Here is a 115343-nt window from a genome sequence, read left to right on the forward strand (position 1 = left end):
CCCTTTGGGGCAACCAAAACGCGTTTTTGGTTACTTTTGTCGCTCGGACAAAAGTGACTCGCCGGCTACGCCGGCGAAACAGCCGCGCCAGCGAAGAGCGATAGCCCACCCTCAACGAGAAGCCCCGTCGGCTACGCCGGCGAAACAGCGGAACGATAACCCGCTCAACGCCCCCTCTTTACGCCCCCCTTCCCATGCAACACCCTACAACACCCCAACCCCCTTGACGGGGGGCGTCATCCCACCACCCCGTCCCTATGCTCTTGCCATCTAGACAAGCGGGACAAGAACATGGAGACAGGCAAGCAGAAACCCACAGGCCCGCTGGCAGGCGTGCGTGTCGTGGAGATGGCCGGGATCGGCCCCGGCCCGTTCTGCGGCATGCTGCTGGCAGATCTCGGCGCCGACGTGGTGATCGTGGACCGCCTGCAGGCCGGGGAGGATGCAATCGACCTGGGCTCGCATGCCATTTCGCGGCGCGGCAAGCGTTCGGTCGCCGTCGACCTGAAAACGGCGGAAGGACGTGAAACCGTCCTCAGGCTCATCGAGCAAAGCGACGCGCTGATCGAAGGCATGCGCCCCGGCGTGATGGAACGCCTCGGGCTCGGCCCCGATGTGTGCCTGCAGCGCAATCCGCATCTGGTGTACGGACGCATGACCGGCTGGGGCCAGGACGGGCCGCTCGCGCAGGCCGCCGGCCATGACATCAACTACATCGCGCTGTCGGGTGCGCTCTGGTATTCGGGCCAGCCGGGCGAAGCGCCAATGGCACCGCCGAGCCTCGTCGGCGATATCGGCGGCGGCGCCATGTACCTCGCGGTGGGTCTGCTGGCCGGGATCATGCAGGTGCGGGCAGGCGGCCCGGGCCAGGTGGTCGACGCCGCCATCGTTGACGGCAGCGCGCACATGATGTCGCTGTTGTTCGGACTGCAGGCCGCAGGGCACATGCCGCGTACGCGTGGCCGCGGCATGCTGGACGGCCCGCACTGGTACAACACGTACCGCTGCGCCGATGGCGAGTTCATCACGGTCGGCGCACTCGAGCCCAAGTTCTATCGCGAACTGCGCGAGCGGCTCGGACTGGCGGAGGACCCGGCGTACACGACACAGCATGATGCCGACCAGTGGCCGGCGCTGCGCGAGCGACTCACAGAACTGTTTGCCTCGCGCGACCGCGCGACGTGGTGTGCGCTGCTCGAAGGTACCGACGCCTGCTTCGCGCCGGTGCTGAGTCCCGATGAAGCGGCCCGCCACCCGCACTTGCGCGCGCGTGGCACCTATACCGAAGCCGACGGCGTGCTGCAGGCCAACCCGGCGCCGCGCTTCTCCGCGACACCCGCTGCCCGGCCCGGCCCGATCCCCGGCCGTGGCGAACACACCGCAGCCGTGCTCGCGGACTGGACCCGCGATGCCCCGCGCGCCGGCCGCAGCAGCTAAAACGGAAACAACACCAGACACAAGCACAGAAGCACCCGGCACAATGCCTGCCCGATGACGACAGAGGGCGACAGAAGGCAGCCCGGGCGCCCGGAGACGCACATGAAGACGAATTTCGCCAACCTGACGGCGCAGCTTGCGATGCAGCACCGCGACCGGGAAGCACTGGTCAATATCGAGCGCAACCGCCGCTTCACGCACGGCGAACTGCACCGCTTCACCAACAAGGTGGTGAACATGATGCGCGAGCGCCTCGGCCTGCGCCGTGGCGACAAGTGGCTCTGCATCCTGGAAAACGACAGCCTGTCGCTGCTCCATGCGTGGACGGCGCTCAAGGGCGAAGCCGCCGCGTGCTGGACCAACTTCCGCGATTCGATCGACGAGCACCGCTGGCAGATCGATTTCCTGCAGCCCAAGGTCGTATTCATCGAGAACGCGCTGATCGACGCGTACTACGGCATGCTGCGCGAGCGCGGCATCACCGTGGTCTGCATGGACCCGCCCGCGGAACCGCGCGAGGGCCTGTTCGGCTTCGACGCCCTGCTCGAAGGCGTCCCGGACAGCGACCCCGGCATCGAGAACGACACCACGGCCGACGTGATGATCTACCGCTTCACCGGCGGTACGACCGGCAAGAGCAAGTGCGCGCAGTACACGACCGACAACTGGCTGGCCAACCGCGACGCGTTCTACTCCGGCAGCGAGCTGTGGCTCGACGCCGGCACGCGCTACATGCACATGGCCCCCATCAGCCACGGTTCCGGCCTGGGCCTGCTGCCAACGCTGTTCCGCGGCGGCTGCACGGTCACGCAGAATGTGCCGGACCTGAAGCTGTGGTGCCGCCATGTCGAGGCGCACGGCGTCACGGTCGCCATGATGGTGCCCACCCTGCTGTACCGCCTGCTGGACCTTCCCGAGGCCGCAAAGCATGACCTGTCATCGCTCAGGACCTGCTTCTACGGGGCTGCGCCGATGAGCCCGAACAAGCTGCGCCTGCTGCAGCAGCGCTTCGGCAATATCTTCGTGCAGGCCTACGGCGCGACTGAATGTTTGCAGCGCGTGGCCGTGCTGACCAAGACCGACCACGCGACGGTATCGGACGAGCGACTCGGCTCCGCCGGCCGGGTAACGGCCCAGGCCGAAGTGGTCGTGATGGACGAAGCCGGCAAACCAGTCTCCTCCGGCACCATTGGCGAGATCTGGCTGCGTTCGCGCGCGGTGATCCCCGGCTACTACAACAACCCAGAGGGCACGGCGTCCGAGTTCGAAAACGGCTTCTGGAAATCCGGCGACCTGGGCTACGTGGACGAGGAAGGCTTCCTCTTCATCGTCGACCGCAAGAAAGACATGATCATCACGGGCGGCTTCAACGTCTACGCGATCGAGGTTGAAGCCGCACTGAGCTCGCACCCCGCGGTGGCGCTGTCGGCAGTGGTCGGCGTGCCGGACGAGCAATGGGGCGAGATCGTGCACGCCGAAGTGATGCTCAAGGAAGGCGCCGAGGTCAGCGTGGAAACGCTGATCGAGCATGTCAAGACGACCATCGGACGCTTCAAGGCACCGAAGTCGATTGTCTTCGTGACGGATATTCCGGTCAGCGTGGTCGGGAAAGTGCAACGGCGGCAGGTGAGGGAGAAGTACTGGGCGGGCCATACACGTCGGGTCGCGTAGAAGGGCCACGGCACCCACTCCGTCACGGAGCGTTGCATCAAGAACGGTGATTATGTTCTACTCGCTCCGTGAATGGGCCCCGGCCAGCAAGGCGGAAAGGAAAGCAGATGCGCGTCGCAGCGGAAGTCATGCTGACCGCAAGGGAGCGGGAAGAACTCGCGGCGCTGGCCGGACTGGCCGCGACCAGCCCGCGCCTCGCGCAGCGCGTACGCATCGTGCTGCTCGCGGCTCAGGGCATGCAGAACAAGGACATTGCCGATCAACTCGGCATGGGCCGCGCGCAAGTGGCGCGCTGGCGCGAGCGCTATGTGCAGTGGCGCCTGCCCGGCATCGAGAACAGCCTTCCGCGCGGGGCCCCGCCGGTCAAGGTGGACCTGGCGCGGCTGGCTGAGCTGACGGCGCAGGGACGCCAGGACTCGCACGAGCCGTGGAGCACGCGCAGGCTGGCCCAGGAGCTGGGCGTCAGCGCCGCCACCATCTCGCGCCACTGGAAGGCCACGGGGCACGAACCGCAAGCCCGCAACAACGTGCCGGGCCAGGTGCAGCTGCCGAACCTCTCCGGACAGACGGTGGACATCATCGGTCTCTATGCGAATGGAGACGAACACGCGCTGGTACTCGCGTGCAGCACGGCAAACCCGCCGTCCACCGCCGAGCGCGGCGTACGACGGGTCGGTGTCACCGCCCTGCTCGACGCGCTCAGGGAACTCGATGGCCACCATGCCGATGGCAACGCCAACGGCAACATCAACAGCGACGATGCTGACGGTGCGCCCGACATCGGCTGGCTGGCATTCCTGCGCAAGGCGGAGCGCGAGGCGCCAGAGGGCGCGGCTTTGCACGTGCTCTGCGACAACTACACCACCCATCATCACCCCGCCGTGCGTCGGTGGCTGGCCCGGCATCCGCGTATCCATGCGCATTTCTGCGGCCAGTCCGCGTCGTGGCTGCGCATGGTGCAGCGCTGCTTCCGCGCCATCGGTAGCGGGCAGTTGCAACATGCCATGCACAACGCCCCGTCGATCCTGGCCTGCATCGCGGCCTATCGCCAGCATGCGACCGCCGGCACACCTTTCGTGTGGCTGGCTTCGCAGGCAGACAACAAACGTCGCAGCGAACACATGCCGGTAACCGATTTGGTCGCGAGCGCCAATGAAGGCGTCAATGCGTCTTCCAATCCGGCAAGCGTCGAACCGCAGGAACACGTATTGGCGGAAGCGACAGAGAGTCAGCCCGCACCGCAGGACGTGCTGCTCGTCACCCATGATGTGGTAACCGATCCGGTTGCCGCCGAGCAGTTGATGCCGCCGCGCCTGACCTATCCGCTGTTGCAGCGCGACGCGCTGATGGCACGCCTGCAGGACGCCCGCCGCCATCGCTGCGTGGTGGTGCAGGCCCAGGCGGGCAGCGGCAGGACCAGCACGCTGCTGGCGTGGCGCCGCCTGCTGCTGTCGCTCGATTACGATGTCGCGTGGCTCTCGCTGGCAGCCGCGGACAATACCCCTGCCCGCTTCTTTGCGTGCCTGCTTGCGAGCCTCGCGCAGACCAGTCCGCATGCGGTTCGTGATGCCGGGCTTCTGATCGCGCAGCATCGGGCACAGCGGGGACAGGAAACACAGGAAAGCGATCAGCCCGGCGACTCGTCTCTCGAACACTGGGTCATCAGCCTCGTGCAAGGGCTGGCCGGCCATCCGCGCGAACTCGTGCTGATGCTCGACGACCTGCACCGCGTCGACGACCCGCGCATCTTCCGGGCCTTGCAGTGGCTGCTCGATTACGCGCCGCCGAACTTTCATCTCGTGCTCAGTTCGCGCGCCACTGTGCCGTTGTCGCTCGTTCGCACGCAGGCGCGCGGCCTGCTCACCGAGATCGGTATGCAGGACCTGCGCTTCACCGCCGAGGAAGCCGCACTCTACCTCGCTGGGCAGCCCGGCGGCATCGAGGCGCGCGACGCTGCCGAGATCCAGCGGCTTGCGGACGGGTGGGCAATGGGGCTGCAACTGATCGCAGGAGAATTCCGCGGCCGACGCCATCCGGACGGGCGCAGCGCGCACGCGCGCGTCGTCGGCGCTGCCGCCAGCTACTTCGAGCACGAAGTGTTCGGCAGCCTGAGTGCCGACGAGTTGGAACTGCTGACCGCCGCAGCAATCTGCCAGCGCCTGTGCGGTCCGCTGTGCGCCGCATTGCTCGGCCGCCCTGGCGATGCTGCACGCATGTCGGCCTGCCTGGCTCGCCTGGATGCCCGCATGCTGTTCATCACGCACACCGGCGATGCGGACGGCGTGGCATGGTATCGCCAGCACCCGTTGCTGCGGGAAGTGCTGCGCGCGCGCGCAAACCACATGGCGGACGACCACAGGCTGGCCTTGCACGCCAACGCGGCGGCCTGGTTCGGGGCGAACGGCCTGACTGACGAAGCGGTCTACCACGCCGTGCAGGCAGGCGATGTGGACAGCGCCGCGCGCAGGGTCGAAGCCTGCGCCTACGACCTGCTCGCCCGCGGTGACCTGAGCCGGCTTTCCGGCCTGCTGCGGCGGTTGCCTGCCGCAGTGCTGCGCGGCCGCTTCGATTTGCTGCTGGTATCGGCCTACTTCGCCATGTACACGAGCCAGTTCGACGCCGCGCAGGAAAGCCTGGCCCGTATCGCGGCCAGACGCCGCTCGCTCGATGGCCGGCAGCGCTATGCAGAGGCGCTGATCCGCGCCGGCCTCGCACTGCAGCAGGACGACCTGGATACCGTGCTGGAGATGGTCCCTACCCTGCGCGACGGCATTCCCGCCGAGGCCGACGATTTCAGCTGGAACTGCCGCAGCAACATCCTTGGCTGGGCATACGTGTACCAGGGCCGGTACGACCAGGCGCGCGCCGTCGTGGAAGAAGCCGGCACGCGTGGCGCCGGCACGCGCAGCCGCCTGCTTGGCGACTGTGTCGCCGCCATGAGCCTGGCTGTCGAGGGACGGCTCGCCGAGGCAGAGCGGACGGTGTGCGAGGCGCTCGGGAAGGCCGACGCACGGGGCGCCGATGCGATCGGGCTGTCGTGCATGACGGCTGGGTTGCTGGCCGACATCCTGTACGAGGTCAACGACACCGAGGCCGCGGTCCGGCTGCTGGAGCCGCGCCTGAACATTCTCGAGCGCGCCTCGCTGCCCGACACCGTCCTGCATGCCTGCCGCGTGCTGTCGCGCGCGCACTGGCTGGCTGGACGCCGCACGGAAGCGATCGCGTGCATCGACCGCCTGGAAGCCTACGCCGACCGCTTCCAGCTTGACCGCCTGCGAGCCGAAGCCCATGCGCTGCGCCTGCGCTGCCACCAGGAACTCGGCGAGATGCAGGGCACCAACACGGCGCTGCGGCAACTCGAAGCCATGGAAAGGCGCCACGACGGCAGCCACACCGAGACCGGCCGGCGCGTGCTGGCAGTGGTCAGGCAAGCCAACGACGATGTGCTGCTGCAGATGCGCGACTTCGCCGCCGTTGCCGCGCGGCTCGCGCAACAGCTCGAGGACGGTACGCTCCATCCCGTGCGCGCGGCGCGCCTCGAACTGCAGCTGGCGCTTGCGCAGCGCCAACTCGGCCGTCCGCAGGCCGCCCATTCCCACCTGCGCAGTGCACTGGCCCTGGGCCACCGGCTCGGTCTCATGCGCACACTGCTGGACGTGGCTCCCGACCTGCCGACCCAGATCCACGCGATCCTTGAAGCCAGCCCGCTCGACCCGGTGCTGGGCTTCTATGTGACGAGGCTGCAAGCGGAAGCCGCGGCCGGGCAGGCTGCCGCGAACGGAACCGGCGAAGCGCGGAGCACCGACGCGGCCGACATGCTCAGCGACCGCGAGCGCGAGGTGCTCGACCTCGCTGCGCAGGCCATGCCGAACAAGAAGATCGCCGTGGTGCTCGGCCTGGCACCGGAAACCGTGAAGTGGCACCTCAAGAACATCTACGCCAAGCTCGGCGTCAGCGGACGTGGCGGTGCCGCCGCGCGCCTGCGCGATCTTGCCGACGCCTATCGCGCCCGCGAGCGCCGCTGAGACCAGCCAGCGGCGTTTTGTCCCTTCAGTAGGTCCGGTTTCGCAGAACGTCCGCTTCATCCGAAACGGATACGTTCGCCCCTCCCCGTATTTCAGCCCTCGCCCACCCCGGTTGGGGTGTGCCGCCTTCGGACGCCGAAGCAATCATCCGGAAAAGCGCAATCCCGCGCCACGATGCGGGCTATTGCTCAATGGAGCAAGCACCGGCACGACCGGGCCATACGGCCCGGCAACTTCAAGACGACAAAAAAGGAGACTGACCATGCAGATGTTCAAACGCCGCGCGCTGCGGCTGCTGCGCCCCGCCCTCGCCACGCTTGCCGTGCTCGCCATCGCCGCGCCGGTCAAGGCCGCCGATTACCCTGAGCGCCCCGTGAAGATCGTCTCGGTCACCAGTGCAGGCACCGGCATCGACGACTACACGCGCCTGCTGGCCAAGTACCTGTCCGACAAGCTCGGCCAGAGCTTCGTCGTCGAAAACCGTCCGGGCGGCAATATGGTCGTGGCCACCGACTACGTGTCCAAGGCTGCGCCGGACGGCTACACGCTGCTGCTGTCGGGCTCCGGCGCCATGGCCGCCAACCCGTTCCTGTTCCGCAGGCTGCCGTATGACCCGATGAAGGACTTCGTCCCCGTGGCGCGCCTGTCGGTGCTTCCCATTGCCGTGATCGTGCCTGGCAACTCGCCCTACCACACGGCCGGCGAACTGATCGCGGCCGCGCGCGCCAATCCGGGCAAGCTGAACTTCGCCACGTCCAGCACGGGCTACCGCGTCATACTGACCGCGTTCAACGATGCGGCGAAGATCCAGTCCGTCAGCGTGCCCTACAAGGCCGCCAGCGCGATGATGACCGATGTCATGGGCGGCATGGTCGACTACGGCGGCGTCGAGGTGTCGGCCATCATCCCGCACGTGCAGAGCGGCAAGCTGCGCGCGCTCGCGATTACCGGCCCGAGCCGGCTGGCACAGCTCAAGGATGTGCCGACGATGCGCGAACTCGGCCTGGAGCGCTATTCGCTCAACACCTGGGTCGGCCTGTTCGCGCCGGCCGGCACGCCCAAGCCCATTGTCGACAAGCTGACCCGGCTTGCCTTGCAGTTCACGTCGACCCCCGAGGCCATGGCGCACTACCAGGCACGCGGCAGTGCGGCCTATCCTGCCGATGGCGCCGAACTGCGCAAGAACATCGTGGCCGACCAGCAAGGCTGGAAGCAGATGATCACGGTGGCCGGCATCCAGCCCGAATGAACCGCAACACCCATCCATACTGGCCCACGGGTCGAAAATGAATCGCCGGAGAACCGACATATGAAGACGCTGGACCGCTTCTACATCCATGGAGAATGGGTCACGCCGGCTGCCGGCAGCACGCTGGTGGACGTGATCAACCCCGCCACCGAAGCGCCGGTCGCGCGGCTCGCCATGGGCACCGCGGCGGACGCCGACCGCGCCGTCGCGGCCGCACGCGAGGCCTTTGGCACGTGGTCGCAGAGCACGCGCGAGGAACGCATTGCGCTGCTTGAACGCATCGCCGAGCAATACCGCGCGCGCGTACCCGAACTGGCCGAAGCCGTACGGATCGAAATGGGCGCGCCGGTCACGCTGTGCAACGCCATGCAGGCCCCGATCGGGCTCGTGCATATCCAGAACACGCTCGAAGTCCTGCGCAACTTTGCGTTCGAGACCACGCATGGCAAGACCTGGCTGCGCCGCGAACCGGTCGGCGTAGCGGCGCTGATCACGCCGTGGAACGTACCGCTGAACCAGATCGCGGCCAAGGTCGCGCCGGCGCTGGCCGCCGGCTGCACGGTGGTGCTCAAGCCTTCGGAAATCGCGCCGCTGGACGCAGTGATCTTCGCCGAGATCATGCACGCGGCCGGCACGCCGCCGGGTGTGTTCAACATGATCTTCGGCGACGGGCCTTCGGTTGGCGCGGCGCTGTCGTCGCATCCCGATGTCGACATGGTGTCGATCACCGGCTCCACGCGCGCCGGTGTGGAAGTGGCAAAGAATGCAGCGCCCACGGTCAAGCGCGTCGCACAGGAACTCGGCGGCAAGTCGCCCCTGGTGGTGCTCGATGATGCCGATCTGAAGACCGCTGTCAGCACTGCCGTGGCGCAGTGCATGGTCAACACGGGCCAGGTCTGCGTGGCGCCGACGCGCCTGCTGGTGCCGCGCACGCGCTACGACGAGGCGCTTGCCATCGCCGCGGCCACGGCGGGCGCGCTGCAGGTGGGCGACCCGGCGGACCCGGCGACAAAGATCGGACCGCTGTCGAACAGCGCACAGTTCGACAAGGTGCAGCAGATGATCGGCATCGGCATCGAGGAAGGCGCGCGCGTGATCGCCGGCGGCCCCGGCCGTCCGGAAGGCCTCGAACGCGGCTTCTATGTCCGGCCGACGGTGTTCGCCGACGTCCACAACAGCATGACCGTGGCGCGCGAGGAGATCTTCGGCCCGGTGCTCTGCGTGATTCCTTATGACAGCGAGGAAGAGGCCATCGCCATCGCCAACGACACGGTCTATGGCTTGTCGGCCTATGTCGCATCGGGCGATGCGGAGCGTGCGCGCCGCGTGGCGGCGCGGCTGCGCGCGGGCACCGTGCGCGTCAACTTCGCGCCGGCGGACCTGACGGCGCCGTTCGGCGGCGTCAAGCGCTCGGGCAATGGCCGGGAGTTCGGTGCTGAAGGACTGGTCGAGTTCCTGGAGTGGAAGGCGATCAGCCTGTAAGAAGCGTAACGCGCCGTCCCTTTAAAGGACGGCGCAGATTACAGCGTGGCGATCAGAGCCGGAACTTGGTCTTGGCAATGATGCCGCGCTGAATCTCGCTGGTGCCGCCGTAGATCGTGGTGGCACGACGGAAGAACGCCTCCGTCGCAATATCCTGCATGACGTCCTGCATCGGCAGCGGCTCGCCGGCGTGGCCATCGTGGCTCGACGGATACGACACCGGGCCGTAGTCGCCCATGCTCTCCACCGCGAACTGTCCCATCTGCTGCTGCAGCTCGGTGCCACGGATCTTCAGCATCGATCCCAGCGCGTGCGCGGCAGGGCTATGGTCACCCGCCTGCTCCATCGCAGCGACACGCTGCACCATGACCGCAATCGCTTCCAGCTCGGCCTCGTAGCGCGCCAGGCGCAGCGCAAACTGCGGCTGCTCGCCCAGCGTGCCGCCCGCGGCCGGCGCCGCGGCAAACGCGCGGAGCTGACGTTGCAGGCGGCGCAGCGTCGGCAGGTCAGCCGTGGTCGCGTGCTCGTTGTTGAGCAGGAACTTGGTGATCTTCCAGCCGCCGCCTTCCTCGCCGATCAGGTTCTCGACCGGCACGCGCACGTTGTCGAAGAAGGTTTCGTTCAGGTGGTGGCAGCCATCGATGCTGATGATGGGACGCACGGTGATGCCGGGTGTCTTCATGTCCACCAGGATGAACGTGATGCCGGCCTGCTTCTTTTCACCGTTGCCGGTGCGCACCAGCAGGAAGATCCAGTCGGCCTGGTGGCCGTAGCTGGTCCAGATCTTCTGGCCATTGATGACATAGTGGTCGCCATCGCGCACGGCTTGCGTGCGCAGCGACGCCAGGTCCGAACCCGATCCCGGCTCGGAGAAGCCCTGGCACCACAGGCGCTCGCCGCGCAGGATCGCGCCGACATGTTCATCCTTCTGTCCTGGCGTGCCGAAGTGGTTCAGCACCGGCCCGACGAGCTTCTGCGCAAAGGCATCCTGCGACGGCGTTCCGGCCAGTGCGCACTCTTCGTCAAAGGCCAGCCGCTGCGCCACGGTCCAGCCCGTGCCGCCGTGTTCGGCCGCCCAGTACGGCGCGCCCCAGCCATGCGTGTTGAGCACGCGCTGCCACTGCATCAGCGTATCGCGCGGCGAACGCATGCCATGCGCGCGGCGCGGCATGTCGGCCGGCATGTGTTCGCGCAGGAAGTCACGCACCTGCTGGCGGAACTCGGCGAGGTTGGGGTCGGGTCGGAAGTCCATCTGATTCGCTCCATCTGGCGTGGCGGCGGCGCCGCGGGCGCGGCTTGCCGGATGGTGACACCTTAAGGGCTGGGCGATGGCTGCGGCGCCCCCCACCACTGGTGGCGATAGGTGCCGTCAGGTTTGAAGCAATGCGTTGGTCGCGGGCCATCGGGCGATGACCATATGTTCCGGTGATATGAACCTCCCCCCAATTCGAGTGGTGTCTTAATGGGCCAGTGCGACGACACTATCAGCAATGGCGAAATCGCTTCCGCCATTGTGGCGTTTGGCATGACTGCAAGCAGGCATGCCATGGCGTCACGGTCTCCACCCCGCGGGTCTGCTCGACTTGTGGGTCTTGGCGCTCCGGGATGGGTTTCGGGGCGCTTTTTTCTTTGATTCTTCGGTGGGATTGAGAGGGCGGGTATCGCTTCTTGTCCGGGCCAGTTTGTCGTTCTTGGCAGGCGCCGCTGTTTCGACGGCGTCGCCAGCGGGTTTTGGTTGAGAGCGGGTTATCGTTCTTGACAGGCGCCGCTGTTTCGCCGGCGTAGCCGGCGACCTACTCTTTTGTCCGAGCGACAAAAGAGTAGGCAGAAAAGCGCGTCGTTGCCGCTGGCCATCAATTCCACGGCGGCAGGGGTTCACACGGCTTTGGACGCCTGCCATGGTGGTCAGCCGTTCGAGCCTGCTACGCGTAGGCTTTCAGCGCGGTGCCTGACGCCAACCGACTTTTGAACGAGCCCCGACCACGTATAGGTACAGCGTTCCAAGAGCGTCAGCGGTGGGACGCCTTCGGCTGCGCTGCGCGCACGTCGTAGTCTGGGGGGCAAGCTCATCAACGTCGCTGGCGCCCGAGGTCCGCTTTCTTCTCTCTCGCTCTCTCTATTTCGCGCATGCAATGCGCGGGCCGCGTCACCGAGACGTGGTTCGCCCTGGGCCCACGCGCTCAGACTTGAGCTCTGCGCGTAGCGCAGCCGAAGGCGTTCACACGATATCAGTGGCAGCAGGGGCCACAGACGCTTGCAGGGCTCGTTCAATCAGCGCTGTATTTCTACCCACGGTAGTGCCCCACGCGGCAGGCAGCGTAAATCACTCTGAAGCCCATACCCGTACAACACCCTCAGCACACTACGATAAAAATTCGCCCCTTTGGGGCAACCAAAACGCGTTTTTGGTTACTTTTGTCGCTCGGACAAAAGTGACTCGCCGGCTACGCCGGCGAAACAGCAGCGCCTGCCAAGAACGATAAGAAGGAATAGCCCGAGTGCCATCCACCCAAATATCCCCATTTGTCCCCATCCGTCACACCCCCGCCCCACCACGTCAACCCCAATCCAAATCCCCTTCCTACACTGCTGACAACTCAATCCGGGCACCCGACAGTGCCCGCAAACGTGACTGGCAGCTATGGCGGACTCTGAAAGATTTCTGGTAACCGGAGCACTGGGATGTATCGGCGCATGGACAGTGCGCCGGCTCGTACAGGAAGGCGTGCCAGTCGTTGCCTTCGACGCAGACAATGACGTGCGGCGCCTGCGCCTGCTGATGGACGACGCGCAACTGTCGCGCGTGGAGATGGTTCGCGGCGACATCACGGACCTGGATCTGGTCGAGGCGACGTTGGACCGACATCGCATTACGCATGTCATTCACCTGGCCGCACTGATCCATCCCAGGTTCAAGAGCGATCCTCCGCTTGGCGCCCGCGTCAACGTGCTTGGCGGCGTGAATCTGTTCGAGGCCGTGGCGCGGCGCGTGGAGCGAATTCCTCGCATTGTGTATGCGTCATCGATTGCGGTGTACGACAACGGCGACGCGGCGAACGATGCCGCCATCCAGCACCACACAGCCGGACATCCGACAACTCTCTATGGTGTGTTCAAGCAAGCCGAAGAGGGCATGGCGCGCGTGTATTACCAGGACAGAGGGGTATCCAGCATCGGCCTTCGCCCGGCGACGGTATTCGGTGCCGGAAGAGACTATGGCCTGACCGCGGCTCCCACGCAAGCAGTCCTGGCGGCAGCGCTCGGCCGCCCTTTCCACATTCCGTACAGCGGCTGCAGCCAGATCCACTACGCCGACGACCTTGCGCGCATGTTCATCGCGTGCGCACGTTCGGGCTATCGCGGTGCGGACGTCTTCAATATGCATGGCAGCGTCGCGGACATGGGCGAAATCGTCGAGACGATCGAGTCGGTCATTCCGCAGGCGCGCGGAACGATCACGTTCGACGGCGCATCGCTCGGGCTTCCGGAAGACTACGACGCGACCGCGCTGGAGAACGTGATTGGTCCCTTGCCCCGCACACCGCTGCGCGAAGCCGTGGGCGAGACCTTCAGGCTCTTTCGCAGCAGGATCGCCAGCGGCGAAATCCGCGACACCTGATCCGCGCATCTCCCGACGCATCCCCTCGTTTTCCCGAACTGTCCCGAAGGGCATCAAGGTTGTCCCGGAGGGTCACGCCTTGCCACGCCCGATTCCGGATACTCGCGCAGGCTCTGATACCCCTTTCAACGAAACACCCGCATCACAGACCAGAAAACAACAAGGAGGAGATTTGTCTATGAAGCTCAGAAGCATGACCGTGGCCGCATTGCTCGCCTGTTCGGGCGGCGCCTTCGCGCAGTCGAGCGTCACGCTGTACGGTGTCGCCGACGTCAACCTGGAATATGTCAACCACGTCGGCGCGATTCCAAGTGCCGCCAATCAGTTCAACCGCGGCCCGTCCAACGACGTGTACCGCATGAACTCGGGCGGCTTCTCCGGTTCCCGCTGGGGTATCCGCGGGACGGAAGACCTTGGCAACGGACTGAAGGCCATGTTCGTGCTGGAGAACGGCTTCAACGTCGACACGGGCACCCTGCAGCAAGGCGGCCGCATGTTCGGACGCCAGGCGTTCGTGGGTCTGCAGCAGGCGGGCATTGGCCAGATCAGCCTGGGCCGCCAGTACGCATCCATGTTCGAGGCGCTGGCCAACTTCGCGCCGGCGGCCTATGCCACGCAGTATGAGCCGACGGTGTTGATGACGGGCCCGAACTTCCGCCAGGACAACACCATCAAGTACACCGGCCAGTTCGGTCCGGTGACGGCGCTTGCGCACTACTCCTTCGGCGTGGGCCTGGCCCTGCCGCAGACGGTCGGCATCGCCACGCCGATCGGCGGCAACGGCGAAAACCCCGGCCAGGCACGACGCGACAGCGCCTACGGCGCAGCCGTGGCCTACCAGGGTGGTGGATTTGGCGTGACGGTCGGCTACGACCAGTGGAATCCGACCATCGGCACCAGCAGCGGCACCGTGAGGAAAGCCGCGGTCGGTGCCAGCTACAGTTTCGGCAGCCTGGCGAAAATCATGGGCGGCTACCGCTGGGGCCAGAACAAGAATGCGGGGGATGTCGTAATCCAGCGAGACGACTTCTACTGGATCGGCGCTAATTACCAGGTGACCCCCGCCATCGGCCTGACGCTGGAATACAACTACGACAACGTCAAGAGCCTGTATGGCGATACCCACGTCGCCAACCCGTGGCAGATCGCCCTGATTGCCAACTATGCGTTCTCCAAGCGCACCGACCTCTACCTGTCCACCGCCTATGCCAAGAATGCCGGGCTGATGATGGAGTCGCTGGCCACCGTGTATGCCAACAGCCTGTCGCTGGGCAACAACTACGTGCTGGCCAATGGCCAGAGCAATATGCTCGGCGTGTCACTGGGCATCCGCCACAAGTTCTGACGAGCCGCGGACACGGGCGCGGGCCGACTTGCTTGCGCGAGCCAGGCCCGCTCATATTGGGCTTTCCCTAACTGTCCCGAAATGTCAAATATTTGCCCCCGAATGTTAAGGCGCTTTGCATCGACCGCCCATACTTCTGGCACGACTTCCGTCGTCCAAGGCACCCAACTCCAGCCCATACCCATAACCGGGGAGACAACTCTATGCCGATTCGCCCTGCCCTGACCCGCGTGCACCGCGCCGCCGTTTGCGCTGTCCTGGCCCTGTCCATGCCCGTCGCCATGGCATGGACCAACAAGCCGGTCCGGGTACTGATCCCTGCACCTGCCGGCGGCACCATGGATGTGCTGGCACGCGTGCTGTCCGAAGCGCTCACCACCGAACTGGGCCAGCCCGTGGTGGTCGACAACAAGCCGGGCGCCGGCGGCGGCATTGCGATCAACACCTTGCTGGCGGCGCCGGCAGACGGGCAGACCATCCTGGTGTCGACTACCAATGTGCTCACGGAGATCCCCCATGTGATGAAGGTCTCCTTCGATCCGATGAAGGATGTAAAGCCCGTGGCCGCGGTGGCCAGGTCGACGCTCGTGCTGGTCGGGTCGCCGAGCCTGCCGGCCAAGGACCTGCCGAGCCTGGTCAGCTATGTGAAGGCCCATTCAGGGCAGCTCAGTTTTGCTTCCTACAGTTCGGGTACGGTCGCCCACTACGCCGGCCTGATCATGAACCAGAAGGCCGGCATGGATCTGCAGCACGTGCCGTTTGCCGGCTCTCCGCCCGCGCTGACACAGGTCATGGGCGGACAGATTGCCGTGATGTACGACGGCATGGTGACCTCGCTGCCGATGATCAAGGCCGGCAAGCTGCAGGCCTATGCGCTGGCCGCGAAACAGCGTTCACCGCTGCTGCCGCAGGTGCCGACGTTTGCCGAGCTGGGCTATCCCGACATTGACTTTAACAACTGGGCGGGTGTGTTTGTCTCTTCAAAGGTACCGGCAGACGTGGTGCAGAAGATCCAGGCAGCGGTCTACAAGGCGGCCGCAACGCCCAAGGTGCAGGAACGGATCACCGGCCTCGGCTTCGAGACCGTGCCGCCGCAAACCCCTGCCCAGCTTGGACAGGCCTTGCGCACCGAATACGATCGCAACGCTGCCATTGTGAAGGCCTACAACATCCAGCCCTGACGGCCCGCGGCTCCGGCGGCATTGGCATTGCCTGCCTGCCGGAGCCCGCTTCAGTCCATCGCGACGATGGGCAATTCCCCAACCTTCGCCAAGCGCTCCTCTCCCCCGGCTTCCCTCTCCAGCTGCTGGCGCGATGTCCCCAACGGTCACGGCAAAGCCCCCTGGGATCATTCACCGGACCGCCCCCCTGCCTAGAATCGGCACACATACCGGCACGGCGCATCGCGCCAAGCCTCCTCGATTTGCCGAATCCTGCAGGAGCCTGCATTGCCTCTCACCCGTGCCCTCGAACACGCGGATTCCCCCGAACAGGTGGGACTGTCCACCCGGCGGCTGCAGTCGATCTCATCGGTGATCCATGCCGATGTCGACCGGCGCAAGATCCCCGGTGCAGTCGTGCTTGTCGCGCGCAAGGGCCGGATCGCCTGGTCCGAGGCGTTTGGCTTCGAGCAAGCCGATACGCCGTTGCGCCCGATGCAGCGCCATTCGGTCTTCCGCATTGCCGCGATGACGCGGCCCATTGTCGGCGTGGCGGCGCTGATATTGATGGAAGAAGGCCGGCTGTCCCTGAACGACCCGGTCGAACGCTACATCCCCGAGTTCGCCAGCCTCCAGGTCGCCGTCGAGTCGGTCGATGCGAATACCGGCGAACGCCGCCTCGCACTCGAACCCGTGCGCCGCGCCATGACCGTTCACGACCTGTTGCGGCACACGTCCGGGCTGACCTACGGGCAGTTCGGCGATTCGCTGGTGCAGCGTCAGTATCGCGAAAGCGGCCTCATGGATCCCGCACAGACCAATGCGGAGATGGTCGCGAAGCTGGCGGCCATCCCGCTGCAATGCCAGCCGGGCGAGGTATTCGAATATGGCATGTCCACCGACGTGCTTGGCCGCATCATCGAGATTGTCTCGGGCATGGACCTCGCCCGCTTCGTCGCGGAGCGCGTGACGCAGCCGCTGCGCATGCATGCCACGGGCTTCCACCTGATCAGGCAGGACGGTGCCGGGCTGGCACTGCCATCCGGCGCATCCGGCAAATCCACCGCGCTGTTCGACTACGACGAACACCACCCGCCGCGCTGGCATTCCGGTGGCGCCGGCCTGCTGTCCACGGCCGGCGACTATGCGCGCTTCTGCCAGATGCTGCTCAATGGCGGGGCGCTCGATGGCGTGCGCCTGCTTTCACGCAAGACCGTCGAACTGATGCTTGGCAACCACCTTCCGCAGTCCACGCGATTTGGCGGTTCGACAACCGGGCTCGGCATCAACGCGCCATTGCCTGATCTCGGCCAGGGCCATGGCCTGGCAGTGGGCGTACGCACCGCATCGGGCTTGAGCCCGGTGCCCGGTTCCATCGGCGATTTCTACTGGGGCGGCGCACTCGGGACCTATTTCTGGGTGGATCCGCAAGAGCAGCTGATCGCCATCCTGATGCTTCAGGAAAACGACCTGGCGACGCGCACCGGATACCGGTCCCTCTTGCGCAACATCGTATATGCCGCGCTGGAAGACTGAGCAGCGACGCTTTGCGGCGACTGGCAGTGCAGCACGCACACGGCGCCACATACCAATTTTGGAGGAGCAAGCATGAAGACCATGAACCGGCGCTGGATCCTCAGGCAGCGCCCCGTCGGCGATATCGGCGACAACGATCTGCAGCTCGTGGAAGCACCGCTGCCCCGACCGGGCGACGGCGAGATCCTGGTGCGCAACATCTATCTCATGGTGGCACCGACCAACCGCGTGTGGATGAGCGAGATCGACCAGTACATGGCCCCGGTGGCCCTTGGCGAGGTGATGCGCGGCGTCACCATGGGCGTGGTGATCGAGTCCCATCACCCGGACTTCAAGGCCGGTGACATCGTCGAAGGCGGCATGGCCTGGGAAGAGTATTCGGTCACGAAGACGGCCCGGCGTGTCCCGGTGGATTACGGCCTGCCGCTGCATGCCTATGCGAGCGTGCTGGGCAACTCCGGCATGACCGCCTATTTCGGCATGCTCGACATTGCCCGACCCAAGGCTGGCGAGACCATCGTGGTGTCGGCCGCCGCAGGCGGCGTCGGCTCGATCGCCGGCCAGATCGGCAAGATACTCGGCTGCCGGGTAGTCGGCGTTGCCGGCGGCCAGAACAAGTGCCGGCTCGTCAAGGAAGAGTTCGGCCTGGATGCCTGTGTCGATTACAAGGCCGGCAATGTGCTTGCCGATCTTCGCGCCGCCTGTCCGGACGGCATCGACGTCGATTTCGAGAACGTGGGCGGCGAAACCATGGATGCCGTGCTGGCGCTGATCAACCCGGGAGCGCGTATCGCGATGTGCGGGATGATCTCGACCTACAACGCGAGCGGCGACTGGTGGAGCCCGAAGATGTTCCGCAATGTCATCATGAAACGCGCCCGCATCGAAGGCTTCCTCATTGCCGACTACCGTTCGCGGTTCCACGAAGCCGTGGAAATCATGGCGAAATGGGTCAGGGACGGCCAGCTCAAGTACCGGGTCGACATTATCGAAGGCATCGAGCAGGCACCGGCCGCGCTGAACCGCTTGTTTACCGGCAAGAACATCGGCAAGCAGCTTGTGCGCCTGGCGCCGGAATCCGTCATCGGCTGAGTGCCGTGACTCTCACCAGTTAACCTCCATGACTCAATCTGACTCCCGACCGCACCTTCAGGATTTCGAGGGCAAGACGGCAATCATCACCGGCGCCGCGTCCGGCATCGGCCTGGCATTGGCCGAGGCATTGGCAGCGCGCGGTGCCGACCTTGCGCTGGCCGACATTGACGCACGCGGGCTTGACGCCGCGCGCAAGCGCCTCGCATCGACGGGCCGGCGCATCTGCACGCGCGTGCTGGATGTTTCCTCCGATGCGGACGTGCGCGATGCGGCGGCGGAGTTCGAAGCGACGCTCGGACGCATCCATCTGGTCTTCAATAATGCTGGCATCGATATGAGCGGCGAACTGGCGTCTCTGTCCGAGCAGGACTGGACGCGCGCGTTCGGCATCAATGTGTTTGGCGTCATTCACGGCATCCGCCATTTCCTGCCGCTGCTGCGCCGGCACGGCGAGCCCGCGCATTTCGTCAGCACGGCATCGGGCGCGGGCTTATGGGTGAACGGCGACTTCCCCATGGGCGCCTACGCGGCCACGAAATACAGCGTGGTGGCCCTCTCCGAGGCACTCGAGCAGGAGCTTCGCGGCACCGGCATTGGCGTTTCTGTGCTTTGCCCTGGCCCGGTGAAGACCCCGATCGCCGAACGCTCGAACCATGCCAGCGAATCGTTCAGGGCCGCAGTGGCCACTGGCACGGCGCCAGAGCTGGTGGCCAATCACACGCTGGAGGCGATGCGCGCGGGCGAGTTCTACATCTTCACGCCAACGCGCATGCGGCCGCGACTGGAGGCGCGATTCGCGCGGATTCTCGATGCGCTGGAGCGCGCGTCCGCCGTCACAACCGGAATGGCCGCGACATGATCCATCTCATCTTCCTCAGCATGCGGCGCGCCGACGTGGACCGCCGGGAGTACCTGCGCGACTGGCGCGACGTGCAGGCGCCGATGGTGGCCGGCCTGCCGGGTGTGCGGCACTACGTTCAGAGCACCGTCCGCGCCGTCCCCGGCCAGGCTGCGCGCTACGATACCGTGGACGAGATCTGGGTCGATGATGCCGCGGCGCTCGATGCGCTGCTGCATAGCCCCGACTATGCCAGGTCGGCGCTCGCAGGCGCCGGCAACCTGGTCGACCCGGAGCATTGCGTGCGTTTGCAGACCACCGATCACGTCGTGCACGCCGGCGCATCGATCGCCCGCGAGGAATCGTTGCCGAAGCGGATGACCTTTTTCCGGCGCAAGTCGAATCTCAGCCGGGAAGACATGCTGCGCTACTGGCGCGGCACGCACGGGCCGCTGGCTGCATCGGTGCCGGGACTACGCCGCTATGTGCAGAGTGCGATGCTGCCCGCTGTCGATGATCAAGGCCCAACGCTCTTCGACGGCGCGGCGCAGATCTGGTTCGAAGATGATGCCGCGCTGCAGGCTGCGGTGCGCTCGCCCCTCTTCCGCGAGTCGGTCAAGCCGGACGAAGCGAACTTTATCGATACCAACGCAGCCGTGACGCTCTCGATCGAAGAAGAGCACCGTATCGTCTGGCCGCAGGCGGCCTGAGCAACGTCGTACTACACGCGCTGCTCCGGCCCCGCCGACACCATCTGTTGCCGTGGAAGGGGCCCGGCCGATTGCATGCCATCGCTGCGCCATGCACTGGGGCTGCAGCCAAAATGGTCGCGGAACCAGCGCGAGAACGCGCTCTGCATCGAGAACCCGAGCAGCACGGCCACGTAGCTGACCGGGCGTTCCGCATGCCGCAGATACTGCAGCGCCAGCGAGGCACGGACCTCGTCGAGAATGCTGCTGAAGGTCGCGCCTTCCTGCAGCAGCTTGCGATGGACCGTGCGCCGGTCGACGCCAAGCTGGCTCGCGACGCGTTCCACGCTGCAGTGGCCCGAAGGGAGCAGGGACAGCACCATGCGCCGGACTTTTTCGGTCATGGACAGGGTCGCACGCGCCGACAGTGAATCCAGGTAGGCATGCGCGTACTGCGCCAGTTCCGGGCGCGCGGCGCGCGGCACGGCGTCCATGTCCTTCAGCTCGCAGACAATGCCGTTGAAGTCGCAACCGAAATCCACCGACCGGCCAAACGCGCGCAAGTGGGTTGCCAGATTCGCTGGCGCCTTGTGCGAAAGGCAGATACGCCGCGCGCGCCATGCCGGACCGAGCAGTTCCTGAAGCATCCGGTAAAGCGACACCACGACCATCTCGTCGGCCTGGCGTGTCGCCCCCGAATGCTCGACCATCAGCGACACGCGGATCACCAGCGCGCCCTCCCGTTCTTCCACGCCGAGGAACAGCGCCTCGCTGTGCAGCGTGATGTAGCGCACCATCGCACCGAGGGCATCGCGCAGCGTCGGCGAATCTCGCACCGCCATGCCGAGCGGCCCGAGTACCGATAGCTGACGGCCCTCGCCCAGGCGCAGGCCGAAGTCTTCGGTACCAGAGGCTGCTGCGGATATTTCCAGAAGCCGGCAGACTGCGCTGGCTGACACAAGGTTGTCGCCGGCGTCCAGGCAGGTCCTGGGCAGCCCGATTTCTGCCAGGATCCGCAGCGGATCCAGTCCAACCGAACGGGCCACCTCGGTATAGCGCGACAGCGAGGCACTGCGGACTAAACGGCTCATGGGCCTCCTTGCACAGGCAGCGGCTGCAAGGCCATCGCAGCCTTCGGTGGTCGCGGAATCTGGTCTCGGGCTTTCGTCAGGCGTCAGGCGCGGCGCATCAGGCTGTAGCTCTGCGCGCTGGGGCCGAAATCGGGCATGCCGGCCAGGAACAGCGCAAGCGCGACAACGTCGGCGGGATCCTTGAACCATTCGCCGGGCGGCACCGGAACATCGCGCGTCATGTCCGTCCGGACCGGCCCCGGTATCAACTCATTGACGCTGATGTTGTCCTCCTGCAGTTCCATCGCCAGCGACTGCGTCAGCATCCATAGCCCGCTCTTGGAACATGAGTACGCTGAAAACCCGGCGGCAGGCCGCTTGCGCTGGCCCGAGCCGATCATGATGATCTTGCCGGCCCCGCGGCGGCGCAGATGCGGAATGGCGGCATGGGCGGTGTGGTAGGCACCGGTCAGGTTGATATCGATGGTCTTGCGCCAGAGCGCCGGGTCGCCGTCAGCGATCCTGCGCTGCTCGAGCGCGACCCCGGCATTGGCCACCACGATATCGACACCGCCGAAGGTATCGCTGGCGCGCTGGAACAGCGTCTTGACGGTCTCGTAGTCCGCCACGTCGGCGGTCTGGGCAATAGCCCGGCCACCTGCTTCACGGATCATCGCGGCGGTCTGCGTGATGTCAGCCTCGCCGCGGGCGCTGCATACCACCGCAGCACCGGCGCTGGCATAGGCCATTGCAATGGCGCGGCCGATACCGCGGCCTGCGCCGGTGATCACGGCCACTTTGTCCTTGAGCATGTTGGGGTCGATCTGGCTCATTGTCAGTGTCTCAGTCTCGTTTGCGTTGCAATGGGGAAGGATGAAGACGCGGGTCGCTCAGAACGGGCGATCCCCGATCACCGTGGCCCGGTCCATGCGGCGATGGCATGGCGGGTAATCCATGACCGCGTAATGCTGGGTCGAGCGGTTGTCCCAGATCGCCACGCTGTTCGGCGTCCAGCGCCAGCGCACCTGGTACTCGGGAATGTAGGCCTGCGTAATCAGGTAGCGCAGCAGGTCGGCCGCACCCGGGTTGAAATCCTGCCCGAAGCGCACGCGTTCCGGCGTATGGAAGTTCGTGAAATGGGTGGTGAAACCGTTTACGAACAGCACCTTCTCGCCGGTCTCGGGATGCGTCCGGACCACAGGGTGCTCGGCGTCCGGAAACTGGGCCTTCAGTGCATGGCGTTTTTCGATCGGCATGGCCGCGCCGAAGCTTGCCTCGATGCTGTGGCGTGCGCGCAGTTCGGCGATCTGGTCCTTGATGTGCTGCGGCAGGTTCTCGTAGGCGAGCACCATATTGCTCCACATGGTGTCGCCGCCGACGGGCGGACATTCGCGGCAACGCAGGATGCTGGCGAGCGGCGGGGCCTCCCGCCAGGTCGCATCGGTGTGCCAGGAGTTCTCGTAACGCGGCGTGGGCTCTTCGGGACTCTTGTAGATGCGGACCAGCCCCGGGTGTTCGGGATCGCTGCCCGCGACCGGATGATCCTCAAGTTCGCCAAAGCGGCGCGCGAAGGCGACGTGCTCGCCGGCAGTCATGTCCTGGTCGCGCACGAACAGGACTCGGTGCCTGAGCAGCGCTTCACGAATGCCGGCGAACAAACCGTCATCGTGGATGGCGTCGGCGAGGCTGACGCCATCCAGTTCGGCGCCGATGGAACAGGTAAGTGGCTCGACTCGCATTGCGACTCCGAAAGTTTGTAGGTAGAGGTCGAAGCAAAAGGGTCGATGCAAGTATTGAAGAACCGGCGCGCGATGCGTTGACATTCCGGGGCAGTGACTTTACATTTTGGGGCACTTGGGGGAACTCCTATGTCGACGCTGCTGCAACACGTGAACCTGACGGAGTTTGTCGACGTGGCCCGCCAGCTCGGCCTGGACCCTTACCGTCAACTGCGGCAAGCGGGTATCCGCCCGACGGCGCTGGTCGACCCGGAAATGCGCGTGCCGGCGAAGTCGGTCATGCAGTTGCTGGAGGACTCGGCACAGCTTGCGGGCCTGGAAGACCTCGGGCTACGCGTCGCGGAAGCCCGTGAACTGACCACGCTGGGCCCGCTGTGGACGGTGATGCGCGAGGGCGCCACCCTGCGCAACGCACTGGGTGCGTTGGCGCGCTACCTGCATTTGCTCAACGAAGCACTCGATCTGCGCCTCGAGGAAGTCGGGGACACCGCGGTCGTCAGGCTTGAATTCCTGGTGTCCGTGGACGGTTCCATGCGGCAATCGACCGAATTCATCATCTGCCTGTGGTTCCGGCTGTTCAAGCTGCTGTCGGGCTCGGCATGGAAGCCGCGCAGCGTCTGCTTCACCCACGCCGCGCCGTCGAGCCTTGCCACGCATCGGCGCGTGTTCGGCGTACCGGTGCGATTCCACCAGGATTTCGATGGCATCCTGCTGTCCGCCGCGGATCTCGACGTGGCAGGCGCGGCGTCGGACACGGCGCTGGGCCGCCATGCGCGCGAATTCCTCGATACCAAGCTGGCGCAGTCCGATTCCACCATGCCTGACAAGGTACGGAAGCTGGTATTCGCGCTGCTGCCCACCGGCGAGTGCGGGGCCGAACAGGTGGCCCGGCAACTTGGCATCGACCGCAAGACCATGCATCGCCATCTGGCAGCCCATGGACAGAACTACCTGTCCGTCGTCGATGCGGTCAGGGTCGACCTCGTCACGAGATACCTGAAGAACAACGAACGAGCGTTGTCGGACGTGGCGATCCTGATGGGCTTTTCCTCGCTCAGCGCCTTCTCCAGGTGGTTCTCCACGCGGTTCGGCTGCAGCGTGTCGGCGTGGCGCCGACAGCGGACGGCGCCCGCACCGGCACCGGCACCGGCCAATACGCACTAGACTCCGCGCGTTGCGCCTGCCCCGCTAACCCAGTCCGGGCCCAGGTCCGTGAGCGCCGGACAGCCGAGCAGGCCCAGCGTGCGGTCGATCTCGGCGCGCAGGATCGCCAGCGCGTGCGCGACCCCGGCCCGGCCGCCAGCCGCAAGGCCATACAGCGTGGCACGACCCGACATTGCCGCATCGGCCCCGAGCGCACGCGCCTTGACGAAATCGCCACCGCGCCGCAGGCCGCTGTCGACGATCAGCGTCATGTCCGGGCCAACCGCGGCGCGGATCTCGGGAAGCACCTCGATCGGCGCCACGCAGCTGTCGAGCTGGCGGCCGCCGTGGTTGGTGATGACTAGCGCGTCGACACCAAGCGCGCGGGCCCGCAACGCATCGTCCGGCCGCACGATACCCTTGAGGATGAGCTTGCGCGGCCACAATTCGCGCAGCCACTGCACGTCCTGCCAGTTCAGCGACGGATCCATCTGCCTTGACAGGAAGGTGGCCGCATTGCGCGCATCGTCCTGGCCCGGTGGAAGGATGTCGCCGAGATTGCGGAAGTGCGGCATGCCGTGCGGCACCAGCACATCCCACCACCACTTGGGCCGCAGGGCAACGTTGATCAGGTTGGCGACATCCAGCTTCATCGGGGCGCGATAGTTGCGCCGGTCCCACTCGCGGTTGCCGAGCATGGGCACGTCCGTGGTCACGACGATGGCTTCCGAGCCCGCCGCCTCGGCACGCCTGACAATCCCGGCGAGATTCTCGCGGTCCTTGAACGGATAGATCTGCATCCAGTGCCGCACGCCGGTTTCGGCAACACGTTCGAGCGCGACGGTCGACACCATGCTCTGGCACATCGGGATGCCCGCATCACGCGCGGCATGCGCGAGCGCCAGGTCGCCCTCGTGCGCGAGCAGTCCGTTGAAGCCGGTTGGCGCAATCACCGCCGGCATTTCGATGCGCTGGCCAAACAGCGTGCAGCCAGGATCGCGTACCGAGACGTCGACCAGCGTGCGCGGCGTGAAGGCGATGGCGTCATAACTGGCGCGGTTGCGATGCAGCGTCAGTTCATCGTCCGCGCCGCCCTCCAGGTACTCCAGGCAGAAGTTGGGCAGCCGCGCGGCCGCCATCGCGCGCAGCTCGGTAATGTTCTGGGCACGCCGCACGTCGCGGCCGCGATAGAGTCTGCGTTTCAGTGTCATGGGCACGAGTCGGGTCCGGTTGGCGCACCGTGGTTGGGGCTTTCCGATTATCCGAAGCGCGTCGCCTCCTTCGCCCCCTGCGCGAAGGAGGGGGCGAAACCCGAAAGAGCGGGCACGAAAGGACGGGACTACTCGAGACCTTCCAGCAGCCCCAGCAGTTGCGCGCGCCGTACGGCGTGCTTGCGCGTGCCGGCGCTGAGCTTGCCGAACAGGTTCTTCACATGCCACTTGGCCGTGACCTCGCCCACGCCGATGGCCTGCGCGATCTCCTTGTTGGAGAGATTGCGCGCCAGCAGTTCCAGGACTTCGCGTTCCTTTGGCGTCAGCACCGTGCTGGCCACGGCGCGCGGCTCCGTCACCGGGCGTTCGGCGCGGCGCGGCGTGCGCGCCACCGGCAACGGCTGGCCGGAGCCCGGCTCCGTGGCCTCTTCTTCCACCAGGCGCCTGGCCCAGTCGGCCAGCGCGGGATGCGCATCGACGAAGGTGCGCGCGAGACCATAGGTCTGCGCGAGGTTCATGGCTTCCTTCATGAGCGTCCGGCTATCGTCGCCACCGCGATGGCGCACGAACGCTTCCAGCGCCATGATCTCGATACGCTTGCGCCCGAGCTTCATGGCCTCCGCCGCAGGCGCCGCGCGGTGCAGCGCATCGAGCGCAGACGGCCAGTCCTGGGCGGCGATTGCCGCATTGGCGTGTGCCATGGCCTGCATCAGCGCCACGTCGCGGCGCCACAGTGGGCCGTGGTCCGCCTCCGCTTCAGCGACGAGTTCGTCAAGGCGGACGATCAGGGCCCGGCACGTCTCGGCGCGGAAGCGGCCGGCATGCATGCGCACCTGGTCCGCCAGGCTCGCCATGCAAAGCCGCGGCGTCCGGCGCGCGACACCCACTGCGTGCAGCGCTTCGAGCAGGTCGAGCGCACGGTGCTCGATGCCCTGCAGGGCTGCCACGCGCGCCGCGGTCAGGTATGCCAGCAACGACGTCTCGGCCGTGCCCGACCGCTCAAGTACGTCAAGCCGGTTGGCGAGCAGCGCAGCGGCTTCGTCGACGCGGCCGTTCTCGTAGACCGCCGCTGCCAGCAGCGACGCGAGCATGCACGCGAGCGGATGGCGGCGGCCGAGATCGGCTTCCGCGCTTGCCAGCGTGGGCCTCAGGATCGCTTCGCTCAACATCACCTGCCCCTCACGCAGGTAGCTGAGCCCGGTCACGAACTCGCCCCAGCGCGCTGCGTAGCGATGTCCCTCGCCAAGGTCGCCGCGCGGTGCGAGCTGCAGATGGCGCCGCGCATTCCCGGTCTGCCCATGCAGGATCGCGGCCATCGCCATACGGTTGGCATGCATCTGGGCGAGGCGCGGGTCGTGCGCGGCAGGCTGCTGCTGCCACGGCTCCAGCAGCGCCAGGCAACGGTCTGGCTGATCCGCGTAGTAGGCCGCGATACTCAGGATCAGCGCGCATTCATAGCGCAGGACGGTATCGTCGCCTGCGCCTTCGAGCATGCGTGCGACCAGCGCCTCGGCCTCCGCATGGCGCTCGCCCAGCGCAAGCACCCAGGCAGCGGCCAGGCGCAGCCCCGGGTAGCGGTCCAGTTCCGCGTCAGGCAGGCGCTCCAGCCATTCAAGCACGGTACCCAGCCGCCCCTGCATCACGGCATCATATAGCGAGCGCCCGGCCAACTCGTACGCCAGCGCATGCTGGCCCGCCGCGTGTGCGTGACGCGCGGCTTCTTCGGTGATGCCGCGCTCGGCAAGCCAGTGCAGCGCTCGCGCATGCAGTTCGGCCTGCTCATTGCGGGGCAGCTCGGCCAGGCGAGCCTGCAGCGCACCGCGCGCGAGCGCGTGGAGCCGGCACCAGTCGCTGTCGTCGCCGGAGACGAAGATCGGTGTCTCGCGGATCAGCCGCGCCAATTGCGCCGGCGCCTGCTCGTCGCCAGTCAGCGCATGGCACAGGTCCGGATGGACATGGTCGACGACGGCAATGCGCGTCAGGAACGCGACGTCGTCGGGCGTGAGCTTGTCGATCAGACCACCGACCAGGTGCTCGCCCTCGCCGGCCAGACGGGCTGCCATGGCATCCACGACGCTGCGTGGGTCGGCGCCCCGCTCCATGGCTGCCAGGACGAGTTGCAGGCCGAGTGGCCATCCGTCAGTCAACTCGTGCAGGCGCGCGCAACGGTCGGCATCGACCCGGTCGCCGAAGCGGTTGCGCACGAGAGTCAAGGTCTCATCGAAGCGGAAACGCAGTGCTTGCGCGCCGATGCCGGCGCATTGGCCGTACGCCGTCAGCTCAGTGACGGCGGTGTCGAACCCGCCGCGCGCCGCGACTACGATGCGCAGATTGGGCGGCGCGTTGTGCAGCAGGTAGAGCAATGCCGCAACGCCGTCCTGCGAAAGACGTTCGGCTTCGTCGACGATCAGCACGAGATCCAGCGAGGTCTGGGCCACCTCGGCAAGCCAGGCCGTGAGCCCTTCGGTGCTGCCGGGCGCCGCGGCCGCGCCTTCGAGCAGCGTGCGGCCAAAGCCGGGCCGCGCGCAGCCAGCGCGGACGGCAAGCACCAGGCATTGCAGGAAATGCAGCGGATCGTCGTGCGTGTCAGCGGAAATCCAGGCCACGGCCGCACCGTGCGCCAGGTACTCGCGGCGCCATTGCGCCAGCAGCAGCGTCTTGCCGAAACCCGGCGGTGCCTGCACGACAATCGCGGGCCGGTCGCGCAGCGCCTCGCTGTCGAGGCTCAGGCGCGCGCGCGCAAGCAGGTGCCGCGGCGCGCGCGGCGGCATGGTCTTGAGCGCAAGCTCGGAAAACGCGGCACCGGCGCCGCGGTTCACGGAGGTCATCTGGCAGGTACTGGTTGGCTGGGGTGCGACGCTCGCCGGGGCCTGCGTGCCGGGCTGCGTGCGCGGCAATGCAGCGTCCGTGGCTTCGCGCTGCCGTTGGGGGCGGCGTGCCTGGCTTGGAATCTGGTGTCTCATTATAGGCACACGGCGAGCCTGGCGGGCAATCGCCCCCTCCTCCGCGGAGGGGGCGTATCAGGGGTGCCGCAGCTAGCATCCGTCCAGGTCGAAACGGAACGCTAGGGGCATTCGATGCAGTGCATGGACGTGTGCGCGCTGAAGCAGGGACGCAGGCGGGTCGGAGTGCCGGCATGAGCCGTCCTTGCTCCGATGCCCACGCCATCACGTGCCGCCACCTGCTGGTGCCGCTCGATGAAGGGGATGCCTGCATGGCCACGGTCATCGGCGCCATCGAGTTGGCACGCATCGCAGCGGCACGGATCACGTTCGTCCATGTGCCGCCCCTGCCCACAGTGGCGCGCGCCTCTGTGAATCGCGGTCGCGAACTGCTCGCCAAGGCCGAGTCGGTGGCGCGGGCACAAGGGGTGCCATGTGCATCGACTGGCCAGGTCGAGGGCGACGCGCAAGCCGCCATCCCCGCAAGCGCGCAAAAGGCTGGCTGCGACCTGGTCTTCATCGGCCCCCACGGGCAGGAAGCGAGGACAAGATCGCTCGTGCAAGCGGTGCTCGCGGCCGGTGTTCCCGTATTCGCCATGCCGGATCACGCGCCGGCCATGCCGGAGCCGGCCATCTGCGCGATCCGCGACGAGCATCGCGCCCTTTGTACCGTATTGCGCGCCTGGCTGGACATGCTCACGGCTGCGAATGACCGCGGTGCCGGCGCGGATGTGCGGGTGATGCGCAACATGATCCGATTTATCGAAATCTTCCCGCTCGCACGCCAACATCCGTGCAAGCAGGCCTACCTCTACGAGAGGCTGCGCCGGCGCACGGCCCGGGCCGACGCCGAACTCGACGAACTGGAGCACCAGCATGAACGCGATGCACAGTGGATCGGCGCGCTCGCCGAGGCCGTCGAGCGGTTTGCGGCAGGCGGCCCGCTGGCCGAGCTGCTGGGCAAGGTCGATCACTACGCGCAGTTTGTCTGGGCGCGCATGGGGCGCGAGGAAGGCGTCATCCTGCCGGCGGCGCAGCGCTACCTGACTGAAGCGGACTGGGACAAGGTCAACGCCGCGTACGGCACAGCGAATCGCTGCAACGCGCCCGACGATGAGGACCGCGCGTTCGGCCCGTTGCTTGCGTACCTCGCCGACCTTCCGGATGCCGATTGCGTAGCGCGCCTCTGCGCGCAGGCAGACGACGTATCAATGCGACACAGCTAAGCGCACGGCCACGCACGTCGCATCGTGGCCTTTGGATCAAGACCGTCAAACGGGCGCCCATGAATGCGCCATTCACCCTCAGGAGGAGACCATGCAATTTCTCGACGATTCGCTGCACCCGGAGAACCAGGACAAAGTGGTGATCACCGTGGCCCCGTATGGCCCCGAGTGGATGCCGCAGGACTTTCCGGAAGACATTCCGGTGACCATGGAAGAACAGGTGCAGAAGGCCGTGGATTGCTACAACGCCGGCGCCACCGTGCTGCACCTGCATGTGCGCGAACTCGACGGCAAGGGTTCCAAGCGCCTGTCCAAGTTCAACGAACTGATCGCCGGCGTGCGCGCTGCCGTGCCGGACATGATCATTCAGGTCGGCGGCTCGATCTCGTTCGCACCGGAAGACGAAGGCGAAGCCGCCAAGTGGCTGTCGGACGACACCCGCCATATGCTGGCCGATCTCACCCCGAAGCCCGACCAGGTGACGGTGGCGATCAACACCACCCAGATGAACATCATGGAGCTGCTCTATCCCGAGTACCTGAAGGGTACCTCGCTGGAGCAGCCCGCCTACCAGGCCGCCTACCGCGAAATGACCGTGCCGGCCGGCCCGGGCTGGGTCGAAGAGCACCTGCGCCGCCTGAGCAACGCCGGCATCCAGCCGCACTTCCAGCTCACCGGCATCCACGCAATGGAAACGCTGGAGCGCATGGTGCGCGCCGGCAAGTACAAGGGCCCGCTGAACCTGACGTGGATCGGCATCGGCGGCGGCTTCGACGGTCCCAACCCGTTCAACTTCGTCAACTTCGTGCATCGCGCTCCGGACGGCTGCACGCTGACCGCCGAATCGCTGCTGAAGAACGTGCTGCCGTTCAACATGATGGCGATGGCCATGGGCCTGCACCCCCGCTGCGGCATCGAGGACACCATCATCGACCAGCATGGCAACCGCATGACTTCGGTGCAGCAGATCGAACAATGCGTGCGCGTGGCGAATGAACTGGGCCGCGAGATCGCCTCGGGCAAGGAAGCGCGCGAGATCTACCGCATCGGCACGTGGTACGACAGCGCCGAAGAAACGCTCGCCGCCCACGGCATGGCGCCCAACCGCCAGGCCGGCATCCGGAACCTGCCGCTGCGCGCTGCGTGATGCGCCAGGCCGCCCGCACTGCAGCGAACTGGCTGCGGCCAGGGCGGCCGGCTACCCTGTCCCTGACGGAGTCCGACATGTCCCATCGCCCCGCCCTCTTCGCATTCCGCAAGGTGGCCGCCGCAGTCATCCTGGCCGCCGCGATGCCTGCTGCCATGGCCTGGACCAGCAAACCGGTGCGCATGCTGGTGCCAGCGCCCGCCGGCGGCACCATGGACGTCATCGCGCGCGTGCTGGCCGAACAGCTCACAGTCGACCTCGGCCAGCCCGTGGTGGTCGACAACAAGCCGGGCGCGGGTGGCGGCATCGCCATCAACACCCTGCTGGCGGCGCCGGCGGACGGCCAGACCATCCTGGTCACCCTCACCAATGTCTTCACGGAAGTTCCTCAGGTGATGAAGGTTTCCTTCGATCCGGTGAAGGACGTAAAGCCCGTGGCCGCCGTCAGCAAGGTGACCATGGTGCTGGTCGGGTCGCCTGACTTGCCGGCCAGGGATCTGCCAGCCCTGATTCGCTACGTCAAGGCCAACCCCGGCAAACTGAGTTTCGCGTCGCCCAGCGCCGGGACGGTCGGCCACTATGCCGGCATGATCATGAACCAGAAGGCGGGCATCGACCTGCAGCACGTGCCATTTGCCGGCTCTCCGCCAGCCTTGACCCAGGTAATGGGCGGGCAGATCGCCGTGATGTATGACGGCATGGTGACCTCGCTGCCAATGATCAAGGCCGGCAAGCTGCGGCCCTACGCGCTTGCGGCGAAGCAGCGTTCGCCACTGTTGCCGCAGGTTCCGACCTTTGCGGAACTAGGCTATCCGGATATCGACTTCAGCAACTGGGGCGGTGTCTTCGTCTCCGCCAGGGTGCCTGCCGAGGTCAGCCAGAAAATCCAGGCCGCGGTCTACAAGGCGGCATCCAAGCCCCACGTGCAGGAACGGTTCGCGGCGCTCGGCATGGAGCCGGTGCCGGCCCAGGGCCTGCCGGAACTCAGTCAGGCACTGCGCACGGAATACGAGCGCAATGCCGGCATCGTCAAGACCTACCACATCCAGCCATGAGGTCCGCCCTTGCAGGCACCGGACCGGCTTGAAATTCTTCCAGGAGACCAAAATGGCAAAAGCAATCCGCTTCTACGAAACCGGCAGCGCCGACGTCCTCAAGCTCGAGACCGTCGAAGTCGGTGATCCCGGCCCGGGCCAGGCCCGCGTGCGTCACACCTATATCGCCGTCAATTTCATCGACATCTACTTCCGCACCGGCCACTATCCGCTGCAACTGCCCAACGGCCTGGGCTCCGATGCGGTTGGCGTGGTCGAAGCCGTCGGTCCGGGCGTGACCGACCTCCGCGTCGGTGACCGCGTCGGCTACCTGCTCGGCCCGCAGGGCGCCTACTCGGACGTGCGCGTGATGCCGGCGGAAGTCCTGATCCCGCTGCCCGATGGCGTCTCCGACCGCACGGCCTCGACGCTCATCATGAAGGGCATGACGGCCCAGTACCTGTTCCGCCAGGTGTACCCGCTCAAGGGTGGCGAGACCATCCTCTATCACGCTGCGGCGGGCGGCGTCGGCCTGATCGCATGCCAGTGGGCACGCGCGCTTGGCGTGACCATGATCGGCACGGTCAGCTCCGACGAGAAGGCCGAGGTCGCCAAGGCCAATGGCTGCACGCACACCATCGTCACATCGCGCGAGAACATCGTCGAACGCGTGATGGAGATCACCGACGGCAAGAAGGTACCGGTCGTCTTCGATTCGATCGGCAAGTCGACGCTGGATGCATCGCTGTCCTGCCTGCAGGTGCGCGGCACGCTCGTCAGCAACGGCACGACTTCGGGGCCGGTAGAGATCGACAGCCGCACGCTGGCGGCCAAGGGGTCGCTGTGGGTCACGCGTCCGGCCATGGTGCACTACGCCACGCCGCGCTCGCACATGCTGGATATGGCGAAGGAAGTGTTCGACATGGTGCTGGCCGGCAAGATCACGAGCGAGCCCCGCCAGAGCTTCGCGCTGGCCGATGCCGCCGAGGCCCATCGCGCGCTCGAATCAAGGAAGACCAGCGGCGCTACCGTGCTGGTGCCGTAACCGTTGCGTGCTGGCGCGGGCATCACCGCCAAAGCGCCAGCACGCATCACGATCAACGGGGCGACGTGTTCCTGGCACGATCGCCCCGCAGCCATTGCTGGATATCGGAGAAATCATGGACCTGAAGTTGAAAGGCAAGCGCGCAATCGTGACCGGCGGCAGCCGCGGCATTGGCAAGACGATTGCGCTGCAACTCGCACAGGAAGGGGTGGATGTCGTACTCGCTGCGCGCGGGAAGGAAGCGCTGGAAGCGACCGCTGCAGAACTTGCAGCGCTGACCGGCCGCCGCATTGTGCCGCTCACGGTCGACACCGCCGACAAGGCTTCCGTCGATGCCATGGTGGAGCAAGCGATCGAAACGCTGGGCGGCATCGATATCCTGGTCAATGCCGCAGCGCTGCCAGGCGGCATCTCGCCGGCCACGCAACTGGACCAGATCGTCGATGCGCAGGCACTCGAAGATATCGACATCAAGGTCATCGGCTATCTGCGCACCGCACGGGCGCTGGCGCCGCATCTGGCTGCCAACGGCTGGGGACGCATCATCAATATCGGTGGCCTGGCGATCTACCATACGGGCCGGCCCGTCGCCACGCTGCGCAATGTCGGCGTGGCGGCAATCACCAAGAACCTTGCAGATGAACTTGGCCCGAAGGGTATCAATGTCACCGCAGTCCACCCCGGACCTACCCGCACCGAGAAGACCGATGCGGCAACCGAGGCATGGGCGGCAACGAAGAGTAGCCTCGGCCGCATGGTCGATGCCAGCGAGGTTGCCTGCGTGGTGACCTTTCTCGCGTCACCACTGAGCGTGGCCATCAACGGAGAGGCCATCCCGGTCGGCGGCGGGACTCCGGGCATCATCCACTACTAAACGTGCCCTGAACTGCTGACAGCAGCCCCGCCGTGCTGGCCCGCCTCAGAGGGGCCAGGCCGGCGAGGTTGCCAATTGCGCCTAAGTCAGTGGGCCTGCTCTTCCTGAAGCCGCTGGCGCAGCACCGCGCGCAGATCCTCGCCATAGCCGGTAAGCGTGCCGCCATCCACCGCCAGCATCTGGCCGGTGATCATGTCGGCACGGTCGCTGGCCAGGAACGATACGGCTTCGCCGATCTCCTCGGGCTTGCAGAACCTGCCCAGCGGCACCGTGCGCCGAATCAGCGCCTCGCGCTTTTCCGCGCTCGCATACGCTTCAATGGCAGGCGTCAGGATGCCGCCGGGGCACACCGCATTGACGTTGATGCGCTGGTCCGCAAGCTCCCAGGCAAGATGCTGCGTCAGACCTGTGACCGCATGCTTGGATGCGGTGTAATCCACGCTGCTGAAGTAGGCCATGCGAATACCGGCAATGGAGTCGATATTGACGATCTTGCCCTTGCCCTGCGCCTTCATGGCAGGAATGACCGCCTGGCAGCAGAACAGGATGCCCTTGGCGTTCACTCCCATCACGCGGTCCCAGTTTTCTTCCGTGACGTCGCAGACCAGTGCGGAAGCGCCGCCGACGCCCGCGTTATTGACCAGGATGTCGATGGTGCCGAACGCCTCCAGCGTCTGGCGCGCCATGGCTTCCGTATCGGCCTTCTTGCTGATATCGGCGCGGATGGCGATTGCACGCTTGCCGTCCGGATCGATGCTGGCAGCGACGCGTGCAGCGGCGTCAAGGTTCAGGTCCACCACGGCAATCCTGGCCCCTTCACGCGCCAGCACGCGCGCAATGCCTTCGCCACCGCCCTGCCCGCCGCCCGTAATGATGGCGACCTTGTCCTTCAGCTCCATTCTCATCTCCTTGCGATCTTGCGTCGGATGTCGATACCGTTGGCCTTGACCAATCTCAGCAAGTATCCAGCAACAGCGCGGAGCGTTTTGACAATCCGGGGCACCAGATTGACATTTCGGGGCGGCGAGGGAAATCACGAACGTCACTTCATCAGCGAGCCCTTTCCCAATCGAATCCTCCCGGCTTGCCGCCCACAAACGCCGCAATGGCGTCCGCATGGAACGCAGAAGCGGACGCGACGCCCTGCGCCTGCGTTTCGAGTTCAAGCATGGTTTCGTATGGCGTCTCGAACGACCGGTTCAGCAGCCGCTTGGTCAGCGCGACGGCCGCGGGCGGAGCCGGTACCAGCCGCGCCGCAAACTTGCGCGCTTCATCGGCCAGGCTGTCGGCCGAATGGATCGCATGCACCATGCCAACCGCCTTGGCCTCGGCTGCCGACAGGCGGCGCGCCGTGTACATCAGCTCTTTCGCCAGCGAGAGCCCCACCACGCGCGGCAGTTCGTAAAGCGCGCCCATGTCGGGCACCAGACCGATCTTCGAAAACGACATCGAGAAGAACGCGCGGTCGGAAGCCAGCACAAAATCCGCCACCAGCGCGATCGAGAAGCCTGCACCCGCTGCCGCGCCATCCACCGCGGCGATGACCGGAATCTCCAGGCTGCGCAAGCGCCGCAGCCACTGGTGCGAGGTCCGCACGCGCCGGCACATCAGTTCCGGACCGCTGGTACCCGGGCCCACTTCCTCCTGCATGCGTTTCACGGACTTCAGGTCTCCGCCTGCGCAGAAGCTGCCGCCCGACCCCGTGATGATCAGGACGCGAACGCTTCGATCGGCCTCGATCTGGTCCAGCATGTCGAAATAGTCCGCACGCAACTCGTTCGAGAATGCATTACGGCTGGCCGGCTGCTGGTGGGTCAGCTCGGCAACGCCATTCGCAATGCGCAGCATGGAGTGGCGAAGCTGGATGTCGCGGTCTTCCATTGTGGTTCCTTCGTGAATGATGGTGGCTTGCGCGTCCCGGCAAATTTGCTCAGTAGCCCTTGAACTGCGGCTCACGCTTCTCGACGAACGCGCGCAGGCCTTCCTGGATGTCCCACGAACGCTTGTGGTCGCGCAGCTCGAGCACTTCGTGGCGCAGCGCGTCGGCCAGCGACTTGTCGGCACTTTCGCTGGCCACGCGCTTCATGCGCGTCAGCACCAGCGGGCTCTTCTTCGCCAGCTTCTCGCCGAGCGCCTGTGCGCGCTCAAGCAGTTCGGCGGCGGGCAGCACCTCGTTGACGAGGCCGTACATGCGCATGTCGGCCGCGCTCAGCGAATCGCCCGTGAACAGCAGGTAGTTCGCCACGTTGGCCGGCACCTTGCGCGGCAGGATCGCCGCACCACCGCCCCCCGGGAACACGCCGAAGTTGGAATGCGCGTCGCCAAGGCGAGCGGTGTCGGCGGCGAGCACGATGTCGCAGGACAGCACCAGCTCCATGCCGCCAGCCAGCGCCAGACCATTGACGACGGCCATCACGGGTTTCGGAAACGTGCGCAGCGTGGTGAAGAACTCGACGATGTTGTCGAGCGAATCACGCTCCCCGGGCTCGGTCGAGGACTTGGCGCCCTTCAGATCGGCGCCCGTGCAGAATGCGCGCTCGCCAGTACCGGTGAACGCCAGCACGCGCACAGCCGGGTCATCGCGCCACGCCTTGAGTTGCGCGGTCATGCCCTCGACCATCGCGGGCGTCATGCTGTTGAGCGCTTGCGGACGGTCCAGGGTGATCCAGGCAACCGCGCCGACTACGGTGGGTACGAAACTCATTCTGATGTCTCCGTGATCTCTGTGTCAGATGGGAAGGATGGTGGCCATATCCATGCTTTGATGCCATTCTACTTATTTGCTTGTCGATAGCAAGTATGTAGATAAAGGAATTCAGGGCGTATGAAGGTAATGCCGCAGAGAAGCGGCTTGGAGCCTACAAGGAAAGGGAATCAGAAACGGGCGAACGCCGTGGCTGTTGGCGTGGCCGCGCGTTGCACGGCCGACCGGCAGAAAGCCCGGGCTCAGGCTTGTGAGCCGGAGCCTTGTCCGTAGTCGTGGGGACGCAGTTCCCGCTCCACGGCATGGAGGGCCACGTCGCGCGTGCGCTTCCAGTTCTTGGAGGGGGCGCCGAGATAGAACTGCGCCGATACACCGCGCAACATGCCGAGCATCATGGCTGCCTGCGCGGCCGCATCGACGTCCTCGCGAATCTCGCCGCGACGGATGCCGGTGCGGATCTCCTTGCGGAAGTGCGTGAGTGTCGAGTCGGTAAATGCTTCAAGCGCCGTGGCCAGTTCTCCACCGGAAACGAATACATCGGAGAAAAGCACATGCATGGCAAGCAGCCCGCGGTCGCGGTTGCCCGAACGATCGAGATACATCCGCATCGTCCCCAGTACCGAGTCCAGCCCCGGCTGCATATTGGCCGCAAGCCGCGCTTCGCGGAACTCGTCCACGATATCGACGATCAGCGCCTTGAGCAACCCCTCCTTGCTGCCGTAGTGGTGGGCCGGCAAGCCTCGGCTGTAGCCAGCACGCTCGCCCACCTCGCCAAGTGTCATGCGCACCACGCCCTTCTCGACAACGAGCTCCAGCGCGGCGTCAAGCACGCGGCGTTCTGCCTCGGCGCGGCGTTCATGCTGGGTACGGCGTGGTTTTGCTGCCTGGGTCGTGGTGGCCTGGTCCATATCGGCGGGGATCGGGAAACGGTTTGTGCCGCATGATAGCACCGCACCTTGCATGTCGGACTCATCGCGGCCTTGGACCCCGCATATTTTCTTGCTTGCTAATAACAAGTATCTTAGTATTCTGATGGTACGAACGTGCGCGCGAAGTACAACACTCCACCGCGGGGCACGGGACCCAATCTTTGACTCGACGGAACAGCAATGACAGATACCACAGCAGCCCTGCTCAGCGAGCAGGAAATCATGATCCGCGACTCGGCCCGCAAGGTCGCTACCGAAGTCGTCGCCGCCACCGCGGCCGAACGTGACCGCACCAGCGCCTGGCCGCGCGACGAACTCAAGACCGTCGGCCAGCTCGGCTTTCTCGGCATGCACATCCCCGAGGAGTATGGCGGCAGCAAGTCCACCTTCACCGAATACTGCCTTGCACTCGAGGAATTCTCGGCCGCGGATGCCGGTTTTGCGACCATCATCCACGTCCATAACGGCATGGGCGGCAAGCTCGCGCGCTACGGCACCGAGGCGCAGAAGCGCAAATACCTGCCCGGCCTGGCCAGCGGCGAATCCATCGGCTGCGGCCTGTGGACCGAGCCGCAGGCCGGCTCCGACACCTCGGCGTTCCGCACCACCGCGCGCCGCGAAGGCGACCACTACGTGCTCAATGGCACGAAGCAGTTCATCTCCAACGGCAGCGAGGCTGGGTTCGCCTTCGCGCTCGCCATCACGGACAAGGCCGCCGGCAAGCGCGGTGCGAGCTGGTTCATCGTCGACCCGAAGGCGCCCGGCTACAACGTTACGCGCATTGAAACGAAGATGGGCCAGCACACCGCTCACACGGCGCAGATCCAGCTCGAAGACCATCGTGTCCCGGTGGAAAACCTGCTCGGCGAAGAAGGCACCGCGTATAGCCGCATGCTCGGCGGCATGTCGGAGGGACGGATCGGCATCGCGGCGCTCGCTGTCGGCGTCGCCCGTGCCGCGCTGGAAGCAGCGGTGAAGTATGCCAAAGAGCGCGAGGCCTACGGTGCGCCGATCATCAAGCTTCAGGGCGTGAGTTTTGATCTTGCCGACATGGCGACGCAGGTGGAGGTGGCACACCAGTTTGTTCTCCATGCTGCGCGCATGCATGATGCGGGGGTGCCTTGCAGCAAGGAAGCGTCGATGGCCAAGCTGTTTGCTGCGGATATGGCGGAGAAGGTTTGCTCCGGTGCCATGCAGATCCACGGGGGGTATGGTTATCTCAGTGATTTTCCGGTCGAGCGCTACTATCGGGATGCGCGAGTCACCAGGATTTATGAGGGGACGAGCCACATCCAGAAGGTGATTATTGCGCGGAGTTTGATGGCGGGATGAAACACGGAGGCCGGCCGGCAGGTTTTGGGTCAGAGCCGGTTGTCGTTCTGGCATACGCCGTTGTTTCGCCGGCGTAGCCGGCGGGGCTTGTCGTTCGGGCTGGGTTATCGCTCTTCGCTGGCGCTGCTGTTTCGCCGGCGTAGCCGGCGACCTACTTTTACCCGAGCGGTAAAAGTAGGCAAAAGCGCGTTTACGTGGTCAACCCAAGGCTCAATGCCATTGGGGCATCAGAGGTCCGCTGGACTGCCTGCCGCGTAGATGATTAGGATGGGACAGCGCGTACGAGCGAACCCGGATTAGGGAGTGGTCCCTGCTAACACCCTCATCGCGGGGACGCCTACGGCTGCGCTACGCGCGGCTCGGAGTAAGTCCGCTGAAGTCTAGCCCTAACCTCGCCTCAGTGACGAAGCCTCCGGCGCATTGCATGCGCGTAGAGACAGGCATCAGGAACTGGAACGGGGACTCGGGCGCCAGCGACGTTGATGAGCTTGCCCTCAGACGACGACGTGCGCGCAGCGCAGCCGAAGGCGTCCCACCACTGACCTGGTTGAAAGGCTGTACCCGAGTCCGTCTTGGGGATCGTCCAAAAGCCGTGCCGCGCAAGGCACAGGTTCTGACTCACATAGCGTTAGCAGGCTCGAACCACTGACCACCATCGCAGGCGTCCAAAGCCGTTTGAACGACTGCCGCCGTGGAATTGATGGCCAGCGGCAACGACGCGCTTTTCTGCCTACTCTTTTGTCGCTCGGACAAAAGAGTAGGTCGCCGGCTACGCCGGCGAAACAGCAGCGCTGGCCAAGAACGATAACCCGGCCTCAACCAAAACCCACCGGCTACGCCGACGAAACAGCGGCGCATGCCAAGCACGACAACACCGCCCTTACCAACGAAGACAAAAACCTTACGGATACCTCCGAACAATCGACTCAGCAATACATACCGGCCTCTGTCCACCCTCGCGCTCGACAATCATCTCCACCTTCGTCTGCGCCCCGCCGCCTTCCAGCGCCTCATACGACAGCAGCTTGAATTGCGCCCGCAGTCGGCTATTCACCGGTACCGGCGCCGGAAAACGTACCTTGTCGAGCCCGTAGTTCACGCCCGAGCGGGTTTCGTTGACGCGGTACGCAAGATTGGTGAACTCTGGCAGCAGGCTCAGCGTCAGGAAGCCGTGCGCAATCGGCGTGCCGAACGGACCGGCCTTGGCGCGTTCCACATCGACGTGGATCCACTGATGGTCACCCGTAGCGTCGGCAAACTGATTGATGCGACCCTGCTCGACGCTCACCCACTCGCTGGTACCGATAATCTCGCCCACCAGAGGCTGCAGGTCGCTGATTTTTTCGTAGACTTTCATGCTCGTTCTCACTCCGTGGTCAGGGATTGCTGCAACGCCTGGGCGACCAGCGATTCATGCAGGTCGGCGTTGCCGAAGAGCGCATCGGCTACCACCGCGCGCTTGAAGTAGTGACCGACGGTGTATTCCTCGGTCATGCCGATGCCGCCATGCAGTTGGATACCCTGGCCGCAGACGAACTTGGCGGCGCGGCCGATCAGTGCCTTGGCCTGCGACATCGTGCGTTGCACCGCTTCCGGCGTGCCGGTTTCGACCGCGGCCAAAAGCGCATACAGCATCGAGCGCGCGACTTCCATCTCGGCGGCCATGTCGGCCATGCGGTGTTGCAGGGCCTGGAAGCTGCCAATGGGTACGCCGAACTGGTGACGCACCTTCAGGTATTCGGAGGTGATCTCGATGGTCTTTTCCATCGCACCCACAAGCTCCGCGCACAAGGCGGCGGTGCCGTGCAGCAGGCCCTGCTGCAGTGCGGCCAGGCCCGTGCCCGGCTCGCCGAGCAGCGCATCGGCGTTGACGGCTACGCCGTCGAACGTCACTTCGGCGGCCCAGGTGCCGTCATGCAGCGGCAACGCGCGGCGCTTGACGCCCGGTGCATCGGCGTCCACCACGAACAGGCGCAACTCGCCGCCGTCATGGGCGCTGGCCGGCTGGGCGATCGGCGTCATGGCCGAGACGATGAACGCGTCGGCTTCGGTGCCACCGAGCACGAGGGTCTTGACGCCGTTCAGCACGTAGCCGCCCGGTGCAGCGTCCGCATGCGTGGATACCGGTGCCGGCAGGCCGCGCGAGCCGGCTTCGCTGTACGCCAGCGCAATCTTGCGCGAGCCTTCGGCCACGGCCGGCAGCAGCGCATCGCGCTGGGCAGGCGTGGCGGCGGCCAGCAGCGTCTGTGCGGCAGCGACTGCGCAGCCCAGGTACGGCTCGATGACGAGGCCGCGGCCGAGTTGGCCCGCGATCAGTACGGTGTCGAGCAGCGTGCCGCCGAGACCGCCCTGCTCTTCCGGCAACGCGGCGGCGAGCCAGCCGTTGTTGGCGAAGGTGTTCCAGTGCTTCGCGTCGCAGCGCGAACCCGCCTTGACCAGCGCGGTGCGCGCCTCGAAGTCATAGTCCTTCTCGACGAAGCGGGCCACGCTGTCCTGCAGCATCTGCTGCTCGGAGGTGAGATTGAAGTTCATGATCGTTATGTGCCAGGAGACGCGCTTCGCGACGTCAGAGTTGGAACAGGGCGCGGGCGATGATGCCGCGCTGGACTTCGCTGGTGCCGCCGTAGATGGTCGAGGCCCGGCGGAAGAACAGTTCGTTGGCCATGCCGCGCGCCACCTCCTGCATCGGCAGCGGTTCGGCACTGGCATCGCCCTCGGGCGCGGCGTATGCCACCGGGCCGTAGTCACCGAGTGCTTCCACGACAAAGCAGCTGATGCGCTGTTGCAGTTCCGTGCCGCGGACCTTCAGCATCGAACCGAGCGCGTGCGCGGCGGGACTGTGGTCCTCGGCCTGCTCCAGCGCGGCCACGCGCTGCACCAGCATGGCAATGGCGTTCAACTCGGCTTCAAAGCGGGCGACCTGCTGCGCGATATGCGGGCGCTCGATCAGTGCGCGGCCTTCGGCGTCGCGTTGCCGCGCCAGGCTGCCGAGTTGGCGCATATAGCGCCGCAGCATCGGCAAGTCGGCTGCGGCGGCATGTTCGTTGTTCAGCAGGAACTTGGTGATCTTCCAGCCGTCGCCTTCGGCGCCGACGAGGTTCTTCACCGGCACGCGCACGTTGTCGAAGAAGGTCTCGTTCAGGTGATGGCAGCCGTCGATCGTATGGATCGGACGCACGGTGATGCCCGGCGTCTTCATGTCCACCAGCAGGAAGCTGATGCCGGCCTGCTTCTTGACTTCGGTGTTGGTACGCACCAGCAGGAAGATCCAGTCGGCGCGGTGACCGTGGCTGGTCCAGATCTTCTGGCCATTGACCACGTACTCGTCGCCGTCACGGACGGCCGACGTGCGCAACGACGCAAGGTCGGAGCCCGAGCCCGGCTCGGAGAAGCCCTGGCACCAGGTACGCGTGCCGCCGAAGATATGCGGCAGGTGCTCGACCTTCTGCTCGGGCGTGGCGAACTCGTTCAGCACTGGGCCAAGCAGCTTCTGTGCGCCGACATCCTGTGTCGGGGCGCCAGCTGCCGTGCATTCTTCATCGAATGCCAGACGCTCGAGCACATTCCATCCCGTACCGCCGTGCGCTGTCGGCCAGTACGGCGCCCCCCAGCCCTGTTCGTTGAGGATGCGCTGCCAGCGCGACAGTTCCTCGCGCGGCGAGCGGGTGCCGATACGCGGACGGCCGGCCAGGTCGGCGGGCAGCTTGTCGCGCAGGAAGGCGCGCACGTTCTCGCGAAACGCCTCCAGGCTGAGGTCAGGCTGAAAATCCATGTCTCTTCCTTGTCATCCAACATGGTGGCCAGCCGCCCCCCAGCGGCCGGCCACCCGCTACTACCCCCGTGGCAATGCTCAGACCGGGTCCCAGGCGAACGCGTCGCGCGACAGATCCAGCGGGAACAGCGACGGACGGAACATCGGGATCGCGCGCTCCAGGCAGCTCTCCACGGTCCAGCCCTGGTCGTTGTGGGCGGTGCGGATCGGGCGCGGCTGCGACATCAGGTAGATCTCGTTGCTGCGCACGCCGAAGATCTGACCGTTGACATCCTTGGCCTGGTCGGTCAGCAGCGCCAGCGTGAACGGCGCGATCTTGCCCGGCTCCATGCGCATATGGATCTTCATGCGCTCCACGGCTTCCGGCGTGTTGGCCGGAATGCTGCCGACCATGCGCGTGAACGCGAACGGCGCGATGCAGTTCGAGCGCACGTTGAACTTCTTCATGTCGAGCGCGATCGACTTCGACAGGCCGACGATGCCCATCTTGGCGGCGGCGTAGTTGGCCTGGCCCACATTGCCGATCAGGCCCGAGGTCGACGTCATGTGCACGTAGGCGCCGCTTTCCTGGGCCTTGAAGTGCGGAGCGACGGCGCGCGACACGTTCCAGGTGCCCTTCAGGTGCACGCGGACCACGGAGTCGAACTCTTCCTCGGTCATCTTGTGGAACATGACGTCGCGCAGGTTGCCGGCGTTGTTCACCACACCGTCGATGCGGCCGTACAGGTCCATGGCCTGCTGGGCGATCTTCTGGGCCGATTCCCAGTCCGCCACGCTGTCGGTGTTGGCCGCGGCTTCGCCGCCGAGCGCCTTGATCTCGTCCACGGTTTGCTGCGCAGGGCCGGCGCTGCCGCCCGAGCCGTCGATGGCCACGCCGAGATCGTTCACGATCACGCGCGCGCCCTGGCGCGCGGCTTCCATGGCGATACCCTTGCCGACACCGGCGCCTGCGCCGGTCACGATGACAACCTTTCCTTCAAGCAAGCTCATGCTGTGTCTCCACTACTGGTCAAAGAATTCTTCAGAAACCGGATTTCACAAGGCAGCGTCCGGACAACAGGGCCGGTGACCCGGCGGCAACGGCACCGGCGCGATGCCGGCCGCCACGGCGCCTGCGAGGTCATGCACGCCGGGCCGCGCGAACTGGCCTGCGCCCGGCACGATGCAGCCGTACAGCGAGCCGTCATCGAGCAGCGGCGCCAGCGCCATCAATGCTCTGGTCGGTGCGATTGCCACCTGCACGCCGCTCGCCGCCGTCTGCCTGGCGATCTCCGCGCCGTCTTCAAACGCCACGGAAGCAATGGCCCTGGCGCTGCAACGGGCCACGGCATAAGTGGCAATGGCCGACGACTCACCGTCTTCCAGCATCAGCAGTACGGGATCTCCCGCGCGCACACCAAGCCGCTGCTGCATGTACCCGGCCAGCGCAAGGCTGGCGTCAAGCAGGTCGCGGTAGGTAGCGTTGCCCGTCGCGATCGTGTCCGGCTCTGCTTCCGCCTGCGCTTCCAGTTGGCGGAACAGCGCACAGCCGGTAACGCAGGCTGCGGGCGGATCGCCGGCTGGCAGGTGAACGGGGAGCGAAGAGTGGCTGGACATGACGCGATGGAACTCCGGGAATCCGGTACGGCTGCCTTGTTGAGTCCATCATCGCGGGCGGTGCGGTTGGGGGGTACTCCCCGACGCGGGTGGATGGCGGGGGTGGAACTTATGGGGGGACTTATTGGTGCGGTTGTAGTGGTGCATATGGGTCGGTGCATGAGCTGCGGGGGTGTCGTTCTTGGCATGCGCCGCTGTTTCGCCGGCGTAGCCGGCGGGGGTTTTGGGGTTGGGGTTGATGTGTCGTTCTTGGCCAGCGCGGCTGTTTCGCCGGCGTAGCCGGCGAGTCACTTTTTGTCCGAGCGACAAAAAGTAACCAAAAAGCGCGTCGTTGCCGCTGGCCATCAATTCCACGGCGGCAGGGGTTCAAACGGCTTTGGACGCCTGCGATGGTGGTCGGCCGTTCCAACCTGCTACGCCATGTGAGTCAGAACCTGTGCCTGGCGCGGCACGGCGTTTGGACGATCCCCAAGACGGACTCGGGTACAGCGTTTCAACCAGGTCAGTGGTGGGACGCCTTCGGCTGCGCTGCGCGCGCGTCGTCGTCTGGGTGCGAGCTCATCAGCGTCGCTGGCGCCCAGGTTCGTCCGAGGTCCTTTCTCGACTTCGCGCATGCCATGCGCGGGCGTCGTCACCGAGGCGTGGTTTGCCCTGGACTTGTGTGCTCAGACTTGAGCTCTGCGCGCAGCGCAGCCGAAGGCGATCACACGATATCGCTCGCAGCAGGGGCCACAGACGCTTGCAGGGCTCGTTCAATCAGCGCTGTAATTCTGACCACGGTGGTGCCCCACGCGGCAGGCTGCGGAAATCCCCTCTGAAGCCCATACCCGTACAACACCCCTGGCACACTACGATAAAAATTCGCCCCTTTGGGGCAACCAAAACGCGTTTTTGGTTACTTTTGTCGCTCGGACAAAAGTGACTCGCCGGCTACGCCGGCGAAACAGCAGCGCTAGCGAAGAGCGATACCCCCCCACGAGAAGCCCCGCCGGCTACGCCGGCGAAACAGCCGCGCCCGCCAAGCACGACAACCCCTCTTACGCCGCCAACACACTCCCCCTCTCCTGCGTAGCAATATCCCGCAACCGCGCCGCCGCCCGCCCACGCCCATTCACCCCCAACTTCGCGTAGATATTCTTCAGATGCCACTTCACCGTCTCCGGCGACACGTTGAGCACACTCGCGATCTTCTTGTTCGACATCGCCTGCGCGAGCAGCCCGAGGATCTCGCGCTCGCGCTCGCTCAGCACGGCAATCGGTGCCGCTTCGTCGGCCAGACGCGAAACCGCGGCGCCGGACGCCACCGCGGCGGCCTGCAAACGCCGCGCATAGAACGCCAGCACCGGCTCGTCGATTCCCTCCCCTGCAAGCTCCAGGAACACCTGCGGCGCCCCGCCCGTGACATCGAGCAGCGTGCGGATCAGGCCGGCACCGTGACCGGTGCGCAGGGCGCTCAGGAAGGCCGGCCGCGCGCCGCGCGTGTTGCCCGTGGCGTGGCGCGCCAGCGCGAGTTGCAGCCACAGCGCCGCAATGCGCAGCGGCTTGGCGCCGGCCTCGCGGGCGAGCAAGGCTTCGAGGCGCGCTGCAGCGGCGGCGTAGTCCTTCGTATAGAGCGACATCTCGACCTCGGCCCGCGCCGCGGCCAGTGCAATGTGCCGCGCCACCGTGCCGGTCTCGCCCGCATAACGCTGGGCCAGTAGCTGTACCTGCCGGAACACCGTGTTGGCACGCTCCGTCTCGGCCTGCTGCAGGTGCCGGCGCAACCGCAGCGTGAGTGCCTCGGCCTGCAGGCGAGCGAGGTTGTTGCGTGCGGCGTAGGCTTCGAGCCGGTCCAGGCAGGCACTGGCCTGCGCATGCCGGCCCGCGAGCCAGTGCGCGTTCGACAGCAACGTCAGCGCGCGCAGGACCACGTCGGGCAGCGACACGCGTTCCAGCATGCCGATGCGCGGTTCCAGCAACTGGCATGCCCCTTCGGGATCGTTGAGTTCGTACAGGATGTCGGCCAGCAGGCCCGCTGCCATGCAAGTGAGGCCGAGGAACGTCACGCCCTGCCGCTCTGACTCGCGCAGCACTTCACGCGCACTGCGGCCCGCGCGTTCGATCTCGCCTTCCATCACCAGGCTCATGGCCGTGATGTAGCGGCCGAACAGGCTGCTGCGCGGCACGCTGCTGCGGCGCTCGGTATCGTCCTGCAGGCGGCGCGCTTCGTCGAACTCGCCGCGCAGGATGAAGAGCCACGACAGCACATTGCGGCGCGCGGTCCACCACAGGTCATCCGCCTCGGGTGGAATCGCCCACAGCGCCGGCAGCATGCCGAGCACGGTGTCGGCATCGTCGACCTGCACGGCGCGACCCGCGCGCAGCAGGCAGATGACGTACTGGTGCACGGCGTTGCTGCGGTCGCATAGCGGCTCCAGGCGCTCCAGGCTCCGGCCCAGGCCGTCGACATCGCGCATGTACAGCTGCAGGAACGACACCAGCGCCAGCAGGCCGAAGCGGTTCTGCAACTGCTCGCGGGGCAGCCGGCGCACCAGCCCCAGCAGCTGGGGCAGCTCGCCGCGCTTGAGCAGCGTATGCCCACATCCCTCGACCATGGTCGCTGCGGCGTCGGCATCGCCGGCGCGCACCGCATGGTAGACGGCATCGTCGAGGTGGCCGCGTCGGTCAAACCAGCGCCACGCGGCAGCATGGAGTTCGCGGGCCGCGCCGTGCGCGCAGGGGCCGTGCTCATCGTTGGCGGGGTTGGCGGGACTGGCGTCGGCCGGCTTGTCCGGCGCATCGGTCGTGCCCGGGCCGGACATGTCGACCGTATCGGCCACATCGTCCTTGCCCGTCTCCAGCCTGGCCAGCAGCGTTTCACGCAGCAGCGGATGGATGCGGTACCACACATCACGGTCGTGCGTGTCCAACTGCGTGATGAACAGGTTGTCGGATTCGAGCCGTGCCAGCCGGTCACCGATGCGCGACGGCGTCTCGGTTTCGCCCGGCATGGCCGCGCACAAGTCGGCGCAGAAGCGGTGGCAGGTGGACATGCGGGTGAGCAGCGCCAGGTCGTCCGGCGCCAGCAGGCCCAGGACCTCGCGCTCGAAAAACGCCGCGAAGGTGCGCGGGTCCCGCACCTTCGTGAGCGGATAATCCGCGCTGCGGCGTGCACGCAGGTCCACCGCGAACAGTTGCAGCCCGGCCACCCAGCCGTCCGTCAGCTCGTGCAGCGCGGCGGCGTCGCGCGGGGCGATGGTGCCAAGCTGTTCTTCCAGGAAGCGCGCGGATTCCTCGGCCGTAAAGCGCAGGTCGCGCATGTCGATCTCGGTCAGCAGCCCTTGTGCGCGCAGTGCCTCCAGTGCCAGCGGCAATGCGCTGCGCGAGCTGAACGCGAGATGCAGATGCGGGGGCGCGTAGTCGAGCAAACGCTGCAACGCACGATAGATGCGTGCGTCGGTGATGTGGTGCAGGTCGTCGATCATCAGCACCAGTTCGCGCTCGCGCGGGCCAAGCGCCTGCACGAGTGCGATCACCCATTGCTCGATGGCGTCGTCGTCCTCCGCGCCGCCGACCTGCATGGCGGCATCGCGTGCCATGGCGGGATCGATCTCGGCCAGGCTGGCGAGCAGGCAGTCGAAAAAGCGCGTCGGCTCGTTGTCCTCGGCTGCCAGCGCCAGCCAGCTCACATCGAAGCCGAGCGAGATCAGCGCCTTGCGCCAGGCCATGAGCGTGCTGGTCTTGCCCGCACCGGCCTGACCCTGGATCACTACGCAACGCTGGCGGCGCGCGTCGAGCAGCCGGTTCATCAGGCGTTCGCGCGGCAGCAGCTTGCGCGCGTGCCGCGGCGGCAGCAGCTTGGCGCTGGCCACCGGCTGCAGCGGACGCATCGGCCCGGGGCGCGTATCGAGCGCGGGCACGAGCGACAGAAAGGACTGCGGCGGCAATGCGGAATATTGCCTTGGCAGCCCCGGTTCTGCGGACGGTAACGTGGCCACCGAGTCGAATTCGGTACCCGTGAAAGCCTCGAACGAACGGCCGGCAGACATACCCGCGAAAGGGGACGGAGCAAATGCCTGCGCGGTGAAGGCGCGCGGCACGGCCCCCTGCCCTTGCGCATAGCCTGCGTCGCCTGCGCTGCGAATCCATTGGAACGGTCCGCGCGCATGCTCGCCGATCACGGCCAGCACTTGCGGTATTCCTGCAGGCAGCCCGTCAGCCGCATCGCGCAGCAGACTCTGCACGGCACGCATCCATGCCGCCTGCCCGGCGGCGAAGCTGACGGTCCAGGGCTGCCCGGCGATCACGTCCCGCACCCCGGGGTCGTTGTGCGAGGCGGGGTTGTCCGCGAGGATCAGCAGCGGACGCCCCGCAGGGTAATGTTCCGCCAGCGTCTGGAGGAAGCCCTGCCAGCCGGACGCCCGCCCGGCTTGAAACGCCGGCGCCGTCCCGCCATGGACGACCTTGAGCGCCGTCATGAACGAGGCGGCCAGCGTGCGGCGGTAGGTGGCGCTGTTGCGTGCGGCAGCGTCCGACGCCGGAGCCCTGCCGGCGAGATCGGCATCGGCCTCTAGCGCCACGACGATGGCATGTTCCGGCTCGGCAATATAGAGACCGACAATCTCGGCGGCACGCACAGTGACGCCATCAGCACCCGGCTGTTTATCGGCGAGGGCCAGGCCGCGTCGGGGTGGCAGCCCGCTCGCGCGCCAGTGGCGCGAAACACTGGCGGGACTGACGCCGAGTTCGGCGGCAAGCTGGCGCGTACTGAGCACCCCCGGGCCGGCGTCGCGGGCCAGCGCCACCAAGCGTGCCACGTCGGTGCGCACGGGCGGCGCGCCGCGCGGCAGGTCCTGCTCGATGCCGGCCAGCCGCGATGCGGCATACCGGTCACGCCACCGCGCCACCTGCACGCGGCCGACGCCAATTTGCGCGGCGATGTCCTTGTTCTGCCAGCCGGCAGCCGCCAGCAGGATCATCCGCGCGCGCTGCGCCAGGCGCAGGTTGCCCGCAGTGGCGGCGGACAAGGCCTCCAGTTCGGTCCGTTCTGTCTCACTCAGGACGATACGGGATGCGATGCGCATAGTGGTTCCCCTTGCTGGCGGATCGGAGACCGTACGAGCGGTCGGACAGACCGTGGCAGGGTCCGGCCGCAAACGCTGCGACGCGGCCGCCACCGGCTATCGCCCGGCAAATGGCTGTCTCCGATTTTTCTATTGACTACGAAACTACGGATGATGCTACCATACCTCGTAGACAATCGGCGGTTGGGACTTACCCGGCGCCCCGGGTGCAGTTCCCGTGGCAGAACGGATATCCCCCTTCGCGGAGAGCCTCCGGCGCCACGATGAGGCGCATCGACGCCTCCGCCACCGGGCCCGCCCCGGCCGCCGCCAACCCTTTTCGATAGTCGTCATGCCGCAGCACTCACCGCCCCCGATGGAAGGACTGATGGACCTGCTCCACGAAGTCCGGCAGTTCAGCCGCGACCTGCAGCAGTCCGCCAGGCGTTCGTCATCTGGCGAGGCATATCCGCAGGCGCTCCGGGCGCTGGTCGACAGCCGCATGCAGGCGGCCGATCCGCACGCGCGCATCGTCTGCTATGCGTCGGCGGTGGAACTCGGGGTGCCGGTGGAGCTTCCGGCCGAGCATTGCCGGCAGGCCATGGCAGGCGGGCTCGGCTTTCCGTTGCGCGTGCTGTTCTGGGCTGCGCACCGACGCACGCAAGGCGGGCGGCAGCGGCGGCCGGGTGCCTGGCCAAGCCCGAACTGACAGCGCATGCAGCAAGCACGAACACGCTGACCGGCGGCGACAGACCGAAGAAACCGGCACAGGAGACACAGCACAATGACCCTACCCAACCGCAAGCCCGTACACACGCGCCACATCACGTGCAACGGCTACCTGCGCGATGACGGCCTGCTGGACGTCGAAGCGGAACTCAAGGACATCTCGCCAGACGGCACCGACCTGCTGTTCAAGATCGTGCCGCCCGGCGGCGTGATCCATCACATGCGCGTCACGGTAACGGTGAGCATCGACGACATGGTGATCCGCGACGTCTGCGCGCGCACACTGGTCGGACCCACCGAGTTCTGCCGCGAAATTGAAACGGCCTATGACGCGCTCAAGGGCCTCACGCTGCGCCGCGGTTTCCGGCAGGCCGTGAAAGCTCGCGTGGGCGGCGTGGGTGGCTGCACGCACCTGACCGAACTGCTGGGTCCGCTGGCCACCACGGCTATCCAAAGCGGCTTCGCCGTCGGCCGCGCGCTGCGCAACGGCCGGCGGCCGGCGGACGAACAAGGTCCCATGCAAAAGCCGGCCGTGATCGGCACATGCCACACGTACCGCCCCGAAAGCGTGGTGGTGGACGTCCTGTGGCCGCCGCACCGGCGCGTCGCCAGCGAAGAACCGGCAGGCGCGCCTGGCTGAGAGGCGCTTCGCCAACCCTATTCCGCAATCCTGGCCAGACAGATCCGCCAGGCCTGCACTCGCCCGAGGACCGGCCGTACGCGACAGGATCCGCTTACCCATCAACCTTTCGACCCAAGGAATTACGCATGAGCATCAAAGGCAAGGCATATATCGTCGGGGCCTATGAACACCCGACCCGCAAGGCGCCGGACAAGTCGGTCGCGCAACTGCACGCGGAAAGCGCCAAGGGCGCGCTGGAAGACGCAGGCCTCACGCTGGCCGACGTCGACGGCTACTTCTGCGCCGGCGACGCGCCGGGCCTCGGCGTGCTCAATATGGTCGACTACCTCGGCCTCAAGCTGCGCCATGTCGATTCCACCGAGACCGGCGGCTCGTCGTATCTGGTGCATGTGTCGCACGCCGCGCAGGCGATTGCCGCAGGCAAGTGCAACGTCGCGCTGATCACGCTGGCCGGCCGTCCGCGCTCCGAAGGCTCCAGCGGCACCAAGCCGCGCGCCTGGGGTGCGGGCGTTCCCGACCAAGCCTTCGAAGCCCCGTTCAGCCCGATGACCGTCAACTCGTACGCCATGGTCGCCATGCGCCATATGTACGAATACGGCACCACGGCCGAACAGCTCGCATGGATCAAGGTCGCGGCATCGCACCACGCACAGCACAACCCGCACGCGATGCTGCGTGATGTCGTGACGGTGGAAGACGTGCTGAACGCGCCGATGATCTCGGACCCGCTGCGCAAGCTCGACTGCTGCGTGGTGTCCGACGGCGGCGGCGCGCTGATCGTCGCGCGCCCGGAAATCGCCGCCAAGCTGAACCGCCCGAAGGTCAAGGTTCTCGGTGCCGGCGAATACGTGAAGGGCCAGATGGGCGGCCATGTCGACCTGACGTGGTCCGGCGCGAAGTTCTCCGGCGCGGCCGCGTTTGCCGAAGCCGGCGTGACGCCTGCCGACATCAAATACGCGTCGATCTACGACAGCTTCACGATCACCGTGCTGATGCAGCTCGAAGACCTCGGCTTCTGCAAGAAAGGCGAAGGCGGCAAGTTTGTCATGGACGGCAACCTGATCTCGGGCGTCGGCAGGCTGCCGTTCAATACCGATGGCGGCGGCCTGTGCAACAACCACCCGGCCAACCGTGGCGGCATCACCAAGGTGATCGAAGCGGTGCGACAGCTGCGTGGCGAAGCGCATCCGGCGGTGCAGGTGAAGAACTGCGATCTGGCCGTAGCGCAGGGCACCGGCGGCTTGCTCGGCTCGCGCCACGGCAGCGCCACCCTGATCCTCGAGCGCGAGTAAGCCGCACTCGGGCATCCCACACAGAATCACTGAGACCTCATCATGAGCACTCCTTTCACTCCGCAAGTCCTGACGGCGCCTGAAGAGCTGCCGGACAACACCGAGTTCTGGACGGCCGCCCGCGAAGGCCGCCTGCTGGTTCGCCATTGCAATGACTGCGGCAAGCCGCACTGGTATCCGCGCACGCTGTGCCCGTTCTGCATGGGCGAGACCACGTGGAAGGCCTCGGCCGGCCGCGGCACGGTCTACTCGTACAGCGTCACGCGGCGTGCCGGCCCGACGCCGTTCTGCATGGCCTATGTCACGCTCGACGAAGGCGTGACGATGATGACGCGCATTGTCGACTGCGATCTCGACACCGTGCACATCGGCCAGAAGGTGGAACTGACCTTCACGCCGACTGACAACGGCCCGCCGATGCCGACGTTCCGGCCCGTCTGACGGCATTAGACATCGCACCCGGTGCCGGCCATGGTCCGGCACCGGGCATTGCGGCCGCTGCTCCATAAGATCCAACATAACTATCCACCGCCATGAACACCACAGCCACTGCTATTCCGGACTGCCTGCTCAATCCCCGCTCGGTCGCCATCATCGGCGCATCCGATGAGCCTACCCGCATCGGCGGCCGCCCGATTTCCTCGATGCTGGCCAAGGGCTATGCCGGCCGCATCATGCCAGTCAATCCGAACCGGTCCACGGTGCAGGGCCTGCCGGCCTATGCATCGGTGGCCGACCTGCCGGAAGTCCCCGACGTCGCCATCATCGCCGTCCCTGCCCAGCACGCGCTGCAGGCAGTCAAGGCCCTGGCCGAGCGCGGCACCAAGGCCGCGATCCTGTTTACCGCCGGCTTTGCCGAAGTCAGCGAGGAAGGCGCCGCCATGCAGGCCGAAATGGTCGCCATCGCACGCCGCGGCGGCATGCGCCTGCTTGGTCCGAACACGCTGGGCATGGTCAACATGCACAACGGCTTCGTCGGCAGCTTCTCGACCTTCTCGTCGCTGGGCGTCTCGCGCCCCGGCCGCGTCGGCATCGTCAGCCAGTCCGGCGCCTATGGCAGCCACCTGGTCAGCTCGGCGATGGAAGCGGGCGTCTATCCGTCGAGCATCGTCATGACCGGCAATGAAGCCGACCTGAACGTCAGCGACATCGTGCGCCTGTTCGCCGCCGACCCGATGACCGACGTGATCGCCGTCTATGCGGAAGGCATCAGCGATGGCCCGGGCCTGGTTGATGCGCTGAAGGCGGCCCATGCCGCCGGCAAGCCGGTGGTGATGATGAAGGTGGGCCGCAGCGAAGTGGGTGGCGCGGCCGCGCGCTCGCACACCGCTTCCATCGCAGGCGACGACGCGGTGGTCAGCGCGGTGCTGGATGAGCTTGGCGTGGTGCGCGTGCGCACCACCGAGGAAATGCTCGACATCCTGCGCCTGGCCTCGCGCCGCGTGTTCCCCGCCGACAATACGCTGGGCGTGGTGACCATCAGCGGCGGCGCCGGCGTGATCATTTCCGATGCCGCCGAAGACCTCGGCATCCCCATGCCCGAGATGCCGGCCGCGGCCCAGGCCCGCATGCTGGAAAAGCTGCCGATCTGCGCGCCGCGCAACCCGGTGGACGTGACCGCCCAGTTCATCAACGACACGACCCTGGTCACGCCGTTTACCGAGGCCATGATGGGCGAAGGCGGCTACGGCACGCTGCTCGCTTTCTTCAGCTATGCGGCCTCTTACCACACCGTGGCGGACACGCTGCTGCAGCAACTCGCCGACGTGCGCAAGCGCTACCCGGACCGCCTCTACGTGATGGTGGGGCGCGGTGACCCGACCGTCCTAGCACGCTACGAGGAAGCCGGCTTCACGGTGTTCGGTGATCCGAGCCGCGCAGTCGCCGCCATCGCTGCGATGGGCCGCTTCGGCCGCGCCCTGGCCGGCAAGTCCACCGCACCGGCACCCCAGGTCCCCGCCGTCACCTTGCCCTCGGCAACGCCCACCGAGGCCGAAGCCAAGGCGCTGCTCGCCGAAGCCGGTATTCCGAGCGCACCGGAACGTGCCTGCGCCGATGAGGAAGCCGCGGTACGCGCCGCGCGCGAGATCGGCTTCCCGCTCGTGCTCAAGATCCTGTCGCCGGACATCCTGCACAAGTCGGAGATCGGCGGTGTGCTGCTGAACGTGAACAGCGAAGGTGCTGTGCGCGAAGGCTTCGCGCTGCTGCTCGAACGCGCGCGCAAGGCCGTGCCCGATGCGCGCATCGAAGGCGTGCTGGTGGCCAAGCAGCTCGTGGGCGGCGTGGAATGCATCATGGGTATCAACCGTGATCCGGTCTTCGGGCCGATCGCCATGTTTGGTCTTGGTGGTGTGTTCGTCGAAATCCTCAAGGATGTGGTGTTCCATCGCTGCCCGTTCGGGCCGGATGTTGCGGAGGAGATGATTCGTTCGATCAAGGGAGCGCCGCTGCTGTTGGGTGCTCGCGGACGGCCGGTCGCGGATATTCCTGCGCTGGCGCGCACGCTGTCTCAGCTGTCGGCGTTTGCTGTCGCTGCGGGGCCGCGGTTGCAGTCGATTGATTTGAATCCGGTGCTGGCGATGCCTGAAGGGCAAGGGGCTTATGCGGTGGATGCGGTGATTGAGGTTGGGGAATAAGGGGGGGTGGCGTTGATCGGGCCTGTCTTGCTTGGCCGGCGGCGCCTTTTTTGCCGGCTTTGCCGGCTGGCTCCTATTGTTGGGGCGGCGCAGTCGATCTTGGCAGGCGCCGCTGTTTCGCCGGCGTAGCCGGCGACTTACTCTTTTGTCCGAGCGACAAAAGAGTAAGCAGAAAAGCGCGTCGTTGCCGCTGGCCATCAATTCCACGGCGGCAGTCGTTCAAACGGCTTTGGACGCCTGCGATGGTGGTCAGTGGTTCAACCCTGCTACGCCATGTGAGTCAGAACCTGTGCCTCGCGCGGCACGACTTTTGGACGATCCCCAAGACGGACTCGGGTACAGCGTTTCAATAAGGTCAGGGGTGGGACGCCTTCGGCTGCGCTGCGCGCGCGTCGTCGTCTGGATGCGAGCTCATCAACGTCGCTGGCGCCCGAGGCCTGTTTCCTTTCTCTACGCGCATGCAAGCGCCGGCATCTTCACCGAGGCGTGGTTTGCCCTGGGCCTGCGTGCTCAGACTGGAGCTCTGCGCGTAGCGCAGCCGAAGGCGATCACACGATATCGCTCGCAGCAGGGGCCACAGACGCTTGCAGGGCTCGTTCAATCAGCGCTGTATTCCTACCCACGGTGATGCCCCACGCGGCAGGCAGCGGAAATCCCCTCTGAAGCCCATACCCGTACAACACCCCTGGCACACTACGATAAAAATTCGCCCCTTTGGGGCAACCAAAACGCGTTTTTGGTTACTTTTGTCGCTCGGACAAAAGTGACTCGCCGGCTACGCCGGCGAAACAGCAGCGCATGCCAAGAACATCAACAGGCCGCAAACGACAAACGCCCCCGAGCCCTCCCAGGCCCGGGGGCGCCTGCCCCATCCGTTACTCCATCATCGCTTCAAATTCGGCGTAACAACCCCAAACGACGGATCAAACGTAGTCATCATCCCCATCAGATCACCAAGCTTGCCGCCATCCCCTTCAACCTTGACATCCCCCTGCGCCATCGCCGTCTTCAAATCCACCTGCCGCAGGTTGATACGATCCAACGTAGGCTTGGTCATGGTCACAGTGACATCCGCCTTCGGATGACGTGCCCCTTCCCGATACGTCAGCACCCCGTTCCGCAACGTCACTGCATAGGGCTTCTTCAGATCCGAGAACACCCAGTTCAGCGTCATGTCGTGCCCTTGCGCCTTCTCTGAATCCAACCTCACACCCATGAAGTCGAAGAACATCGACGGCTCCAACGCGCGGATCATGTCGGCCGCATTGCGGCCCGGCAGCGGCCGCGTGCCATTGCGCAGTTCAGACGCCCCCATCAGATACATATTCCGCCACAGCGAACTCTCCGCCTGGTAGCCAAGCTGCTCGAGCGCATCGGCCTGCGCGTCGCGCGCGGCCTTGTTGTCGGGCTCCGCGAAGACAAGATGATTGCCGATCTCGGCCGCCCACCGGTAGTCGCCCTTCTGCATCGCCGCCTGCATCTGCTTGAGCACGTTGTCCGCACCACCCATGGCTTCGACATAGCGCTTGCCGCCTTCAACCGGCGGCAGCGGATTCAGGTGCGCCGGGTTGCCGTCGTAGAAGCCGAGATAGCGCTGGTACACGGCCCGCGAATTGAAGCTCAGCGAGCCGTAGTACCCGCGCGTGTACCACTTCTTCTCCAGGTTGCCCGGCAGCTTCTTCATGGCCTCGGAGATCTCCATGGGCGTCTTGCCTTCGTTCAGCAGATGCAGCGTGCGGTCGTTCAGGTACGTGTACATGTCGCGCTGGTCGGCCAGCAGGTTGCGGATGTTCTCGCCACCCCATGTCGGCCAGTTGTGCTGCGCTACCAGCACGTCGGCACGGTCGCCATAACGCACCAGGCTTTCGTCGAGGAACTTGCCCCAGGCCTTCGGATCGCGCACCAGTGCACCGCGCGGCGTCAGGATGTTGTGCATGGTGCGCGTGGCGTTCTCGGCCATGCACAGCACACGCATCTGCGGCAGGTAGAAGTTCATTTCCGCCGGCGCTTCGGTGCCCGGCGTGAACTGGAACTCGACTTCGACGCCATCGATGCGGCGCGTCTCGTAAGGCTTGGTGATCAGCACGGTCGGTGCGATCAGGCTGAGGGTGCCGCCGATCGAGCCCGACTTGCCGATGCCGGTGTCAAGCTGGCCACGCTCGTTCCTGGGCACGCCGCTGCCGGCCTGGTAGAGCGCGCGGCGGAACATCGCATTGCCCGCGAACACGTTCTCGCTGGCGGCCTCGTGCATGAAGCCGTCGGGCGCGTAGATGGCCACCTTGCCGGCCTTCACGTCGGCTTCGTCCACCACGCCGCGCACGCCGCCAAAGTGATCGGCATGCGAATGGGTGTAGACCACCGCGACAACCGGCTTGCGTGGTCGATTGGCGTAGTAGAGATCAAGCGCCGCCTTTGCCGTCTCGGCGCTGGTCAGCGTATCGACCACGATGATGCCGCGCTGTCCCTCGATGATCGTCATGTTCGCGAGATCGAGTCCGCGTACCTGGTAGACGCGGTCGGCGACGCGGAACAGGCCCGCGTAGTTGTTGAGCTGTGACTGGCGCCACAGGCTCGGGTTGACGCTGTCGGGCACCTTCGCCTGCGGGTCCGCCTTCACCTGCGGCTTCTGGTCTGCCACGCGAATCACGCCCCCATTCTGGCCGGAGCCTGCCGCGCCGCTGGCCGTCCAGGGCGTTTGCTGGAAATCATAGGTCGCGGTATCCCACACCACCCGCCCCTGCGCATCGTGGACCTGGCCACGGAATGGCGCGACCAGGCCGCGCTGCGCGGCCTCGTAATCGCCGCGGTCGTCGAACGGCAGCTGCTGCAGCACGGCGGCGTTGGCAGCGGCGGTGATAGCGCTGGCCGGCTTCTGCTGTGCAGTCACAGGCGCGTCCGCTGCTTGTGCGGAGGCAGCCAGAGCCAGTCCGGCGGCCAGGACGGTCATTCGATGATGACTGTTGCGGGCTGCGGGAGCGACGGCTTCGGGAGTTGCCGTCTGGGTGGCAGGCTGCGCCGCAACGGCACGCGGCTGGACGAAGACGCCGTCGCCGGCGCGCTTGATGCCGCGCACAAGGTCTGCGGCCTTTTCGCCGATCATGATCGCGGTCGCATTGGTGTTGCCGCCGATCAGCGTCGGCATGATCGATGCATCGGCGATGCGAAGGCCTTCGACACCACGCACGCGCAGTTGCGGATCGACCACCGATGCAGCGTCGCTGCCCATGCGGCAGGTACCGATCGGATGGAAGATGACGTCGGTGCGCGCACGAATGAACTCGCGCACCGCGGCGTCGTCCGTGCCGTCGAAACGCAGGCCCGCATAGTTGTGCGGCTTCGCTCCCAGGCGCCGGAACGGCTGCTGGTCGAGAATGCGGCGCACGACGCGCAGCCCGGCAAGCATGCTTTCGACATCGCGCGCATCGGCCAGCAGGTTCTGGTCGATCCGCGGTGCCTGCCGCGCATCAGGCGACGCCAGCAGGACCTGGCCGCGGCTGTGCGGGCGCAGCACGCAGACATGCAGGCTGTAGCCATGCGCGCTGCGCGCGGCGGGATCGCTCAGTGCCGTGGAGAAATGCAGCTGCAGATCCGGGTCCGCGAGCGACGGGTCGCTCTTGATGAAGCCACCGGTCTCCGCGATGTTCGATGCGAACATGCCGAAGCGCTCACGCTTGTAGCGGCGCCACTCGCCGTACAGCCGGATCGCGCCGCGCACGCTGAACGCGTACAGGTCAGTGCTGAACACGCGCTCCTGCACCTTGAGGTTCGGATGCTCCTGCAGATTCTGGCCGACACCGGGCGCGTCATGCACCACGGGGATGCCGTGCGAGCGCAGATGCGCGGCGGGGCCGATGCCCGACACCATCAGCAGCTGCGCGGAGCCGAACGTGCCGCCGCTGAGGATCACCTCGCGGCGCGCGCGCAGCGTGACCTGCTCGCCGCCACGCTCGACCAGCACGCCCACCGCACGCTTGCCTTCGAACACGATGCGCAGGGCCTGCGTGTCGGTCAGCACGGCCAGGTTGTCGCGGCCGCCGTTGATCGATTGCTTGTTGCCCTGGTGCAAGTAGGCGCGTGCGGCATTCCAGCGCTCGCCGTCGCGCTGCGTACGCTGGTAGAAGCCGACGCCCTCCTGCTCTGCGCCATTGAAATCGGGGTTGTAGCGCAGGCCAGCGCATTCGGCGGCCTGCAGGAAGCGGCGGTCGAACGGATTGGTCGAACGCGTATCGACTACGTCCAGCGGACCCTGGCCACCATGCCAGGCGTCTTCGGCCTGGCCACCGAGTCGCTCGTTGCGCTCGGAACGCTTGAAGTACGGCAGTACGTCTTCCCAGCCCCAACCGTCGCAACCGTCCCCGGCCCAGCGTTCGTAGTCCGACGGGACGCCGCGGATGTAGATCATGCCGTTGATCGACGAGCTGCCGCCCAGGCCCTTGCCGCGCGGCTGGTAACCGACGCGCCCGTTGAGTGCCGGCTGCGGCTCCGTGGCGTAGCCGTAGTTGAACGGGCCCGGCTTCGGTACCGTGGAGGCGATGCCGATGGGAATCGTGATCGCGGGGTTGAAGTCGTGGCCGCCGGCTTCCAGCAGGGCGACGCTGCCCGCGCGGCTATCCGCGAGGCGGGCTGCTACGGCACAGCCGGCAGAACCCGCGCCAATCACGATGTAATCGTACTGCTCTTGCATGTCTGTCTCTCGTTGGAATCTTGAGTGGCGACTCACGTCGTCTCTTTCTCTTCGCGCAGCACGCGCGGCAGCGAATCTAGATGGAAGCCATCGAACGGCACGCAGCGGTCGTGCGGCCTGAGCTTCCAGAACGGGCGCTCCGTCGACCCGCCACCATCGATGCGCAGGCACGCGCCGGTGATGAATGCCGCGGCGGGCGACAGCAGGTAGACGATGGCCGACGACACTTCGGCCACGTTGCCGTACCGCTGCATCGGCACCTTCGACGCATAGGCGCGGATCATGGTTGCCTGCGCTTCGCCGTAGTTGTCGAAGCCGCTCGACGCGATCATCCCGGGCGCCACGCTGTTCACGCGCACGCCGGAACAGGCCCACTCGTACGACGCGGTCTCGGTCAGCGTGTTCATGCCGGTACGTGCCGAGCCGGAATGCGCGAAGCCGGGCAAGCCGCGATAGATGCTCGCGGTGACATTGACAATGGCGCCGCCATGCGCCTTCATCCAGCGCGCATAGACTTCGCGCATGAACACGAAGCCGCCGGTCAGGTTGTTGCGTACGACGGCTTCGAAGCCCTTGGTCGCCATGTCTTCCATGGCGCCGTAATACTGGCCGCCCGCGTTGTTGACCAGCCCGTCGATACGGCCGTGCGCGGCCAGCACCGCCTCGACCGTGGCGACCACAGCAGCTTCGTCGCGGATGTCGCAGGCATGGATCGACACCGTGCCTCCGTCCTCGACGATCTCCGCCTGCACGGCCTCCAGCTTCGCCACATTGCGGCCGATGATGGCCACGCGCGCGCCAAGCGAAGCGAGTTCGTGCGCGGTGCAACGGCCGATGCCACTGCCGCCCCCAGTCACGATCACGGTACGGCCTTCGAACGCGCCGGGCCGGAACATCGATCGATAGCTCACACCTGCCCCTCCTGCCCTGCTTGCGGCGTTGCCATGGCAATCACTCAGGCTGCATGCCGGCGGCCGCGATCATGCGCTGCCAGAGCTTCTGATCGTCGGTGACGGCCTTGGCGAGTTCGGCGGGGTTGCCAGGGCTTGGCATCGAGCCGCGGCCTTCGTAGTGCGCCATGGCCTCCGGCGACGTGACGAATTCCAGCGACAAGCGCGAGAGTTTTTCCACGATCGGTGCGGGCGTGCCGGCCGGTGCGAACAGCCCGAACCAGTTGATCCGCGCCAGTCCTTCGACCATGGCCGGGTCCTGCAGGCCTGCTTCGGCCAGCGTCGGCACCTGATCGAGAACTGGGACGCGCTTCGGCGTCACCATGGCCAGTGGCCTGAGCCTGCCTGCACGGATATGGCCAAGCACGGTCGAGAACTCGACGATGCTGTAATCCACTTGCCCGCCGATCAGGTCGGTGATGAGGCCCGAGGCGCTCTTGTAAGGCACATCGGCAACCTGGATGCCGGCCGAGCGGCTGAACGCCGTGCCCATGACGCGATAGCCGGTGCTGACCGAACCAAAGTTGAGCACACCAGGCTTGGCCTTGGCCGCAGCCACCAGCTCGGCAACCGACTTGTAGGGAGAGTTGCCGGGCGCCACCAGCACCAGCGACACGGACGCCAGGCGCGCCACCGGCGCGAAATCCTTCTTCGGGTTGTAAGGCAGGCGCTTGAAGAGGTAGGGATTGGCGGACATCGAACTGGACGATGTCAGCAGCAGCGTGTAGCCGTCCGGCGCCGACTTGGCCACGTAGTCCGTACCGATGATCAGGTTGCCGCCAGGCCGGTTTTCGACCACGACACTCTGGCCGAGGCGCTGGCCCATGTACTTGGCCAGCAGGCGCGTGTAGTCGTCGACGACCGTGCCCGGACTGGTGATCGACACGATCTTCACCGGACGCTCCGGAAAGCCCTGAGCGCGTGCATCCGGCAGCAGCGCCAGCATCGCGCCGCCGACGCCGGCCCGCAGGATGCGGCGGCGGTCTGCCGAACTGAGTGCGTGGTCCATCTTTGTCTCCTCTCTTTTATTGGCAAGTCGTTTGGTGCCCGCCCCGGCCGTCTTCGCCGCACGCTCTGCGCCATGGGCTGTGTCGCGATTCCATGCAGAGTTGCCGCTGCCGCTTCAGTCGTTGCTGCCGCACCCATTTGCATGCATGGCGGATGGAAGTCCTCAGGCAGCCATGGTCATCCCCGCCCACGAACTTCGCCCCACCCAACGCGGGGAGCCGGGCCTCCGACGGCCAGAAGGCGTGTTTCAAATGAAACGGCACATCGTGATGATTCGCCGCTGGCCGTGGCCGGCGCATACCCGACATCGCAGCGGGCCCGCGCCTTCTGACACACCTGAATCTATTGATGACGCCTTTTTGTACGTACAAATATCACCTGGATGATGCACCTTCCAATCGATCAGGATGGAACTTAATCCACACTAATCTCCGTGCACCTCCAAGATTTCTTGCAATTTCCTCCTAAGCGGCTCCATACTATGTACGTACATAGTGCCGAGATAAAGGCGACCAGATACCGGAGACGGAAGGAGCAAGAGGTGCAGAGACTGACCGAAGAACGCCGCATGATCCAGGAGGCCGCGCGCCAGTTCACGATGGAGCGCGTGCTGCCCATCGCCAACAAGCTGGACCCCGAGAAGGGCCAGATCCCGCGCGAGCTGATCGACGAGATGGCCGAGCTCGGCTACTTCGGCATCCTGATTCCCGAGGAATACGGCGGCCTGGGCCTCGGTGCCTATGAGTACTGCCTGGTCGCGGAGCAACTGTCGCGCGGCTGGATGAGCGTCGGCAGCTTGATCGCACGTGGCAACGGCCTGATCGGCGCGCTCAAGGGCCTGTCGCCCGAACGCAAGGCCGAATACCTGCCGCGCATGGCGCGGGGCGAATTCCTCGGTGCGTTCTCGCTGTCGGAGCCCAACGCGGGCTCCGACGTGGCCAACATCTCGTGCCGCGCCGTGCGCGACGGCGATGACTGGCTGATCACCGGCAACAAGTACTGGTGCACGTTTGCCGACGAGGCCGACTTCATCCTCGTGATTTGCCGTACCGACCCGGTCATCGATCCGAAAGCACGCCACAAGGGCCTGTCGGCCTTCATGGTGGAAAAGCCGCGTGGCGAACTGCCCGAGGGTGTCAAGGGCAGCGTGATCCCCAAGATCGGCTACCACGGCTGGACCACCTGGGAACTCGCGTTCGACGGCTGCCGCGTGCCGCATTCGAAGATGGTTGGCGAGGAAGGCAAGGCGTTCTACCTGACCACGGCCGGGCTTGAGACTGCACGGGCTCACACTGCCGCGCGCTCGATCGGCCTTGCACAAGGCAGTCTCGAGGACTCCATTCAATACGCGAAGGACCGCAATCAGTTCGGCAATCCGATCGGCAACTTCCAGGCAATCCGCTTCAAGCTCGCCGACATGGCCACGCAGATCGAGGCCTCGCGCGCGCTGCTCTACACGGTGTGCGAGAAGATCGACGAAGGCGTGCGCGCCGACACCGAAGCGTCGATGGTCAAGCTGTTCGCGAGCGAGATGTGCGAGCGCGTGACCAGCGAAGGCCTGCAGATCCACGGCGGCGCGGGCTACACCACGCACTTCGCGGCCGAGCGCTACTGGCGCGATGCGCGCCTGACCAAGATCTTCGAAGGCACCTCCGAGATCCAGATGCGCATCATCTCCGATGCCATGCTGGGCAAGATCGCGGCCTGAACGGGAGCCCGAAGTGCAGACTCAAGCCAAACCCGCCGGGGCGCTTGCCGGCCTGCGCGTGATCGACCTCACGCAGATGCTGGCCGGCCCCTTTTGCACGCAGATCCTCGCTGACCACGGCGCCGATGTGATCAAGGTCGAAGCGATGACGGGCGACGGCACGCGCGTGACCGGCCCGTTCTGCGCCGATGACGCGATGCGCGACTTCGGCGGCTATTTCCAGAGCGTCAACCGCAACAAGCGCTCCATCGCCGTCGACCTGAAGACCGAAGCGGGCCGGGACGTCCTGCGCGCGCTGATCGACAAGGCCGATATCGTCGTCGAGAACTTCCGTGCCGGCGTGATGGACCGCCTCGGCTTTGCCTACGAAACGCTGCGCCAGACCAACCCGCGGCTGATCTACGGCACAGTGCGCGGCTTTGGCGATCCGCGCAGCGGCGAAAGCCCGTATGCGCAATGGCCGGCGTATGACGTGGTCTCGCAGGCCATGGGCGGCATGATGGGCATCACCGGCCCGGATCGTTGCACGCCGACCAAGATCGGTCCGGGCGTAGGCGACACCATTCCGGCGCTGATGCTTTGCATCGGCATCCTCGCGGCCGTCAACCGCGTGCGCGAAACCGGACAGGGCCAGTTCGTCGACGTGGCCATGACCGATGCGGTGCTGGCCATGTGCGAGCGCATCGTCTACCAGAACTCGTACACCGGCGAAGTGGCCGCACCGGAAGGCAACCGCCACCCGCTGCTGTGCCCGTTCGGCCTGTTCCGCGCGCGTGACGGCCATGTCTCGATTGCCTGCGCGACCGATGCATTCTGGGAAAAGCTGGCCGTGGCGATCGGCCGTCCCGACATGGCGACGGACCCGGACTTCGCAACCAATGCCGCGCGCGTGCAGCGCCAGCAGCAGGTGATCGAGGCGATCGAAGCTTTTACCTCGGTGCGGACCAAGGAAGAGATTGCCATCGCGCTGGGCGGCAAGGTGCCCTTCGGCCCGGTCTATACGTCGGCCGAGATATTCGCGGACAGGCACTACGCGGTGCGCGACATGATCGTCGAAGTGGAGCAACCGGGATCGGCCACTCCAGTCAAGATCGCCGGCGTACCGATCAAGCTCAGCGAAACCCCGGGCGCGGTGCGCACGCGCGCGCCGATGCTGGGTGAGCACACCGAAGAGATCCTGTTCGGCGCCGGCTACGTCGAGGACGACATCCGGCGTCTGCGGCAGGAAGGCGCAGTGCGGTAAGGCAGGACTGAAGTGAAACAGGCGGCACCCGCCCCGGGGGCCGCCTGTGGACGGCAAACGTATAGCCAGGCAGATTCCCCTTGCCTATCCCTCGATACTGTATATATTTACAGTAACTGTATGGATAGACAGTATGAGGGAGCCATGGAACATCTGATCCGCGTCCACAACGACTATGACCGCCAGGTGCTGGCCTGGCTGCGCGCGCGTATTGGCGATGCGGCGCTCCAGTCCGCCGCGACCCGGCTCGCTGACGCGCGCAAGCCCTACCTGTCTACCATCTGCCGCAGCCTGGGCATCCGCCCGCCGAGCCGCCGCGCGTTTGCGCGCGAATCGGCGCGGAAATCGGCTCGTGCCCACCGTGCGGTCGGTGACCTCTACCTGGCGCGTATCCGCGCCATTCTTGCCTCGCCCGCCGGCGCTCAGCATTGATCCGGATGTTTGCGGTGGGTGCGCAGTGACTATCATCTATCACGACGCTGCGGGCGGTGCCCCCAGCATCAACGTCGCCACGCCACCGTGCCATCGCAACCCACCGGACAAGACATGAACAAGATCGGATTCATCGGCATGCGCAGCGCGCGCTGCGACCGTGCCGCACGGGTCAAGGCCTTCGCGCATCGCTCCTGGTTCTCGCCAGAACACACGCTTGCAGCGTGAACCGGTGCACGCCGCCCGGCCTGCCATGCCCGGCGCGCGCGTAGGCCTGCTGACAGCACTGGCCATGCTGGCCTTTGCCGGCAATTCGATCCTGTGCCGGCTCGCGCTCAAGGGCACGGCCATTGATGCGGCTTCCTTCACGCTGCTGCGCATTGGCAGCGCGGCGGCGGCCTTGTGGCTGATCCTGATGGTTCGCCATGGTCCGCGCCGGCTCCCAGGTGGCGGGAGCTGGTTGTCGGCGCTGGCGCTGTTCGTGTACGCGGCCGCGTTTTCGTTTGCGTACCTGCATCTTTCCGCTGGCACGGGCGCGCTGCTGCTGTTCGGCGCCGTGCAAGCCACCATGACCGGCTATGGCCTTTACGTTGGCGAGCGCCTGCGCGCCGGGCAATGGCTAGGCCTTGTACTGGCGTTGAGCGGTCTCGTGTGGCTGGTGTTCCCGGGGCTCGCCGCCCCGCCGCCGGGCTCATCGCTGCTGATGGTTGTGGCTGGCATCGCCTGGGGTATCTATTCGCTGCGTGGCAGAGGCTCGGCCGACGCCACTGCGACCACCGCGGGCAACTTCATGCGCGCCGTGCTTCCCGCGCTTGCGCTGGCGTTGTGGATGCATGCGCAGCGCAGCGTGGACGGTATCGGACTCGCGTGCGCGCTGGTGTCCGGCGCGCTGACCTCCGGTCTCGGTTACGTGGTCTGGTACGCCGTGGTGCCGCGGCTTCGCGCGGCCACCGCTGCGACCGTCCAGCTCAGCGTGCCGGTGATCGCGGCGGTGGGCGGCATCGCGCTGCTCGGCGAGGCGATGTCGCTGCGACTGGCCGTGAGCGCCGCCGCCGTGCTCGGCGGCATCGCGCTGGTCATTGCCGGGAAGGCGCGCTGATTTCCGCAAAGCCGCCGGCATGGAACACCAGCGGCTCGCCGCGGTTCATGCGGTACGACACGATCTCCGCGATGAACAGGACATGGTCGCCCACCTTGCGCGCACTGCGCGGCTGGCACACGAAGCAGGCCAGCGCGTTGTCGATCAGCGCCGTGCCGCACGGGCCTGGCGACAGCGACACGCCCTGGAAGCGGTCGATGCCACTCGTGGCAAACCGCTCGCACAAGGCCTGCTGCGTGTGGGCCAGCACGTTGACGGCGTAGCATGGCGCCGCGCGGAACGCGGCCATGCTGCCGGAGCCGAGTGCCAGGCTCCACAGCAGCAACGGCGGCGCCAGCGACACCGAGGCAAGCGAATTGATGGTGACGCCGACGGGCCGCCCATCCGACCCGGTAGCCGTCACCACCGCCACGCCGGTGGCGAACTGCCCGAGCGCACGGCGCAGGGCGCGGCGCACGGTGTGCGCGCCGTCTGCGTCGTGGCCGGGGTCATCCGCTTCGTCCTGGCCGCTGTCGTTGCTCGCCTCGGTGGCATACGGCAGCGGCGCGAGCGCGGGCATCATTGCGCGGCGGGCCGCACTTCTCCGGGCGGCGCATCGATATCGAGACCCAGCGCCATGCGCCCCGCGTATTCCTGCTGCGCACCGGCCTGCAGCGGGTGAAAGCGCGCACCCTGCGCATCGCGGAAGCGCCGTTCCAGGCCGCCGTCGCGATAGAAGCCCGCTCCACCGGCAAGCTCCATGGCAAGATCCGCCGTGGCCAGCACCGCACGCGCCGCCAGTGCGCGGCCACACATGATGCGGTTGGTGGTCACCGCGCCTGGCGCCTGGCTGGCCGCGGCGGCGAACATGTCGTCCAGCGCCAGGCGCGCGGCGTCGCATTCGTTGCCGAGGCTTCCGGCCAGTTCGACGGTATGCGGCGAGATGCGTCGCTGCTTCGCCATCTGCAGCGCAATGTCGCGCGCCGACTCGGCAATGCCGACGTAGACCGAATAGATCAGCGGCAAGGCCATCATCGCCACGGTATGCATCATCGGATGCCACACGCCTTGCGGGCGCCGCGCGGCAATGGCGCTGTCGGGCACCAGCACGTTCTCCAGCATCACGTCGTGCGAGCCGGTGCCGCGCATGCCCATGGTGCGCCACGTCGGCAGGATGCGTACGCCCGGCGTCTTCATCGGCAGCGGGAAATGCAGCACGGTGGGGCCGGCCTGCGGATCGTCATAGACGGCGCAGGTCATGAACAGGTCCGCTACCGGGGCACCGCTGGCGAACACCTTGCGCGCATCGATGCGAAAGCCGCCTTCCACGCGCGTTGCCGTGCCGCTGCCGTGCAGCCAGTCCGAGCCGCCGCTGCCGAGCAGCACGATCTGCTCGGCGCCCACGCGCTTGAGCAGCCCTTCCACCGGCGCCTTCTGGTTGCGCCAGCGCCAGGCCGCAGTGGCAACGGGATGCGTATGCATGGCGAAGGCCAGCGCGGTCGAGCCGCAATGCTTGCCCAGTTCACGCAGGACTCCGCCCAGTTCCTGATGAGACAGCCCCGCGCCACCAAACTCCTGCGGCACCGCCGCGGCCAGGAAGCGCTGCGCCCTGAGGTCGTCATAGTTGGCGCTGACGAAGGCGTCGCGTGCGTCGATGGCCGGTGCGCGCTCATCGAAGGTGCGGCCGAGCGAAGCGGCAAGCGCGAGCCAGTCTGACTGCGCACCTGCGCTGGCATCGGGGGCGGTGATCGTTTCCATGGCATATGTCTCCTGCGGAATTGCCGGGGGGCCCGCGCCGTTGTCCGGTGTCAGGCACGGTGCTAGTATCGGAGCCCGGCCTGCCCGGTTCATTGACCGGGCCTCCGGCTTTCTTGCGCAAGACGCCGGATTTGCGGAGAAGTGACCATGGATGCTCTGTCCGACCTGCTGCGCGCGGTGCAACTGAGCGGTGCCGTCTTTCTCAATGGCGATTTCAAGGCGCCCTGGTGCCTGATCTCTGAAGCCGACAGCAGCCTGCGTGCCGCATTCCTGCCAGGCACCGGCCCGGTCGTGTCCTATCACCTCATCACCGAAGGCAGTTGCTGGGCCCGGCTCGTCGACGGCGACGACCGCGGCCTGCGCGTCGACGCCGGCGAACTGCTGGTCGTGCCGCAAGGCGAAGCCCATGTGCTCGGCAGCGATCTCCGCCTGTGCCCGATTCCGGCCGGCCCGCTGGTGGCCGGCATGATGGAAAGCAGTCCCGGCGAAATCATGCGCTTGTCGTATGGCGGCGCTGGCGCTCCCACCCGCATGGTGTGCGGCTTTCTTGCGTTTGACGACATGCTGGGCAATCCGTTGCTCTCGTCATTGCCGCGGCTATTCAAGGTGGGGCTGGACGGCGGAGTCGAATCCGCGTGGCTGCTGTCGGCCCTGGCCTTCGCCACCTCGGAAGCTGCCGAGCCCCGCGCGGGCAGCGCCACGGTACTGGCCAAGCTGTCGGAACTGCTGTTCGTGCAGGCGGTGCGCAAGTGCATCGATGGCATGCCGGAGCACGAACAAGGCTGGCTGGCGGCGCTGCGCGACCGTTACGTCGGACGTGCGCTGTCGCGCATGCATGCGCGCCCTGCGTATCCATGGACCGTCGATGAACTGGCCGGCAGCGTCGGCCTGTCGCGTTCAGCACTCGCGCAGCGGTTCACCGACCTGCTCGGCCAGCCGCCCATGCAGTATCTCGCGCACTGGCGCCTGCGCATTGCGGCCACGGCCTTGCGCAATGGCACCCAGTCCATCGGCGAAGTAGCCGGCACCGTAGGATATGACTCCGAAGCGGCATTCTGCCGCGCTTTCAAGCGTGAATTCGGCCTGCCGCCGGCAAGCTGGCGCCGGCATCGCACGGACCCCGTGCTGCTTGCCCAGGAGCCCGCCACCGCGCATTGATGCGCGGCTGGTGGCGCAGGCACGACAAACGACAGGGGCCCGCAAAGGGCCCCTGTCGTCTTGTCAGCATGGCACGGGCGGCCTGATGGCTACATCTTCTGCTTGGTGTTTTCCGCGGCGCCTTGCATTTTCTCGCCGCCGCGCTCGACGTCCTTGCCGGCGCCCGCAATCGTATTGCAGCCTGTGATGACCAGCATGCCCGCGAGGGCAAATAGTGCGCATAGCTTTCTCATGACGATCTCCTTGCTTCGTGTGGATGCGGGCATGCGCCGCAGCAGGAATAAAGGGGCCGGACTGGCAGATTGAGCGTAGCAAGCAGCGAACCGTGCGGGCAGTCCGCATTCGTCCTACAACGGTGTCAGCGGGCAGCGCAAACGCAAGGCGCGACCGGGCTCGGAAGATGCGCAATACGTCATTGCGCGGCGTGCATTGAGTCAGGTCAAGCGGCTGACGATCGATCGGCGCATGGCGGCCGGGCGTTGTCCATACTGGTATCAGCAATGCGCGCAGATTACGGCCCGGCGAGAGGACGAATGCTCAAGCCGGGCCGCAACGCTGCCGATACATTCTTCTAATAGACAGACAACACCATGCCTTTCAGCCTCCGGTTCAGCCCCCACGACATTTACCCCGACGCGCTCGAGGCGCGCCTGGCCGAGCTGCACGAGATCGCCGAAGATGTGCAGCGCGCCCAGGAACGCCGCTGGCGCAAGTACGGCACGCTGCTTCCGCAGGACGTGCCGTCACAGGGCAATCCGCACACCCGTCACTGATCGCGCATTCAGGCCGGCTGCAAATAGCGCGCGGCTGGCGCAGCGTGAGTCAGGTGGCCGGACATCGCCTTTCGTGCGGACTCATAGGCGGTCCACTCGCTGCCGTCCTGCAGCGGCGGAATGGTGACCACTTCGCCCATGTCGAACCCGGCCAGCGCGGCATCGACCATGTCGTCGGCGCGCATGACCCATTCCGCAGGCAGATTCTCGTGCCCCATTCCAGCGACGTCCCAGAATTCCGTCGCCGTTGCACCCGGAAGCACTGCCTGCACCCTGATGCCCTTGTCGCCCAGTTCGTGCTGCAGCGAATGCGTCAGGGCCAGCACATAGGCCTTGGTAGCACCGTAGACGCCATTGAGGAGTTCCGGCTCGATTGCGACGATCGACGCGATGTTGATAATCGTGCCCTGCCCGCGCTGCGCAAACCCCGGGGCCGCGGCATAGACCAGGCGCGTGAGCGCCGTGACGTTGAGCCCGATCATCTCTTCCATGCGCTCGACATCGGCCTCAAGCAACGGCACGACCGCACCAAATCCGGCGTTGTTCACGAGCGTGTCGATCTGCGTGTCTTCACGCAGGATCGATTCGACACGCGCGAGATCGGCCGGCTTGCCGAGATCGGCAGCGACGACGCTGACGCTACGGCCGGTGGTCGCGCGAATGCGTTGGGCAACCTCGGATAGCCGTTGTTCGTTGCGCGCCACCAGGATCAGGTCGTGGCCGCGGCGCGCGAGCCGGTCGGCATAGATGGCGCCAATGCCCGAAGACGCGCCAGTGATAAGGGCTTTGCCCCGGGTCGTGGTGTCCATGCTGTGCTCCTGTTTGCGGTGAATGGATCGGATTCCATTCTGGACGCTGAGGGCAATGTCTCAAATGACCAAAATCCGGCAAAAACAGACATTGCCTGCGACCATCGAAGCTGGCAGGAAACGCCTACAATGCATGGCACTTGCACCCGTCAAACCTCGAATCCGGACATCATGAGCGCACGCATCGGCCTGGTCGTATTCCCGGAATTCCAGCTACTCGATCTGGCCGCCCTGACGGTCTTCGAGCTGGCCAACCACGGTTTGCACCCTGCGCCCTACGAAGTGACTGCGGTATCGCATGGCGGCGGCATGGTCAGGAGTTCGTCGGGCGTCGCGTTCGAGACGCAGCCGATCGGCCGGCGGCGCTATGACACGCTGATCGTCGCCGGCGCAACGGAAGTGACTGCGACCGAACCTGAACTGATCCGGCAACTGCGCAGTGCAGCGCCGCGCGCGCGGCGAATTGCGAGCGTGTGCACAGGTGCGTTCATACTGGCCGAAGCGGGGTTGCTCGATGGCAGGCGCGTGACGACGCACTGGGCCATGGCCCATGAACTGCAGAAGCGCCACCCGCTGGTCACCGTCGACGAAGACCGCATCTTCGTGCAGGACGGGCCGGTGTGGACATCAGCCGGCATGACGGCATGCCTGGACCTGGCGCTTGCGCTCGTGGACGCCGACCTGGGCTCGGCGGTCGCCAGAAGCGTGTCGCGCAAGATGGTGATCCACTATCGCCGCACCGGAGGGCAATCGCAGTTCTCGACGCTGTCCGAACTGGAGCCGAGTTCCGACCGCATTCGCGAAGCGCTCGTGTTTGCGCGCGAAAACCTGCGCGAGCCGCTCTCGGTCGTACAACTCGCCGAGCATGTGCACTGGAGTCCGCGCCATTTCAGCCGCGCGTTTCAGCTTCAGACGGGCCTGACCCCGGCCAAGGCGATCGAAAAGCTGCGGCTCGAGGCCGCGCGTGCCCTCATCGAAAAAGGCGAGTCTTCCATCATGCGGGTCGCCGACCTCACCGGCTTTGGCGATGAAGAACGCATGCGCCGCGCGTTCCTGCGCACGCTTGGCAAGCCCCCGCAGGCACTCGTGCGCGAGATGCGCGCGCGACGAGATGAGTCCCTGCCGTCCCTGGCCACGGCGGCCTGAGGGGGACGCAACTAGCACGAGCAAACACACCGGACCAATGGGACATTTCGGATATTTCGGAGAAACGATCGGTGCCCGCACCGCAAGCGCGCGCCAATTGTGAACAACTGTGATAACCGATTGGCAAGGCACGGGGGCTGCGGAAGAATGGGCAGTTCGATGCGGCGCGGCCCCAGCAAGACTCGGCCGCCGGGCAGATTCTTCCGACGTAGCCACCATGAAACGACCAACCCGGGAATGTGTACTCGCGCTGATCGCCTGCTTGCGACATGCTGGCCCAATGCGACGCGACCATCTTGCCAGCGCCTGCAGGCTGACGGCTTCGGAACTTACGCGCGCGCTGAAATCCGCACGGCAGATGGGTGTGGTCGAAGACCTTCCGGCCGCTGACGACATTGCGCAAACCGAGCGGCTGTTCGGCCTGACCGGCCGCACCCTCCCCCCGGCCCGCCGCGTTCCCGCGCGCGGCGCCGAAGCCGGCCCGAGCTTTCAGCCATTGCTGGATGCATGGGGCATTGCCCGGCCAAGCAGCCGGCGCAGCACTCACGCTTCATGACGGCGCGCATCAGTGTGCGGCAAATCGGAAACGGCCTGGTCCGCCTCGCGCGGCCCGAGTGTCAGCGCACGCGCCGGTAACTGGCGCTCATGAACTGCGTCCATTCGCCGTCCGAGCCCTGGACATGCGACGTCAGCGTGCGATGGTCGTCGTCGGTGAAGCGGATGACGTCGCGATACTTCACCATCTTGCCGCTGCCAGTGTTGTCCGGCCCTTCGGCGCGCAGCGTGAGCTCCTGTCCGCCGGGATCGAGATCGCCCTCATAGGCCCATAGGTAAGTCATCATCGAACCGATGAACGTACCCACGAAATGCTTGCGCGAGGGATCGTAGCCCAGCGTCATCACCGTGGTGGCGGGCCCGCAGCCGGGCATTTCGCCTTCGCTCACGCACTGCACCCACAAGTCGCCGACACGGCCGACGCGTTCGGGGATTTCCCATTTCACGGGCGGCTGGTCCGCACTCATCAGGGCCTCGCCTGTCGCCATCCACTCGCCCACCAGCCGTTGCAGCCAGCGATGTTCGTTGAGCGCCTCGGTATGCATGGCCTACCTCCTGTCACCTGGCAGTGCGCAGCCACATTTGTGGATGCCGTACACATACACTAGCAAACAGCCTGGACAGTGTCCACATCAACGGCGGCGCCCCGTCGCGCTTATTCCGGCAGCCGGACCTTGGTGACGACGAACCTGTCGCCGGGGGCCCGGATCACGTCGCACTGGATCTTTGCCTTGCGCTGGGCACCGTCCGTGCCAAGGTATTCCACATCCGCGACAACGCTGTAGGCATCTTCGGCGACTTTGCGGTATGTGCTGCCATCCCACTTGAAGTGATCGGGATTCGGCAGCTTTGTCTTCACCGCCTTCCTGCACGCGACCGGCGCGCCAGGCGCTTCGTCCTTGCCACGCGGCCTGGGCATCTCGAGGTCGTCGGCGAGTGCCGCACCCGCAGCCAGCAGCAGTCCGGCTGCCGCGATGGCTGCACGGGTTCGGCGGGACAAGGCAAGCATCATGAAGATCTCCTGGACAGATGGGGCGTCACATTTTACGCGGGCGGGGCCGCTCATGCCGCCGATCAGGCATCTCCGCGGGCTGGCCGGGCCGCGAGCACCGCCATATTGCGCAGCACGAAGGCCGCGAGCAGTACGCCTGCAGTGCCCCAGGCGATGGACGGCAACCAGGGCAACAGGCCGGCCAACGCCGGCTGTCTGGCAATGCCGGACGCGACCATGGCAATCCGCACAGAGGCCGCCAGCGCCGCCAGGGCAAACAGAAAGCCTGTCAGCCTGCCTTCGCGACCGACATGGCCCGCGTCGATGGCAGCCCCGGCCGCGGCACAGAAGACCACGCCCCACAAGAGTCCGACCACGCACTGGGCCGCCAGCAGTACCGTCAGCGAAGGTGCATGGGCAATGCCGGCCAGGACCAGCGCACCCAGCGCCGCAGCGGCCGTCAGTGCGCCATGGAGAAGGAAGCGTCCACGCGGCAATCGCGCGGGCAATAGAACGCCCATCGCAAAGCCAATCCAGAAGGCTGGCATCACGCGCACCAGCTCGCCGGGCTTCACGAATTTCAGATAGGCCGGCGCGCTGTTCACGCTGCTATGGACCTGGAAACCGAATGCCAGCAGGAACACGGCGGCCAGCAGCAGCCACGCCATGGCCATGCCGCCGGCGCGCACGGTCGCAGATGCCACAACCGGCTGCGGCCCGGCGTGGGCTTCCACCCATTGCAAGGCGAGAACTGCGGCCAACAGGCCCAGGCTTGCCACCAGAAACGGCAATGCCGGCGCCTGGCCACGCATCCACGCCGTGAGCAGGGGCGCCAGCGCGGAGGCCACCCCCACGCCGAGCATTGAGCACCCCACCAGGAATCGAGGAGCCGAGCCCCGCAGCCGACGGGCAATGATCACCATGGGCGGGGCGCGCAGTGCCGACGATGTAGCGGCCCAGCACACGGTCAGCAACAGCATCATTTGGGGCGACGCCGATTTCGCCAGCAGGGCGAACGCGACAGCCGACACCACGCTGGCAGCGAGTATCCACGTGCCAACCCGGTGCAAGGCATCGGCCACGCGGTCCGCGGCCATGCCCAGCAAGCCGTCCATCACGACGAAGATGGCCTGGTCCATCAGGAGGATCCAGGCCACCTGGGCTGCCGGCAGGCCCGCCTGCGCGGCCAGTGCGGGCAGGAACGCCGTATAGAGCGTCCATGTCACCGCCAGCATGAACTGCACGGAAAACAAGGCCAATGCCTGCATGTCTGCCTGCCGGTATCCGGTATCCGGTCAGCCGCGCAACGGCGCCGTGCGGCGCTCCGGCGGCGTCAGTACCTGCGCGAGCCGGCATGGCGGCGGCGGCTGGCCGCCATGCCTAAACAATAGTTGCTGGCACGTCTCAGAAGCGCGCCGAGTACTGGAGCAGGAAGAAATTGATGCCCGGGTTGGGTTCCTTGATGCCCGCATTCGAATAGTGCTGCAGGCGCAGGGCCAGTTCCGAATCGAGCGTATCGCCGAAGCGGTATCCCACGGCCACGCGATCGCCAAACTGAAAGGCCGTGGAAAAGACCTTGTCGTCCGATAGCCCTGTGCGCGACAGCACGTGGACGCCTACGCCGGCTTCGGCGAAGACGCCACTGCGGCCCGCACCCTGCAGACGCAGGATCGGCGTCAGGCCCAGATCGCCAAGCGCACTCCCTCCGCTGCCATGGGGATTCCACACGCCGCCCGAGACCTCGAACCCGAGGCGCAGGCGAACGGATTGCGACGACGTCGCCCATAGATCCTGCTTCAGATCCCAGCGCGCTTCGAGCCGCGCCATCGCGGCATCCTTGCCAGCCCCTGCGGACACGCCGAGGCGCACGGGCTCGAACCATGGCTCGGCATGCAACAGGCCGCTGGTCAGCGCGCCAGACAGGGCAATGGCAGCCAGTACGGAACGGCGAACAGCTCGGCGGGACGGAAGGCGATACGGGGAAAGACGGCTAGGCATGACAGCGTGGCAGGCGTGACAGGAGGGACGACGACGAGCATGGCAACCGCGGCTTCGGACGGCCGTCGGAATCCCGCTCTGGCGCGGATTATGCAGCGTTCGCCGCATCGCAAGAAGTCACGTGGATTGCACACTGTGTTCTGTTTTTGGAACAATTCTCCGATTGCTATTGGGGCTCATGGAACGGCCCGTCGATTTGCCTTTTGCACGTGCAAGCAAGGTTCTTCGACGAATTGTGGGGTTGTCGTTCTTGGCGGGCGCTGCTGTTTCGCCGGCGTAGCCGGCGAGTCACTTTTTGTCCGAGCGACAAAAAGTAACCAAAAAGCGCGTCGTTGCCGCTGGCCATCAATTCCACGGCGGCAGGAATTCAAACGGCTTTGGACGCCTGCGATGGTGGTCAGTGGTTCGAGCCTGCTAACGCTATGTGAGTCAGAACCTGTGCCTTGCGCGGCACGGCTTTTGGACGATCCCCAAGACGGACTCGGGTACAGCCTTTCAACCAGGTCAGTGGTGGGACGCCTTCGGCTGCGCTGCGCGCACGTCGTCGTCTGGGGGCAAGCTCATCAACGTGGCTGGCGCCCGAGTCCCCGTTCCAGTTCCAGTTCCTGATGTCCTGCCTCTACGCGCATGCAATGCGCCCAAGGCATCGTCACCGAGGCGAGGTTAGGACTAGACCTCAGCGGTCTTACTCCGAGCCGCGCGCAGCGCAGCCGAAGGCGTCCCCGTGAAGGCGATATTAGTAGGGACCACTCCGTAATCCGGGTTCGCTCGTACGCGCTGTCCCATCCTAATCATCTACGCGGCAGGCAGTCCAGCGCTCCTCTGATGCATCAATGGCATTGGGCTCTCGATTGACCACGTAAACGCGCTTTTGCCTCCTTTTGTCGCTCGGACAAAAGGAGGTCGCCGGCTACGCCGGCGAAACAGCAGCGCCAGCGAAGAGCGACAACCCGCCCCCAACGAGAAGCCCCGTCGGCTACGCCGGCGAAACAGCAGCGCATGCCAAGAACGATACCCCCGCAATTCGGCGATGAACCAAAAAAAAGCCCTCCTTGCGGAGGGCTGAAGTCGGGGGGTGTAGCAAGATGCCACGTGACAGATTCTAGGGATTGGGCCTCGGTGCAAAGCCCCGAATAGTTGCAGCCGTCTTGCCATATTCACGCGTTTGTGACGGCATGTGACGGCCAAGGACACGGCTCAGAATGAATGCCAATCGTCGCCGGCTTCATCGCCAACACGCGGTGCCCGTGCCGGCTGAGCCGCCGGAGCCGGCCTGCGTACGGCCTGCAAGCCCACTTGCGAGCTGGTGGATCCGTGTGCGACGGACAGCGATGGCGAGCCCTGCAGCCGACTCCCTTCCGCCCCCGCGATCCGGAATACCGAGACCGCGTCGGCCATGGCATTGGCCTGTTCTTCCAGCGACTTTGCAGCCGCCGCCGACTGCTCGACCAGCGCGGCATTCTGCTGGGTGCCCGAATCGATCTGGCTGATCGCGACGTGCACCTGCTCCACGCCCTGGCTCTGTTCGCCGGACGCCACGGAGATCTCGCCCATGATGTCCGAGACCTGCTGGATCGCGCGGATCACCTCGCCCATGGTCTGGCCAACCTCCCCCGCCTGGCGCGAACCGTCCTGGACCATGTCCGCGGAGGACTCGATCAGCTCCTTGATTTCCTTGGCCGCCGCCGACGAGCGCTGCGCGAGCGCGCGCACCTCGCCCGCCACGACCGCGAATCCGCGCCCCTGCTCGCCGGCACGCGCGGCCTCTACCGCCGCGTTCAACGCCAGGATATTGGTCTGGAACGCAATGCCCTCGATCAGGCTGGTGATCTCCGAGATCCGCCCCGAACTGCCACTGATCCGGGCCATGGTCTGCACCATGGCCTGCACCGCCGCGTTGCCAGCATGCGCGAGGTCTCGCGCACTGCCCGCCAGCGTGTTGGCCTGCGTCGCGTTGTCCGCGTTCATGCGCACGGTCTGGGAAATCTCCGTCATGCTGGCCGCGGTCTCCTGCAGCGACGCCGCCTGTTGCTCCGTGCGCGCGGACAAATCCATATTGCCGCTGGCGATTTCACGCGATGCCACACGCACGGCCTCGCTCGATACCTGGATGCCGCGGACCGTTTGCGCCAGTTGGCTGCTCATGCGCGCCATGGCGCCAAACAGCAGGCCGAACTCGTCGCGCGAGCGGATCTCGATCTGCTGGTCCAGGCGGCCGCAGGCGATCTCGTCGGCGATTTCCACGGAGCGGCGAAGCTGGCGCGTAATGGTTCGCAGCAGATGGTGCGACGCCGCCACCGAGACGAGCACCCCCAGCACCACCAGCACCGCAGTCGTCCACAGCGCCGAACGCGCCTCGGTGAGACTGCGGCGGTGGTAGTCGCCGGCCTGGTTCAGGTTGATTTCCACGCCACGCGTGATGAGCTCGCCGACCTTGTCGCCGGCCGCACCAAGATCGCTGTCCTGAAGACGGGCCGCAGCGGCGCGGTCACCGGCTTCGAGCAGGTGCAATTCCTGTGCGACAAGGTCCGCGAAGCGCGCCAGCGCGGTATCCAGCGCATCCGCCATGTCGCGCTCGCGCGGCGACGTGACGCGCGTGGGGTAATAGGCCTGCCAGCCCTTCTTCATCTTGGCATGGTATTCGCGGACCTGTGCCATGTCCGCGCTGCTTTCGTCCTCCGAAGTCGACTGGATTTTCCACAGCAGCCGGCGGATATGGAGCTGTGCCACGCGGACTTCCGCCAGCTCGCCGATGGCCACGGTGTTCTGCTCGTACGCGTCGTGCATGTTCTCGTTCAGGCTGGAGATGGTCTGCAAGGCGAAAAGCCCGATCGCCAGCATCAGCGCGATACATACACTGAACACCAGGAGGATCCTGAACTTGATCGTATGGATGAACTGACTCATTGTGGAAGTTCGATTGCAGGCTGGGTGAAACCCCCGATCCTCGCGGCCGGCATGCCTGTGCGGACGCGGTCCGCGTCGGCGCAATGGCCAGGCGCGGTTTTTCCGGCCTTAACGGCAGGGCTCCGGCGGACGTGATGTCCGCCGACAGGATCGTTGATGCGCCGCAAACAAGGAAGGTGCGGCAAGATGGCGCCATGTACCGCCCCAATCGAATGAAGGGTCGCCAGTGTCGGCTAGCGAACAGTCCGCCATTGCCGCGGCCATCAAGATGCGCATAACCGCCTCCGGGTGCCCATGACGCCAGGCCGCGGTGGTTCGTCACGGAGGCACGCCATGTTCAGGAAAACCATGCTGACCGGCAAGCCGCAGGCTTGCACGGTAAACGCCGCGGTGCCGACCCATGAGGCGGCCGCGTCTGACGCTGTTCCCGACCAGCTTTCGCGCAGCCTCAAGACGCAGGGCGACGCCATGGTGCAGTACGGCGCGCGCCTGCTGGTACTGCGCGAGTTCCTGGCCGCGCTGTGCGCGGGAATGTCCCCGGAGCGCCGCGACAGCGTGGAAGGCGCCTTCCGCAAGCGTGTCGATGACCTGCTGTGCCTGACCGACGACCGACAATTGCCTGAAGCCTTCCACACCACGCTTCTTGCCGAGGTCAACTACTACCTGGGCGAGCTGAAACGCCGCTGAGCGACGCGCGGGCCGGCTCTCCATGCCGGTCGCCAACGCGCGGCGCAGATCGTCCTTGCCATCGGGCCGGCCGTGCCTATTGTTCCGGTGAAGCGCGCACCAAAAGCGCGCCGGGCCCCGGGACGCCATGCCACATCGCTCCATCCGCACGCCCCACGCCACATGGCCAGCCACGGTGCTCGCCGTGGCGCTCGGCGTGCACCCGGATATCGCACTCGCCGCCTGCGATCTGGCCGCCCCTGCCGACGGGCAGACCACCACGTGCACGCCGCTGGCTCCCAATCCCTCCACCACGCCCATCCTCGCGCAGCCAGGCAGCAGCCGGGTCACGGTGACCATCGAGCCGAATGCCGAACTGTCGGTCGCGGCGGGCAGCGCAGTGGTGGTCCGCGAGCAAAGCCTGGTGGACAATGGCGGCACCTTGCGAGGCATGGGCGACGCGGCGCCCACCGTGCTCATGCAAGGCACCGGCAACACGCTGGACAACCGCGGCACGATCATTGCTACGGGCACGGAGTCGCCCGCCGTCTTCGTGGATGGGAACGCGCCTGCCACGGTACGCAACAGCGGCACGCTTCACGCCACGGGCACGAACAGCTTCGGGTTGCAGGGTGGCACCGCGCTGACCGTGACCAATACCGCCGCCGGGCGCATCCTGAGCGATCAGTCCAACGCCATCTTCGCCAACCGTGGCATCACGCTCGACAATGCCGGCCTGATCCACTCGGACGCGACCAGCGTCATCGTCAACGACGGCCCCAGCTCGATCGACAATACCGGCACGATCGAATCGTTGAGTGGAAACGCCATCGGCGCGACAAGAGCGACGGTCGTCATTACCAACCGCGGCACGATCTCCGGCGGCTTCCGCGCGATTGACCTGGACGTCGGCAATGACGTCGTGAACATGCTTGGCGGCGCCATCCGCGGCGCAATCGTGCTGCGTGAGGGGGATGACCGCTTCGAGATGTCCGGTGGGCAGGTCGATGCCGTGGACATGGGGCCTGGCCGCGACACCGTCGTCGTCTCCGGTGGCCAGGTGAATGGCGCCATCGCGCTCGGCGACGACGGCGATGCCGCCACGTTGCGCGGGCTGACCGATGCCAACCTGGCAGGCATGCCACGGCTGGATGGCGGCAGCGGCCTGGACAGCCTGACCCTCGACCAGAGCCGCCTTTCCGGCGTGGCCCGCCTGGCCGGCTTTGAAGCGGTGAACCTGACCAATCACAGCACGCTTGTTATGGACGGCGACCTGGTACTCGGCGACCCTGCCTTGCAAGCGCCTGCAGCCCTTGGCTTGCAGCGCCCACTCGCCGTTACCGCGCCAACGGCCGGCACGCTGGACATCGACAGCACCAGCACGCTGCAGATCGGCCCCGCCGGCAACGCGGCCATTGTGGCGGCAGCCGCAGGACAACTGGTAGCGGTCAGCAATGCCGGCGTCATCGACCTGACTACGGGATCCACGCCGGCCGCGAGCCGCCTGCAGATCGCCGGCCACTACGCGGGCAACGGCGGGCAACTGCTGCTGCGCAGCGTACTGGGCGCGGACAACTCGCCCTCGGACCGGCTTGGCGTCTCGCAAGGCACAGTTTCCGGAAGCACCACGATCGCGCTGGCCAATGCCGGCGGCAATGGCGGGCTGACCGTCGTGGACGGGATCCCGCTCGTTCTGGTCACCGACGGCGGCACCTCGACGCCATCCGCGTTCCGGCTCGCAGGAGGCCAGATCCAGGCCGGCGCATACGTCTATGTGCTGTACCGCGGAGGCGTCAGCAACGGTACGGCCGATAGCTGGTTCCTGCGATCTAGCCTTGCCCCGGCTTCGGCAGTGTCCCCGGCTCCGCCGCCCGCGGGGCCCCTGCCGGTACTGTCACCACAACTGGCGGCAGGCAGCCCCGCCCTGCCACCCGCGCCGGCAGCGGATGCGCCGCCGGTCCCACTCTACCGGCCGGCAGTGCCTGTCTATGCGGCCATTGCAGGCGTCGCGCGGCAGCTGGGCATCGACCAGGTCGCCACCTTCCATGAACGCCAGGGCGAGCAGGCCTTGCTGACCGAACGCGGCGCACTCGGTGCCGCGTGGGCGCGGGCCTGGGGCAGCAACGGCCATCAGTCCCAAGGCGGCGAGGTACACCCGGATTTCAGCGGCACGCTCGCCGGCCTGCAGATCGGCCAGGACTTGTACGCCGTGGCAGGCGACAGCCCAGGTGGCCATCGCGATCATTTCGGTGCCTACTTCGGGTACGCGCGGGCGGCGGGCGACATCGCCGGCTTCGCGCTCGGCTTTCCCGGCTACGCGGCCGGCAAGCTCGACATGAATGCGTACAGCGTGGGCGGGTACTGGAGCCATATCGGGCCCAGCAACTGGTACACCGATACGGTGCTGCAGTACAGCACGCTGACGGTCGATCCGCGCACCCACACCGGCACGGGCGCCGCCACGCACGGCAACGCGCTGACGCTATCCGCCGAGGGCGGCATGCCGCTGCAGTTGTCGCCCACCGTGACACTGGAGCCGCAAGTGCAGCTTGTATGGCAGCACCTTTCCCTCAATGACCTGCAGGACCAGGTCAGCACCGTGTCTTTCCGCAATGCCGACAGCACGCTCGCACGCGCCGGCGTCCGGCTGCAGAAGGTGCTGGAGTACCACGGCGTGCGCTGGCAGCCCTGGATGCGCACGGATGTCCTGCACGCCTTCGGGGGCACGGACCAGACTATCTTTGCCGCCACGACCGCGATTCCCACCAGCCAGGCCTACACGGCTGCGCGTTTCGAGGCGGGGATCGCCGGAAAGGCCGGCCCGCGCGGCAGCGTCTATGGCACTGTCGGCTACCTGACCAGCCTGGACGGCGTGCCGCGCAGCGCATGGTTCGGCAATATCGGCGCACGCTGGTCCTGGTAACGCGCCCGGTCGCGGGTCATATCGCCGGGCAGTCGTCGGGAGACGGCCTGCAAGCCGCCGCGACAAGTGCTACCCTGCCGGCCACTACTCGTCTGCGGCACCGGCCGACGGTGCACGCGTTGCGCCGGCGGCGCATCGATATGCCGCCGGGAATATCCCAAAGCGGCACCCTTTGCCGTCCAGTTGAAGATTGCCATGACCGTCCAGTCCCCCACCGGCGGGGTTTCCGCATCGGGCACACACCCGGCTCAGCCCCCGTCAATCCCGGCGTGGGTAACGCCGTTGCTGGCCGCGGCCTGCGGCGTGACCGTGGCCAACCTGTACTTCGCCCAGCCGCTGGTCGGCCCGATTGCCGCAGCGCTGCAACTGTCGCCGGGCTCGGCCGGACTGATCATCACGCTGGTCCAGGCCGGCTACTGCCTCGGGCTGTTGTTGCTGGTACCGCTGGCCGACCTGATGGAGAACCGTCGCCTGGTATGCCGGCTGCTGGCCGGCAACGCGCTGGCGCTTGCCGCGGCCGCATACGCGACGCACGCGGCCACGTTCCTGCTCGCCGCCTGGCTGATCGGGCTCTGTTCCGTCGCCGTGCAGGTGCTGGTGCCGTTTGCCGCCCACCTGGCGCCCGAGCATGCGCGCGGACGCGCTGTCGGCAATGTCACGAGCGGGTTGTTGCTCGGCATCATGCTGGCACGGCCGATCGCGAGCATGGTGGCCGATCTCTGGGGCTGGCATGCCATCTTCGCGCTGTCGTCGGTGGTCATGGCCCTGCTGGCCCTGGTGCTGTCACGGCGCCTGCCGCAGCGCGCGCCGGCACCCGGCGGGCGCTATGCGGAGATGCTGGCCTCCATGTGGCACTTGCTGCGCACGCAGCCGGTGCTGCGCCGGCGTGCTGCCTACCAGGCCAGCATGTTCGGCGCCTTCAGCCTGTTCTGGACCACGGCACCGCTTTACCTGTCCGGACCGGCGTTCGGGCTGTCGCAGCGCGGCATCGCGCTGTTCGCACTGGCCGGCGTGGCTGGCGCCATCGCCGCACCCATTGCCGGCCGGCTGGCCGACCGCGGGCGCGGGCGCCGCATGACGGGCATCGCCCTGCTGCTTGGCGCAGGTTCGATGCTGATCGGGCTGGCCGGCACGCCCGGATCGGTGTTCGCCCTCGCGATGCTGACCGTCGCCGCGATCGTGCTCGATTTCGGCGTATCGGCCAGCCTGGTGGTCGGGCAGCGCGCGATCTTTTCGCTGAGCGCGGAGCACCGCGGCCGGCTCAACGGCGTGTTCATGGCCGTGTTCTTTGTTGGCGGAGCGCTCGGTTCTGCACTTGGCGGCTGGGCCTACGCGCACGGCGGCTGGCCGCTGGCCAGCGGCATCGGCTTCGCACTGCCGATCCTGGCACTGCTGTTCTTCGCCACGGAGCGGCGCTGAAGGCATCTCATGAATGGCGTAATGAACTGAAACAGGCCCTGCATGCTTGCGGGGCAAAAGTCTTGCGCTCGCCTGCCGTTATTGTTCCTGCCTGGCAGTTGTCCCCCATCATCCCCTGCGTCAGGCATCCATATCCCCGGAAGGCCAGCCATGTCATTTGTCACCAAGACCGTCGAAGTCCAGTACCGCCAGAAAGGCCACAAGTCGGTTGTCACCTCCACCGAAGCCGTCGCACTGTCCGACCGCCACGCGGAAGACCCGAAGGCGATCCTCGCCACGCTGCGGCTGCTGCATCCGCAGTGGGAGGACATCAAGGTGATGTCCGTGTCGTAAGACACAACGTACTGTTCAGGCAAAGAAAAAAGGCGCTCCGCGCACCGCGCGAAGCGCCTTTTGTCGTCGGGCCGGCGACCTCAGATCACCGCATCAGACCGGCACATCCTTGGTCGGATCCGCCTTGCGGTCGTCAAACCAGCGGTACAGCGTGGGTACCATCACCAGCGTAAGCAGTGTCGACGTGATCAGCCCGCCGATCACCACCACCGCCAGGGGTCGCTGCACTTCCGAGCCCGGGCCGGACGAGAACAGAAACGGCACCAGGCCAAGCATCGCAATCGTAGCCGTCATCATGACCGGCCGGAAGCGCTGGGTCGCCCCCTGCACCACCGCCTCCGTCACGGACAGGCCCGAATCGCGCAGCGTGCGGATGTACGACACCAGCACCACGCCGTTGAGCACGGCCATGCCCCACAGCGCGATAAAGCCCACCGATGCCGGCACCGACAGGTATTCCCCAGTCACGAACAGCCCGATGATGCCGCCGATCGACGCGAACGGCAGTACCGTGATGATCAGCGTGGCGAAGCGCAGCGAGTTGAACAGCAGGAACAGCAGGAAGAAGATCGCGGCGATGGTCACGGGCACGATGATCTTCAGGTGGCCCATGGCGCGTTCCATGTTCTGGAACTGGCCGCCCCACTCGAGGTAGTAGCCTTCCGGCAGCTTGACCTTGGCACCCGCGGCCTGCTGCAACTCGGCGACAAAGCCGCCGAGATCGCGGTCCTTCACGTTGATCATCACCACCACGCGGCGCTTGGCCATTTCGCGGCTGATCTGCGCGGGGCCGTCGCTGACCTCGATCTTCGCCACGCTCTGCAGCGGCACTTGCGTGCCGTTGGGCGTCGCCACCAGCAACTGGCGGATGGCTTGCACGTTGTTGCGGAAATCCTCCGGCAAGCGCACCGCCGCCGCGAAGCGACGTTCGCCCTCGAAGATATCCGTCGCACGCTTGCCGCCAATGGCAATCTCGATCACGTCATGGATGTCGGACACGTTCAACCCGTAGCGCGCAATCGCCTGGCGGTCGATCTCGATCGACAGGTACTGCTGCCCCGACACGCGTTCGATGCGGATATCCTGCGAACCCTGGATGCCGCCCGCCACACGCGCGATTTCGCCCGCAAGTTCGCGCAGCTTGTCGAGATCGTCGCCGAACACCTTCACCGCGACGTCCGAACGCACGCCGCTGACCATCTCGTCGACGCGGTCGGAAATCGGCTGCGCCATCACGATCTGCACGCCCGGAATGGCCTTCAGCTTCTCGCGGATGGCATTGGCAATGTCGTCCTGCGTCCAGCCATCGGGCCACTCGTCGCGGTCCTTCAGGCTCGCGATCGGCGTCGATTCGTTCTGGCCCTGCGGGTCCGCCGGACTTTCGCCGCGGCCCACGCCGGACACCACCGACTTCACGCCCGGCACGCCGAGCACGAGCTTGTTGGCCTCCTTCTCGAGCTTGATCGACTCTTCGAGCGAGATGTTCGGCACGCGGTCGATGGCCGGCACGATCGAACCTTCCTTCATCTCGGGAATGAACGATGTGCCAAGCAGCGGCACGATGGCCACCGTCAGCATGAAGGCACCCACTGCGCCGATCACCGTCTTGCGGCTGTTGCCCAGCGCCCAGTGCAGCATGCGCAGGTAGTGCCGCTTCATGAACGCGATGATCTTCGTGTCGTGTTCGGCACCGCCCTTGAGCAGGTACGAACTCAGCACCGGCGACAGCGTGAGCGACAGGAGCAGCGAAATCGCAAGCGCAATCGAGATCGTGAACGCCAGCGGCGCGAACATCTTGCCTTCCATGCCCGACAGCGTCATCAGCGGCAGGAACACCAGGATGATGATGCCCACGCCGACGATCACGGGCGTGGCCACTTCCTGCACGGCCTTGACCAGTATCTGGGTCTTGGTGAGCCCCGGTTCCTTGTGGCCTAACCGCTCGAACGCGTTCTCGACCACCACCACCGAGCCGTCCACCATCAGGCCGATCGCGATCGCAAGCCCGCCCAGCGACATCAGGTTGGCCGACAGTCCCATCCTGTTCATGACGATGAAGGTCAGCAACGGCGTCAGCACCAGCGTGGCAAGCACGATGACCGACGAACGCACGTCGCCGAGGAACAGGAACAGCACGATCACCACGAGCACCACGCCTTCGAGCAGCACCTTGGTCACCGTCCACAGCGCGGCATCGACGAGTTCGCTGCGGTCGTAGTACGGCACGATCTGCAGCTTGCCGGGCAGCATGCCCTTGGCGTTGATCTCGGCCACGCGCGCCTTGACGCGGCTCACCACTTCCTTGGCATTGCCGCCGCGCATCATCATGACGATGCCGCCGACCGCCTCGGTCTGGCCGTTCTTCACGAGCGCGCCCTGGCGTACCTCGTGACCGATGGTCACGGTGGCTACATCGCGCAGGTAGACCGGCGTGCCGGCCACTTCCTTGAGCACGATGCTGCCCAGGTCATCCACGCCCTTGGCCAGGCCCACGCCGCGGATCAGGTACTGCTCGGCGTAGTGCGGCAGCACGCCGCCGCCCGAGTTGGCGTTGTTGCGCGCCAGCGCCTGGTAGACCTGCTGGATCGACACATCGTAGTGGCGCATGCGCTCGGGGTTGACCAGCGCCTGGTACTGGCGCACGTAGCCGCCCTGCGAGTTGATCTCGGCCACGCCGGGGATCGAACGCAGCAGCGGACGCACCACCCAGTCCTGGGCAATGCGGCGCTCGGCCAGTTCCTCCTGCGTCAGTTCACGGTTGCCGTCATCGGGGCGATCCAGTGTGTACTGGTAGACCTCGCCGAGGCCGGTCGAGACCGGGCCCAGCACCGGCGTCACGCCTTCGGGCATGCGTCCGGACACTTCGATCAGCCGCTCCATCACAAGCTGGCGCGCGAAGTAGACGTCCGTCGCATCGGTGAACACGAGCGTGATCAGCGACAGGCCCGCCTTGTTCAGCGAACGCATCTCTTCCAGGCCGGGCAGGCCGGTCATGGCCATTTCCACGGGCACCGTGACAAAGCGCTCTACCTCTTCCGGTGAACGGCCCGTGGCTTCGGTGGCGATCTGCACCTGCACGTTGGTCACATCGGGAAACGCATCCACCGACAGCTTGGTGGCCGCGCGCAGGCCGAAGAAGAACAGCACCACGGCCAGCACGCACACCACCAGCCGCTGCTTGATGGCGGCTTCAACCAGGGATTTCATCATGGCCGATTACCCCTGTTCGATGCGCTTGCGCTCGTTGTCGAGATGGAAGGCGCCATCCACCACGACACGGTCGCCGGCCTTCACGCCGTTGAGCACCACGCGCATGCCGTCGCTTTCTGCGCCGAGCTTGACGCGCGTCTGGCGGAACTGGCCGCCGGGCATTTCGACGTAGACGAGTTCGTCGTTCCCTTCGCGCACCACGGCGGAAGCCGGCACCACGAGCTGGTCGGCAGGCTTGCTGGCAATCAGCATGCTCGCCAGCATGGCGGGCTTGAGACGGCCCTCGCGATTTTCCAGCTCCGTGCGGACCAGCACCGTGCGCGACTGCGGGTTCACCGTGCGGCCCACATAGATCAGCTTGCCGGTGATGGTCTGGCTGCCCTTGCCATTGGCCAGCGACGGCACCTCGATCTCCACGCTCTGCCCTTCGGCCACCTGCGCGGCCTGCTGTTCGGGCACCTCGGCCACGACCCATACGCGCGACAGGTCGGCCACGGTGTAGAGCGCGTCAGCAGGCTGCACGACCTGGCCCTGCGCCACATTGCGTTCCACCACGGTGCCGCTGAGACTCGAATACACGGGCGAATGCGAATTGATGCTGCCGTTCTTGGCCAGCTCCGCAATGGCGGCCGGCGACATGCCCAGCACGCGCAGCTGGTCGCGGTAGGCGCGCATTTCGGCCGATGCAATCGCCAGCTCGCTTTGGCGGCGCTGCAGCTCGCCGCGGCCGATCACGTCGGCGGCATAGAGTTGCTTCGCACGTTCGGCGTTGCGCGCCTGCAGTTCGTGCTGCGCCTCGCTCTTCAGGAAGGCCATCTGGGCCGCGCCGAGTTCAGTACTGTGCAGGCGGGCGAGCACCTGACCCGCCTTGACCTCCTGGCCCAGGCTGGCATACAGGTCGGTCACGCGCCCGGTCACGCTGGCGCCGACGCGCGACACGCGCTGCTCATCGAAATCGATACGCCCCGCCACGCGCAGCATCTCGCTGAACGGCGACGTGGAAACCGGCGCGACCTTCAGGGTCTGCATCAGGTTGGGCTCGGGCTTGATGACGCCGGGCGGCAGTTTGGGGGCTTCGGTCGCTTGGGCAGGCTCCTTCGTGCAGCCTGCCAGGGCAAACACCATGACGGCAGTGGCCGTCAGCGAAAGCAGGAAATTGGGGCGCATGATTATCGGTTCTGGATGGTGGAAGACGGCAGCGCAGCAGGCGCGGTGCCCGGGGCCGTCGACATGAGCTTTTCGATCTGGATCGCTGCGACCTGCAGGTCGAACTGCGCCGCGATCAGTTCATTGCGCGCGCCGCGCAGCACGCGCTGCGCGTCCAGGTAATCGAGAATGCCGCGCTCGCCAAAGCGGTAGGCGGACTCGGCCACGTTCAGCGCGGCTTCGGCTTCGCGCACGATGCCGGATTCCAGTGCAGTCACTTGCGACTGCGTGATCTCGTACTGGCGGTAAGCAGTTTCCAGTTCCTGGGTCAGCTCGAATTCTCGCGCTTCCAGCGCGGTGCGCGCCTGCGTGGCCTGCGCGGTGGCTTCGCCCACCGGGCCGCTGCGGCGATCCCACAGCGGAATCGTCAGCACCAGGCCGATCTGCGACACGTTGTTATCCGGCTGGCGATCGGTGCTCGCGCGCACGGCGACTTCGGGCCAGCGCAGCGAACGCTGGTAATCCACGCCAAGGCGGGCACGTTCCAGCTCCATGCGGCGCTGGGTCAGTTCGGCGTTGCTGGCGTTCATCGTGCCACGCAATTGCGGCAGCGGCGGCACCTCTGGCACCTGGCCGAGATTGCCGTCCAGCGAGAACTGCGCCGGCATGGCGCCGCCCACCTGCTGGCGCAGCGCAGCCTTGGCCTGGTTCACGCGCAGTTCCGCCGTCTGCGCGCTTTTCTGCGTCGCGAGCAATTCGGTCTCGGCCTTGATCAGTTCATAGCGCGGCGCCTCGCCCACTTCCACGCGAAGGCGCGCGCGCGAATGGATCTGCCGCATCATCGCCAGGTCTTCGGACGCGGCCTGGAGTTCGCTCTCGCGGCGCAGTACCTCGAAATACGCCGTCTTCACGCGCGCGGCCAATTCGGCGCGAAAGCCCTGGCGCACGGCCTGAGACGCTTCCAGGCCGCGCGAAGCCATGTCCTGGCGCAGGCTGCGCTGGTGCGGATAGTCGAGCTTCTGGGTGATGGCGTAGGTGGGCGCGTTGCCGCTGGTTACGCCAGGCTGTTTGCCCTGCAGGCGGCCGTACATGACCTCGACCTGCGGGTTCGGATAGGCGCGCGCGCTCGTGATGGCGGCATTGGCGGCATCGACATTGGCCTGCGCGGCCTCGACGCCCTTGTTGGTGGATTGCGCGAGCGCCAGCAGTTGCTGCAGGCCATAGGACGGACCGGTCGCGGGAGCAGCGGATGCGGGCGGTGCAACGTTGCCGCCAGCCAGGACGACGGCGGCCGGCGGGCGCACGTCGTCGCTGGCCTGGGCCGGCACGGCCGCGAACGCCACCAGCGAAAGCGACGCGATCAGGGTCAGCTTGGTGTGTGTCATGAGTCGGGAAAGCAAGCCATAGGCTGCCTGCGCCATGCGTCATCCCCCGCCCCTCGCGTGATGCGCGAGACGGACGGAAGACGGACCGCAACGGACTCAGCCGGCTACCGCGAAGGCAAGCCGGGAGTTCTGGGCAGGCAATGGGACGCGGCCCGGGCATGGCGATGCCATGCACAGGGCGCGAAGGGAATCAGGCGAGGGAAATGGGCGGCTTGAAGAAAGCCGTGGCGGGCGGCGCGGTGCGCCCGGCGGGCGCCTGCCAGATATCGTCCGCGGGCAGGAGCAGCTTCACGGTCGGCAGGTCGAACAAGGCGCTGGACTCTTCGATTTCGTCCAGCAGATCGAGCGGATCGAGCAGATCCGCCGACCAGATATTGCAGTAGCCCGGCGGCGGTTCGTCGACGATGTCGTCGTCGTTCAGCCCGTCATCGCCAGGAACGATGAGCCGGCCGGTCGCGTCGACCGAGGGCAGCGATGCGACGTCGCTGACCTTGTCCGGCACGGTGATCGCCTGCGCGGCCACCGCGGCAATGTTTCCCTGCACAGCCGCGTGTGCGTCCGCCACTGCTCCATAGGAGAGCAGCGACAGGCACATGGCAGTCAGCAGCAGAAACAGGAATCTCATGGGTCCGGGGGGCGTTCAGCAGGGCCTGATGACGCACTTTTTGGATGCGCCGGAGGCCGTGCTGCGGTACAGCATTGTAACTTAACGATTACGATTGACTGGGAATCGTTACTTTCGTTCCCTTTGCGAAGCAGCGAATGGAAGAACGGCTTACCGTCCCCGCTATCGTTCATACATATAGATATTTACGAAACCAGCCATTTTGACCTAATCTATATGCATGCCAAAAACCGCACGCGCCCTCCTGCAACTACCGCCCGCCACTGCTGCCGCCATTGAAAAGCTTGGCGCCGACCTTGCCGTGGCCCGTTTGCGCCGCAAGGAGTCCTTGAAAACGTGGTCAAAGCGAATGGGCGTCTCCGTGCCGACGTTGCAAAGGCTGGAAGCCGGTGATCCGGCCGTCGGCATCGGTATCGTCGCGACGGCGCTCTGGCTGATCAAGCGTGACGGTGAACTAGGAAACCTCGCAGCCCCGGAACATGACCAGGGTGCGATCGAAATGGATGTCCGCGAGGCCGTCGAACTGGGCCGGGCACGCGCCCAGGCAGCGGCGGAAGCTCGCCTGCGCACGAATCGGGCAAAGGGCTGAGGCTGAAATGCGCCTGGACGATCTGTACTTGTGGTACCTCGCTGAACCCGCCGCGCCACGATACGTCGGTACGCTGAAGCTGGTCTCCGCCGGAAAGGGTGTCTCCCTGCATTACGGTGACAAATGGCTGGCCGACGGATTCGCACTGAGCGAGGATCTCCCCCTCGTCGACATCGAGTTCTTGCCGCCGGCCAGGCTGGCGGCGGATACGCAGCGCGCGGTCGGCGCCGTCGACGACGCGCGGCCGGACCGCTGGGGTGAAAAGGTCATTCGCTTCGTCGACAAACCCAGGCGTCTGTCGCTGATGGAGTACCTCTACTACGCCGGTGACGACCGTTTCGGCGCGCTCGGCGTCTCCACGTCACCAGACACTTACAGCCCGCGAACAAAGAGCCCGCTTCCAAGGCTCGAAGATGTGCAACGACTCAGTGAGGTCGCCGCCAAGATCGAAGCTTCGGAGCCCATAACCGCGTTGGAAGCCCGCATCATTGCCGGCGGCGGCAGTCCGCTCGGTGGCGCGAAGCCCAAGGCGCTCATCGACATCGACGGCGAACAGTGGGTAGTCAAGTTCTTCAACAACGAGCCCGTCGACGCCCCGCTCATCGAGCACGCGACGATGACGCTGGCCGAGCGCGCGGGTATCACCGTGGCCAGCACGCAGGTCATCCGCCTTGTCGGCTCGCATGCCCTTGCCATTCGCCGCTTTGACCGCGAGCGGGGCCGGCGCATCCACAGTATCTCGGCTGGCACCGCCATCCGGGCAGCCACCGCGTCTGGCGAGGAGCCTGAGCCCGGCTACCCCGAACTGGCACGAATCCTCCGCCGGGTCGGCATCTCCGAAGGTGACATCAACCAGCGTGACGCGCGCGAGCTCTTCCGCCGCATGGTCTTCAACATCCTGATCGACAACACCGATGATCACGAAAAGAACCACTCGCTCCTCGTCGTGAATCCGGCCGGCAATGGCCGCCTGAAGCTGGCGCCGGCGTATGACGTCCTGCCGACGAATTCGGGACAGGGGTACCAGGAGTTCATCTGTGGCGCGCACGGCCGGGATTCGACGCTCGAAAACGCAATGTCGCAATGCGAGGCCTTCGGCTTGCTGCCAGCAGAGGCCTCAGCCGAAATTGCAGCCGTCATCAAAGTCGTGAACTTGTGGCGCGAACACTTTGCGCACATCGGCGTAACGGAGCGCGACATCGACATCCTCGGCGAACGCATCGATGGCGAAGACCTCCTGGCTCAGCGTATCGGCTTTGACCCGAGCCGGTATGCATCCGCGCCAGCGCGGAAAAAGCGTGCCAGTCCCTTTCGGCGTTCCTGATATCTGGCGCTGATCCCCAGCATTACAACCCAAACCCGTAAAGCACCGCCGCATTCCGCCAGCGCAGCGACTCGGCAAACCCGCCATCCCCCTCCGCGCCGCCACCATCAGCCCGTTCGCACGGCCACCGGAACAGCGCCGCGCATTCGCCTGCGCGGGCAGGCGATTCATGATTGGTCCACGGCCAGTCGCTGCCAAGCAGCAACCGGTCCTGCCCCACGATCCGGCACCACGCCATCGCAAGTGAACGCCAGTCCGTGCCGGGCGGGAGCCGGTATGGCGCGCTGAGCTTTACCCACACCTGCCGACGCTGCAGCGTCCGCTCAGCCACCGCGAAGACCGGATCGCGAACGCCTTGTTCGCCGGGCCTGCCAAAGTGGTCGAGCACGACAGATGCCCCGCAATCGCCAAGTGAAGCGTCGAGTTCAGACAGCAGCGCACCACCCTGCCCGTTCGCGGTATGCAGTTCCACATGCCAGCCGAGCACGGCAATCCGCTCGAACAATGTCCGCCACGGTGCTGTGCCAATGCGGCGCCACTCCGGGTCGCCGAAGAAATTGAGCCGGATGCCTCGCACGCCCGCCGCCTGCATGGCAGCCAGCTGGTCGTCCGTCACGGAAGGATCCACCACGGCCACGCCGCGCAGCCGCCCGGGCCTGGCGCGCAACGCCGCGAGCAGCGCCGCATTGTCCGTGCCGAGAAAGCTGGTTTGGACAACGACGCCATACAGGTCCCCCAGCGGCGCCAGCAGGCCCTGCCAGTCTTCAATGCGCGCGGAGTATGCAGGCCGGTACCGCGCTGCGGGCATGCCGGTTCCGGCATCGAACAGATGAAAGTGGCAATCCACCAGTGGCATCGCGTTGCGCGTCATCGTCGCTGTTCCTCGCATGCGGGTAAGCCCTGATATGGCATCAGGCGCTCCCCTCTATACTCTAGTCCTCTAGAGGACATCAATCTACACGAACAGCAGATGCAAGACAACGACCCGCTGCCCAGCACCGCAACCGCCGTCGGCGTAAGCCGCTATGGCCGAATCGCGGCCCAGTTGCAGCGCAAGATCGTGGACGGCGAATGGCCGCCCGGCGCGGCGATTCCTGCCGAAAGCACGCTTGCCACCGAATTTGGCACGGCGCTCGGCACCATCCGCCAGGCCATAGCCGTACTGGTACAAGAGGGATTGCTGGAGCGGGTGCAGGGCAAAGGCACCTTCGTGCGCAATGGACTCACCGGTGCCAGCATGATGCGGTTCTTCCGCTTCCGGGCCGATGCCGGCGCGCCTGTCGTGGCTATCCCGCGTTCCGAGATCCTGTCGTGCCGCGCCGTGCGGCTGGAGAAGTCGATCGCGGCGCTGTTCGGGCTGGATACAGGCGCGCGCGGCCTGGCGATCTCGCGGCGCCGCTGGCTCGATGACAAGCCTCGCCTGCTCGAATCGATCTGGCTGCCGCTGCCGCGATGCGAGCCGCTGCAGCGCCTGCCCAAGGCTGAATGGGGCGACCTGCTCTATCCGCTGCTGGCTTCGCAATGCGGCATCACGATCCACCGTGCCGTCGACGAAGTGACATTCCGCACGCTCGATGCCGACCAGGCCGAATTGCTCGAGCTGCCCGATGGCCACCCATGCGCGCTCGTGACACGGCGCGCGTATGACCTGCAGGGCAACTGTGCGGAGTACCGGCTGACACAGGGCGACGCCTACGCGTTCCGCTACCAGGCGGACATCCGCTGACCCATGAAAAAGAACACTGACGTGGAGACAAGCTTGAATCCTTCGACAACACGCATCGCAGCCGCCGTGGCCACCAGCCTGCTGCTCAGCCCCGTCCTTGCGCAGGCCACGGAGTCGGCCGCGCAGTGGCCGAGCCGGCCCATCACCATTGTCGTGACCTACCCGCCCGGCGGCGGTGCGGACCTGATGGCGCGCCTGATCGCGCCCGGGCTCGGGCGTGAACTGGGCCAGTCAGTCATCGTGGAAAACCGGCCCGGCGCCGGCGGGCAGATCGGCGCATCGTACGTCGCCAAGTCGGCGCCGGATGGCTACACGCTGATGGTCGATGCCTCGTCCTATGCGGTCAATCCAAGCCTGTATCCGCGCCTGCCGTATGACCCCGCCAAGGCCTTCACGGCGATTGGCGTGCTGGCCCGCTATCCCAATGTGCTGGTGGCCACGCAGGGATTCCCGGCACAATCGGTCAAGGATGTCCTCGCCATGGCGAAGCAGAAGCCGGGCACGGTGGCCTTCGCCTCGTCGGGCAATGGCTCTGCCCAGCACCTGTCCGGCGTGCTGTTCGAGCAGCGCGCCGGCGTGGACCTGCTGCACGTGCCATATAAAGGCGGCGGCCCGGCCATGACGGATGTCATCGCGGGCCAGGTGCCGCTGTTCTTTGCCAACGTGGCCTCCAGCCTGCAGCACATCAAGGCCGGCAAGCTCAGGCCGCTTGCCGTGACCAGCCATACGCGCACGCCAGCGCTGCCGTCGGTGCCGACCATGGAAGAAGCCGGCGTAGCCGGCTACGAGGTCTATGAGTGGAATGCCGCGTTCGTCCCGGCCGGCACGCCCCAACCGATTGCCGGCAAGCTGTCCGACGCGCTGCAGAAAGTCATGAACAGCCCCGACGTGCGCAAGCGCATTGCGGAACTGGGCGGCGAGGTCGTGGCCGCGCCGCCGGCCGAGGCCACCCGCTATATCGATAACCAGACCCGCCTGTGGGCCAAGGTCATCAAGGATGGCAACGTCAAGCCGGAATGAGGTGACCGCAGCCCGCCCGCCACGAATGCAAGCCACTAAGCCAAGCCACTAAGCCAAGCCATTACGCATCACCGGAGAATTGCATGACCCAGTTTGACCCCGTCCGCCGTGACGTCCTGAAACTCGCCGCCGCGCTCGGCGCCGGCGCCCTTGCGCCTTCGCTCGCGCGCGCCCAGGCATGGCCGGCCAAACCCATCCGGCTGGTGGTGCCGTTTGCACCGGGCGGCAGCTCCGAGATCGTGGCACGTTCGACGGCCGCCGAACTGACGCGCCTGCTTGGCGTATCGGTGTTCGTCGAAAACAAGCCGGGCGGCGCGGGCAACGTCGCCATGGGAGAAGTCGCGCGCGCGGATGACCAGCACACGCTGATCCTGGGCCACATCGGTACGCTCGCCGTGAATCCCTACATCTTCGCGAAGCTGCCCTACGACCCGAACAAGGACTTCCGACCGGTTTCGCTGCTATCCAAAGTGCCGAGCCTGTATGTGATCCATCCCGACGTGCCGGCGAAGAACCTGAAGGAGTTCATCGCGCTGGCCAAGAGCAAGCCCGGCAAGCTCAACTACGGTTCGGCCGGCAATGGCAGCGCCGGCCATCTGGCTTTTGAGTACCTGAAGGCCGCCTCCGGCACCTTCATTACCCACGTGCCCTACCGCGGCAGTGGCCCGCAGATCACCGATCTGCTGTCCGGCCGGCTCGATGCGGCCGCGGTCGGTGCGCCGGCCATCCTGCCGTTCATCAAGGCCGGCAAGCTGCGCTGCATCGCCACCGGCACGTCGCAGCGCATTCCGCAGCTGCCTGACGTCGGCACCGTCGCGGAACAGGGTTACCCGGGCTTCGAGATGACGCAGTGGTACGGCCTGCTCGCGCCGGCAAGTCTTCCCCAGCCCGCCACCGACAAGCTCGCGGACGCCACCATCAAGGCGGTGAAGAGCCCGGCGTCGGCACAGCGGCTCGGCGCCGATGCCGCGCTGGTGGTGGGTAGTACGCCGGAAGAATTCGCGCGCTTCATCGCGCAGGAGCAATCGCGGTGGAAGCCGATTATTGCGCGCGCGCAGATCAAGCCGGATTGATGGTCGTTTTTGACATTTGACTGCTGGTTTGTTGGGGGGGGGGGTTTGGGGGTTGGGGTTGAGGTGTCGTTCTTGGCATGCGCCGCCGTTTCGCCGGCGTAGCCGGCGAGTCACTTTTTGTCCGAGCGACAAAAAGTAACCAAAAAGCGCGTCGTTGCCGCTGGCCATCAATTCCACGGCGGCAGGGGTTCCAACGGCTTTGGACGCCTGCGATGGTGGTCAGCCGTTCGACCCTGCTACGCCATGTGAGTCAGAACCTGTGCCTGGCGCGGCACGGCTTTTGGACGATCCCCAAGACGGACTCGGGTACAGCGTTTCAATAAGGTCAGCGGTGGGACGCCTTCGGCTGCGCTGCGCGCACGTCGTCGTCTGGGGGCAAGCTCATCAGCGTCGTGGACTCCCGAGGTCCATCTCCTCTCTTTAGTTCGCGCATGTCATGGTGGGCATCGTCACCGAGGCGTAGTTCGCCCTGGGCCTGCGTGCTCAGACTTGGGCTCTGCGCGCAGCGCAGCCGAAGGCGATCACACGATATCGCCCGCAGCAGGGGCCACGAACGCTTGCAGGGCTCGTTCAATCAGCGCCGTATTCCCACTCACGGTGGTGCCCCACGCGGCAGGCAGCGTAACTGACTCTGAAGCCCATACCCGTACAACACCCCTCGCACACTACGATAAAAATTCGCCCCTTTGGGGCAACCAAAACGCGTTTTTGGTTACTTTTGTCGCTCGGACAAAAGTGACTCGCCGGCTACGCCGGCGAAACAGCAGCGCCAGCGAAGAGCGACAAACCCAGCCCACCCAGCGGCACATACCAGCCTCCGGCAAAGAACCCAAAAAATCCAATCCACGATGGAATAAACCCACCCCCTCGTGCGTCTACCAGGCATGGGTCCGCTCCCCGGACCGCCTGAACCACGAGGAATCATGGCTCTCCCGCCCCGCCCACCGCGACCTTCTGCCTCTGCCCGGACTGTCCTGGCATTGACGGCAGTATTCCTGCTGCCGGCTATCGCTGCGGCCCAGGCCACCAACGACCAGCAGAAGTTCGCGGCCGAGAATGAGGCCGCCATGACCCGGATGATGGACGGCATGGCCGTCAAATCAAGCGGCGATATTGATCAGGATTTCGCGGCCATGATGATCCCGCATCACCAGGGCGCGATCGACATGGCCATGGCCGAACTGCGCTACGGGCGCAATGAACAGCTGCGGCGCATCGCGCAGGAAATCGTCGTCGAACAACTGCAGGAAATCGCCGCGATGCGGCTCGCGCTCGGCCAGCCGTTGCCACCCTCCGCGCCGGCGCCGACCCAACCGGCCATCGCCGATCAGCCCCTGCCACAAGCTGCCGGGCACAACCATTCCACGCACGCACACTGACAACAAGACCAAGCCATGAACCGGAATCCTGTCCAGTCGTTCAAGAACCTGACCTTCACGCTGCTGCTCGGCCTGTCCGGCGTCAGCCTGGCCGGACAAGCGCCCGGCCCGCTGAGCGCGCCCGATGTGCCAGTGAGCCACCGCGACCGCATCTATGCAGCCGAGCAGTTCTCCAACACGGTGTCGGTGACCGACCCGGCCGACAACAAGCTGCTGGGCGTGATCCGCCTGGGCGATCCTGCGCCGGGCAATTTCAGCCCGCTGTATCGTGGTCAGGTGCTGGTGCATGGCCTCGGTTTTTCGCCCGACCGGCGCACGCTGGCCGTGGTGTCGATCGGCTCCAACTCGGTGTCTTTCATCGACACCGCGACCAATGCCGTCAAGCACGTGACCTACGTGGGCCGTTCGCCGCATGAAGCGTTCTACACGCCCGACGGCAAGGAAGTGTGGGTGACGGTGCGCGGCGAGAACTACATTTCGGTCATCGATGCGAAGACGTTCGAGGAAAAGACCCGCATCACCGTCGCCGCAGGCCCCGGCATGCAGATCTTCTCGCCGGACGGCAAGTACGGCTATATCTGCTCGTCGTTCAATCCTGAGACCGCAGTGGTGACCGTCGCGGATCACAAGGTCGTCGCACGCGTGAAGCAGGAAAGCCCGTTCTGCCCGAACATTGCCGCTACGCCGGATGGCTCGCAGGTGTGGTTCACGCTCAAGGACATCGGCAAGACCCAGGTGTTCGAAGCGCGTCCGCCGTTCCGCATGATCAAGACCATCGAGACGGGACCGATCACCAACCACGTCAACTTTGCGCACACTGCGGCCGGCACGTTCGCCTATATCACCATCGGCGGGCTGAACCAGGTGAAGGTGTTCCGAACCGACGACTTCTCGCAGGTCGCGACCATTCCGGTGGGAAGCCTGCCACACGGCCTGTGGCCATCCGGAGACGGCAAGCGCATCTACGTGGGGCTCGAAAACGCGGACAGCCTCGCGGCGATCGATACGGCCACCAACAAGGTTGTTGGCTCTGTGCCGGTAGGCCAGGCGCCGCAGGCCATCGTCTATGTGCCGGATGCGGTGCCCGAAGGCACGGGAACGCAAGGGCTGCAGCCGATCGGGTTGGCCGGCCAGACCACGCAACTGCGGCTGCTGCCCGTGGTCAACGGCAAGCCCGGAGCGAGCGACAATGCGCCGACAAGCGTGACGCTATTCGACCAGGGCCTGCTGCAGGTGCTGCAGGCATCCGCCACGGGACTCCAGCCGAAGCAGCCATATGTGCTGGCACTGGCGAGCCAGGCCGATGGCAGCGGCGTGCTGGAGCCGCTCGCGAACTTCATGACCAACCCTGCGGGCGCCGCCATCGTCAATGCGATCGGGCCGATCCGCCAGGTTGTGCAGGGCATCGCCGGCACCGAAACGCGACGCTATCTTGTGATCGCACCATCCGACCATGGCAAGCCCGCTGCGCCGGTGCAGATACAGGCCATGTAGGAGGCGCCGTGTTGTCCATGCGTAGGCGGGAGGATTGGTCGTGAAGGACCTGTTGCAGCAAGTCGAGCCGATGATCCCGGCGCTGCGGCGTTACGCCCGCGCGCTGCTGCGCGACGCGGCTGCCGCCGACGATCTCGTGCAGGACTGCCTCGAAAAGGTCATCACCCACTGGGACAGCCGCCGCCACCACGCCGACACGCGCAGCTGGGTGTTTGCAATCCTGCACAACCTGGCGATGACGGCGCTGCGCCGCCACGCCGGCACGTCGGGTCTGCATGTCGACATCGACGATGTGGCCGAATCGCTGAGCACCCGCGCGACTCAGGAGGATGCCTTGCGCTACCGGGATCTCATGAGCGCGCTGGACGCGCTGCCGGCAGAGCAGCGCAGCGTGCTGCTGCTGGTATCGGTCGAAGACATGTCGTACGCAGATGCCGCGCGCGTGCTCGACATCCCGATTGGCACGGTGATGTCGCGCCTGTCGCGCGCGCGGGACAGGCTGCAGCGGATCATGGAAGGCGACGAGACGGCGACGGCAACGGGATCGCCCCGGAAGCCGGCATTGCGGAGGGTCAAATGAACGAGAACCGGCCCGTGCAGGAAGAAGACCTGCAGGCCTATGTCGACAACGCGCTCGACGAAGCGCGCCGGCAAGAGATCGAGGCCTATCTGCGCGACCACCCGGACGTCGCGCGCCGCGTCGATGGCTATATCGTCCAGCGCCAACGCTTGCGCGACACGTTCGCGCCGGTTGCAAGCGAGCCGATCCCGCCCGAACTGAACCTGCGCCATATGCTCGCCGCGCGCCGTGCGCGCACGGCTGCCCCGTGGCGCATGGCCGCGTCGGTGGTCGTTGCGCTGTGCGTGGGCGGCCTGGCGGGATGGATGGGCCGCGGCGCTACCGAGCCGGCATCAGGCGGCATTGCCGCCCTGGCGCGCGAGGCGACGGCGAGTTATCAGGTCTTCGCCCTGGACCTGAACCGCCCCGTGGAGATCAGCGCGAACGACCGTGCCGACCTGGTCAGATGGGTATCGGCACGGCTGCAGCGCCCTATTTCAGTCCCGGACCTCAGCCAGTCAGGCTACCGCTATATGGGGGGGCGCCTGGTGGCGACGGAGCACGGCCCGGCCGGCCTGTTCATGTACGACGACGGGCACGGCTCGCGCGTGGCCATGCTGGTGCGGCCAATGCAGGTCGACCAGGACACGCCGATGAAGGCCCATCGCCAGGCCGGCATTGCCGGTTATTCGTGGGCAGACCAGGGACTCGGCTACAGCCTGGTCGCCTCGGCTTCCACCAGCGGCCTGCATCCGCTCGCCGACGAAATGCGGCGGCAGATCGGCGAGCAGGTGCGCAAGCCCGCGCCAGCGTAGTGCCGACCTAACGCCGGGCGGGCCTGCGCATCAGCGCCCGCCTGCGCCGAACAGCCGCTTCACGCGCTCCCACAGCACGCCGAAGAACAGCGCGACGGGGTTAAGCTGCACAGTCTTCATCCGCTCGGCTTCGCTCAGCGTGGGATCCATCCTGCGCGCAACCGACTTGCCGAAGTCGGCAATCATGCGCCGCACGAAATCGCGCACGAGTCCGGAACGCGAGAATTGAGCGAGTGGGCCTTGCAGCGAATACTGGAGGTCCACTTCGACTTCCGTCTCGCTGGCCGAGTGCGCGGTGAGCTGGTAGGCGATATCGCCGGCGGCCTTGGAGTTGCTCAGCGAATCCTGCCCCGCGCCCTTGAGCACGCCGCGCTTGTGGACGTCATCGCGCTGCAGCCTTGCCGCACCTTCGAACCGTGCGGACATGGGGCCGAACTTGATCGCGATGTGTCCCTTGACCTTCTCGCCCTCGATTTCGGTCAATACCGCGCCCGGCAGGCAGCCTGCAACGGCCGGCAGGTCGGCCATGAATGCCCATACGGCGTCGAGCGGATAGGGCACGGTGAAGCTGCCTTCGATGCGGGACCAGCCCTTGCGGTCCGCGGCGCGCCCCGCTTCATTGGCCGCGGTGGCGGCATGCGCTGGCGCAGCGCCCAATGCTTCGTCGGAGACGGTAAAGCCGGTGAACCCCTTTGTTGCAGCGGCCAAAGGCGCGCCTGGCACCACGGCGCCCGGGTCCGGCCGGCGCGCGTCGAGCACCGAACGGATGGCCGCGACAATGCCCATATAGCCCGTACAGCGGCACAGGTTGCCCGAGAGTTCATGGCGGATGGTGGCCTCGTTCGCATCGGGCAGCCGCAGCACGATATCGCGCGCGGTGGCGAGCATGCCCGGCGTGCAGAAGCCGCATTGCAGCGCATGATGGCGATTGAACGCCGCGCGCAGGTCGGCCATGACGGCATCGTCCTGATAGCCCTCGACGGTGACGATATCGGCCCCCTCGCAACCAGCGGCGAAGCTGATGCACGAGCGCACGGGCTTGTCGTCGACCAGCACCGTGCAGGCGCCGCAGACGCCGTGCTCGCAGCCGAGGTGGGTGCCCGTCAGGCGATGCGTGTCGCGCAGGAAGTCGCCGAGATGCGTACGGTCCGTACACGCGCCGGATACCTGCCGGCCATTGACGGTGAATGCGATGGTTTGCACAGGGTTCCTCAGTTCAGCATTTGCATGACGCAGCGCGTGACGACGGTGCGGCACAGCTTGCGGTCGATGGCGTCCTTGTCCGGCGCGGCGAGCGCGATGGCCTCGTCCACGGCCTGCACGGTCAGCGCGGCGGCGCCTTGCGCCGCGACGGCACGGGTCAGCTCGCGCAGGACAACCGGCGGGCCGTCGAGCGCGCCAAGCACGATGCGTGCGAAGCGGCGGCTCGCGTCAAAGTACGCGGCGCAGCTGGCCTCCGCGAACTCTCCGGTTTTGCGGCACAGCTTCTGATAGCCCCATCGCGTATCGGCGCTTGCCGGCGGCACGCGTACTGCGGCGATCAGTTCGCCCTCTTCGAGCACCGTGGTGTAGGCGCCGATCATGAAGGCATCCATCGGTACTACGCGGGTGCCAGCGGCCGAGGCGATCTGGACCTGTGCGCCGAGCGCGGTCATGGTCACCACCCAGTCCGCCGCGGGATCGGCATGCGCGAGACTGCCGCCCACGGTGCCGCGATTGCGGATCGCGCGGTAGGCGATACCGCCCGCCACGGCTTGCAGCATGGTGCCGCGCAACGCGTCGAAGACGCCGTCTTCGATCTGCGCATGGGTCACGCACGCGCCGATGCGCACATAGTCGGAACTGGCCGTGACCTCGCGCAGTTCCGCCAGCCGCGATACGTCGACGACAGTATCGGGGCGAGTCAGGCGCAGGTTCAGCATGGGGCCAAGCGACTGGCCCCCGCCCATGGCTTTGGCAACGTCGGTGCCCGCGCCAAGACGCGTGAGCGCATCGGCGAGCGAGTCCGGGGCTTGATAGGAAAAAGCGACGGCTTTCATCGGTCAGGCAGCCTTCCTGCTTTCGGATTGGGTAGCGGCAGCATCCAGCGCCTCCAGCACCTTCCTTGGGGTCAGTGGGGTTTCCTTGAGTTCGATGCCGAAATCGCGCAGCGCATCGTTCACGGCATTGAAGATCGCGGCCGGCGGTGCGATGGCGCCGCCCTCTCCCATGCCTTTGGCGCCGAACTCCGTATGCGGCGACGGCGTTTCGAAATGGTGGATGCGGATCGACGGAATCTCGGTCGGTCCCGGCAGCATGTAGTCCGCCAGCGTCGAGGCGAGCGGCTGGCCGTTGCCGTCGTAGCGCATCTCTTCGAACATCGCGGTGCCGATGCCCTGCGCCACGCCGCCGTAGGTCTGGCCCTCCACGACCATCGGATTGATCATGGTGCCGCAGTCCTCGACCACCACGTAGTCGAGAATCTCGACGTGGCCGGAATCGATATCAACTTCCACGGCCACGGCATGCGTGGCGTACGTGAAGCTGCCCGTATCGACGGCCGGCTTGAATCCCATGGTCGTCTCCAGGCCCTGTGCATCGACGTCGGCCGGCAACAGGTGCGGGTTGATGTACCAGGCATCGGCGATGCGATCGACGGCGATGCTGGCTTCGCCCGCGCGCACGTGTCCCGCGTCGAAGCGTGCGGATTCCGCTGGCTGGCCGAGCATGTGCGCGCCGATCTTCAGCAGCCGCGGCAGCAGCGCCTTGCATGCGCGCGACACCGCGCCGCCCGACATCACCAGCGAGCGCGATGCGTACGTGCCCGTCGAAAACGGCGTCAGCCCCGTATCGCCATGCACGACCTTGATCCGCGCAACATCGATGCCGAGGATTTCATTGGCAATCTGCGCGAACGTGGTTTCCATGCCTTGCCCGTGCGAATGCACGCCTACGCGCACTTCGAGGCCGCCATCCGGCGTGATACGCACGGTAGCGGAATCGAAACCCGGAATCACCGGCGTGCCCCACGCCGCGAATACCGAGGTGCCGTGGGCCGATTGCTCCGTGTAGGTGCCAAAGCCCACGCCCACGTAGCGGTTCCCTTCGGGGCCGGCCTTCTGGCGCGCACGGATTGCGGGCAGGTCGATCATCTCCATCGCCTTGCGCACGCTGGCCGGGTAGTCGCCGCCGTCGAAATGCTTGTTGGTTACGTTGATGTAGGGCATGGCCTGCGGCGGTACGAGGTTCTCGCAGCGGATTTCCCAGGGCTCACGGCCGACCTCGCGCGCGATGGCGTCGATCAGCAATTCCATCGCGAAGCACACGCCGGTACGCGCCACGCCGCGGTATGGCACGAAGCCAGGCTTGTTGGTGGCGACGCAGACGGTCTCGCAGCGATAAGCATCGAACGCATACGGGCCCGGCAAGTTGCCGATGGCCTGTCCTGGCTCCAGGCCGATCGTGAATGGCCAGACCGAGTAGGCACCGCCGTCGATGGCGATCTTCGCGTCCAGCGCCAGCAGCCTGCCGCGCGCATCGGCATAGGCGGTCAGTTCGTAGTGATGCTCGCGCGAATTGGCGCCGGCGGTCAGGTGCTCGCGCCGGTCCTCGATAAAGCGGAACGGCCGCTTGTACGTCATGGCCAGCCACGCGATGCACAGCTCCTCCTGCTGCAGCACGCACTTGTAGCCGAACGCACCGCCCACGTCGGGCGAGATCACGCGCACGCGTTCCTGCTCCAGCCCGAGACAGTGGCTCAGGATGGTGCGGATCATGTGCGGCACCTGCGTGGCGCTGTACACGACGAGCTGGTCGAACTGGTGGTCCCAATAGGCCAGTACCGCCTTGCCTTCCATCGGCACCATGCACTGGCGCGCCAGGTCGATCTTGCGGTGCACCACGACGGTTGCCTCGCGCTGCCGCGCTTCGAAATTCTTGTCGGCGGTGAGCGTCAGGAAGTTGTTGTCGCGCCAGTGCTCGTGCACGCGGACCTCGCCCGCCAGTTGCTGCGCCTGCGCGACTTCGGTCAGCGCAGTCAGCTCGTCCAGATCGAGGGCCACCTGCTCGGCGATGTCCTCGGCCTCGGCGCGGGTCGGGGCAAACGCCATCGCCACGGGTTCGCCGACGAAGCGCACCTTGCCGCTGGCCAGCGGCGGCTGCGCCGAGGGCTGATAGGACGGAAACGCCGAGTCGGCGACGATGTCCTTCGCCTCTTGCATGTCCTCGCGCACGATCACGGACGCGGCCAGACCCTGCGGCTTCGTCACCGCGAGCAGCCTTGCATGCGCCACAGGACTGCGCAGGAATGCCACTTCCTGCAGGTCCGGCATGGCGATATCCGCCACGAACCGGCCCTTGCCGTGCAGATGCCGGGCGTCTTCCTTGCGCGCGACACGCGCGCCGACCCCCTGGCTCCGCCCTTCCCCTGAATGATTCGGTTCCATCGATGTCCTGTCTTCGTGGCCGGCGGCCACGGCGGGCGGAGTGCCCGCCGCGACCCTTCACATACTCAGCATACTGACCAAAATGCTAAGGACCGTGGCCCCGGCCTGTCAATTGCGGCTTCACCGCATGGCAAGCGGCGAAAACGCCACGCCTGCGCTCAATCGCGCACGCCGATCGCCGCGAGCGCGGCGGACCGCGGCATCACAGCCGCATATTTCTGCTCCATGTCGAACAGATTGGCCTCGTGCGGCCCGAGCGCGCGGTCTCCCACGCAGTCCGACAGCACCAGCGGGCGGAAGCCATACTGCATCGCATCAACCACGCTTGCACGCACGCAGCCGCTGGTAACGGCCCCGGCTACCAGCAGCGTCTTCACGCCGCGCTGGGTCAGCCATGCAGCCAGCGACGTGCCGAAGAACGCCGATGGCACGGTCTTGCGTACCACCAGTTCGCCTGGCGCTGGCGCCAACTCGTCCACGATGGCGCTGTTCCGGTCATGCTCCTTTAGCGACAGCATGTTCGGCACCTTCATCGAGAAGACGTTGTGGTCCGCGCCATCGTCGGCATAGACAATGCGGCTGTGCGCAACGGGCCAACCTTCGCGGCGGGCCGCGGCCAGCAGCGGCACCGTGGCGCCGATAGCCTCGCGGATATTGCCGCCGCCAAACACCGCCGGATCGGCAAAGCCGTTGACGAAGTCGATGATCAGCAGGCCGAACGGCGGCGCCAACTCAAACGTGTTGCCGAAGCCCTGGCGCTGGTAGGCGCCGATTTCCTTGTGCATATGGGGGCTACTCCTTCGGGTACTGGAAGCCGTCCGTGACCTTGCCTTCGGTCACCACGTCCACGCCGTCGAGCCGTACGGTGCAGCGGCGCAGCGGGATATCGATATGGCAGGTCGTGGTGCGCTGCCCGCCGGCCTCGTTATTGGGGCCGAGCGAGAACAGGAAGTTGCCTTCGAACGCGCGCGCATCCATGCCGATGGTCGCTTCGCGGTCATACAGCCCCAGCGTCGCCCAGTGTGCGCGCGGCTGCAGGCCCCAGCCGATGTGCGAGATCGCGTAGGCCTCGGGGTCCTTGAATGACTCCATGTATTCGCTCAGCAGTTCCGCATGCAGCCCGCCTTCGATGCGCGTGGCGAAGCCGTTCTCGACCGTCAGCGTGACTGGCTCGGTGACGTAGGCCTTCTGCGGCAGGAGGATATCGCCACGGTCCAGCACGATGGTGCCGCTGGCACCGCCTTCGTTCGGCCAGGTCAGCACGAAGCCGCTCGGCCAGTGGTCCCAACGGCCGGGTTCATCGACGAAGCCGTACTCGCTGATGGCGGGGAACTCGCCAAGCGGGCAGCGCAGATCGGTGCCGGCGGCCGACACCACATGCATGGCTTTCGCGCGGCCGAGCCGCTCGGTGGCAGCCTTCACGCGCTCGCGGTCAGCCTCGGTCGGCACCATGCGGACCAGCACCTCGGGCGGCTCGACAGCGAGCAAGATCTTGGTGCCGCCTTTCAGGATGTCGTGCTGCTCGGGCGAGAACAGCAACGTCATCAGGTCCAGCACGAGGTCGCTGGCTTTCAGCGCCGAAATGGCGGCGCGGTTGCCGGTCAGCGGCGTGGTGCCGAGATAGGCCAATGCATCGCGGCTCAGCGCCTTCTCGCCATTGACGGGCGGCAAGTCGAGCCGGTTCACGATCGCGCCCATTGCCTGCGTCGCGATCAACGCGGTGGACAAGGTCTGCGGATGCGTGGCGGCGCTGGTGAGGATGGTCACCGTCTGCCCTCGCTCGAGCTTCGACAGCTTGAGCACCTGGGTCCAGGCTTCGATCATCTGATGGTCACTGACCGGCATGTCGGCTCCTTGCGTGACGGGGTGGGTAGCAAGCGTTCATCAAAGCAGCGGGGCGCTGAGGAAATCGCCGAAGGCACGATAGAAGCCGGCCTCGTCGTCCCACGGGATCATGTGGCCTGCATCGGCCACGTGGCTGACCAGCACGCCGGGCACGAGCTTGCGGATTTCCTCGACGTCTTCGGCACGGATCACATCACCACGGCCGGCGGTCATCAGCAGCGTGGGTACCTTCACGTGCGGCAGGTCCGCGTGGATATCGTCCTCATGGAAGCCATTGAAGCTGGCCAGGATGGCGCGCTCGTCGCACGTGTGCAGCCATTCGGCGCGCAAGCGCAGTTGGTCTTCCGTCCACGTCGGGCAGAAGCGGCGCATGCCTTCGGCGTCGATGCCTGCGCGTGCGAGGCGGATCGAATCGATGTACCACGGCAGTTGCGCGGGATAGGCGCGACGGCCCGGGCCGGATACGGGGGGATCGACCATCACCAGACGCGTCAGGCCTGCGGGGTGCTGCCGCGCGGCGCGCACGCCGATGCGACCGCCCATCGAATGGCCGACGATGGCATAGCGCTGCAGGCCCAGTGCCTGTGCGAATGTGATCACGTCGGCGGCTTGTGCATCGAGGCTGTAGTCGAGCGTGTCGCTCGCTTCAGAGAGGCCACGGCCACGTACGTCGAGCACATAGGTATCGAAGCGCTGGCCGAACTGTTCGCCAACGAAGCCCCATGTGATGGCCGGGCTTGTGATGCCCGGCACGATGATCACGGCATCGCGCGAGGCGCGTTCGCCATCGCTGCCGCCAAAGCGCAAATAGTGCTGGCGGATGCCGTTGGCGTTGACATTGCCGCCATAGAGAAAGGTGCTCATCGCGCGGCCCTCAGTAGGCGCCCGACAGCAGCGCACCGGCGCCCGGCACGACTGGCTCAAGATCCAGTGCGCGCAGCATGGCGTAGGTCGTGGCAATCGCGGCGGTGATCACCGGCTTGCCGGTCATCGCTTCCACCTTCGCCACAGCAGGCAATGACGGCATCTGCACGCACGCCGATAGCACGATGGCGTCGACATCGGCGATATTCATCTGCGCGACGATGCCGGGCAGCTTCGCCGGATCGTGGCGGCCGACTTCGAGGTTGTCCGGAATTTCCAGCGCGCGGTAGTCGACGACTTCGTAGCCTTCATTGCGGATGTAGTCCACGACCAACTCGGTCAGCGGCTTCATGTAGGGCGCCACCACGGCAATACGCTTCGCGCCGATGACCTTCAGTGCATCAACCAGCGCACCAGCACTGGTAATCACCGGCGCATCACCGCCGTTCTCAGTGGTGTGCGCCTTCAGGCGCTGTTCCGACTTGCGGTGGTAGCCGTGCCCCATCGCCATGATCGCAACCAGGCACGCATAGCCGAGCACATCGACGCGCGCATCGGAAAGCTCGACGGCGCAGCGGTCGGACTCGGCGTCCATTGTGGCCAGTTCTTCCTTGACCACCTTCTTCATGCGCATGCGGCTCGAATGGAAGGTGAACCGTTCGGGGCGGATCTGCTGCCGTGCGGCCAGCATGGCCGGGATCTCGGTTTCCATCGTGGTGTTGGAGCTCGGCACGATCTGGCCGATGCGAAAAACGTTTTGCATAAGTATCCTTGCGTAGTGCGATTACAGCTTCAGAAGGCGTTGAGCGTTGCCGTGGCAGACCAGCGCGCGCGTCGTTTCATCGAGCGGCGCCTCTTCGATGAACTTCGCTGCGACCTCGGTGGATTCGTAGGGATAGTCGACCGAGAACATCACCGCTTCCGGTCCCATCTCGGCAATCGCGCCGGCCAGCGCACCGTGCGAGCACACGCCGGATGTGGTGATCACGATATTGCTGCCGATGTACTCCGACGGCGCGCGCGCGAGCCGCACGCCGTGCGAATAGACCGCGAAGCGGCTGTCAAAGCGCCAGCGCTGGAACGGCAGCCCTTCCCCCATATGGCCGAGGATGATCTTCAGGCGCGGAAAGCGGTCGAACACGCCGCCAAACAGCAGGCGCAGCGCGTGCGATGCAGTTTCCACGCCCCAGCCCCACGCGGCACCATCGAGTTCCGGATGGCCATTCAATACCTGCGGCTTCACAAAGGCATCGGTCGGATGCAGGTACATCGGCACGTCGAGCGATTGCATGCGCTCCCAGAAGGCGTCGTAAGCAGGATCGTCGTAATAGCGGCCGTGCGTGTGCCCGTTCACCAGCGAGCCTTTGAAACCGAGCTCGCGCACGGTGCGCTCAAGTTCCTTGGCGGCCTGCTCCGGATCGTGCATGGGCAGTGCGGCAAAGCCGGCGAAGCGCGTGGGATGGCGCGCGATCTGCTCGGCCAGGAAGTCATTGCTCTGCTGCGCACGCGCTACCGCAAGTTCGGAATCGGCTTCGCCTTGCACGCCCGGCCCCGTCTGCGACAGCACGGTGATATCGATGCCCGCGCGATCCATTTCCGCGAGGCGCAGTTCGTCGAAATCGGCAAGGCGGCGGCCAAGGTCCGCAAAGACCGCCGGGTCGATATGCTGCGTGAATCCCTTTGAATAGGCCTGGAAACCTGGGGTCATGAAATGCTCTTCCAGGGCGATCTTCTTCACTGTCGTCATGCTGTGGGGGCTCCTGATGAGGGTCTGCCGTGCGCCAGGAACGCTGCTGCGGGGGCGCGGCGTCATTTATTCAGTACACTGACTAATTGCGGATTCTAGACAGCGAAATTTCAAAAGTCCAGACAGGAGATCCGGAGGGTTAACACCTATAACGATGGTCCAACACGCTCAGTACACTGCCCCATATGCTCAGTATGCTGACGATATTAACAAGTCGTTTAAAAGCAGATATCGCATCGAAGGCGGCCTCTGTGTTCTGGCCCGCATTTTGCTCAGCATACTGCGCTTCTCATCAGCATACTGACTGATGCACCGGAAGCAGGCACAGCGGCACGCCACCAGGCTGTCGACAGCCAAAAGGCTCGCTGCTTTGCACCATCCGGGAAGAAGAAAAGACAAATGAGACAACTGGCTTCACCATAGGACCCCCGCCATGACTATGAGCCTGACCCGCGATGAAGCGCGCGCCTCCGCTTCCGGCATGACCGCCGAGGAACGCAAGGTCATCCTTGCCTCCTCTTTCGGCGCGCTGATGGAGTGGTACGACTTTTACATCTACGCTGCGCTGGCGGTTTACTTCGGCGCACTGTTTTTCCCGAAGGGCAATGAAACCGCTGCCTTCCTGGCCAGCCTCGCGACGTTTGGCGCGGGCTTTCTGATCCGGCCCGTCGGCGCCCTGCTGTTCGGCCGGCTGGGCGACCTGATCGGCCGCAAGTACACGTTCCTCGTCACGATCCTGCTGATGGGCATTGCCACGGTCGGTGTTGGCGTGCTGCCCACGTACGAGCAGATCGGCATCGCGGCGACTGTGCTGCTCGTGCTGCTGCGGTTGCTGCAAGGCCTGGCGCTCGGCGGCGAAGTGGGCGGCGCCGTCACCTACGTGGCCGAGCATTCCCCTGTCAGCAAGCGCGGCTTGTACACGAGCTCGCTGCAAACGACGGCCACGCTGGGCCTGCTGTCGTCGTTGTTCGTGGTGTACCTGCTGAAGACGTTCCTGACCGAGGCGGAATTCCGTGCCTGGGGCTGGCGCATTCCGTTTATCGTGTCGCTGGTGATGCTGGTGATCTCTGTGTACATCCGCGGCAAGCTGCACGAATCGCCGGTGTTTGCGCGTATGAAGGCCAGCAACGCGACATCGAAGGCGCCGATCCGCGAGAGCTTCACGCAATGGCACAACCTGAAGTTCGTGCTGCTGCTGTTCGTCGTGGCAGCGGGCCTTGGCGCCATCTTCGGTACCGGCCACTTCTATACGATGTTTTTCGTGAACAAGACGTTGCATGTGCCGATCGAAACGGTGCACATGCTGATCGCCATCGCACTGGTGGTGGCCACGCCGTGCTATCTGTTCTTCGGCTGGCTGTCGGACCGCATCGGCCGCAAGTACATCATGATGGTGGCCTGCCTGCTGGCAGCGCTCACGATCCAGCCTATCTTCAAGGGTCTGACGCACTATGCCAACCCGGCGTTGGAGCACTTCCAGCAGCAGGGCGCGGTGCAGGTGACGGCCGGCAACTGCAAGCCACGGCTGTTCGGCGATCCGGTGTCCGACTGCGACAAGATCCGCGGCTACCTGACCGACCTCGGGGTGGGATACACCTTCGTGCCCGCCAGCGACGCGCGGGCCGAAATCCGCGTCGGCACGCAAACGCTGCAGGGCTTTGACCGCGACGCGATCAAACACGCGCTCGTAGCGGCCGGCTGGCCCGAGCGTGCCGATCCGGCGCGCATCAACATGCCCATGCTGTTCCTGCTGCTGCTCGTCCCCATCCTGTTCCTGGCCATGGTGTACGGGCCGATGGCGGCCTTCATGGTCGAGTTGTTCCCTGCCCGCGTGCGTTACACCTCGCTCTCCCTGCCCTTCCACCTGGGCGCGGGCTGGGTCGGCGGCATGCTGTCCTTCGTCGTCACGGCAATGAATGTCTCCAGCGGCGATGTCTACTACGGGCTCTGGTATCCCGTGATCATCGCCGGTGCGGCCTTCGTCATCGGCATGCTGTTTGTGCCGGAGACGCGCGGTCGCGACCTGTCCACCTGACCCGCTGACCCGCGCACGGACCCGTGAAGGGGCGGAGCCATCCGCCTTATTTTCCGCAGCATCGTCAGCATACTGATTTCATCAAACGAGTGCCCTAGCGCGGCGATGGCGCCGGGGCACCTCAAGCCATAACCATCGCACCCATACGGACCATCCACGAAGACAACCGGGAGCCCCACATGTCAAATACTCGCACCGTCCGCACCCTTGCCGTATCCACGGCCCTGCTGGGCCTTGCTGCTGCCGCACCTGCCTGGGCTGATGCCAATGGCGTCAAGATCGGCGTCATTACCGATATGTCCGGCTCCTATGCCGACCTCTCTGGCAAGGGCTCCGTGCTTGCCGCGCAGATGGCGGTCGAGGAATTCGGCGGCAAGGCGCTGGGCAAACCCGTCACGGTGCTCTCCGCCGACCACCAGAACAAGGCCGACATCGCCTCGTCGCTGGCACGTCGCTGGTTCGACACCGATGGTGTCGATATGGTGATCGACTTCCCCAATTCGTCGACGGCACTGGCCGTGCAGGAAGTCGCGAAGCAGAAGCAGAAGATCGACATCGTCTCGACCGGCGGCGCGATGGCGCTGACCAACCAGAACTGCTCGCCCACCGGTTTCCACTGGGCATGGGACACGTATTCCGTCTCGTATCCGCTGGTCAAGCGCATGATCGACCAGGGACGCAACAGCTGGTACTACATCACCGTGGACTACGCGTTCGGGCAGTCGCTGGAAGCCGATTTCCGCAAGGCGGTGGATGTCAGCGGCGGCAAGAACGTGGGCAGCACGAAGCATCCGCTCAACGCCAGTGACTTCAGCAGCCCGGTGGTGGCTGCGTCGGCGTCCAAGGCCAAGGTCGTGGTGCTGGCCAATGCGGGCAACGACATGATCAACGGCGTGAAGGCCGCCGGCGAGTTCGGCCTGGTCAAGGCTGGCCAGACCGTGATCACGCCGTCCACGTTCATCACCGACATCAAGAGCCTGGGCCTGAACACCGCGCAGGGCCTGACTTATGTGGATCCGTTCCGCCTGGACCTGGATGCGAAGTCGAAGGACTTCGTCGAGCGCTACTACAAGCGTCACAAGGCCTACCCGACGCACGGCCAGATCGGGGTGTACTCCGGCGTGCTGCATTACCTGAAGGCGGTGGAAGCGGCCAAGACCGTCGATGGTCCCGCCGTCGCCGACAAGATGCGCGCGCTGCCCGTCAACGACGCCTTCGTGCACAACGGCAAGGTGCGCGCAGACGGCCGCATGGTGCATGACATGTACCTCGCGCAAGCCAAGACGCCGGCCGAGTCCAAGGGACCGTGGGACCTGGTCAAGTACGTTGCGACCATTCCTGGCGACGAGGCATTCCGCCCGCTGTCGGCCAGCGAGTGCGCGCTGGTGAAGAAGTGAGCGCCATGTCCGACAACGACGTCATCCTGCAGACGCGCGGCCTGACCAAGAGCTTCAAGGGCTTCACGGCCGTTAGCGATGTCAGCCTGCGCGTGCGCCGTGGGTCGATCCATGCACTGATCGGCCCGAACGGCGCGGGCAAAACTACGTGCTTCAACCTGCTGACCAAGTTCCACGCGCCATCTTCGGGCTCGATTCACTTCAACGGCACCGATATCACCGCCCTGCGGCCTGCGCACATCGCTCGCATGGGCGTGATCCGTTCGTTCCAGATCTCGGCCGTGTTTCCGCAGCTTAGCGTGCTCGAGAACGTGCGCGTGGCGCTGCAGCGCAAGCTCGGCACGGCTTATCACTTCTGGCGCAGCAAGCGGTCGCTGTCGAGGCTGGATGCGCGCGCCATGGAGCTGCTCGATGCGGTAGGCCTGGCGAGCTTCGCGCACCTGCCGACCGCCGAGCTGGCCTATGGGCGCAAGCGTGCGCTGGAGATCGCCACCACGCTGGCGATGGACCCGGAACTGATGCTGCTCGACGAGCCGACGCAAGGCATGGGGCACGAAGACGTGGAGACGGTCACCGCACTGATCAAGCGCGTCTCGGCCGGCCGCACCGTGCTGATGGTCGAGCACAACATGAGCGTGGTCTCGTCCATCGTCGATCGCATCACCGTGCTCCAGCGCGGCGCGATCCTGGCTGAAGGCAGCTATCAGCAAGTCTCGAACGACCCGCAGGTCAAGGAAGCGTACATGGGCACCACCGACGAGACCACGGATCTGCACGCCCGAACGGAGGCCGCATGACGCAGAACGCTACACCCGCGCTGGAAATCTGCGACCTGCATGCCTGGTACGGCGAATCGCACATCCTGCACGGCGTGAATCTCACGGTGAATGCCGGCGAGGTCGTCACGCTGCTGGGCCGCAACGGCGCCGGGCGCACCACTACCCTGCGCGCGATCATGGGTCTGGTCGGCCAGCGCAAGGGCTCCGTGCGCGTGCATGGCCAGGAAACCATCGCGATGAAGACGCACCGTATCGCGCCGCTCGGCCTCGGCTACTGCCCGGAAGAACGCGCCATCTTCTCGAGCCTGTCGTGCGAGGAAAACCTGCTGCTGCCGCCCGAGTTCCCGCGTGCGGCTGGAACGGCTGGCCTGCGCGAGCCGATGACGGTCACAGAAATCTACGAGATGTTCCCCAACCTGCTCGAGCGGCGCAAGAGCCAGGGCACGCGCATGTCGGGCGGGGAACAGCAGATGCTGGCCGTCGCGCGCATCCTGCGCACCGGCGCAAGCGTACTGCTGCTCGACGAAATCTCAGAAGGCCTCGCGCCGGTCATCGTGCAAAAGCTCGCAAAGATGATCACCATGCTGCGCCGGCGCGGCTACACCATCGTGATGGTTGAACAGAACTTCCGCTTCGCCGCCCCGCTGGCTGACCGCTTCTATGTCATGGAGCACGGTGCCATCGTGGAAGCATTCGAATCGGCGGACCTGGAACGCAAGATGCCGACGCTCAACGCACTGCTCGGCGTGTAAGGAGAATTGCCAATGGAATTGTTCGGAGTGCCCCTGCCAGCGCTGCTCAGCCAGCTCTTGCTGGGGCTGGTGAACGGGTCGTTCTACGCGATCCTGAGTCTGGGGCTGGCCGTGATCTTCGGCCTGCTCAACGTGATCAACTTTGCTCATGGAGCACTGTTCATGCTCGGCGCAGTGCTGGCGTGGATGGGTATGAACTACCTGGGGCTCAACTACTGGCTGATGTTGTTGCTCTCGCCGCTTGCGACCGGAGTGATCGGCGTGGTGCTCGAGCGCACCATGCTGCGCCATCTGTACCGGTTCGACCATCTCTACGGCCTGCTGCTGACGCTGGGCATCTGCCTGCTGCTCGAAGGGTTGCTGCGTTCGGCCTATGGCGTTTCCGGCCTGCCCTATCCGACGCCGGAAGCGCTGACGGGCGCGACGTCGCTGGGTTTCATGGTGCTGCCCAACTATCGCGCATGGGTCGTACTGGCGTCGCTGGCCGTGTGCTTTGCGACCTGGTACACGATCGAGAAGACACGGCTCGGGTCCTACCTGCGGGCCGGCACCGAGAACCCGCGCATCGTCGAGGCGTTTGGCATCAACGTGCCGCTGCTGGTGACGCTGACCTATGCGTTCGGCGTGGGCCTGGCCGCACTGGCCGGCGTGCTCGCTGCGCCAGTGATGCAGGTGTCGCCGCTGATGGGCCAGAACCTGATCATCACCGTCTTCGCGGTCGTGGTGATCGGCGGCATGGGCTCCATCCTTGGATCGATTTTCACGGGCCTTGGCCTTGGCGTATTCGAAGGCCTTACCAAGGTGTTCTATCCCGAGGCTTCGGCCACGGTCGTGTTCGTGGCCATGGTCTGCGTGCTGCTGGTGCGCCCGGCCGGTCTCTTTGGAAAGGAAGCATGATGACGTCACGCGACAACCGCGCCACGTTCGCATACGGGCTGCTGCTGGCGGTCCTGGTGGCGGCCCCGTTCCTGGGCGCCTATCCGGTGCTGGTGATGAAGCTGTTGTGCTTCGCATTGTTCGCCTGCGCCTTCAACCTGCTGCTGGGCTTCACCGGGCTGCTGTCGTTCGGCCATGCGGCGTTCTTCGGCGGCGCGGCCTATGCCTGCGGCTACGCGATGAAGTCGCTGCAGGTCACGCCGGAACTCGGCTTGCTGTTCGGCACGGCGTTCGGCGCGCTGCTCGGTCTGGCCTTTGGCGCCCTGGCCATCCGCAGGCAGGGCATCTACTTCGCGATGATCACGCTGGCGCTGGCGCAGATGTTCTACTTCTTCTGCCTGCAGGCGCCGGTCACTGGTGGCGAAGACGGCTTGCAGGCAGTGCCGCGCGGCAGCCTGTTCGGCGTGGTCTCGCTGGAGCCGGACATGACCATGTACTACCTGGTGCTGGCCATCACAGCGGCGGCGTTCCTGGGCATCATGCGCATCGTCAATTCGCCGTTCGGGCAGATCCTGCGCGCAATCAAGGAGAACGAGCCGCGCGCGATCTCGCTGGGCTATGACGCCGACCGCTTCAAGCTGCTGGCGTTCGTGCTGTCGTCGGCGCTTGCGGGACTGGCTGGCGCGCTCAAGACGCTGGTGCTCGGCTTTGCGACGCTGACGGACGTGCACTGGATGATGTCAGGTGCCGTGATCCTGATGACGCTGGTAGGCGGCATGGGGACGCTGTCAGGTCCCATTGTGGGCGCGCTCGTCATCGTGGCGCTGGAGAACAAGCTTGGCGATGCCGGCACCGCGCTCGCGGCGCTGACCGGCATCCCCTGGTTCGACTCGCTTGGCGAATCCGTCAGCCTGGTTACCGGGCTGATCTTTGTGGTCTGCGTGCTCACGTTCCGTCGCGGCGTCATGGGCGAGATCGAGGCGCGGTGGGCAAACCGCCCTGCCTCACGCCCCATCGTCCCCACCGCCCGCGCAGCCCAATCCGGCGCCGCCGGCACCGGACAGGGTTAACGAGGATAGTTCCCGCATAAAACATCAGTACACTGACTGTTATAGTCAGTGTACTGACAGATTGAGAACGGAGAGCCCCCATGGCATGGATTGAAATCGACAACGCCGGCACGCTGCAGAACGACGAAGTGATGCCGCTCAACCTGGGTGATCGCCAGCTGGCCGTCTTCCGCAGCGACGACGAATACTTCGTCACCGACAACGTTTGCACGCACCAGTACGCGCTGCTGTCCGACGGCTACCTGGAAGATGGCTGCATCGAATGTCCGCTGCACCAGGCCCGCTTCGACATCCGTACCGGCAAGGCCATGTGCGCGCCGGCCAGCACCGATATTCGGACCTACCCGGTCAAGTTCGAAGACAGCCGGGTCTGGGTCGAGCTGTGATGGAGCTGCCATGTCTGCGCAAGTATCCATCC

General features: G+C 65.8%; 94 protein-coding genes (1 of these 94 running past the window's edge). 53 read left to right on the forward strand and 41 right to left on the reverse strand.

The genetic code is table 11. From position 1 onward, the window contains the following. Positions 1-291: 291 nt before the first annotated feature. The 5 genes from KHO41_RS18235 (at position 292) to KHO41_RS18255 (ending at position 9864) form a co-directional block, all read left to right on the forward strand. Positions 292-1437 carry a CaiB/BaiF CoA transferase family protein gene (locus KHO41_RS18235; RefSeq protein ID WP_211954685.1) on the forward strand — a complete coding sequence of 382 codons (1146 nt, stop codon included), beginning with the start codon at positions 292-294 and terminating at the stop codon, positions 1435-1437. A gap of 102 nt (positions 1438-1539) precedes the next feature. Then, on the forward strand, positions 1540-3108 hold the full coding sequence (locus KHO41_RS18240; RefSeq protein ID WP_211954686.1) for a class I adenylate-forming enzyme family protein: 1569 nt from the start codon (positions 1540-1542) through the stop codon (positions 3106-3108). A gap of 107 nt (positions 3109-3215) precedes the next feature. Further along, positions 3216-7133, forward strand: a complete 3918-nt coding sequence (locus KHO41_RS18245) for a LuxR C-terminal-related transcriptional regulator (protein WP_211954687.1) — start codon at positions 3216-3218, stop codon at positions 7131-7133. Between the two features lie 262 nt (positions 7134-7395). Further along, a complete protein-coding gene (locus tag KHO41_RS18250; RefSeq protein ID WP_211954688.1) occupies positions 7396-8382 on the forward strand; it encodes a Bug family tripartite tricarboxylate transporter substrate binding protein in 987 nt (328 codons plus the stop codon). Positions 8383-8442: 60 nt separating this feature from the next. Further along, a complete protein-coding gene (locus KHO41_RS18255; RefSeq protein ID WP_211954689.1) occupies positions 8443-9864 on the forward strand; it encodes an aldehyde dehydrogenase family protein in 1422 nt (473 codons plus the stop codon). Between the two features lie 52 nt (positions 9865-9916). On the opposite strand, the gene KHO41_RS18260 is transcribed toward KHO41_RS18255, so the two are convergent. Further along, the gene (locus KHO41_RS18260; RefSeq protein WP_211954690.1) at positions 9917-11116 is read right to left on the reverse strand and encodes an acyl-CoA dehydrogenase family protein; all 1200 of its coding nucleotides are present in this window, start codon (positions 11114-11116) and stop codon (positions 9917-9919) included. 1389 nt (positions 11117-12505) lie between these two features. On the opposite strand from KHO41_RS18260, the gene KHO41_RS18265 reads away from it, so the two are divergent. From KHO41_RS18265 to KHO41_RS18295, 7 genes are all read left to right on the forward strand, one after another. Further along, on the forward strand, positions 12506-13483 hold the full coding sequence (locus tag KHO41_RS18265; RefSeq protein WP_211954691.1) for an NAD-dependent epimerase/dehydratase family protein: 978 nt from the start codon (positions 12506-12508) through the stop codon (positions 13481-13483). A 178-nt stretch (positions 13484-13661) separates the two neighbouring features. Continuing rightward, a complete protein-coding gene (locus KHO41_RS18270) occupies positions 13662-14828 on the forward strand; it encodes a porin (RefSeq protein ID WP_211954692.1) in 1167 nt (388 codons plus the stop codon). Between the two features lie 203 nt (positions 14829-15031). Next, positions 15032-16009 carry a Bug family tripartite tricarboxylate transporter substrate binding protein gene (locus tag KHO41_RS18275; protein WP_211954693.1) on the forward strand — a complete coding sequence of 326 codons (978 nt, stop codon included), beginning with the start codon at positions 15032-15034 and terminating at the stop codon, positions 16007-16009. Between the two features lie 267 nt (positions 16010-16276). After that, positions 16277-17524, forward strand: coding sequence for a serine hydrolase domain-containing protein (locus KHO41_RS18280; RefSeq protein ID WP_211954694.1), 1248 nt, complete (start codon positions 16277-16279; stop codon positions 17522-17524). A gap of 72 nt (positions 17525-17596) precedes the next feature. After that, positions 17597-18616, forward strand: a complete 1020-nt coding sequence (locus KHO41_RS18285; protein WP_211954695.1) for an NADP-dependent oxidoreductase — start codon at positions 17597-17599, stop codon at positions 18614-18616. A gap of 28 nt (positions 18617-18644) precedes the next feature. Then, positions 18645-19478 (forward strand): SDR family NAD(P)-dependent oxidoreductase, encoded by an 834-nt coding sequence (locus KHO41_RS18290; protein WP_211954696.1) that lies wholly within the window; start codon positions 18645-18647, stop codon positions 19476-19478. Continuing rightward, positions 19475-20167, forward strand: coding sequence for an EthD family reductase (locus KHO41_RS18295; RefSeq protein WP_211954697.1), 693 nt, complete (start codon positions 19475-19477; stop codon positions 20165-20167). The genes KHO41_RS18290 and KHO41_RS18295 overlap by 4 nt, the downstream gene beginning before the upstream one ends. 11 nt (positions 20168-20178) lie before the next feature. On the opposite strand, the gene KHO41_RS18300 is transcribed toward KHO41_RS18295, so the two are convergent. The 3 genes from KHO41_RS18300 to KHO41_RS18310 form a co-directional block, all read right to left on the reverse strand. After that, entirely contained in the window at positions 20179-21237 is a 1059-nt protein-coding gene (locus KHO41_RS18300) for an AraC family transcriptional regulator (RefSeq protein ID WP_211954698.1), read from the reverse strand. Positions 21238-21320: 83 nt separating this feature from the next. Further along, on the reverse strand, positions 21321-22049 hold the full coding sequence (locus KHO41_RS18305) for an SDR family NAD(P)-dependent oxidoreductase (protein ID WP_211954699.1): 729 nt from the start codon (positions 22047-22049) through the stop codon (positions 21321-21323). Positions 22050-22106: 57 nt separating this feature from the next. Then, a complete protein-coding gene (locus KHO41_RS18310) occupies positions 22107-22955 on the reverse strand; it encodes a TauD/TfdA dioxygenase family protein (RefSeq protein ID WP_211954700.1) in 849 nt (282 codons plus the stop codon). A gap of 129 nt (positions 22956-23084) precedes the next feature. Between KHO41_RS18310 and KHO41_RS18315 the strand changes: the two genes are divergently transcribed. Beyond that, on the forward strand, positions 23085-24119 hold the full coding sequence (locus KHO41_RS18315) for an AraC family transcriptional regulator (protein WP_211954701.1): 1035 nt from the start codon (positions 23085-23087) through the stop codon (positions 24117-24119). Here KHO41_RS18315 and KHO41_RS18320 read toward each other — a convergent pair. Together KHO41_RS18320 and KHO41_RS18325 are read right to left on the reverse strand one after the other, a co-directional pair. After that, entirely contained in the window at positions 24116-25309 is a 1194-nt protein-coding gene (locus KHO41_RS18320) for an alpha-hydroxy acid oxidase (protein ID WP_211954702.1), read from the reverse strand. The genes KHO41_RS18315 and KHO41_RS18320 overlap by 4 nt on opposite strands. Before the next feature lie 128 nt (positions 25310-25437). Further along, positions 25438-28137 (reverse strand): LuxR C-terminal-related transcriptional regulator, encoded by a 2700-nt coding sequence (locus KHO41_RS18325; protein ID WP_211954703.1) that lies wholly within the window; start codon positions 28135-28137, stop codon positions 25438-25440. Between the two features lie 308 nt (positions 28138-28445). Here KHO41_RS18325 and KHO41_RS18330 point away from each other — a divergent pair, with 308 nt between their 5' ends. The 5 genes from KHO41_RS18330 to KHO41_RS18350 all read left to right on the forward strand — a co-directional run bounded on the left by KHO41_RS18330 (position 28446) and on the right by KHO41_RS18350 (position 33577). Continuing rightward, positions 28446-29477 (forward strand): hemerythrin domain-containing protein, encoded by a 1032-nt coding sequence (locus tag KHO41_RS18330; protein WP_211954704.1) that lies wholly within the window; start codon positions 28446-28448, stop codon positions 29475-29477. 91 nt (positions 29478-29568) lie between these two features. Then, positions 29569-30624: a BKACE family enzyme gene (locus KHO41_RS18335; RefSeq protein WP_211954705.1), complete on the forward strand. Its 1056-nt coding sequence runs from the start codon at positions 29569-29571 to the stop codon at positions 30622-30624. Positions 30625-30701: 77 nt separating this feature from the next. Continuing rightward, entirely contained in the window at positions 30702-31679 is a 978-nt protein-coding gene (locus KHO41_RS18340; RefSeq protein WP_211954706.1) for a tripartite tricarboxylate transporter substrate binding protein, read from the forward strand. A 52-nt stretch (positions 31680-31731) separates the two neighbouring features. Continuing rightward, positions 31732-32703: a quinone oxidoreductase family protein gene (locus KHO41_RS18345; protein ID WP_211954707.1), complete on the forward strand. Its 972-nt coding sequence runs from the start codon at positions 31732-31734 to the stop codon at positions 32701-32703. Between the two features lie 115 nt (positions 32704-32818). Then, entirely contained in the window at positions 32819-33577 is a 759-nt protein-coding gene (locus KHO41_RS18350; RefSeq protein ID WP_211954708.1) for an SDR family NAD(P)-dependent oxidoreductase, read from the forward strand. 86 nt (positions 33578-33663) lie between these two features. On the opposite strand, the gene KHO41_RS18355 is transcribed toward KHO41_RS18350, so the two are convergent. The 4 genes from KHO41_RS18355 to KHO41_RS18370 form a co-directional block, all read right to left on the reverse strand. Next, on the reverse strand, positions 33664-34476 hold the full coding sequence (locus tag KHO41_RS18355) for an SDR family NAD(P)-dependent oxidoreductase (protein ID WP_211954709.1): 813 nt from the start codon (positions 34474-34476) through the stop codon (positions 33664-33666). 151 nt (positions 34477-34627) lie between these two features. After that, the gene (locus KHO41_RS18360; protein WP_211954710.1) at positions 34628-35458 is read right to left on the reverse strand and encodes an enoyl-CoA hydratase/isomerase family protein; all 831 of its coding nucleotides are present in this window, start codon (positions 35456-35458) and stop codon (positions 34628-34630) included. 49 nt (positions 35459-35507) lie between these two features. Then, positions 35508-36281 carry an enoyl-CoA hydratase/isomerase family protein gene (locus KHO41_RS18365; RefSeq protein ID WP_211954711.1) on the reverse strand — a complete coding sequence of 258 codons (774 nt, stop codon included), beginning with the start codon at positions 36279-36281 and terminating at the stop codon, positions 35508-35510. Positions 36282-36523: 242 nt separating this feature from the next. Further along, positions 36524-37243, reverse strand: a complete 720-nt coding sequence (locus KHO41_RS18370) for a TetR/AcrR family transcriptional regulator (protein WP_211954712.1) — start codon at positions 37241-37243, stop codon at positions 36524-36526. 147 nt (positions 37244-37390) lie between these two features. Here KHO41_RS18370 and KHO41_RS18375 point away from each other — a divergent pair, with 147 nt between their 5' ends. Continuing rightward, a complete protein-coding gene (locus tag KHO41_RS18375) occupies positions 37391-38542 on the forward strand; it encodes an acyl-CoA dehydrogenase family protein (RefSeq protein ID WP_211954713.1) in 1152 nt (383 codons plus the stop codon). Between the two features lie 901 nt (positions 38543-39443). Here KHO41_RS18375 and KHO41_RS18380 read toward each other — a convergent pair. The 6 genes from KHO41_RS18380 to KHO41_RS18405 all read right to left on the reverse strand — a co-directional run bounded on the left by KHO41_RS18380 (position 39444) and on the right by KHO41_RS18405 (position 48973). Next, the gene (locus tag KHO41_RS18380) at positions 39444-39899 is read right to left on the reverse strand and encodes a MaoC family dehydratase (RefSeq protein ID WP_211954714.1); all 456 of its coding nucleotides are present in this window, start codon (positions 39897-39899) and stop codon (positions 39444-39446) included. An 8-nt stretch (positions 39900-39907) separates the two neighbouring features. Continuing rightward, positions 39908-41074, reverse strand: a complete 1167-nt coding sequence (locus KHO41_RS18385; protein ID WP_211954715.1) for an acyl-CoA dehydrogenase family protein — start codon at positions 41072-41074, stop codon at positions 39908-39910. 34 nt (positions 41075-41108) lie between these two features. Continuing rightward, positions 41109-42314 carry an acyl-CoA dehydrogenase family protein gene (locus KHO41_RS18390; RefSeq protein WP_211954716.1) on the reverse strand — a complete coding sequence of 402 codons (1206 nt, stop codon included), beginning with the start codon at positions 42312-42314 and terminating at the stop codon, positions 41109-41111. Positions 42315-42392: 78 nt separating this feature from the next. Continuing rightward, on the reverse strand, positions 42393-43304 hold the full coding sequence (locus KHO41_RS18395; RefSeq protein WP_211954717.1) for an SDR family NAD(P)-dependent oxidoreductase: 912 nt from the start codon (positions 43302-43304) through the stop codon (positions 42393-42395). A 45-nt stretch (positions 43305-43349) separates the two neighbouring features. After that, positions 43350-43910: an AMP-binding protein gene (locus KHO41_RS18400; RefSeq protein ID WP_211954718.1), complete on the reverse strand. Its 561-nt coding sequence runs from the start codon at positions 43908-43910 to the stop codon at positions 43350-43352. A gap of 1037 nt (positions 43911-44947) precedes the next feature. Next, positions 44948-48973, reverse strand: a complete 4026-nt coding sequence (locus KHO41_RS18405; protein ID WP_211954719.1) for a LuxR C-terminal-related transcriptional regulator — start codon at positions 48971-48973, stop codon at positions 44948-44950. A gap of 367 nt (positions 48974-49340) precedes the next feature. Here KHO41_RS18405 and KHO41_RS18410 point away from each other — a divergent pair, with 367 nt between their 5' ends. From KHO41_RS18410 to KHO41_RS18430, 5 genes are all read left to right on the forward strand, one after another. After that, positions 49341-49661, forward strand: a complete 321-nt coding sequence (locus KHO41_RS18410; RefSeq protein ID WP_244873887.1) for a hypothetical protein — start codon at positions 49341-49343, stop codon at positions 49659-49661. 75 nt (positions 49662-49736) lie between these two features. Beyond that, positions 49737-50321 (forward strand): DUF2889 domain-containing protein, encoded by a 585-nt coding sequence (locus tag KHO41_RS18415; protein ID WP_211954721.1) that lies wholly within the window; start codon positions 49737-49739, stop codon positions 50319-50321. A gap of 128 nt (positions 50322-50449) precedes the next feature. Continuing rightward, entirely contained in the window at positions 50450-51616 is a 1167-nt protein-coding gene (locus KHO41_RS18420; protein WP_211954722.1) for a thiolase domain-containing protein, read from the forward strand. Positions 51617-51658: 42 nt separating this feature from the next. Next, positions 51659-52057: a Zn-ribbon domain-containing OB-fold protein gene (locus KHO41_RS18425; RefSeq protein WP_211954723.1), complete on the forward strand. Its 399-nt coding sequence runs from the start codon at positions 51659-51661 to the stop codon at positions 52055-52057. Between the two features lie 92 nt (positions 52058-52149). Next, positions 52150-54252, forward strand: a complete 2103-nt coding sequence (locus KHO41_RS18430) for an acetate--CoA ligase family protein (protein WP_211954724.1) — start codon at positions 52150-52152, stop codon at positions 54250-54252. Positions 54253-55135: 883 nt separating this feature from the next. Here the strand turns inward: KHO41_RS18430 and KHO41_RS41900 are convergent. Genes KHO41_RS41900 through KHO41_RS18445 form a run of 3 tightly spaced genes read right to left on the reverse strand, consistent with a single transcriptional unit; the run spans position 55136 to position 60895 of the window. Beyond that, positions 55136-58936 (reverse strand): alkyl sulfatase dimerization domain-containing protein, encoded by a 3801-nt coding sequence (locus tag KHO41_RS41900; RefSeq protein WP_211954725.1) that lies wholly within the window; start codon positions 58934-58936, stop codon positions 55136-55138. A 32-nt stretch (positions 58937-58968) separates the two neighbouring features. Further along, a complete protein-coding gene (locus KHO41_RS18440) occupies positions 58969-59847 on the reverse strand; it encodes an SDR family oxidoreductase (RefSeq protein WP_244873888.1) in 879 nt (292 codons plus the stop codon). Between the two features lie 40 nt (positions 59848-59887). Continuing rightward, complete coding sequence (locus KHO41_RS18445) at positions 59888-60895, reverse strand: Bug family tripartite tricarboxylate transporter substrate binding protein (RefSeq protein WP_244873889.1); 1008 nt, start codon at positions 60893-60895, stop codon at positions 59888-59890. A 540-nt stretch (positions 60896-61435) separates the two neighbouring features. Here KHO41_RS18445 and KHO41_RS18450 point away from each other — a divergent pair. The 4 genes from KHO41_RS18450 to KHO41_RS18465 all read left to right on the forward strand — a co-directional run bounded on the left by KHO41_RS18450 (position 61436) and on the right by KHO41_RS18465 (position 65376). Continuing rightward, the gene (locus KHO41_RS18450; protein ID WP_211954726.1) at positions 61436-62602 is read left to right on the forward strand and encodes an acyl-CoA dehydrogenase family protein; all 1167 of its coding nucleotides are present in this window, start codon (positions 61436-61438) and stop codon (positions 62600-62602) included. Beyond that, positions 62574-63845 carry a CaiB/BaiF CoA transferase family protein gene (locus tag KHO41_RS18455; RefSeq protein WP_211954727.1) on the forward strand — a complete coding sequence of 424 codons (1272 nt, stop codon included), beginning with the start codon at positions 62574-62576 and terminating at the stop codon, positions 63843-63845. Before KHO41_RS18450 ends, KHO41_RS18455 begins: the two co-directional genes overlap by 29 nt. Before the next feature lie 144 nt (positions 63846-63989). Next, on the forward strand, positions 63990-64277 hold the full coding sequence (locus tag KHO41_RS18460) for a hypothetical protein (protein WP_211954728.1): 288 nt from the start codon (positions 63990-63992) through the stop codon (positions 64275-64277). Between the two features lie 253 nt (positions 64278-64530). Further along, complete coding sequence (locus tag KHO41_RS18465) at positions 64531-65376, forward strand: DMT family transporter (protein WP_211954782.1); 846 nt, start codon at positions 64531-64533, stop codon at positions 65374-65376. Here the strand turns inward: KHO41_RS18465 and KHO41_RS18470 are convergent. Together KHO41_RS18470 and KHO41_RS18475 are read right to left on the reverse strand one after the other, a co-directional pair. After that, positions 65354-65938: a flavin reductase family protein gene (locus KHO41_RS18470; protein ID WP_211954729.1), complete on the reverse strand. Its 585-nt coding sequence runs from the start codon at positions 65936-65938 to the stop codon at positions 65354-65356. The genes KHO41_RS18465 and KHO41_RS18470 overlap by 23 nt on opposite strands. Next, positions 65935-67113 carry an acyl-CoA dehydrogenase family protein gene (locus tag KHO41_RS18475; RefSeq protein WP_211954730.1) on the reverse strand — a complete coding sequence of 393 codons (1179 nt, stop codon included), beginning with the start codon at positions 67111-67113 and terminating at the stop codon, positions 65935-65937. Before KHO41_RS18475 ends, KHO41_RS18470 begins: the two co-directional genes overlap by 4 nt. A 147-nt stretch (positions 67114-67260) precedes the next feature. Between KHO41_RS18475 and KHO41_RS18480 the strand changes: the two genes are divergently transcribed. Further along, positions 67261-68271, forward strand: coding sequence for an AraC family transcriptional regulator (locus tag KHO41_RS18480; protein WP_211954731.1), 1011 nt, complete (start codon positions 67261-67263; stop codon positions 68269-68271). A gap of 89 nt (positions 68272-68360) precedes the next feature. Here the strand turns inward: KHO41_RS18480 and KHO41_RS18485 are convergent, their stop codons facing one another. Beyond that, a complete protein-coding gene (locus KHO41_RS18485) occupies positions 68361-68504 on the reverse strand; it encodes an entericidin A/B family lipoprotein (protein ID WP_041680132.1) in 144 nt (47 codons plus the stop codon). Positions 68505-68861: 357 nt separating this feature from the next. Between KHO41_RS18485 and KHO41_RS18490 the strand changes: the two genes are divergently transcribed. Then, complete coding sequence (locus KHO41_RS18490) at positions 68862-69044, forward strand: hypothetical protein (protein WP_211954732.1); 183 nt, start codon at positions 68862-68864, stop codon at positions 69042-69044. 8 nt (positions 69045-69052) lie between these two features. Here KHO41_RS18490 and KHO41_RS18495 read toward each other — a convergent pair whose 3' ends face one another. Next, on the reverse strand, positions 69053-69853 hold the full coding sequence (locus tag KHO41_RS18495) for an SDR family NAD(P)-dependent oxidoreductase (protein ID WP_211954733.1): 801 nt from the start codon (positions 69851-69853) through the stop codon (positions 69053-69055). Positions 69854-70024: 171 nt separating this feature from the next. Between KHO41_RS18495 and KHO41_RS18500 the strand changes: the two genes are divergently transcribed. After that, positions 70025-70999 (forward strand): GlxA family transcriptional regulator, encoded by a 975-nt coding sequence (locus KHO41_RS18500; protein ID WP_211954734.1) that lies wholly within the window; start codon positions 70025-70027, stop codon positions 70997-70999. A gap of 280 nt (positions 71000-71279) precedes the next feature. Continuing rightward, complete coding sequence (locus tag KHO41_RS18505; RefSeq protein WP_244873890.1) at positions 71280-71555, forward strand: hypothetical protein; 276 nt, start codon at positions 71280-71282, stop codon at positions 71553-71555. 61 nt (positions 71556-71616) lie between these two features. On the opposite strand, the gene KHO41_RS18510 is transcribed toward KHO41_RS18505, so the two are convergent. The 5 genes from KHO41_RS18510 to KHO41_RS18530 form a co-directional block, all read right to left on the reverse strand. Next, entirely contained in the window at positions 71617-72099 is a 483-nt protein-coding gene (locus KHO41_RS18510; RefSeq protein ID WP_211954736.1) for a DUF1579 domain-containing protein, read from the reverse strand. 110 nt (positions 72100-72209) lie between these two features. Next, entirely contained in the window at positions 72210-72566 is a 357-nt protein-coding gene (locus KHO41_RS18515) for a DUF2880 domain-containing protein (protein WP_211954737.1), read from the reverse strand. Between the two features lie 62 nt (positions 72567-72628). Next, positions 72629-73813: an MFS transporter gene (locus tag KHO41_RS18520; RefSeq protein WP_211954738.1), complete on the reverse strand. Its 1185-nt coding sequence runs from the start codon at positions 73811-73813 to the stop codon at positions 72629-72631. A 136-nt stretch (positions 73814-73949) separates the two neighbouring features. Continuing rightward, on the reverse strand, positions 73950-74543 hold the full coding sequence (locus KHO41_RS18525) for an acyloxyacyl hydrolase (RefSeq protein WP_211954739.1): 594 nt from the start codon (positions 74541-74543) through the stop codon (positions 73950-73952). Positions 74544-75740: 1197 nt separating this feature from the next. Further along, complete coding sequence (locus tag KHO41_RS18530) at positions 75741-77450, reverse strand: methyl-accepting chemotaxis protein (protein WP_211954740.1); 1710 nt, start codon at positions 77448-77450, stop codon at positions 75741-75743. Positions 77451-77783: 333 nt separating this feature from the next. Between KHO41_RS18530 and KHO41_RS18535 the strand changes: the two genes are divergently transcribed. From KHO41_RS18535 to KHO41_RS18550, 4 genes are all read left to right on the forward strand, one after another. Beyond that, positions 77784-78137: a hypothetical protein gene (locus KHO41_RS18535; RefSeq protein ID WP_211954741.1), complete on the forward strand. Its 354-nt coding sequence runs from the start codon at positions 77784-77786 to the stop codon at positions 78135-78137. A 127-nt stretch (positions 78138-78264) separates the two neighbouring features. Beyond that, positions 78265-81039, forward strand: coding sequence for an autotransporter family protein (locus KHO41_RS18540; protein ID WP_211954742.1), 2775 nt, complete (start codon positions 78265-78267; stop codon positions 81037-81039). Positions 81040-81234: 195 nt separating this feature from the next. Continuing rightward, complete coding sequence (locus KHO41_RS18545) at positions 81235-82458, forward strand: MFS transporter (RefSeq protein ID WP_211954743.1); 1224 nt, start codon at positions 81235-81237, stop codon at positions 82456-82458. Between the two features lie 150 nt (positions 82459-82608). Then, complete coding sequence (locus KHO41_RS18550; protein WP_041680130.1) at positions 82609-82791, forward strand: hypothetical protein; 183 nt, start codon at positions 82609-82611, stop codon at positions 82789-82791. Between the two features lie 93 nt (positions 82792-82884). Here KHO41_RS18550 and KHO41_RS18555 read toward each other — a convergent pair whose 3' ends face one another. The 4 genes from KHO41_RS18555 to KHO41_RS18570 all read right to left on the reverse strand — a co-directional run bounded on the left by KHO41_RS18555 (position 82885) and on the right by KHO41_RS18570 (position 89157). Further along, a complete protein-coding gene (locus KHO41_RS18555; protein ID WP_211954744.1) occupies positions 82885-86001 on the reverse strand; it encodes an efflux RND transporter permease subunit in 3117 nt (1038 codons plus the stop codon). A gap of 6 nt (positions 86002-86007) precedes the next feature. After that, positions 86008-87168 (reverse strand): efflux RND transporter periplasmic adaptor subunit, encoded by a 1161-nt coding sequence (locus KHO41_RS18560; RefSeq protein ID WP_211954745.1) that lies wholly within the window; start codon positions 87166-87168, stop codon positions 86008-86010. 2 nt (positions 87169-87170) lie between these two features. Next, positions 87171-88532, reverse strand: a complete 1362-nt coding sequence (locus KHO41_RS18565) for a TolC family protein (RefSeq protein ID WP_211954783.1) — start codon at positions 88530-88532, stop codon at positions 87171-87173. 190 nt (positions 88533-88722) lie between these two features. Continuing rightward, positions 88723-89157, reverse strand: coding sequence for a cobalt-zinc-cadmium resistance protein (locus KHO41_RS18570; RefSeq protein ID WP_211954746.1), 435 nt, complete (start codon positions 89155-89157; stop codon positions 88723-88725). Positions 89158-89377: 220 nt separating this feature from the next. Here KHO41_RS18570 and KHO41_RS18575 point away from each other — a divergent pair, with 220 nt between their 5' ends. Next, complete coding sequence (locus KHO41_RS18575; RefSeq protein WP_211954747.1) at positions 89378-89746, forward strand: XRE family transcriptional regulator; 369 nt, start codon at positions 89378-89380, stop codon at positions 89744-89746. A 7-nt stretch (positions 89747-89753) separates the two neighbouring features. Continuing rightward, positions 89754-91070 carry a type II toxin-antitoxin system HipA family toxin gene (locus tag KHO41_RS18580; RefSeq protein WP_211954748.1) on the forward strand — a complete coding sequence of 439 codons (1317 nt, stop codon included), beginning with the start codon at positions 89754-89756 and terminating at the stop codon, positions 91068-91070. 22 nt (positions 91071-91092) lie between these two features. On the opposite strand, the gene KHO41_RS18585 is transcribed toward KHO41_RS18580, so the two are convergent. After that, the gene (locus KHO41_RS18585; RefSeq protein ID WP_211954749.1) at positions 91093-91941 is read right to left on the reverse strand and encodes an amidohydrolase family protein; all 849 of its coding nucleotides are present in this window, start codon (positions 91939-91941) and stop codon (positions 91093-91095) included. A gap of 99 nt (positions 91942-92040) precedes the next feature. Between KHO41_RS18585 and KHO41_RS18590 the strand changes: the two genes are divergently transcribed. From KHO41_RS18590 to KHO41_RS18620, 7 genes are all read left to right on the forward strand, one after another. Next, a complete protein-coding gene (locus KHO41_RS18590) occupies positions 92041-92796 on the forward strand; it encodes a GntR family transcriptional regulator (RefSeq protein WP_211954750.1) in 756 nt (251 codons plus the stop codon). Positions 92797-92799: 3 nt separating this feature from the next. Beyond that, a complete protein-coding gene (locus tag KHO41_RS18595; protein WP_211954751.1) occupies positions 92800-93816 on the forward strand; it encodes a tripartite tricarboxylate transporter substrate binding protein in 1017 nt (338 codons plus the stop codon). Between the two features lie 83 nt (positions 93817-93899). After that, complete coding sequence (locus tag KHO41_RS18600) at positions 93900-94889, forward strand: Bug family tripartite tricarboxylate transporter substrate binding protein (RefSeq protein WP_211954752.1); 990 nt, start codon at positions 93900-93902, stop codon at positions 94887-94889. Between the two features lie 923 nt (positions 94890-95812). Further along, on the forward strand, positions 95813-96268 hold the full coding sequence (locus KHO41_RS18605) for a DUF305 domain-containing protein (RefSeq protein ID WP_211954753.1): 456 nt from the start codon (positions 95813-95815) through the stop codon (positions 96266-96268). Positions 96269-96283: 15 nt separating this feature from the next. Beyond that, positions 96284-97762 (forward strand): YncE family protein, encoded by a 1479-nt coding sequence (locus tag KHO41_RS18610; protein WP_211954754.1) that lies wholly within the window; start codon positions 96284-96286, stop codon positions 97760-97762. A 70-nt stretch (positions 97763-97832) separates the two neighbouring features. Further along, positions 97833-98342 carry an RNA polymerase sigma factor gene (locus KHO41_RS18615; RefSeq protein ID WP_211954784.1) on the forward strand — a complete coding sequence of 170 codons (510 nt, stop codon included), beginning with the start codon at positions 97833-97835 and terminating at the stop codon, positions 98340-98342. Further along, entirely contained in the window at positions 98339-99136 is a 798-nt protein-coding gene (locus KHO41_RS18620) for an anti-sigma factor family protein (protein ID WP_211954755.1), read from the forward strand. Before KHO41_RS18615 ends, KHO41_RS18620 begins: the two co-directional genes overlap by 4 nt. 30 nt (positions 99137-99166) lie before the next feature. Here KHO41_RS18620 and KHO41_RS18625 read toward each other — a convergent pair whose 3' ends face one another. The 8 genes from KHO41_RS18625 to KHO41_RS18660 all read right to left on the reverse strand — a co-directional run bounded on the left by KHO41_RS18625 (position 99167) and on the right by KHO41_RS18660 (position 108016). Further along, entirely contained in the window at positions 99167-100339 is a 1173-nt protein-coding gene (locus KHO41_RS18625) for a xanthine dehydrogenase family Fe-S subunit (protein WP_211954756.1), read from the reverse strand. Between the two features lie 8 nt (positions 100340-100347). Further along, positions 100348-101175 carry an FAD binding domain-containing protein gene (locus KHO41_RS18630; RefSeq protein ID WP_211954757.1) on the reverse strand — a complete coding sequence of 276 codons (828 nt, stop codon included), beginning with the start codon at positions 101173-101175 and terminating at the stop codon, positions 100348-100350. A 3-nt stretch (positions 101176-101178) separates the two neighbouring features. Then, complete coding sequence (locus KHO41_RS18635; RefSeq protein WP_211954758.1) at positions 101179-103560, reverse strand: xanthine dehydrogenase family protein molybdopterin-binding subunit; 2382 nt, start codon at positions 103558-103560, stop codon at positions 101179-101181. Positions 103561-103718: 158 nt separating this feature from the next. After that, positions 103719-104345 (reverse strand): N-carbamoylsarcosine amidohydrolase, encoded by a 627-nt coding sequence (locus KHO41_RS18640; RefSeq protein ID WP_211954759.1) that lies wholly within the window; start codon positions 104343-104345, stop codon positions 103719-103721. 7 nt (positions 104346-104352) lie between these two features. After that, entirely contained in the window at positions 104353-105405 is a 1053-nt protein-coding gene (locus KHO41_RS18645) for a M29 family metallopeptidase (RefSeq protein ID WP_211954760.1), read from the reverse strand. A 39-nt stretch (positions 105406-105444) separates the two neighbouring features. Further along, a complete protein-coding gene (locus KHO41_RS18650) occupies positions 105445-106269 on the reverse strand; it encodes an alpha/beta fold hydrolase (protein ID WP_211954761.1) in 825 nt (274 codons plus the stop codon). A gap of 10 nt (positions 106270-106279) precedes the next feature. Then, a complete protein-coding gene (locus KHO41_RS18655; RefSeq protein WP_211954762.1) occupies positions 106280-107032 on the reverse strand; it encodes a maleate cis-trans isomerase family protein in 753 nt (250 codons plus the stop codon). Between the two features lie 21 nt (positions 107033-107053). Further along, positions 107054-108016, reverse strand: coding sequence for an amidohydrolase family protein (locus KHO41_RS18660; RefSeq protein WP_211954763.1), 963 nt, complete (start codon positions 108014-108016; stop codon positions 107054-107056). 433 nt (positions 108017-108449) lie between these two features. On the opposite strand from KHO41_RS18660, the gene KHO41_RS18665 reads away from it, so the two are divergent. From KHO41_RS18665 to KHO41_RS18700, 8 genes are all read left to right on the forward strand, one after another. Beyond that, positions 108450-110051, forward strand: coding sequence for an MFS transporter (locus KHO41_RS18665; protein WP_211954764.1), 1602 nt, complete (start codon positions 108450-108452; stop codon positions 110049-110051). Positions 110052-110230: 179 nt separating this feature from the next. Then, positions 110231-111448 (forward strand): ABC transporter substrate-binding protein, encoded by a 1218-nt coding sequence (locus KHO41_RS18670; RefSeq protein WP_211954765.1) that lies wholly within the window; start codon positions 110231-110233, stop codon positions 111446-111448. Positions 111449-111453: 5 nt separating this feature from the next. After that, positions 111454-112245: an ABC transporter ATP-binding protein gene (locus KHO41_RS18675; RefSeq protein WP_211954766.1), complete on the forward strand. Its 792-nt coding sequence runs from the start codon at positions 111454-111456 to the stop codon at positions 112243-112245. Further along, positions 112242-112979: an ABC transporter ATP-binding protein gene (locus tag KHO41_RS18680; protein WP_211954767.1), complete on the forward strand. Its 738-nt coding sequence runs from the start codon at positions 112242-112244 to the stop codon at positions 112977-112979. Before KHO41_RS18675 ends, KHO41_RS18680 begins: the two co-directional genes overlap by 4 nt. Positions 112980-112991: 12 nt before the next feature. Next, a complete protein-coding gene (locus KHO41_RS18685; RefSeq protein ID WP_211954768.1) occupies positions 112992-113876 on the forward strand; it encodes a branched-chain amino acid ABC transporter permease in 885 nt (294 codons plus the stop codon). Then, complete coding sequence (locus KHO41_RS18690) at positions 113876-114925, forward strand: branched-chain amino acid ABC transporter permease (RefSeq protein WP_211954785.1); 1050 nt, start codon at positions 113876-113878, stop codon at positions 114923-114925. The genes KHO41_RS18685 and KHO41_RS18690 overlap by 1 nt, the downstream gene beginning before the upstream one ends. 80 nt (positions 114926-115005) lie before the next feature. Continuing rightward, positions 115006-115311, forward strand: coding sequence for a non-heme iron oxygenase ferredoxin subunit (locus KHO41_RS18695; RefSeq protein ID WP_211954769.1), 306 nt, complete (start codon positions 115006-115008; stop codon positions 115309-115311). A gap of 10 nt (positions 115312-115321) precedes the next feature. Beyond that, on the forward strand, positions 115322-115343 hold the start of the coding sequence (locus KHO41_RS18700) for an NAD(P)/FAD-dependent oxidoreductase (protein ID WP_211954770.1). 1271 nt of this gene lie beyond the right edge of the window; only the first 22 of its 1293 coding nucleotides appear in the window; the start codon lies at positions 115322-115324; its stop codon lies beyond the right edge, outside the window.

The sequence above is a fragment of the Cupriavidus numazuensis genome (assembly GCF_905397435.1).
Lineage (GTDB): Bacteria > Pseudomonadota > Gammaproteobacteria > Burkholderiales > Burkholderiaceae > Cupriavidus > Cupriavidus numazuensis.

Excerpts from the sequence above, each read along its gene's own strand:
- KHO41_RS18235 (WP_211954685.1), top strand. The coding sequence starts at position 292 with ATGGAGACAGGCAAGCAGAAACCCACAGGCCCGCTGGCAGGCGTGCGT.
- KHO41_RS18240 (WP_211954686.1), top strand. The coding sequence starts at position 1,540 with ATGAAGACGAATTTCGCCAACCTGACGGCGCAGCTTGCGATGCAGCAC.
- KHO41_RS18245 (WP_211954687.1), top strand. The coding sequence starts at position 3,216 with ATGCGCGTCGCAGCGGAAGTCATGCTGACCGCAAGGGAGCGGGAAGAA.
- KHO41_RS18250 (WP_211954688.1), top strand. The coding sequence starts at position 7,396 with ATGCAGATGTTCAAACGCCGCGCGCTGCGGCTGCTGCGCCCCGCCCTC.
- KHO41_RS18255 (WP_211954689.1), top strand. The coding sequence starts at position 8,443 with ATGAAGACGCTGGACCGCTTCTACATCCATGGAGAATGGGTCACGCCG.
- KHO41_RS18260 (WP_211954690.1), bottom strand. The coding sequence starts at position 11,116 with ATGGACTTCCGACCCGACCCCAACCTCGCCGAGTTCCGCCAGCAGGTG.
- KHO41_RS18265 (WP_211954691.1), top strand. The coding sequence starts at position 12,506 with ATGGCGGACTCTGAAAGATTTCTGGTAACCGGAGCACTGGGATGTATC.
- KHO41_RS18270 (WP_211954692.1), top strand. The coding sequence starts at position 13,662 with ATGAAGCTCAGAAGCATGACCGTGGCCGCATTGCTCGCCTGTTCGGGC.
- KHO41_RS18275 (WP_211954693.1), top strand. The coding sequence starts at position 15,032 with ATGCCGATTCGCCCTGCCCTGACCCGCGTGCACCGCGCCGCCGTTTGC.
- KHO41_RS18285 (WP_211954695.1), top strand. The coding sequence starts at position 17,597 with ATGAAGACCATGAACCGGCGCTGGATCCTCAGGCAGCGCCCCGTCGGC.
- KHO41_RS18290 (WP_211954696.1), top strand. The coding sequence starts at position 18,645 with ATGACTCAATCTGACTCCCGACCGCACCTTCAGGATTTCGAGGGCAAG.
- KHO41_RS18295 (WP_211954697.1), top strand. The coding sequence starts at position 19,475 with ATGATCCATCTCATCTTCCTCAGCATGCGGCGCGCCGACGTGGACCGC.
- KHO41_RS18300 (WP_211954698.1), bottom strand. The coding sequence starts at position 21,237 with ATGAGCCGTTTAGTCCGCAGTGCCTCGCTGTCGCGCTATACCGAGGTG.
- KHO41_RS18305 (WP_211954699.1), bottom strand. The coding sequence starts at position 22,049 with ATGAGCCAGATCGACCCCAACATGCTCAAGGACAAAGTGGCCGTGATC.
- KHO41_RS18310 (WP_211954700.1), bottom strand. The coding sequence starts at position 22,955 with ATGCGAGTCGAGCCACTTACCTGTTCCATCGGCGCCGAACTGGATGGC.
- KHO41_RS18315 (WP_211954701.1), top strand. The coding sequence starts at position 23,085 with ATGTCGACGCTGCTGCAACACGTGAACCTGACGGAGTTTGTCGACGTG.
- KHO41_RS18320 (WP_211954702.1), bottom strand. The coding sequence starts at position 25,309 with ATGACACTGAAACGCAGACTCTATCGCGGCCGCGACGTGCGGCGTGCC.
- KHO41_RS18325 (WP_211954703.1), bottom strand. The coding sequence starts at position 28,137 with ATGACCTCCGTGAACCGCGGCGCCGGTGCCGCGTTTTCCGAGCTTGCG.
- KHO41_RS18330 (WP_211954704.1), top strand. The coding sequence starts at position 28,446 with ATGAGCCGTCCTTGCTCCGATGCCCACGCCATCACGTGCCGCCACCTG.
- KHO41_RS18335 (WP_211954705.1), top strand. The coding sequence starts at position 29,569 with ATGCAATTTCTCGACGATTCGCTGCACCCGGAGAACCAGGACAAAGTG.
- KHO41_RS18340 (WP_211954706.1), top strand. The coding sequence starts at position 30,702 with ATGTCCCATCGCCCCGCCCTCTTCGCATTCCGCAAGGTGGCCGCCGCA.
- KHO41_RS18345 (WP_211954707.1), top strand. The coding sequence starts at position 31,732 with ATGGCAAAAGCAATCCGCTTCTACGAAACCGGCAGCGCCGACGTCCTC.
- KHO41_RS18350 (WP_211954708.1), top strand. The coding sequence starts at position 32,819 with ATGGACCTGAAGTTGAAAGGCAAGCGCGCAATCGTGACCGGCGGCAGC.
- KHO41_RS18355 (WP_211954709.1), bottom strand. The coding sequence starts at position 34,476 with ATGGAGCTGAAGGACAAGGTCGCCATCATTACGGGCGGCGGGCAGGGC.
- KHO41_RS18360 (WP_211954710.1), bottom strand. The coding sequence starts at position 35,458 with ATGGAAGACCGCGACATCCAGCTTCGCCACTCCATGCTGCGCATTGCG.
- KHO41_RS18365 (WP_211954711.1), bottom strand. The coding sequence starts at position 36,281 with ATGAGTTTCGTACCCACCGTAGTCGGCGCGGTTGCCTGGATCACCCTG.
- KHO41_RS18370 (WP_211954712.1), bottom strand. The coding sequence starts at position 37,243 with ATGCAAGGTGCGGTGCTATCATGCGGCACAAACCGTTTCCCGATCCCC.
- KHO41_RS18375 (WP_211954713.1), top strand. The coding sequence starts at position 37,391 with ATGACAGATACCACAGCAGCCCTGCTCAGCGAGCAGGAAATCATGATC.
- KHO41_RS18380 (WP_211954714.1), bottom strand. The coding sequence starts at position 39,899 with ATGAAAGTCTACGAAAAAATCAGCGACCTGCAGCCTCTGGTGGGCGAG.
- KHO41_RS18385 (WP_211954715.1), bottom strand. The coding sequence starts at position 41,074 with ATGAACTTCAATCTCACCTCCGAGCAGCAGATGCTGCAGGACAGCGTG.
- KHO41_RS18390 (WP_211954716.1), bottom strand. The coding sequence starts at position 42,314 with ATGGATTTTCAGCCTGACCTCAGCCTGGAGGCGTTTCGCGAGAACGTG.
- KHO41_RS18395 (WP_211954717.1), bottom strand. The coding sequence starts at position 43,304 with ATGAGCTTGCTTGAAGGAAAGGTTGTCATCGTGACCGGCGCAGGCGCC.
- KHO41_RS18400 (WP_211954718.1), bottom strand. The coding sequence starts at position 43,910 with ATGTCCAGCCACTCTTCGCTCCCCGTTCACCTGCCAGCCGGCGATCCG.
- KHO41_RS18405 (WP_211954719.1), bottom strand. The coding sequence starts at position 48,973 with ATGCGCATCGCATCCCGTATCGTCCTGAGTGAGACAGAACGGACCGAA.
- KHO41_RS18410 (WP_244873887.1), top strand. The coding sequence starts at position 49,341 with ATGGACCTGCTCCACGAAGTCCGGCAGTTCAGCCGCGACCTGCAGCAG.
- KHO41_RS18415 (WP_211954721.1), top strand. The coding sequence starts at position 49,737 with ATGACCCTACCCAACCGCAAGCCCGTACACACGCGCCACATCACGTGC.
- KHO41_RS18420 (WP_211954722.1), top strand. The coding sequence starts at position 50,450 with ATGAGCATCAAAGGCAAGGCATATATCGTCGGGGCCTATGAACACCCG.
- KHO41_RS18425 (WP_211954723.1), top strand. The coding sequence starts at position 51,659 with ATGAGCACTCCTTTCACTCCGCAAGTCCTGACGGCGCCTGAAGAGCTG.
- KHO41_RS18430 (WP_211954724.1), top strand. The coding sequence starts at position 52,150 with ATGAACACCACAGCCACTGCTATTCCGGACTGCCTGCTCAATCCCCGC.
- KHO41_RS41900 (WP_211954725.1), bottom strand. The coding sequence starts at position 58,936 with ATGCAAGAGCAGTACGATTACATCGTGATTGGCGCGGGTTCTGCCGGC.
- KHO41_RS18445 (WP_244873889.1), bottom strand. The coding sequence starts at position 60,895 with ATGGACCACGCACTCAGTTCGGCAGACCGCCGCCGCATCCTGCGGGCC.
- KHO41_RS18455 (WP_211954727.1), top strand. The coding sequence starts at position 62,574 with ATGCCATGCTGGGCAAGATCGCGGCCTGAACGGGAGCCCGAAGTGCAG.
- KHO41_RS18460 (WP_211954728.1), top strand. The coding sequence starts at position 63,990 with ATGGAACATCTGATCCGCGTCCACAACGACTATGACCGCCAGGTGCTG.
- KHO41_RS18465 (WP_211954782.1), top strand. The coding sequence starts at position 64,531 with ATGCCCGGCGCGCGCGTAGGCCTGCTGACAGCACTGGCCATGCTGGCC.
- KHO41_RS18470 (WP_211954729.1), bottom strand. The coding sequence starts at position 65,938 with ATGATGCCCGCGCTCGCGCCGCTGCCGTATGCCACCGAGGCGAGCAAC.
- KHO41_RS18475 (WP_211954730.1), bottom strand. The coding sequence starts at position 67,113 with ATGGAAACGATCACCGCCCCCGATGCCAGCGCAGGTGCGCAGTCAGAC.
- KHO41_RS18480 (WP_211954731.1), top strand. The coding sequence starts at position 67,261 with ATGGATGCTCTGTCCGACCTGCTGCGCGCGGTGCAACTGAGCGGTGCC.
- KHO41_RS18485 (WP_041680132.1), bottom strand. The coding sequence starts at position 68,504 with ATGAGAAAGCTATGCGCACTATTTGCCCTCGCGGGCATGCTGGTCATC.
- KHO41_RS18490 (WP_211954732.1), top strand. The coding sequence starts at position 68,862 with ATGCCTTTCAGCCTCCGGTTCAGCCCCCACGACATTTACCCCGACGCG.
- KHO41_RS18495 (WP_211954733.1), bottom strand. The coding sequence starts at position 69,853 with ATGGACACCACGACCCGGGGCAAAGCCCTTATCACTGGCGCGTCTTCG.
- KHO41_RS18500 (WP_211954734.1), top strand. The coding sequence starts at position 70,025 with ATGAGCGCACGCATCGGCCTGGTCGTATTCCCGGAATTCCAGCTACTC.
- KHO41_RS18505 (WP_244873890.1), top strand. The coding sequence starts at position 71,280 with ATGCGACGCGACCATCTTGCCAGCGCCTGCAGGCTGACGGCTTCGGAA.
- KHO41_RS18510 (WP_211954736.1), bottom strand. The coding sequence starts at position 72,099 with ATGCATACCGAGGCGCTCAACGAACATCGCTGGCTGCAACGGCTGGTG.
- KHO41_RS18515 (WP_211954737.1), bottom strand. The coding sequence starts at position 72,566 with ATGATGCTTGCCTTGTCCCGCCGAACCCGTGCAGCCATCGCGGCAGCC.
- KHO41_RS18520 (WP_211954738.1), bottom strand. The coding sequence starts at position 73,813 with ATGCAGGCATTGGCCTTGTTTTCCGTGCAGTTCATGCTGGCGGTGACA.
- KHO41_RS18525 (WP_211954739.1), bottom strand. The coding sequence starts at position 74,543 with ATGCCTAGCCGTCTTTCCCCGTATCGCCTTCCGTCCCGCCGAGCTGTT.
- KHO41_RS18530 (WP_211954740.1), bottom strand. The coding sequence starts at position 77,450 with ATGAGTCAGTTCATCCATACGATCAAGTTCAGGATCCTCCTGGTGTTC.
- KHO41_RS18535 (WP_211954741.1), top strand. The coding sequence starts at position 77,784 with ATGTTCAGGAAAACCATGCTGACCGGCAAGCCGCAGGCTTGCACGGTA.
- KHO41_RS18540 (WP_211954742.1), top strand. The coding sequence starts at position 78,265 with ATGCCACATCGCTCCATCCGCACGCCCCACGCCACATGGCCAGCCACG.
- KHO41_RS18545 (WP_211954743.1), top strand. The coding sequence starts at position 81,235 with ATGACCGTCCAGTCCCCCACCGGCGGGGTTTCCGCATCGGGCACACAC.
- KHO41_RS18550 (WP_041680130.1), top strand. The coding sequence starts at position 82,609 with ATGTCATTTGTCACCAAGACCGTCGAAGTCCAGTACCGCCAGAAAGGC.
- KHO41_RS18555 (WP_211954744.1), bottom strand. The coding sequence starts at position 86,001 with ATGATGAAATCCCTGGTTGAAGCCGCCATCAAGCAGCGGCTGGTGGTG.
- KHO41_RS18560 (WP_211954745.1), bottom strand. The coding sequence starts at position 87,168 with ATGCGCCCCAATTTCCTGCTTTCGCTGACGGCCACTGCCGTCATGGTG.
- KHO41_RS18565 (WP_211954783.1), bottom strand. The coding sequence starts at position 88,532 with ATGACACACACCAAGCTGACCCTGATCGCGTCGCTTTCGCTGGTGGCG.
- KHO41_RS18570 (WP_211954746.1), bottom strand. The coding sequence starts at position 89,157 with ATGAGATTCCTGTTTCTGCTGCTGACTGCCATGTGCCTGTCGCTGCTC.
- KHO41_RS18575 (WP_211954747.1), top strand. The coding sequence starts at position 89,378 with ATGCCAAAAACCGCACGCGCCCTCCTGCAACTACCGCCCGCCACTGCT.
- KHO41_RS18580 (WP_211954748.1), top strand. The coding sequence starts at position 89,754 with ATGCGCCTGGACGATCTGTACTTGTGGTACCTCGCTGAACCCGCCGCG.
- KHO41_RS18585 (WP_211954749.1), bottom strand. The coding sequence starts at position 91,941 with ATGACGCGCAACGCGATGCCACTGGTGGATTGCCACTTTCATCTGTTC.
- KHO41_RS18590 (WP_211954750.1), top strand. The coding sequence starts at position 92,041 with ATGCAAGACAACGACCCGCTGCCCAGCACCGCAACCGCCGTCGGCGTA.
- KHO41_RS18595 (WP_211954751.1), top strand. The coding sequence starts at position 92,800 with ATGAAAAAGAACACTGACGTGGAGACAAGCTTGAATCCTTCGACAACA.
- KHO41_RS18600 (WP_211954752.1), top strand. The coding sequence starts at position 93,900 with ATGACCCAGTTTGACCCCGTCCGCCGTGACGTCCTGAAACTCGCCGCC.
- KHO41_RS18605 (WP_211954753.1), top strand. The coding sequence starts at position 95,813 with ATGGCTCTCCCGCCCCGCCCACCGCGACCTTCTGCCTCTGCCCGGACT.
- KHO41_RS18610 (WP_211954754.1), top strand. The coding sequence starts at position 96,284 with ATGAACCGGAATCCTGTCCAGTCGTTCAAGAACCTGACCTTCACGCTG.
- KHO41_RS18615 (WP_211954784.1), top strand. The coding sequence starts at position 97,833 with ATGATCCCGGCGCTGCGGCGTTACGCCCGCGCGCTGCTGCGCGACGCG.
- KHO41_RS18620 (WP_211954755.1), top strand. The coding sequence starts at position 98,339 with ATGAACGAGAACCGGCCCGTGCAGGAAGAAGACCTGCAGGCCTATGTC.
- KHO41_RS18630 (WP_211954757.1), bottom strand. The coding sequence starts at position 101,175 with ATGAAAGCCGTCGCTTTTTCCTATCAAGCCCCGGACTCGCTCGCCGAT.
- KHO41_RS18635 (WP_211954758.1), bottom strand. The coding sequence starts at position 103,560 with ATGGAACCGAATCATTCAGGGGAAGGGCGGAGCCAGGGGGTCGGCGCG.
- KHO41_RS18640 (WP_211954759.1), bottom strand. The coding sequence starts at position 104,345 with ATGCACAAGGAAATCGGCGCCTACCAGCGCCAGGGCTTCGGCAACACG.
- KHO41_RS18645 (WP_211954760.1), bottom strand. The coding sequence starts at position 105,405 with ATGCCGGTCAGTGACCATCAGATGATCGAAGCCTGGACCCAGGTGCTC.
- KHO41_RS18650 (WP_211954761.1), bottom strand. The coding sequence starts at position 106,269 with ATGAGCACCTTTCTCTATGGCGGCAATGTCAACGCCAACGGCATCCGC.
- KHO41_RS18655 (WP_211954762.1), bottom strand. The coding sequence starts at position 107,032 with ATGCAAAACGTTTTTCGCATCGGCCAGATCGTGCCGAGCTCCAACACC.
- KHO41_RS18660 (WP_211954763.1), bottom strand. The coding sequence starts at position 108,016 with ATGACGACAGTGAAGAAGATCGCCCTGGAAGAGCATTTCATGACCCCA.
- KHO41_RS18665 (WP_211954764.1), top strand. The coding sequence starts at position 108,450 with ATGACTATGAGCCTGACCCGCGATGAAGCGCGCGCCTCCGCTTCCGGC.
- KHO41_RS18670 (WP_211954765.1), top strand. The coding sequence starts at position 110,231 with ATGTCAAATACTCGCACCGTCCGCACCCTTGCCGTATCCACGGCCCTG.
- KHO41_RS18675 (WP_211954766.1), top strand. The coding sequence starts at position 111,454 with ATGTCCGACAACGACGTCATCCTGCAGACGCGCGGCCTGACCAAGAGC.
- KHO41_RS18680 (WP_211954767.1), top strand. The coding sequence starts at position 112,242 with ATGACGCAGAACGCTACACCCGCGCTGGAAATCTGCGACCTGCATGCC.
- KHO41_RS18685 (WP_211954768.1), top strand. The coding sequence starts at position 112,992 with ATGGAATTGTTCGGAGTGCCCCTGCCAGCGCTGCTCAGCCAGCTCTTG.
- KHO41_RS18690 (WP_211954785.1), top strand. The coding sequence starts at position 113,876 with ATGACGTCACGCGACAACCGCGCCACGTTCGCATACGGGCTGCTGCTG.
- KHO41_RS18695 (WP_211954769.1), top strand. The coding sequence starts at position 115,006 with ATGGCATGGATTGAAATCGACAACGCCGGCACGCTGCAGAACGACGAA.